The organism is Serratia sp. TMDUHS_CL (assembly GCF_037137105.1).
GTDB lineage: Bacteria > Pseudomonadota > Gammaproteobacteria > Enterobacterales > Enterobacteriaceae > Serratia > Serratia nevei.
Map to the genome: position 1 here is coordinate 114,094 of NZ_JBBBDV010000001.1, position 115,343 is coordinate 229,436.

Below are 115,343 nucleotides of genomic sequence, written 5' to 3' on the forward strand. Positions count from 1 at the left end.
AAAAGCGGCGTTTGCCCGGTTATATAGCAATAAAAGATAAAACCGTTGCCGCACGTAATTTCGCTGAATTAAAGCACCTGCGCCCACAGCGTTTTCGGCACCTTGCCCAGATCGAACAATTTACCGGCAACCAGCTCGGCGCGACGGTGGTCGGCGGCGCGGTACATGTTGCTCATTTCTGTATCATTTTCAATGGAATAGTTCAGTTTGTTGTACACCTTTTCCAGGCTGTCCAAAGAGGAGCATTTACGGAATGTCAGCAAATATTCGAGCGTATCGGTCATGATTAAAATATAGCCTGTTAATAGTTAAAGCCGGGTGAATAACACATCAGCGGCTCACGGCGACGCCGCCGAGGCAGTGATGTACGACCTGACAAAAATCATTTCAAGTAGATAAATTGCACTGGGTAATAATGAGGCGTCGCCTGCGGCGGCGCTTCGATAAATCATAATATGCAAGTGCGTCATCAGCAATCTCATCCTGCTGATAAATGAAGAAATAGGGAAAGTCTCAGGGCGAGGCTGCGCGGATGACGGCAGAAGCGCCGCTGTTCCTGCTGCGCGCCAGTTCGCGCTGTCGCTTTTGCGGCGTTTTTTTCACCCGCCCTAAGAGGCGCAACGGCATTACGCGGTGTTTGTCATTGCCGCTTGCGTTGAGGTTTCACCTCCCTGACGCTGAAGATTGGGGGGAGTAAAACAAAACTGCGTTTTATTTTATCGCAATGAAAGGATGGAAACGGGGGCGGGTTAATAATCTATTCACCTGCGGAATAATTATAACGGCGACAGAAAAGAAATAAAAAAGCATTAAAGTTTTAGGGTGTGCTGCCGATATGCCGTTTTAGGGGTGATTTAACGTAAAAAGACCATTCTTTCGCCGTGCTGATACGGAAACATATCGTTACGTCTGTTTGCTTGTTCACTACGCCAGCGAATCATTGATAAGCCTTAATCACCTGATGTTGAAAATTAGAACAGCCTCAAGCGGGGGCTTAAGTCAAATCTGATAGCTAATAACCTTATAGTTTACAGCGGTTATTTTTCAGCTTGGATATTTTTTAGCGGCTTAACTGGTTATTTATGCTGAGTTTGTCAGCTACATGCAGATTTTTGTTCTGTTATTTTGGTTTGGTGATGCTTTTGTTCGAATTGATCTAAAAAAGATAATTTTTTGGCTGATAAACATTGTTTTTAAGACGTTTTTTTACCTGTGTCTGTTTTGTGAGCAAAATGGTGGTCAATAAATGTGCGTATTTGGGGGTATTTGGCTTAAATATTTTTTATTTTTGTGATCTATGTCACATTGTATTTAAAATTGCCTCTCACTTACATTGTGTGTGCTAATGGTTCGGGGGTAGAGTTGCGCTGCTTTAGGAATAATCTTATTAAATTTGTAAAAATAGTTTCATGGTGACTAAACACTATCGAAGCAGAATGCTGTACATCCATACACGTTGGTTTACGCTCGTAGCAAATACTGAACAGTGGTCGAATTTAGCGATTGGCGAAAATTATAGCAGTCGTTTTTGAGAGATTAATTTGCCAACTTTGGGAAACAACCCAGGTCACGGGCGATAAAATTTATCACCCAGCGTATGTTTTTAAACATAGTCTGTCGGGATGGGGAATATGGGTACGTCTGAATTACTTAAGCATATTTATGACATCAATTTGTCATATTTACTTTTAGCACAGCGTTTGATCAACGATGAAAAAGCGTCCGCGATGTTCCGCCTTGGTATCGATGAAACCATGGCCGACGCGTTGGCGCAGCTGACTTTACCGCAAATGGTCAAACTGGCCGAGACCAACCAGCTGGTTTGCCACTTCCGCTTTAACGATCACCAGACCATCGAACGCCTGACCAAAGAGTCGCGCGTCGACGATCTGCAACAAATCCATACCGGCATTTTGCTATCAAGCCATTTACTGCAAGAGCTATCGAGTAAAGACGCTAGCCCGACGAAGAAAAGAGCCTGATGATGGTTGAGAAAAGTATTGTTCAAGAAGCCAAGGACATTCAGCTCGCCATGGAGCTGATTTCACTGGGAGCCCGTTTGCAGATGCTGGAGAGCGAAACCCAGCTCAGCCGCGGGCGCTTGATTAAACTTTATAAGGAGTTGCGCGGTAGCCCGCCGCCAAAAGGGATGTTGCCGTTCTCAACCGACTGGTTTATGACCTGGGAACAGAATATTCACTCGTCGATGTTTTACAACGCTTACCTGTTTCTGATGAAAAGCGGGCAGTGCAGCGGGGTCGAAGCGGTGATTAAAGCCTATCGCCTCTATCTGGAGCAGTGCCCCCAGCAGGCCGGCGATGCGCCGCTGCTGGCGCTGACCCGTGCCTGGACGCTGGTGCGTTTCGTCGACAGCGGCATGCTGCAGCTTTCCGCCTGCAGCTGCTGTGGCGGCGCATTTATCACCCACGCGCACCAGCCGCTGAACGGTTTCATCTGCAGTTTATGCCAACCCCCATCCCGCGCCGTAAAAAGACGTAAACTTTCGCCGCAACTGGCCGATATTATTCCTCAACTGCTGGACGAGCAGGTCAAACGCGCCATTTGAGCCGCCACATTGCCGGCTCTCGGCAATGAATACCGACGTGTGATACGCAGGGGCGGCATGCCGCCCCCAGACACGCAGCCTGGTCTGTCGCGCCAGGGCGCGTTTGCCCCACCTTCCATCCACATTGTTAATTTAAGGAATGCGTGTGCTAGTTATTTTGGGTTATCTCGTGGTATTGGGTGCGGTGTTTGGCGGCTACCTGATCGTGGGCGGTCATCTCGGTGCGTTATATCAACCGGCGGAGTTTCTGATTATCGGCGGGGCGGGGGTCGGCGCTTTCATCGTCGGCAACAACGGCAAGGCGATCAAGGCTACGCTGCGCGCGCTGCCGCGGCTGATGCGCCGTTCCAAATACAACAAAGATCTGTACATGGATCTGATGGCGCTGTTGTTCCGCCTGCTGGCCAAATCGCGTCAGCAAGGCATGCTGTCGCTCGAGTTCGACATCGATAATCCACAAGAAAGTGAAATTTTCTCTAATTATCCGCGCATCCTTGCCGATAACACCCTGGTGGAGTTCATTACCGACTATTTACGGCTGATGGTGAGCGGCAATATGAATGCGTTCGAGATCGAAGCGCTGATGGACGAAGAGATCGAAACCTACGAGCAGGAAAGTGAAGTGCCCGCCGGCAGCCTGGCGATGGTGGGCGACTCCTTGCCGGCGTTTGGTATCGTCGCGGCGGTGATGGGGGTGGTGCACGCCCTGGCTTCGGCCGATCGGCCGGCAGCGGAACTGGGCGCGCTGATCGCTAACGCCATGGTCGGTACTTTCCTCGGCATTTTGCTGGCCTACGGCTTTATCTCGCCGCTGGCCACGTTGCTGCGCCAGAAGAGCGCCGAAAACGTCAAGATGATGCAGTGCATCAAGGTCACGCTGCTGTCGAGCCTGAACGGTTACGCGCCGCAGATCGCCGTCGAGTTTGGCCGTAAAACGCTGTACACCACCGAACGTCCTTCTTTCGTTGAGCTGGAAGAACACGTGCGCCGCGTGAAAGCGCCGGCGCAGCAGGCGACGGAAGAAGAAGAAGCATGAAACAGAATCATCCGGTCGTTCTGGTCAGAAAGCGCAAGTCGCATCATGCCGCCCATCACGGCGGCTCCTGGAAGATCGCTTATGCCGACTTTATGACGGCGATGATGGCGTTTTTCCTGGTGATGTGGCTGCTGGCGATCGCCAGCCCGCAGGAGCTGACGCAGATCGCCGAATATTTCCGCACGCCGCTCAAGGTCGCCCTGACCAGCGGCGACAAGAGCAGTTCCGAAAGCAGCCCGATCCCGGGCGGCGGCGACGATCCTACCCAGCAGCACGGCCTGGTGAGAAAGCAGGTCGACTCGCCGGACTCGCGCGCCGAAGAGCTGCGCCTGAACAAGCTGCGCGAAAAGTTGGACGAATTGATTGAGTCCGACCCGCGCCTGAAGGCGCTGCGTCCGCATCTGTTGATCAACATGATGGACGAAGGGCTGCGCATCCAGATTATCGATAGTCAGAACCGGCCGATGTTCAAAACCGGCAGCGCGCAGGTCGAGAGCTACATGCGCGATATTCTGCGGGCGATAGCGCCGATCCTTAACGACCTGCCGAACAAGATCAGCCTGTCCGGCCACACTGATGATATCCCTTACGCCACCGGCGAGCGCGGCTACAGCAACTGGGAACTGTCGGCCGATCGCGCCAACGCCTCCCGGCGCGAGCTGATCGCCGGCGGCCTGGCGGAAGGCAAAGTGCTGCGGGTGGTGGGCATGGCGGCCACCATGAGCTTGAAACAGCACGGTGCCGATGACGCGATTAACCGTCGCATCACCGTGCTGGTGCTGAATAAGCAAACGCAAGAAGGCATCGAACACGAAAATGCCGAAAGCAACGCGATGGATATCGCCCAGCCGGCTAGCCTGAAGCAGCTGGCGCCGTCGGCGACTGCGCCGGCCAGCCAAACGCCGGAACCCCAGGCGGTAACGCCGACCGATCAAGCGACGCCGCCGCCGGCGGCAGACCCTGTCGCTCAATCGCAGACATCCCCGGCGATAGCCCCGGCCGGCCAAGCGCCGGAACAACCGGCGGCCGCACCCGCACCGACTAACCGCGACTCACAGCCAGAGGTGACCCCGTGAGCATGGACATTAGCGATTTTTATCAGACCTTCTTTGATGAGGCGGACGAGTTGCTGGCCGACATGGAGCAACACCTGCTGGAGCTGGATCCGCTGGCCCCCGATATCGAGCCGTTGAACGCCATCTTCCGCGCGGCGCACTCGATCAAGGGCGGTGCGGCGACCTTTGGCTTTTCGGTGCTGCAGGAAACGACCCACCTGCTGGAGAACCTGCTGGACGGTGCAAGACGCCAGGAAATGAGCCTGAGCACCGAGATTATCAACCTGTTTCTGGAAACCAAAGACATTATGCAGGAGCAACTGGACGCCTATAAAACCTCGCAACAGCCTGATGCCGAAAGCTTTGAATACATTTGCCAGGCGCTGCGCCAGCTGGCGTTGGAGGCGCAACAGCAGCAGGAGGCGCCTGCGGCTCAACCGGCCGTTCAGCAGCCTGTCGTGAAGCCGGTGGCTGCGCCGGCGGCGATCGAAGGCGGCATGCGCATCAGCCTGAACGGGCTGAAAGCCAGTGAAATCCCCTTGATGTTGGAAGAGCTGGGCAACCTCGGCGAGGTTAAAGACCCTCATCAGACGGAACACAGTCTGGACGTGACGTTGCTCACCTCCGCCAGCGAAGACGACATCAGCGCCGTGCTGTGCTTCGTGCTGGAGCCGGAACAAATCAGCTTCTCGACGCCGACGCAGAGCGAACCGGCCCTTGCAGAAGCGAGCTTACCGGCAGCGGTCGCCGCGCCGGAAGCTGCACCTGCGCCGGTCGCGAACGCCGCGCCGCCTGCCGCCAAACCGGCCGCCGCTCCGGCGGAAGCGCCGAAAGCGCGCGCCAAGGCGAGCGAGTCCACCAGCATTCGCGTGGCGGTGGAAAAGGTGGATCAGCTGATCAACCTGGTGGGCGAGCTGGTGATCACCCAGTCGATGCTGGCGCAGCGCTCCGGCACGCTCGATCCGGTGAACCACGGCGATTTGCTGAACAGCATGAGCCAACTGGAGCGTAACGCGCGCGATCTGCAGGAGTCGGTGATGTCGATCCGCATGATGCCGATGGAATATGTCTTCAGCCGCTATCCGCGCCTGGTGCGCGATCTGGCCGGCAAGCTGAACAAGCAGGTGGAGCTGACGCTGCAGGGCAGTTCCACCGAACTGGACAAGAGCCTGATCGAACGCATTATCGATCCGTTGACGCACCTGGTGCGCAACAGCCTCGATCACGGTATCGAAGAGCCGGGCACCCGCATCGCCGCCGGCAAGTCGGCGGTGGGCAATCTGGTGTTGTCGGCCGAACACCAGGGCGGCAACATCTGCATTGAGGTTATCGACGACGGCGCGGGCCTGAACCGCGAAAAAATTCTCGCCAAGGCCGCGTCGCAAGGGCTGGCGGTGAGCGACAGCATGAGCGATGAAGAGGTCGGCATGCTGATCTTCGCACCGGGCTTCTCCACCGCCGAGCAGGTGACCGACGTTTCCGGCCGCGGCGTCGGCATGGACGTGGTGAAACGGAATATTCAGGAGATGGGCGGCCACGTCGAGATCCGTTCGCAGGCCGGTAAAGGCACCACCATCCGCATCCTGCTGCCGCTGACGCTGGCGATCCTCGACGGCATGTCGGTCAAGGTGAACGACGAAGTCTTTATCCTGCCGCTGAATGCGGTAATGGAATCGCTGCAGCCGCAGGCAGAAGATCTGCATCCGCTGGCCGGCGGCGAACGCGTGCTGCAGGTGCGCGGCGAATATCTGCCGCTGGTGGAGCTGTATCGGGTATTTGAAGTGGAAGGCGCCAAAACCGACGCCACGCAGGGCATCGTCGTTATCCTGCAAAGCGCCGGCCGCCGCTATGCGTTGCTGGTGGATCAGCTGATTGGCCAACATCAGGTGGTGGTGAAGAATCTGGAAAGCAACTACCGCAAAGTGCCGGGCATCTCCGCCGCGACCATTTTGGGCGACGGCAGCGTGGCCTTGATCGTCGATGTCTCGGCGTTGCAAACCTTGAACCGTGAAAAGCGTCTGACGGACGCCGCCGCATAATAATGAGTTTATTGATTTAAAAGGTGAATGATATGGCAGGATTGGCAGCCGTCAGCAAATTGGCTGGCGAAACGGTAGGGCAAGAGTTTCTGATTTTTACCCTGGGCAACGAGGAGTACGGCATCGATATCCTCAAGGTGCAGGAAATTCGCGGCTACGATCAGGTGACCCGTATCGCCAACACGCCGGCGTTCATCAAGGGCGTCACTAACCTGCGCGGCGTGATCGTCCCGATCATCGATCTGCGGGTGAAATTCTCGCAACAAAGCGTGTCTTACGATGAAAACACCGTGGTGATCGTGCTGAACTTTGGCCAGCGCGTGGTGGGCATCGTGGTCGACGGCGTTTCCGACGTGCTGTCGCTGACCGCCGAGCAGATCCGCCCGGCGCCGGAGTTCGCGGTGACGCTGGCGACCGAATACCTCACCGGTCTCGGTTCGCTGGGCGAGCGCATGCTGATCCTGGTGGATATCGAAAAGCTGCTGAGCAGCGAAGAGATGTCGCTGGTCGACAGCGTGGCGAAAAGCGTCTGATTCATGACCCGAGGGGGCAGGGCGCTGCCCCCTTCATCCATCACTCTTCCTGACCTGTCGCGACGCCGCCGACCGAGCCCGGAACCCCCACTAAAAATAGTTACTTTCCCGCATAAAGTTTTGCCGCACGGCGCCGATAACTCTCACATTCAACGTCATCAGAGCCTGTCTGCGCGGGCTTCAACAAGGGAAATCATGTTAAATCGTATGAAGGTGGTCACCAGCCTGTTGCTGGTGTTGGTGCTGTTTGGCGCCTTGCAGTTGATTTCGGGCGGACTCTTTTTCTCCTCGCTGAAAAGCGATAAGGAAAACTTTACCGTCCTGCAAACTATCCGCCAGCAGCAGCTGCAGCTGAGTGAAAGCCGCGTTGACCTGCTGCAGGCGCGCAACTCCCTGAACCGTGCCGGTATTCGCTACATGATGGATACCAATAAGATCGGCAGCGGCGCCACCATTGATGAGCTGCTGGGCAAAGCGAAAGAAGAGCTGGCCGAGGCGGAAAGACACTATGCCGCTTACGAAAAAATCCCTCAGGATCCGCGTCAGGATCCCCAGTCGGCAGAGCGCGTTAAGCAACAGTACGACATTCTGTACGGCGCGCTCTCCGAACTGATCCAACTGCTGGGCGAAGGCAAGATTAACGCCTTCTTCGATCAGCCTACGCAGAGCTACCAGGACAACTTTGAGCAGAGCTACAACGTTTATCTGGAGCAAAACGGCAAGCTGTATCAAATCGCGGTCGACGGCAGCAACAGCTCCTACAACTCGGCCATTTGGACGCTGATCGTGATTCTGGTGGTGGTGCTGGCGGTGATCGTACTGGCCTGGACCGGCATTCATCACATCCTGGTGCGCCCGCTGAACCGCATGATTGACCACATCAAACAGATCGCCGCCGGCGACCTGACTCAGCAGATCGTCGTCACCAGCCGCAACGAAATGGGCGTGCTGGCGGCCAGCCTGAAACACATGCAAAGCGAGCTGATCGAAACCGTCAGCGGCGTACGTCAGGGCGCGGACGCCATCTACAGCGGCGCGTCGGAAATCGCCGCGGGCAACAACGATCTCTCCTCCCGCACCGAGCAGCAGGCCGCTTCGCTGGAAGAGACCGCCGCCAGCATGGAACAGCTGACCGCGACGGTGAAACAGAACGCCGAAAACGCCCGTCAGGCTTCACAGCTGGCGCTGAGCGCCTCCGAAACCGCGCAGAAAGGCGGCAAGGTCGTGGCCAACGTGGTGCAGACCATGCACGACATCGCCGGCAGCTCGCAGAAAATCGCCGATATCACCGGCGTGATCGACGGCATCGCCTTCCAGACCAACATCCTGGCGTTGAACGCCGCGGTGGAAGCGGCGCGCGCCGGCGAGCAGGGCCGCGGCTTCGCGGTGGTGGCCGGTGAAGTGCGCAACCTGGCGCAGCGCAGCGCGCAGGCGGCGAAAGAGATCAAAGGCCTGATCGAAGACTCGGTCAGCCGCGTCGATATGGGCTCCGTGCTGGTGGAAAGCGCCGGCGAAACCATGGGCGATATCGTCAACGCCGTTACCCGCGTGACCGACATCATGGGCGAAATCGCGTCGGCTTCTGACGAGCAGAGCCGCGGTATCGATCAGGTTGGCCAGGCGGTAGCGGAAATGGACCGCGTGACCCAGCAGAACGCCTCGTTGGTGGAAGAATCCGCCTCGGCGGCGGCAGCGCTGGAAGAACAGGCCAGCATGCTGACCCAGTCGGTGGCGGTATTCCGCCTGAGGTCGGAAGGCCAGGAAGAGTTTAAAGCGCCTGCCACCAGCAAGGCGACGGTAACACCGGTAATCAATCATAAGAAAATGAACGCCAGCGATCTGCAGGATAACTGGGAAACGTTCTGACCGGTATCGGGCCTCTCTCGCAGAGGCCCTTTTCCCTACGTAGGCCGGTCGCCGGCCGGCTGCAAGGAGGTTCACAGTGTTTAACCGAATCCGTATCTCTACCAGCTTGTTCCTGTTGTTGATGACCTTCTGCGTTCTGCAGTTGGCCAGCAGCGGCCTGTCGTATTCCGCGTTTCGCTCCGATAACCACAACCTCGACATCATCACCCTCGGCAGCCAGCAGCGCGATTCGCTCAGCCTGAGCTGGGTGTCGCTGTTGCAGGCGCGCAATACGCTGAACCGCGCCGGCACCCGCGCGGCGCTGAAACTGCCGCAGGAGCAGGTGAACGAATTGATGAGCAGCGCCCGCAGTTCGCTGCAGAAGGCCGATCTCTATTTCAATCAGTTCATGGCGGTTGAGCGCAGCAGTGAGCAACAGAGTCAGCAGACGGCAACGACCAAGGCCAGCTACGAGCGGCTGCGCGGCGCGCTGCGCGAGCTGATCGGCTTCCTGGAGAAGGGGGAGCTGCAGGCATTTATGGATCAGCCGACGCAGAAAACCCAAGACCTGTTCGAGGCCGACTTCGTGCAGTACCTGCAGCTGGTCAACGGCGACATCAGCGAAGCCAGAGACGCCAACCAGTTCTCCTTCACGCTGGCGGGCCTGATGCTGGCGGGGGCGGTCTTGATGCTGATCGTGGTGACCGGCAGCGCCATGTGGTGGTTGCGTACCATGCTGGTGCAGCCGCTGAACCAAATCCGCAGCCACTTTGAACGCATCGCCGCCGGCGATTTGGCGACGCCGATTCAGGTGTATGGCCGCAATGAAATCAGCATGCTGTTCGCCAGCCTGCAACGCACGCAGCAGTCGCTGATCGGCACCGTCGGCGCCGTGCGCGACGGGGCGGAGTCGATTCTGATCGGCCTGCAGGAGATATCCGAAGGCAATAACGATCTCTCTTCCCGCACCGAGCAGCAGGCCGCTTCGCTGGAAGAGACCGCCGCCAGCATGGAACAGCTGACCGCCACGGTGAAACAAAACGCCGACAATGCGCGGCAGGCCTCTCAGCTGGCGCGCGACGCCTCGGCCACCGCGGCCAAGGGCGGTGAACTGGCTGGGGACGTGGTGACCACCATGCACGATATCGCCAACAGTTCGCAGAAAATCGGCGCCATTACCAGCGTGATTGACGGCATCGCCTTCCAGACCAACATTCTGGCGCTCAATGCGGCGGTGGAAGCGGCGCGCGCCGGTGAACAGGGGCGCGGTTTCGCCGTGGTCGCCGGCGAAGTGCGCAACCTGGCGAGCCGCAGCGCGCAGGCGGCGAAAGAGATCAAGGTGCTGATCGACGAATCGGTCAGCCGCGTCAAACACGGCTCGGTGCTGGTGGAAAACTCCGGCGCCACCATGCAGGACATCGTGCGTTCGGTGACCCGCGTGACCGACATCATGGGCGAGATCGCGTCGGCTTCGGATGAACAGAGCCGCGGCATCGAGCAGGTGACGCAGGCGGTGACCCAGATGGATCAGGTCACCCAGCAGAACGCCGCGCTGGTGGAAGAATCCGCTTCGGCCGCCACCGCGCTGGAAGAGCAGGCCATTACCCTGGCCGACGCGGTCGCGGTATTCCGTCTGGCGGACGATAACTTCGTCGCGCCAGGTAACAGCAACAACGCAGTTTCACCCGTGGTAAAGGAAGCCCAAGATTGTTAAACCGCATAAGCAGCACGTTTTTCCCCGGTGAGGTGGCATGAAACAGGCGCCGTCAACTTCTAACCGGGATACTGCGTCGATGTTGACGCAAATGGTGCAGCGCCTGCCGCTGTCGGACGTGCATTTTCGCCGTATCAGCCAGTTGATTTATCAACGCGCCGGCATTGTGCTGGCGGAGCATAAGCGCGAGATGGTTTACAACCGCCTGGTGCGCCGTTTGCGGCTGTTGGGATTGCACGATTTCGGCGACTACCTGGCGCTGCTGGAAAGCGACCCGAACAGCGCGGAGTGGCAGGCGTTTATCAACGCGCTGACCACCAACCTGACGGCCTTTTTCCGCGAGGCGCATCACTTCCCGATCCTGGCGGAACACGCGCGCTCGCGGCCGAACGGCTACAGCGTCTGGAGCACCGCGGCCTCGACCGGCGAAGAACCGTATTCGATCGCCATCACGCTGAGCGATGCATTGGGCCAACGGGCCGGCAGTTGCCAGGTTTGGGCCAGCGATATCGATACGCAGGTGCTGGAAAAAGCGGAGGCGGGCGTTTACCGCCAGGAAGATCTGCGCACCCTGACGCCGACCCAAATGCAGCGCTATTTTCTGCGCGGCACCGGGCCGCATCAGGGGCTGGTGCGCGTGCGGCCGGAGCTGGCGGCGCGGGTGAACTTTCAGCCGCTGAACCTGCTGGCGCCGGAGTGGGCGCTGCCGGGGCAATTCGACGCCATTTTTTGCCGCAACGTCATGATCTATTTCGATAAGGCGACGCAGGAGCGCATCCTGCGCCGCTTCGTTCCCTTGCTTAAGCCGGGGGGGCTGATGTTTGCCGGCCACTCCGAGAATTTCAGCCAGATCAGCCGGGATTTCTACTTGCGTGGGCAGACCGTGTATGGGCTGACCAAGGAGAGGTAATGAGTAAAATCAGAGTGTTATGCGTAGACGATTCGGCACTGATGCGCCAGCTGATGACGGAAATCGTGAACGGCCACGCCGACATGGAGATGGTGGCGACCGCGCCGGATCCGTTGGTGGCGCGCGATCTGATCAAAAAATTTAATCCTCAGGTGCTGACGCTGGACGTCGAGATGCCGCGCATGGACGGGCTGGATTTCCTCGAGAAGCTGATGCGCCTGCGGCCGATGCCGGTGGTGATGGTCTCTTCGCTGACCGGCAAAGGCTCGGAAATCACGCTGCGCGCGCTGGAACTGGGCGCGGTGGACTTCGTGACCAAACCGCAGCTCGGCATTCGCGAGGGCATGTTGGCCTACAGCGAGCTGATTGCCGAGAAGATCCGCACCGCCGCCAGAGCACGCCTGCCGCAGCGTTCCAGCAGCCCGGCGCCGGCGATCCTCAGCCATGCGCCGCTGCTGAGCAGTGAAAAACTGATCGCCATCGGCGCTTCCACCGGCGGCACCGAAGCGATCCGCCAGGTGCTGCAGCCGTTGCCGGCAACCAGCCCGGCGCTGCTGATCACCCAGCACATGCCGCCGGGTTTCACCCGTTCGTTCGCCGAGCGGCTGAACAAGCTGTGCCAGATCACGGTGAAAGAAGCGGAGGACGGCGAGCGCGTACTGCCGGGCCACGCCTACATCGCTCCGGGGGATCGTCACCTGGAGCTGACGCGCAGCGGCGCCAACTATCAGGTGAAGCTGCATGACGGCCCGGCGGTCAACCGCCATCGCCCCTCGGTCGACGTGCTGTTCCGCTCGGTGGCGCAATATGCCGGCCGCAATGCGGTGGGCGTGATCCTCACCGGGATGGGCAACGACGGAGCGGCGGGGATGCTGGAGATGCACCGCGCCGGGGCCTATACCCTGGCGCAGAACGAGGCGAGCTGCGTGGTGTTCGGCATGCCGCGCGAGGCGATCGCCAGCGGCGGCGTCAGCGAAGTGGTCGAGCTGGACAGGATGAGCCAGCGCATGCTGGCGCAGATCGCCGGCGGCCAGGCATTGCGCATTTGATTTTAGTCCGCAGGGTCTTCCCGGCGGCGATATGACCCAGGTTCGCCGCGCGGCAGCCTGCGGTTTTGCATCATTAAACGGTTAACTATTTCAGGAGTAACAATGGCAGACAAGAACCTCAGATTTCTGGTTGTGGACGATTTCTCCACCATGCGCCGCATCGTCAGAAATTTGCTCAAAGAGCTGGGCTTCAACAACGTCGAAGAAGCTGAAGACGGCGCGGATGCGCTGAACAAGCTGCGCGCCGGCGGTTTCGACTTTGTGGTGTCCGACTGGAACATGCCGAACATGGACGGGCTGGAGCTGCTGCAAACCATCCGCGCCGATAGCGTGCTGGCCGCGATGCCGGTACTGATGGTGACGGCGGAAGCCAAGAAAGAAAATATCATCGCGGCGGCGCAGGCCGGCGCCAGCGGTTATGTAGTGAAACCTTTTACGGCGGCGACGCTGGAAGAAAAGCTCAACAAGATTTTTGAAAAATTGGGCATGTAAGGAGAGGGCGATGAGAGACATTCCAATGCCTGCCAGCGATGCAGCGACCGCGGGAGAGATCATCTCCCGCATCGGCCAACTGACCCGAATGCTGCGCGACAGCATGCGCGAACTGGGGCTCGATCAGGCGATCGCCCAGGCGGCAGAGGCGATCCCGGATGCGCGCGACCGTCTTGACTATGTCGTAACCATGACGGCGCAGGCGGCGGAACGGGCGTTGAACTGCGTGGAGGCGGCGCAACCGCGCCAGGCGGAGCTGGAATCCGGCGCAAACGCGTTGAAAGGGCGCTGGGACGAGTGGTTCGCCAACCCCATCGAACTGGACGACGCGCGTTCTTTGGTTAACGACACGCGCCAGTATCTGGATCAGGTGCCGGGCCATACGGCCTTCACCAATGCCCAACTGCTGGAAATCATGATGGCGCAGGACTTCCAGGATCTGACCGGCCAGGTGATCAAGCGCATGATGGACGTGGTGCAGGAGATCGAAAAGCAGCTGCTGATGGTGCTGATGGAAAACATGCCGGAGCAGCCGGTGAAGGAAAAACGGCCAAACGACAGCCTGCTGAACGGCCCGCAGCTCGACCAGAACGGCGTCGGCGTGATTGCCAACCAGGCGCAGGTCGACGATCTGCTCGACAGCCTCGGTTTCTGAGGTTTTTCGGGGCGCGCGACGGCGCGCCCCGAAAGTTGCGCGGTGTCCCGCAAAGATTAATGTATATAGCATTGCTATATACATCATGGCGGTTATAATTTGTACTCCAGTTAAAGGAGGTCGCCATGACGTTAGGTTCTGTCTTTACCAATAATCGGACACAGGCTGTACGCTTGCCTGCAGAGGTGCGTTTCCCTGATACCGTTTCTAAAGTGACCGTCCGCGTAGTGGGCAAAGAGCGCATTCTTGCCCCCCTGGAGAATACCTGGGATAGCTTCTTCTGTGCGGAAAATGAGGTGAGCGATGATTTCCTCAATGAACGTGCCGGGCAGCACCAGCGCGAGCGGGAAGATTTTTGATGTTCAGTCATATGCTGGACACCAACATTGTTATCTATGTCATTAAGCGCCGCCCGCTGGAAGTGCTGGAGGCATTCAATCGCTATGCAGGTAAAATGGTCATTTCGTCGATCACCTATGGCGAATTGGTTCACGGGGTGGAGAAAAGCGCTCGCCCAGCGGTGAACGCCAGAGTCGTTGAGGATTTTGTCTCCCGATTGGACATTCTCGATTACAGCGCCAAAGCAGCATCGCACTACGGCAACATCCGCGCTGCGCTGGAACGCCAGGGAACGCCTATTGGCGTAAACGATCTACATATCGCCGGCCATGCGCGCAGCGAAGGATTGATCCTGGTGACCAATAATCGACGCGAATTTGAGCGCGTTGAGGGTTTGCGGCTGGAAAATTGGTTGTAACCTCTCCCTGATGGTCTCATCCCCTAAATAACCCGCCTTTTCCCCCGTTGTTCCGTCAATGACATCGCCAATTTTTTGGCATGCTGACCGCCATTCTTTACCCTCTCGACACAGGAACGGCGTTTCGTGGCTGAAGACAGCGATCTGGAAAAAAGCGAGGCCCCCACGCCCCACAGGCTGGAGAAGGCGCGTGAAGACGGCCAGATCCCGCGTTCCCGCGAACTGACCTCGGTACTGATGCTGCTCTCGGGCCTCGCGATCATCCTGATGTCCGGCAGCAACATGGCGCAACAGCTGGCGGCGATGCTCACGCAGGGGTTGAACTTCGACCATGGCATGGTCAGCAACGATAAACAGATGCTGCGCCAGCTGGGCATGTTGCTGCGCCAGGCCGTACTGGCGCTGTTGCCAATCATGGCGGGGCTGGTGCTGGTGGCGCTCGCCGCGCCGATGCTGTTGGGGGGCATTCTGTTCAGCGGCAAGTCGATCAAATTCGATTTGAAACGGCTGAACCCGTTGTCCGGGTTGAAGCGCATCTTTTCCAGCCAGGTGCTGGCCGAGCTACTGAAAGGGATCCTGAAAGCGACGCTGGTCGGCTGGGTGACAGGCCTCTATCTCTGGCATAACTGGGCGGCAATGCTGCATCTGATGACCCAGCAGCCGCTCGACGCGTTGGGCAATGCGCTGCAGATGATTCTGTTCTGCGGTTTTCTGGTGGTGCTGGGATTGACGCCGATGGTGGCGTTCGACGTGTTCTACCAGCTGTGGAGCCACTTCAAAAAGTTGAAGATGACCAAGCAGGATATTCGCGACGAATTCAAAGACCAGGAAGGGGACCCGCACGTTAAGGGACGTATTCGCCAGCAGCAGCGGGCGATCGCCCGGCGCCGCATGATGGCCGATGTGCCCAAGGCGGACGTGATCGTCACCAACCCGACGCACTACGCCGTCGCGTTGCAGTACAACGACAAAAAAATGAGTGCGCCGAAAGTGCTGGCCAAGGGGGCGGGCGAAATCGCCTTGCGCATTCGCGAACTCGGTGCGGAGCACCGCATCCCGATGCTGGAAGCGCCGCCGCTGGCGCGTGCGCTGTATCGACACAGCGAGATTGGACAACATATTCCGGCCACCCTGTATGCCGCGGTCGCCGAAGTGCTGGCCTGGGTGTACCAACTGCGCCGCTGGCGGCGCGAGGGCGGCCTGATCCCGAAAAAACCTGAACGTTTACCGGTGCCGGAAGCACTGGATTTTGCAAGAGAGAGTGACTCTGATGGCTAATTTGGCCTCCCTGCTTCGTTTGCCGGGCAATTTTAAAGATACGCAGTGGCAGGTGTTGGCCGGCCCGGTGTTGATCCTGTTGATCCTGTCGATGATGGTGCTGCCGTTGCCGGCGTTTATCCTCGACCTGCTGTTTACCTTCAACATCGCGCTGTCGATCATGGTGCTGCTGGTGGCGATGTTCACCCAGCGCACGCTCGAATTCGCCGCCTTCCCGACCATTCTGCTGTTCTCCACGCTGCTGCGTTTGTCGCTCAACGTCGCGTCCACGCGCATTATCTTGCTGGAGGGGCACACCGGTTCCGCCGCCGCCGGCCGCGTGGTGGAGGCCTTCGGCCACTTCCTGGTGGGCGGCAACTTCGCCATCGGTATCGTGGTGTTCATCATACTGGTGTTGATCAACTTCATGGTCATCACCAAGGGGGCCGGGCGTATCGCCGAAGTGGGCGCGCGTTTCGTCCTGGACGGCATGCCGGGTAAACAGATGGCGATCGACGCCGATCTGAACGCCGGGTTGATCGGCGAGGACGAAGCGAAGAAACGCCGCGCCGAAGTCACCCAGGAGGCCGATTTCTACGGCTCGATGGACGGTGCCAGTAAATTCGTGCGCGGCGACGCCATCGCCGGCCTGATGATCATGGTGCTGAACGTGGTCGGCGGCCTGTTGGTCGGCGTGGTGCAACACGGCATGGAGCTGGGGGCTGCAGCGGAAAGCTATACGCTGCTGACCATCGGCGACGGCCTGGTGGCGCAGATCCCGGCGTTGGTGATCTCTACCGCCGCCGGCGTTATCGTCACTCGCGTCGCGACCGATCAGGACGTCGGCGAGCAGATGGTGGGCCAGCTGTTCAACAATCCGCGCGTGATGCTGCTGAGCGCCGGGGTACTGGGGCTGTTGGGCCTGGTGCCGGGCATGCCGAACCTGGTGTTCCTGCTGTTTACCGCCGCTTTGCTGGGCCTGGCCTGGTGGCTGCGCGGCCGTGAACAACAGGCACCGAAAGCGGTGGAGGCGCCGGTGATGCCGGACAACCCTCAGGCCGCCGAAGCCAGCTGGGCCGACGTGCAGTTGGAGGATCCGCTGGGGATGGAGGTGGGTTACCGGCTGATTCCGATGGTCGATTTTCAACAAAACGGTGAGCTGCTGGGGCGTATCCGCGGTATTCGCAAGAAATTCGCGCAGGACATGGGCTATCTGCCGCCGGTGGTACACATTCGCGACAACCTGGAACTGCCGCCTGCCAGCTACCGCATCCTGATGAAAGGCGTCGAGATCGGCAGCGGTGAAGCGCAGCCGGGCCGCTGGCTGGCGATCAACCCCGGCAATGCCGTGGGTGAGCTGGCGGGAGACAAAACCGTCGATCCGGCCTTTGGGCTCGAGGCGGTGTGGATCGACAGCGCCTTGCGCGAGCAGGCGCAGATCCAGGGCTTTACCGTGGTGGAAGCCAGCACCGTAGTGGCGACGCACCTCAATCACCTGATCGGCCAGTTCGCCAGCGAGCTGTTTGGCCGCCAGGAAACCCAACAGTTGCTGGATCGCGTGTCGCAGGAGATGCCGAAACTGACCGAAGACTTCGTGCCGGGTGTGGTATCACTGACCACGCTGCACAAGGTGCTGCAAAACCTGCTGGCCGAGCGTGTTTCTATCCGCGATATGCGCACCATCGTCGAAACGCTGGCGGAGCATGCCCCGGCGCAAAGCGATCCTTATGAGCTGACCACCGTGGTGCGGGTAGCGCTGGGCAGGGCGATCACGCAGCAGTGGTTCCCGGGCAACGGCGAGATTCAGGTCATCGGTTTGGATACCCAACTGGAGCGCCTGTTGTTGCAGGCGTTGCAGGGCGGTGGCGGCCTGGAGCCGGGGCTGGCCGATCGCCTGCTGGATCAGGCGCGCCAGGCGCTGCAGCGGCAAGAGATGCTCAGCGCGCCGCCGGTGCTGCTGGTCAACCATGCGCTGCGGGCCTTGCTGGCGCGCTTCCTGCGCCGCAGCCTGCCGCAGATCGTGGTGTTGTCCAACCTCGAAATCAACGACGATCGCCAGATTCGCATGACGTCGACCATTGGAGCCGCCTGATGAAACGTTGTCTGTTCGTGTTGTGTTTGCTGGCGCCGTTAACCGCCGGTGCGGTGTCCGGTTCCTGGGTGGCCGAAGGGGGGGGCGTGACGTTGGAACAGGGCGGCATGCGCGATGAGTCCGCCGGTTTGCGGCCGCCGAACGCGTTGCCGGATGCCAATGCGCGCATCACCAGCGTCAGCTGGCGCTACCGTTTACTGGGGCCGGAGCCGGCCGGGCTGCAGGCCCAGCTGTGTACGGTGAACCGCTGCATTCCGCTCGGCGGCGGCAGCGGCAGCAGCAACGGTTTGCAGGGCGAACCGGCCAATGCGGAATTGCGCTTTGTCTATTACGTGCAGTCGCAAGGCGGGTTGAACCCGCCGCTGCGCGTGATTGGCAATCAGGTCATCGTCAATTATCAGTAGGATCAGGCCAGAATTTGCAGGCCGTTGCGTTCCACCAGTGACAGCAGCTTCATTGCGGCGGAGTTCGGTTGCGCTTCGCCGCGCTCCCATTTTTGTACCGCCTTTTTACTGACGTTGAGATACAGCGCAAACACCGGCTGACTGACGTTTTCCCGTTCGCGCAGCGCGCGGATCTCGGCCGGCCCGAACTGTTTCACCGGCCGCAGACACAGCATGTCGAAGGTGCGCATGGTCACGTCGTCGACGAAACCGGCGCGGTGCAGGCCCTGAACTTCCTGGTGGATCTCGGCAAGAATTTTACTCATCGCTTAGCCTCCGTAATTCCTTGTTGTTGACCAGCTGGTAAAGTCTGAATGGCGAATAATCCAGATACAGCGCAGCCAGATGTTTCAATCCTTGTAACTCGTCCGTACTGATGTTTTCTCTCTCGCTTTTGGCAAAGCCGCGCATAAAAAACAGGCGTTCTTCATCGCGAAAAACGATCAGTACCCGATAACCGCCCCGTTTGCCCGCACCAGCCCGAGCGATTCGCTTCTTGTACACGCAACCGCCAAGACTGGCGTCGTACAGCTGACGTTGCATTTCTCGCGCCGCTTTCACTATCGTGGCGTCGCTGATGCGCTCGCGCGCGGCAAAACCCTGAAAGGTTTTGGTGAGATAAATGTCGGCCATTCGCTCTCCCTGCGAATCTATACCCGTTAAGGGTATATTTCAAGTGGTTTAAAAATAACCACAGGGTGACAAGCGGCCAAAGGGAAAGAAATAGCCAAATTCACCGCATGCGCAGCCTGGCGCATAACGTTAAGGGAATTCAGAAAGCGATAAGAAGAAAATGCGAGAGGGCGCGCATAGCCGGGCAAACCCGCGCCCGGTGGTGCGCACACCGGGCGAAATCAGGGCTTAGACGCCGATTTTTCTGCCGAGCAGGCTGCCGGCGTGCGACTGGCCGTCCGGGCCATACAGCGATTTGTTGTTCTTGCTGAGGATCGCCAGCGCCTGCGCGTTATGGTCGATCTGCTGATTGAGCAACAGGCCATTGTGCTGATTCTTCTCGCGCAGCGTTTGGCTCAGCAGTTGAACGCGTTGCCAGCGATCGGCCAAGGGCGCATGGCTGGCGTAGGGCGCGCGTTGCCCGCAGGCTTTTTCCTGCCCCAGGCGCTGTTGCTCGAGGTAGGCGACCGTCGCCAGCAGTTGGCTTTTGGCATCGGTTACGCGCTGCAGCGCCACGCCGGGCAACTGGCCGGAACACAGCAAGTCGTGCTCTTCCTCCAGCACGCCATTGAGCGCCTGCAGCGTTTCCAACAGTTTATCCAGCAGTTGTGCCAGGTTTTCCATAGTGATGACTTATCCTTTACCGCTACTTGCCGCCGTGCCGTCAGTCGCGCCCGGCGATCCATTGAATGTCGCTCTGCGCGTCTTGCAGCAGCGCGTCGGCGATTTTGCCGGCGTCCATCTTCAGTTCGCCGTTGCGGATCGCATGCTTGATGGCCTCGACCCGGCCCATATCGATATCCTGGGTGCCCGGCTGCATCAGGCGCGCCTGCGCCTCGCTCAGTTTGACCTGCGTGCCGCTGACGGCCGTTTCGGCCACGGCGGCCTTACGCGGTTGGAGCGGGTTGTCGGCCGGGGTTTCACGCGGTTGCACAGTGGAAACCGGCTGTAACCGCTGGGTGCGATCGATACTCATGGTCCATCTCCGTTTACGCCGTGACCGCTCGGGGGCGACGACGCTGCAATGAAAGTTTTGCGGCCCTGGTGGCCAATAAAATGCTGCTTGATTTGTCTTATCGGCAAGGTTTGCGGAACCTTTACTTTTTTATAACGTAATGCGAATCGCGCCGTCGTCCCCGACTACGCCGCTGACGATCTGCCCGGACGCCATGCGCACGCGCACGCTGTCTTCGGCGGCGGCGTTGTTCATCGCCTTGCCCGCACCGCTGATGTTGAACCCTTCGCCCTGCGCGGTGACCTGTACCGGTTGCCCGGCTTTGATAATCCAGGCGCGGCGCAGCATGGCGAGGGTCAGCGGTTGGCCGGGGCTGATATTGCGCAGGCTGACGGCGCCTAACGCTTTGCCCGCTTCGGTCAGCGCGCGCGGCGGCAGGGTATCGAGCCGGCCTTCCTTCAACGCCAGATCCGCCGCGGTCAACCGGCTGCCGGCGCTGATGCCGCGCGCCGAAACCAGATAGCGGCCGAACACCTGCACCTGCGTCTGGATAAAACGCCGCTCCTGGCCACAGCGCGCCGAAATGCTGACGTTGCCGCCGATCCGCGCGTTGGGCGGCAGCGACAGCTGGGGCAGTTCGCAGGCGGGCCATTGGGCCGGCGGCGTGCGCACCCGCACTTTCACCTGTACCGGCTCGCCGGTGAACTTGCCTTTGATGAAGCTTTCGATTTGCGTCGCCAGATCGTCGGCGCGCGCGTTCAGACTGCACAGCAGGCCGATAAGCAGCAGCATTTTACCTTTCATCGTCATCTTCTCAAGCTTCATCGGGATACGCGTAAGTGTACCCGCAGCGCGCGCAGGCTAAGCAGATAAATAGCGCCCCATTTTGCGTCTATTCCCGCGATAGGGTGGCGCTGGGGACGTTTATCCTGTCGACTCCAAATTCTAACCTCGCGGAGGGAGCATGCTCGACAAACTGGACGCGGCTCTGCGCTTTGGCCAAGAGGCGCTGAACTTGCGCGCCCAGCGGCAGGAAATTCTGGCCGCCAACATCGCCAACGCAGACACACCGGGTTATCAGGCGCGGGATATCGATTTCGCCAGCCAATTGAACAAAGTGCTGGAACAAGGGCGCGTCAACGGCAACGGCATGTCGCTGAACCTGACGGCGGCGCGCCACATCCCGGCGCAAACCCTGCAGCCGCCGCAGCTCGATCTGTTGTACCGGGTACCGGACCAGCCGTCGATGGACGGCAACACGGTGGACATGGATCGCGAACGCACCAACTTTGCCGATAACAGCCTGAAATATCAGACCGACCTGACGCTGCTCAACGGGCAGATCAAAGGGATGATGTCCGTGCTGCAACAAGGATAAGGCGCATGTCTTTACTGAACATTTTTGATATCTCCGGCTCGGCGTTATCGGCGCAATCCCAGCGCATGAACGTCAGCGCCAGCAACATGGCCAACGCCGACAGCGTGACCGGCCCGGACGGCGAGCCTTACCGCGCCAAGCAGGTGGTGTTCCAGGTCGCGGCGGCGCCCGGGCAGCCGACCGGCGGCGTGCGCGTCGCCCAGGTGGTGGACGATCCGGCGCCCGAGCGTCTGGTGTACCAGCCGGGCAACCCGCTGGCGGACGCCAAGGGCTACGTGCGCATGCCGAACGTCGACGTAGTGGGGGAAATGGTCAACACCATCTCCGCTTCCCGCAGCTACCAGGCCAACGTCGAGGTGCTCAACACCACCAAGTCGATGATGATGAAAACCCTGACGCTGGGTCAGTAACCGGAGGTTCCCATGGCTATTGCCGCAACCACGAACGAGTCGTTGGACAACACCGTCATCGGTAACAACAGCAAAAATACCAACAGCCAGGATCTGCACAACAGCTTCCTGACGCTGCTGGTGGCGCAATTGAAAAACCAGGATCCGACCAATCCGATGCAGAACAACGAGCTGACCTCGCAGCTGGCGCAGATCAACACCGTTCAGGGCATCGAAAAACTCAACACCACGCTGGGCTCGATCTCCGGCCAGATCAACAGCAACCAGTCGCTGCAGGCGACGGCGCTGATCGGTCACGGCGTGATGGTGCCGGGCAACAACATTCTGGTCGGCAGCAAGGATGGCAAGGTCAGCACCACGCCGTTCGGCGTGGAACTGGAGCGCGCCGCCGATCAGGTGACCGCCACCATCACCAACGCCAGCGGGCAGGTGGTGCGCACCATCGAAATCGGCGGCCTGACCGCCGGCGTACACGCCTTCACCTGGGACGGTTCGCTGGATGACGGCTCCACCGCGCCAGACGGCGCCTACAAAGTGGCGATTAACGCCAAAGGCAACGGTGAACAGTTGGTGGCGCGTAGCCTGCACTTCGGGCTGGTGAACGGCGTGATCCGCGACGGCAACGGTGCCAAGCTGGATCTCGGCCTGGCGGGCAACGCCACCCTGGAAGACGTGCGACAGATCTTATAACCCTAAGCATCAGGCTCAATCGGACGATAGCCTGACCACTATTCGGAGAATAACATGGCCTTTTCTCAGGCAGTCAGCGGCTTGAACGCGGCAGCAACCAACCTGGACGTGATCGGTAACAACATCGCCAACTCCGCGACCGCGGGCTTCAAATCCGGCAGCGTGTCCTTCGCCGACATGTTCGCCGGTTCGCAGGTTGGGCTGGGCGTTAAAGTGTCCGGCATCACCCAGAACTTCAAGGGCGGCACCACCACCGGCACCAGCCGTGCGCTGGATGTGGCCATCAACGGCAACGGCTTCTTCCGCATGCAGGATAAAGACGGCGGTATCTTCTATACCCGCAACGGCCAGTTCAAGCTGGACGAGAACCGCAATCTGACCAACATGCAGGGCCTGCAGCTGACCGGTTACCCGGCGGCCGGTTCCCCGCCGACCATCCAGCAGGGTGCCAACCCGGTGCCGCTGAGCATTCCTGAAGGCATGATGAACGCCAAGGCGTCTACCTCCGGTGAGATGGTAACCAACCTGAAGTCCACCCATAAAGTGCCGGAGAACAAGACGTTCGATCCGACCAAACAGGACAGCTACAACTACGTCAACACCATCACCGCCTACGACTCGCTGGGTAACGCGCACAACATCAACGCCTACTTCGTGAAGACGGAAGACAACAAGTGGCAGGTCTATACCCAGGACGGCAGCGCAGCGCCAGTGAACGCCGGCACCATGGAGTTCAGCACCAGCGGCAACCTGGTGAAAACCACCAGCACCAACGGCGCGCCGGGCGAGTTCAGCATGGTGATCCCGATGACCGCCAAAGACGGCGCACCGGCGCAAAACTTCACCCTGAGCTTCGCCGGCAGCATGCAGCAGAACGTGGGCAGCGACTCGGTGAGCAAAGTGGCGCAGGACGGCTATGCCGCCGGTGAATACACCAACTTCCAAATCAACAACGACGGCACCGTCGTGGGCATCTACTCCAACCAGCAGACCCAGGTGCTGGGCCAGATCGTCATGGCCAACTTCTCCAACCCGGAAGGGCTGGCGTCGCAGGGCGATAACGTGTGGCAGGAAACCGGTGCATCCGGCCAGCCGCGCGTCGGTCTGTCGGGCGGCGGCGGCTTCGGTAAGTTGACCAGCGGCGCGCTGGAGTCTTCCAACGTCGATCTGAGCCAGGAGCTGGTGAACATGATCGTCGCACAGCGTAACTACCAGTCCAACGCCCAGACCATCAAGACGCAGGACTCCATCCTGCAGACGCTGGTTAGCCTGCGCTAATAGGGCCGAGTCATGGATCACGCGATTTATACCGCGATGGGCGCGGCGCGCCAAACGCTGGAACAGCAGTCCATCACCGCCAACAACCTGGCCAATGCGTCGACGCCGGGCTTTCGCGCCCAGCTCGCCGCGTTGCGCGCGGTACCGGTCGACGGGCCGAGTATGGCGACGCGCACCTTGGTGACCGCGTCGACGCCGGGCGCCGACATGAGCCAGGGAGCGCTGAACTACACGTCGCGTCCGCTGGACGTGGCGCTGCAGCAGGACGGTTTCCTGGCGGTGAGCCTGCCGGGTGGCGGTGAAGCCTATACCCGCAACGGCAACATTCAGATCTCCTCCACCGGGCAGTTGACGGTGCAGGGGCTGCCGGTGATGGGCGACGGCGGCCCGATCGAGGTGCCGCCGTCGGCGGAGATCACCATCGCGGCCGACGGCACCATTTCGGCGCTGAACGCCGGCGATCCGCCGAACACCATCGCGCAGATCGGCCGCCTGAAGCTGGTGAAAGCCGATGCGCGCGAAGTGATGCGCGGTGACGACGGGCTGTTCCGCCTGACGCCGGAAACCCAACAGCAGCGCGGCAATCAGTTGCAAAACGATCCGCTGGTGCGGGTGATGCCGGGCGTGCTGGAAGGCAGCAACGTCAAGCCGGTGGAAACCATGGTCGACATGATCGCCAACGCCCGCCGCTTTGAAATGCAAATGAAGGTCATCCACAGCGTGGATGAAAACGAACAGCGTGCCAACTCACTGCTCTCAATGAGTTAAGCAGCAAGGAAATAACCGATGATTCCATCCTTATGGATTGCCAAAACCGGTCTGGACGCGCAGCAGACCAACATGGACGTGATCGCCAACAACCTGGCGAACGTCAGCACCAACGGCTTCAAACGCCAGCGTGCGGTATTTGAAGATCTGCTGTACCAGACCATGCGTCAGCCGGGGGCGCAGTCCTCCGAGCAGACCACGCTGCCTTCCGGCCTGCAGATCGGCACCGGCGTGCGTCCGGTGGCGACCGAGCGTCTGCACAGCCAGGGTAACCTGTCGCAGACCAACAACAGCAAAGACGTCGCCATCAAGGGGCAGGGATTCTTCCAGGTGATGCTGCCGGACGGCACTCAGGCCTATACCCGTGACGGGTCGTTCCAGATCGATCAGAACGGCCAGCTGGTGACCTCCAGCGGTTTCCAGGTGCAGCCGGCGATCACCATTCCGGCTAACGCGTTGTCCATCACCGTCGGCCGCGACGGTATCGTCAGCGTCACCCAGCAGGGGCAAACCGCCGCCCAGCAGGTAGGCCAACTGACGCTGACCACGTTTGTCAACGACAGCGGTCTGGAGAGCGTGGGCGAGAACCTGTATCAGGAAACCGAAAGCTCGGGCGCGCCGAACGAGAGCACCCCGGGGCTGAACGGCGCCGGTTTGCTGTATCAGGGCTACGTGGAAACCTCCAACGTCAACGTGGCGGAAGAGCTGGTCAACATGATCCAGACTCAGCGCGCGTACGAGATCAACAGCAAAGCGGTATCGACTTCCGATCAGATGCTGCAAAAGCTGACGCAACTGTAATCTGTCATTGACGGGCCCGGCTTGCCGCGCCCGTCATTCTCTTTCGTGAAACAAAGGCGATACCCGTGGTAACCACATATTCGATGGCAATCCTGCCGCGGCAGGGACAACGCTGGCTGGCGGGAATGGTGATGCTGACGCTGAGCGGCTGCGCCTATATCCCGCACAAACCGCTGGTGGACGGCGCGACCACGGCGCAGCCCGCGCCGGCCAGCGCGCCGATGCCGAACGGCTCGATCTTCCAGACGGTGCAGCCGATGAACTACGGCTACCAGCCGCTGTTCGAAGACCGCCGTCCGCGCAACGTCGGCGACACCCTGACCATCGTGCTGCAGGAAAACGTCAGCGCCAGCAAGAGCTCCTCTGCCAACGCCAGCCGCAACGGCGCCAGCAAGTTCGGCGTCGCCACCTCGCCGCGTTACCTCGACGGCCTGTTGGGCAATGCGCGCGCCGATATGGACATTTCCGGCGACAGCACCTTCGGCGGCAAGGGCGGCGCCAACGCCAACAACACCTTCAACGGCACCATTACGGTGACGGTCAACCAGGTGCTGGCCAACGGCAACCTGCACGTGGTAGGGGAAAAGCAGATCGCCATCAACCAGGGCACGGAATTCATCCGTTTCTCCGGCGTCGTCAATCCGCGCACCATCAGCGGCAACAACTCGGTGACCTCGACGCAGGTGGCGGACGCACGTATCGAATACGTCGGCAATGGCTATATTAACGAAGCGCAGACCATGGGCTGGCTGCAGCGCTTCTTCTTAAATGTTTCACCGTTCTAAGGATTGACTGATGCTGAAAAAATGGTTTATCGCGCTGTGCGTCGGGCTGGTGTGCTTGCCGGCGGCGGCGGAGCGCATCCGCGATCTGGTGACGGTGCAGGGCGTGCGAGACAACGCCCTGATCGGCTACGGCCTGGTGGTGGGGCTGGACGGCTCCGGCGACCAGACCATGCAGACGCCGTTTACCACCCAAAGCCTGAGCAACATGCTGTCGCAGCTGGGCATCACCGTGCCGCCGGGCACCAACATGCAGCTGAAAAACGTGGCGGCGGTGATGGTAACGGCCAAACTGCCGCCGTTCTCGCGCGCCGGGCAGAACATCGACGTGGTGGTTTCTTCGATGGGCAACGCCAAGAGCCTGCGTGGCGGCACCCTGCTGATGACGCCGCTCAAAGGCGTGGATAACCAGGTTTATGCGCTGGCGCAGGGCAACGTGCTGGTCGGCGGCGCGGGCGCGGCGGCCGGCGGCAGCAGCGTGCAGGTCAACCAGCTGGCGGGCGGGCGCATCAGCAACGGCGCCACCATCGAGCGCGAGCTGCCGACCACCTTCGGCAGCGGCGGCGTTCTCAACCTGCAGCTGAACGACGAAGATTTCACGCTGGCGCAGCAGATCAGCGACGCCATCAACCGCCAACGCGGCGGCGGCACCGCGACGCCGCTCGACGCCCGCACGATCCAGGTATTGGTGCCGCAGGGCAACAGCTCTCAGGTGCGCTTCCTGGCGGAGATTCAAAACATCACCGTCAACGTCGGGGCGATGGATGCCAAAGTGATCATCAACTCGCGCACCGGTTCGGTGGTGATGAACCGCGATGTGATCCTCGACTCTTGCGCCGTCGCCCAGGGCAACCTGTCGGTGGTGGTCGATCGGCAGAACACCGTCAGCCAACCGACGACGCCGTTCGGCGGCGGCCAGACGGTGGTGACGCCAAACACCCAGATCTCGGTGCAACAGCAGGGCGGATCGCTGCAGAAGGTGAACGCCAGCGCCAACCTGAACAACGTGATCCGCGCGCTGAACGCGCTGGGCGCCACGCCGATCGATCTGATGTCGATCCTGCAGGCGATGCAGAGCGCCGGCTGCCTGCGCGCCAAGCTGGAAATCATCTGATGGCCGGCGATCTGATGGCGATGTCGGGCGCGGCCTATGACGCCCAGGCGCTGAATGGCCTCAAGCGCGATGCGGCGGCGGACCCGCAGGGCAACCTCAAGCAGGTGGCCCAGCAGGTGGAAGGCATGTTCGTGCAGATGATGCTGAAAAGCATGCGCTCTGCCTTGCCGCAGGACGGGGTATTGAGCAGCGATCAAACGCGGCTCTATACCTCGATGTACGACCAGCAAATCGCCCAGCAGATGTCGCAAAAAGGGCTGGGGCTGGCCGACATGATGGTCAAGCAGATGAGCAACGCCAACACGGTGCCGAGTGAAACGGCGGGCCTGTCGCCGATGGCGCTGGACAACGAGGTGCTGCAAACGCTGCCGAACCAGGCGCTGGAGCAGATGGTGCGTCGCGCGATGCCGAAAGCCCCGCCGGCCGCCGCGCCGCTGTCGCTCAACAACGGCAACTTCGTCGCTCGCCTGTCGATACCGGCGAAGGTCGCCAGCCAGCAGAGCGGCATTCCGCATCAGCTGATCGTCGCGCAGGCGGCGCTGGAGTCCGGTTGGGGGCAGCGCGAGATCCCGACCTCGGACGGCACGCCGAGCTACAACCTGTTCGGCATTAAGGCCGGCGGCAGCTGGAACGGGCCGGTGACGGAGATCACCACCACCGAGTTCGAACAGGGCGCGGCGAAGAAGGTGAAGGCGAAGTTCCGCGTCTACGGCTCGTACGTCGAGGCGATCGCCGATTACGTCAAGCTGCTGACCAACAACCCGCGCTATGCCGACGTGGCCGCTGCGCGCAGCCCGGAGCAGGCGGCGCATGCGTTGCAACGCGCCGGCTACGCCACCGACCCGCAGTACGCCAGCAAACTGGTCAGCGTGATTCAGCAGATGAAGAACGCAGGGGAACAGGCGGTCAAAGCTTATACCCACGATTTGAAAGATTTGTTCTAAATCCCCGTCAGGCTTGACGCCGCAGCGGCGTTGACTGCACAAGTTCGCCCCGGTCACTTGGCTTAACCAGGCTCCCGGGGACGCCCTTGCTTGTCGCCTTGCTGCGACGCCAATTATTGAGGGGATAGGCGGTAATGAAGGCTGGCTGGATGCTGACCGCATTGCCGCTTTTTTTCCTCAAGTTCTTCTCATTTTTGCCGATAACCGAGACAGGCTGAGCGAACAGGCTCAGCAGCTCAATTAGAACCCTGTGGGCCACCGGCGCCGCAGCATAAGGAATTCCGATGTCCAATAGCTTAATCAATACCGCGATGAGCGGGCTGAATGCGGCTCAGGTGGCGCTCAGTACCGTCAGCAACAACATCTCCAACTACAACGTGGCGGGCTATAACCGCCAGACCGCGATCCTGGCGCAGAACGGCGGCATGGCCACCATGAGCGGCTTTATCGGCAACGGTGTGACCGTCACCAGCGTCAACCGCGAGTACAACCAGTTCATCACCAACCAGTTGCGCGGTGCGCAAAGCGCCTTCGGGGCGCAAAACGCCTATTACGAGAAGATTTCGCAGATAGACAACCTGCTGGCGAGCAAAACCAACCCGCTGTCGACCAACATGCAGGATTTCTTCACCAACCTGCAGAACCTGGTGAGCAACGCCGGTGACGACGCCGCGCGCCAGACGGTGTTGGGCAAGGCCAACGGCCTGGTGAACCAGTTCAACAACACCGACAAATTCCTGCGCGACATGGACAACGGCGTCAATCAGCAGATCAGCGATACGGCGCAGCAGATCAACAGCTACGGCCAACAGATCGCCAAGCTGAACGACGAGATCACCCGTTTGCGCGGCAGCGCCGGCGGCGAGCCGAATGCGTTGCTGGATCAGCGCGATCAGCTGGTTACCGAGTTGAATCAGCTGGTGGGCGTGCAGGTCACGCAGCAGGATGGCGACGCTTATACCGTCTCCTTCGCCAACGGTTTGACCCTGGTGCAGGGCAGCAACACTTATCAGGTGGAGGCGATGCCTTCCAGCAGCGATCCTTCCCGCCTGACCATCGGTTATAACCGCGGCAATGGCGCCAGTGAAGTGCCGGAAGGCCAGATCACCAGCGGCAGCCTGAGCGGCGTGCTGAAATTCCGCAGCGAGACGCTGGACGGCGTGCGCAATCAGCTGGGCCAGTTGGCGTTGGCGATGGCGGACAGCTTTAACCAGCAGCATCGCGCCGGTTTCGACCTGAACGGCGACGCAGGCGGCGACTTCTTCAGCTTCAGCGGCGGCCGGGTGGTGGATAACACCCGCAACACCGGCGACGCGTCGCTGTCCGTCGCTTACACCGACACCGGCAAGGTGAAGGCCAACGATTATCGCGTCGAGTTCGACGGCAGCAACTGGCAGGTCAGCCGCCTGCCGGACAACGTGAAAGTCAACGCCACGCCGGGCACCAGCGCCGATGGCAAACCGACGCTGAACTTCGATGGGCTGGAAGTGAGCATCGACGGCAATGCGCAGGCTAAAGACAGCTTCACCGTGAAGCCGGTCAGCGACGTGGCGGGCAATCTGAAAGTGGCCATCACCGATTCGTCCAAGATCGCCGCCGCCGGTAAAGACGACAGCGGCCGAGGCGATAACGAAAACGCCAAGAAGCTGCTGGATCTGCAGACCAAAAACCTGGTGGACGGCAAGGCGACCTTGAGCGGCGCTTACGCCGGCATCGTCAGCGGCGTCGGTAACCAGACCGCTGCCGCCAAGGCCATCGCCACTTCGCAGGCCAAGATCGTGACGCAGCTGGGCGCGCAACAGCAGTCGATGTCCGGCGTTAACCTTGACGAAGAGTACGGCGAGCTGCTGCGTTTCCAGCAGTACTACATGGCCAACGCGCAGGTGATCCAGACCGCCAGCTCGCTGTTCGACGCGCTGCTGAATATTCGTTGATTTCATTGTTAACCGGCGCTGATAACGGCGCCGGTCGCTCAGAGTAAGGAACCCACAGCATGCGCATGAGCACCAGCATGATGTACCAACAGAACATGAACGGCATCACGGGCAACCAGTCGCTGTTCATGAAGGCCGCCGAGCAGCTTTCCTCGGGCAAGCGGGTGATCAACCCGTCCGACGATCCGCTGGCGGCGTCGCGCGCGGTGATGTTGTCGCAGTCGCAGGCGGAAAACAGCCAATACACGCTGGCGCGGACTTTCGCTCGCCAAAGCGTGTCGATGGAAGAAACGGTCTTGGCCGGCGCGACGTCCACCATCGCGGACATGAAGGCGCTGATCGTCAGCGCCGGCGGCACAGAAAGCGATAACGACCGCCAGTCGCTGGCCACCCAGCTGCAGGGGCTGAAAGATCAGCTGCTGAACCAGGCCAACAGCACCGACGGCAACGGCCGCTATATGTTCGGCGGATACGTGAACGACAAGGCGCCGTTCGTCGACAACGGTGGCACCGTCAGCTATCAGGGCGGTGACAAGACGGTTCAGCAGAAAGTGGACGCCAACCGCACCATGACCATCGGCCATACCGGCAACGCGGTGTTCATGTCGTTGACCAGCAACCCGAAGCCTGAGCCGGACGGCAGCGCGCCGGTCAGCAACGTATTCGAGAGTATCGATATCGCGCTGAACGCGCTGAAAACCCCGCTGCAGGGCGCCGATGAGGCTACCAAGCAGCAGGTGAACGATGCGCTGGCGAAAGCCAACCGCGGCCTGGACAACTCATACAACAACGTGCTGAGCGTGCGCGCCGAGCTGGGCAGCCAGCTGCAGGAGATGGATCAGTTGGACAGCATCGGCAAAGAGCGCGACATGACCAACCAGGTCCAGATGAGCGCGTTGACGGATGCCGATCTGGCCGAGTCTATTTCGTCTTACTTTATGCAGCAGGCGGCGCTGCAGGCGTCGTATAAAACCTTCAGCGATATGCAGGGCATGTCGCTGTTCCAGATGAATCGTTAAGAGCAAGACCCCGTTGCCTGACCGCGACGGGTTTCCCTTTAGTGCGCTTAGAAAACGTCCTCTCCGCCCCGCGGGGAGGAAGGCTTCTTGAAACCGGGCGCACTCGTTTGGCGCGTCACTCGTTCTCCCACTACTGACTGAGTGACGCGCCTTTTTTTCATCAGGGAAGAAATAATACGATTGTCACCTCTGTTTAATGCGCAACGGCATTATTGAAATCAGTGGTGGAAAAATCGTGATGGATATTATTTTCCTGACGATAAATAGTGGTGCTATTTCTTTTTCTTCTCAACTTTCCATTTTCCGCCGTCGGCCGTCTCGGTAAAAGAAACTCTAAACTTGTTGCTTTTCCAGTGGGTCAAACCGAATAACCGGCGTGCTTTGCGGTTGCTTTTCGCTTTAATCATGATCTCGCTCCTGTGGTTAGCAAAGGTCGATGCTGCGCCCTGCAGCCGGCAGGCTGCCGGACGCATTTATTCTGGGTGTAAGTTATCTGCCGCGCATTTAACAATGCGTGACTGCGTTATTCTTATTTTTTACTCGAGATAAACGTACTTTATCGCTGCGAAAAATAAGGAGGTGCAAGGCGATATTTTTTTGTTAACGGGTCTATTCTAGGTCGGGGTTTTATTTATTCAAGCCACCGGAGACATTTGAACCTTAATCCGGATAAAAGGCGTTTCTCAGGCTTTTGTCCCAAGAAAGCGTTTTTATTGCCATTTTGTCTCAGGCGAAAACGGGGGGAAGGAAGGGGCTGCGCAGGGGCTTAGAAGGTCATGCCGCCGATCACCGCCGCCAGCCGATCGAAGATTTCACCGAACAGATGCTCGCAGAACGGGGCTAACATCGGCATCATCATGCCCAGCGTCATGATGCCGAAGGTCATGGTGACCGGGAAGCCGATCACGAAGACCGACAGCTGCGGCGTCATGCGGTTGAGCAAGCCGAGCGCCATGTTCAGCGTCAACAGCAGGCAGATCAGCGGCAGCGCCAGCATCATGCCGTTGATGAAGATCAGCGAGCCGACCTGGGTCAGCACCAGGAAGCCGTTGCCGTTCAGCGGCTGCGTCTGGATAGGCAGGGTGTGGAAGCTGTCCGCCAGCAGCGAAATCAGCCACAGATGGCCGTCGAAGCTGAGGAACAGCAGCATCGCCAGCAGGTTGAACAGGCGCGCCAGTACCGGCATGTTCGGGCCGCCGCTGGGATCGAAGAAGGTGGCGAACGACAGGCCCATCTGCATGCCGATCACTTCGCCCGCCAGGCGCACCGCCGCGAAGGCGAACTGCATGGTCAATCCCAGCGCCACGCCGATCAGAATCTGTTGAATCGCCAGCCACAGGCCGGCGGCGGAGAAGATCGGGATATTGCTGGCGGGCAGCGTCGGCGCGATCAGGATGACGATCAGCCCGCCAAGGCCAATTTTGACCTTTTTGCTGATTTGCTTTTCGCTGAATATCGGCGCGGTGCTTATCAGCGCCAGAATGCGCAGCAGCGGCCAAAAATAGTGGCTGAGCCAGACGGTGAGCTGGGCGCTGTCGAAGGTGAGCACGGTTAGCCGATCAGGGTGGGCAGGTTGCTGAACAGGGTGCGCATGTAGTCCAGCAGCAGGTTCAACATCCAGGGGCCGGCGATGATGATGGTGGCCACCACCGCCAGAATTTTGGGGATGAACGACAGCGTCATTTCGTTGATCTGGGTGGCGGCCTGCAGCAGGCTGACCACCAGGCCGCTGATCAGCGCCGCCAGCAGCAGCGGCGCGGCCAGCGCCAGCGCCACTTTCATCGCCTCGGTGCCGAGCGCCATAACCGATTCAGGTGTCATCTCGCGTTCTCCGATCGGGGGTTACGAATAGAAGCTCTGCGCCAGCGAGCCGAGCAGCAGCTGCCAGCCATCGACCAGCACGAACAGCATCAGCTTGAACGGCAGCGAGATGGTGGCCGGCGGCACCATCATCATCCCCAGCGCCATCAGCACGCTGGCGACCACCAGGTCGATAATCAGGAACGGAATGAACACCGTAAAGCCGATCTGGAAGGCAGTTTTCAGTTCGCTGGTGACGTAGGCGGGCAGCAGGATGCGCATCGGCACCGCTTCCGGGCCGGCCAGCGGCGGCTGATTGGCCAGCCTGGCGTACAGCGCGAGATCGGTTTCGCGCGTTTGGCGCAGCATGAATTCGCGCAGCGGCTGCGCGCCTTTATCCAGCGCGACCTCCAGCCCGATCTTGTCCTGGCTGAACGGCTGGTAGGCGTCCTGATAGACCTTGTCGAACACCGGCGACATGATGAAGAAGGTCAGGAACAATGCCAGCCCCAGCATCACCTGATTCGGCGGCGCCGACGGGGTGCCCAGCGCGTTGCGCAGCAGCCCGAGCACGATGATGATGCGGGTAAAGCTGGTCATCATCAGCAGCATGGCGGGCAGGAAGGTCAGCGAGGTCAACAGCACCAGCGTCTGCACCGGCAGCGACCAGCTTTGGCCGCCGTTGGCCAGCGGCTGACTGATCAGCCCCGGCAGTTGCGCCACAGCCGCCGGGCTGATGAACAGCAGGGCGGCAGGGAGCCAAACCGCCGGACGGCGGACGAGGGTATGAAGAGTCGAAGTCATGCCGATTTTTCCGGGCGTTTCAGAACTTTTTGCATCAGTTGGCGGAAGTCCGCCGGCGACGCCGCATCGGCCGCACCCTCGTCTTTCGGCGGGGCGGGCAGGGTGTGCAGCGGGGTGATCTGCTGGGCGGTGACGCCCAGTACCAGCAAGGTATCGTCGACTTCCACCACCACCACGCGCTCGCGCTGCCCGACCTGGCAACTGGCGCGCAGGTTGAGCAGCTTGTTGTTGCGCGCCTGCGGGGCGAAGCCCAGCCGGCGGAACAGCCAACCGGCCAGCAGGATCAGCAGCAGAATGCCGCCGAGCGCGCTGCTGACCTGCATCAACACCGAACCGGCCGGCAAGGCCGGCGCGGCGGGTTGTTGGGTACTTTGGACGGTAACGGGCGCCGCAACGGTCATCAGCGGCTCAGTCGACGCATGCGTTCGGACGGGGTGATGATGTCGGTGATGCGCACGCCGAACTTGTCGGCCACCACCACCACTTCACCTTGTGCGATCAGGTAACCGTTGATCAGGATGTCCAGCGGCTCGCCGGCCAGGCCGTCCAGCGCCACCACCGAGCCTTGCGACAGGCGCAGCAGCTCTTTGATGGTCATCTTGGTGCGCCCCAGTTCCACGGTCAGCTTGACCGGAATATCCAGGATCAGGTCGATATCCTGCAGGCTGCCGAGCGCATCCTGAGCTTCCAGCGACTTAAACACCCCTTCGGTGCTCGCGCCGGATTTCTCTGTCGACTGCTGCTCGTTAAACGCATCAGCCCACAGATCGTCTACGGATTCCTTTCCTTCGCCAGACGGTTGCTTAGGATCACTCATTGGGCTGTTCCTCACTCAGAGCATTCAAAATAGGGTTAATCAAATGTTCAACACGCAGGGCATATTGCCCGTTCAACGTGCCGTATTGGCTGGTCAGAACCGGTACGCCGTCCACATGGGCGATCAGGCGTTCCGGCTTGTCTATCGGTAATACATCGCCCGGCTGCAGCTTCAGGACTTTCGACAGCCGCATTGGGATATCGACGAAGTTGGCGATAAGCTCCAGTTCGGAGTGCTGCACCTGCTTCACCAACGTTTCGCGCCAGTGGCTGTCTTCCTGCCGCGAATTTTCCAGCGGCGGGTTGGTCAACAGCTCGCGCAGCGGTTCGATCATCGCGAACGGAATGCAGATGTTGAACTCGCCGGTCAGCGCGCCGATCTCCACCTGGAACGGCGTGGTGACCACGATGTCATTCGGCGAGGTGGTGATGTTGGTGAACTTCACCTGCATTTCGGCGCGCACGTACTCTACGTCGATCTTGTAGATGGCGCTCCAGGCGTCGCCGTAGGCGTCCAGCGCCAGGCGCAGCATGCGCTTGATCACCCGCTGTTCGGTCGGGGTGAACTCGCGGCCTTCGACCTTGGTCGGGAAGCGGCCGTCGCCGCCGAACAGGTTATCGACGGCGATGAACACCAGGCTCGGCGCGAACACGAACAGGGCGGTGCCGCGCAGCGGGTTCAGATGCACCAGGTTCAGGTTGGTCGGCACCGGCAGGTTGCGGGCGAACTCGTGATACGGCTGGATTTTGATCGGGCCGACGGTAATGTCCGGGCTGCGGCGCAGCAGGTTGAACAACCCCATGCGGAACTGCCGGGCAAAACGTTCGTTGATGATTTCCAGCGCGTGCAGACGCTCGCGCACCACGCGGCGCTGGGTGTTCGGATCGTAAGGCTTGACCTCGCTCTCTTTGCCGACTATCGCTTCGGGTTCATCACCCGCGCTGTCGCCGTTGAGCAAGGCGTCGATCTCTGCCTGTGAAAGAATGCTATCGCCCATAGTGATTACCGCAGTATGAAGGCGGTGAACAGCACGTCGCTGACCACCTGCTTCGGTTGTCCCTTAACCAGCGGCGGGCTGAGCACGTCCTTAATCTGCGCCACCAACTGTTGCTTCCCTTGTTCATTGGCCAGCTGGCTCGCTTCCTGACGGGAGAGCAGCATCAGCAGACGGCTGCGCACTTCCGGCAGAAAATCGTTCAGCTGGCGGCGGGTACTTTCGTCCGGCAGACGCAGCGTGAGGCCGATGTACAGCACGCGATCCGGGTTGTTGTCCGGCGTCACCAGGTTGACGGTAAAGGTGTCGAGCGGCATGAACACCGGCGCGGCCGGCGGTTGCTGTTTGGCAGCGGCCGGTTCGGCACCGTTTTTATGCTGTTGCAGCAGCCACCAGCTGTAGCCCGCGGCGCCACAGGCGACGACGCTGATCAAGACCAGCAGGATGACCAGAAGGGGGCGTTTCGGTGCTGCCGGAAGGGAGTTCTGAGACATAGCGAAATCTAATTCCTGTTGTTCCACCCGCGGCCGGCGAGGCGGCGGGCATAGCGCGCGGCAAGGCCGCACGCATGACATGTAAAGGTATTATCGCGTCTATTGCGGCGTGCAATAGCCTGAATAGACGCGCAAATGGGTGCCAGCTTGGGCGTTTGCGGCGGCTTAGGCGAAAATATCGACGCCGTTGACCGCGCTGGCCATACGCTGCAGCGCCGCCGGTGCGCTGACGCCCTCGGCGGCTGCGCCGTCACCGCCATGATGTTCAGCATAGCTGGAACGCCCCTGGCCGTTGGAAGCCTGCTGTTGCGCCTGCTGCTGCCATTGCGGAGTGGACTCGCCGCCCACGCTGCTCTGCCCCAGGTTGATACCGCTCTCCGCCAGCGCGTGCCGCAGCTGCGGCATCGCCGCTTCCACCGCCGCACGCACCTGACCGTGAGCGGAGGCGATGTGCAGCTGCGCCTGCTGATCGTCCAGTTTCAGCGTGATCTGCAAGGCGCCCAGTTCCTGCGGGTGCAGGCGCAGCTCGGCGCTTTGCTGGCCGTTGCGGTGGAACATCAGCACCTGCTGGTTCAACGCCTGCTGCCACTCCGGGCTGCCCAGCTGCGCGTTGAGCTGCGGCGCAGGCGGTGCGGTCACCAGTGCGCTGGCAGGAGCGGCCGTTTGCGTTGGGCTGGCGGCGGCCAGGGCGACGGCGTGGTTGAGCGTCGGTGGCTGCTGCGCATCGCTCGCCGGCAGCGGCTGTGCGGTGCTTGCCCGTTCGCCGTTGGTCGGTTGCGGGAGCGCCGCCTTGGCATTATCGCCGTCGGTAGCCGACGTTTTCGCTTCCGTCAGCGAGGGAGCGGGGGATGCCGATGAACGCGCGGCGGTTTTATCACCGGCCGCCGCGATGTTCAGCAGGCCATTGCCGGGCTGCAGCGCAGTCGCCTCGTCAGCGCTATCCACCGGCAGCGAGCGTTGGCCTTCGGCCGGTTGCGCCTGGGCGACGATCGCGGCCGGCAGCATGGCGTACAGCGCCTGCAGCGTTGCGGCATCCAGCTCTTTGGCGGCGGCGATCGGCGGCTGCGCCGGTTTGTCGCCGGCGGCGGGCGCTTCGTCCTCGGCGCCCTCAGGTGAAAGCGCGTCGGCTGAGGCCGTCTGGCCCGGCAGCAGGCCGCCGCGCTCGCCGAAAGTGGCCAGCAGTTGATTGAGCTGGTTGCGGCTCAGGGCCGGGGCGCGTTCTTCGTCCGCGCTCAGCGCGACCGGCGGCTGTTTGCCGTCGGCGGCGGGCGCGAAACGGGCGCCGAGCAGCTGGGCGAAAGCGGACGACAGCTGGCTCTCATCCAGCGCCGACGTCAGTTCGGCCAGGCCGCCGGCGTCGCCGGGTAAGGCCAGGCCGGGCAGGGCGTTCAGATTCATGGGTTGATATTCCTTTGTGCACTGCGTTGAGCGAACTCATCCATCAGTTTTTGATCCCGTTTGTTCTCCTGCTGCTGCTCCGCCGTCAGAGCGCGGGTATGCAGGGTCTCGAAAGCGTTCAGCCGCTGTTGTTTGTCTTGCCATTGCTTCACCGCATGATCCACTTTCTGCCCCCACTGCAGCAGCTGCTGGCGGTGTTGGTCGATGGCCTGTTCCAGCGTGCCGATAAACTGCTGGTAGTTTTGCCAGCGTGAGCTGTCCATGCCGTCGCAGAGCGTATGATTCAGCTTCTGGCGGTATTCGTCCTGATAGTTGAGCAGCATCGACAGCTGCTGCTCTGCCGCCTGCTGCGCCTGCCGTACCTGGCCCAGCTGTTGCGCGGCCTGTTCCACCGCATCCTGCGCCAGATCTTGCAGGGTAATCAGGGGGGATTGTGATTTCATCGCTGTGCGCCTCTGGTGACGTTAAACAATCAACTGCTGCAGCTGTTGACAGGCTTCATCATAGCCGCTGCGTTCAAAGATGCCCTGTTGCAGGTAAGTTTCCATCTGCGGATACAGCGTCATCGCTTTGTCCAGCAACGGATCGCTGCCCGCCGCGTAGGCACCGACGCTGATCAGATCGCGGTTGCGCTGATAGCTGGCCAGCATCTGTTTGAAGGTGCGCACCCGGCGGTAATGCTCTTCGTCGATCAGCGACGTCATGGCGCGGCTGATTGACGCTTCGATGTCGATCGCCGGGTAGTGGCCGGCTTCCGCCAGGCGCCGGGACAGCACCACGTGGCCATCGAGAATTGCGCGCGCCGAGTCGGCGATCGGGTCTTGCTGATCGTCCCCTTCGGTCAACACGGTGTAGAAGGCGGTGATGGAACCGCCGCCGCTGATGCCGTTGCCCGCGCGTTCCACCAGCGCAGGCAGCTTGGCGAAGACCGAAGGCGGATAGCCTTTGGTCGCCGGCGGCTCGCCGATGGCCAGGGCGATCTCACGCTGCGCCATGGCGTAGCGGGTGAGGGAATCCATGATCAACAACACATGCTGCCCGCGATCGCGGAAATCTTCGGCGATGCGGGTGGCGTAGGCCGCCCCCTGCATGCGCAGCAGCGGCGACACGTCCGCCGGCGCGGCGATCACCACCGAGCGCGCCCGGCCTTCGGCGCCGAGAATGTTCTCGATAAAGTCTTTGACCTCGCGGCCACGCTCGCCGATCAGGCCAACGACGATCACATCCGCCTGGGTATAACGGGCCATCATGCCGAGCAGCACGCTCTTGCCGACGCCGGAGCCGGCGAACAGGCCCATACGCTGGCCGCGGCCGACGGTCAGCAGGCCGTTGATGGTGCGCACCCCCACGTCCAGCACCTGCTCGATCGGCGTGCGCTGCAAGGGGTTGAACGGCGCGGTGATCAGCGGCGCGCGGTAACCGGTTTCCGGTGAAGGCAGGCCGTCGAGCGGTTTGGCGCTGCCGTCCAGTACCCGTCCCAACAGGGCCGGGCCGAGCGGCAGCTGTTTGCCGGCGCTTTGGCCTTCCGGCGCGATGCGGGCGTAAACCCGCGCGCCCGGCACGATGCCTTCCACTTCTTCCAACGGCATCAGGAACAGCCGCTGGCCGTTGAAGCCGACCACTTCGCTTTCCACTTCCTGCACCTCACCGGCGTCGTGCCGTTCGATGAGGCAGGTCGCGCCGAGCGGCAGCTGCAGGCCGGTAGCCTCCAGCACCAGCCCGGTCGCACGGGTCAGGCGACCATAGCGGCGCACCGTCGGCGCGCGCGCGATGCGTTTTTCCAGCGTATCCAGAGAGCTCAGCCAGCGGCCGAGACGCGCGGTCATCAGACTTCTCCCGGTGCCGCCAGGCGGCACAGTTCATGCCAGCGCGTCGCCAGGCTGGCGTCGAGATCGCCTTCCTCGGCGCTGACCTTGCAGCCGCCCGGGTGCAGCTCGCCGTCCGCCAGCAGGCGCCAGCCGTGCAGGCTGAGGGTGACCCCCAGCTGCTGCTCGACGCGCGGGTAGTCGTCCGGGTGCACCCGCAGCTGCGGCTTGCCGTTGAACATCGGTTCCTGTTGGATCAGCTGTTGGATCTGCGCCAGCAGGGCGGTGCCGTCGCATACCGGAGGCTGGCCCAGCACCTGCTTGGCGGCGGTCAGTGCCAGCTGCATCAGCCGCGAAGCGATCACGCTGTCGAGCGCGTCCAGCGTGTGCTGAAATTCGGTGACCAGCTGCTGCCAGTGGGCAGTCAGCGGCTGCTGCTGCTGTTGCGCTTCCAGCAGCCCTTGCTGGCGGCCTTCCTCCAGTCCGGACTGAAAACCGGCCTCATATCCTTTTTGCTGGCCGTCGGCATAGCCCAACTGCTGGCCCTGTTGCTCCGCCTGCAGGCGCAGCGTCGCCAACTGCTGCTGCAATTCGGCCTGTGCGTCCGGCGACGGATCGTCAAGTTCGAGATCCGGCAACTGCGGCAGCTCGACAGCCGGTTTCTGTTCGCCCAGGTCGTTGAGCGACCAGGGCTGCCAGGGCAGGGTGTTAATGCGATCAGACATAGGTGTCCTCGCCGCCGCCGATGATCATTTCGCCGCTTTCCGCCAGGCGTCTTACCACCAGCAGAATGGCTTTCTGCTCGTTCTCCACCTGCGACATGCGCACCGGCCCACGGTTGGCCAGATCGTCGCGCAGGATGTCGGCGGCGCGTTGCGACATGTTCTTGAGGAACTTCTCGCGCAGCGGCTGCTCGGCGCCTTTCAACGCAATCAGCAGCGACTCGCCTTCCACTTCCTGCAGCAGGCGTTGGATACTGCGATCGTCGACCTCCACCAGGTTTTCGAACAGGAACATCTCGTCGATGATCTTCTGCGCCAGCTCGCCGTCGTATTCGCGCATCGCGTCGATGACCGCTTCTTCCTGCTGGGTTTTCATCAGGTTGATGATCTCGGCGGCGGTGCGCACCCCGCCCATTTTGCTGCGCTTGAGGTTCTGGCCGTCGAGCAGATTGTTCAGCACTTCGGTCAACTCCGCCAACGCCGCCGGCTGTACGCCGCCGAAGGTGGCGATACGCAGCATCACGTCGTTGCGCAGGCGTTCGTCGAACAGGGCCAGGATATCTGCCGCCTGGCCGCGTTTGAGGTGCACCAGAATGGTGGCGATGATCTGCGGGTGTTCGTCGCGGATCAGATCGGCAGCGCTCTGCGGCTCCATAAAGTTGAGCGTTTCCATGCCGGTGGTGGTCTCGCGCGATTCGAGAATGTCTTCCAGCAGGCTGGCGGCGCGCTCTTCGCCCAGCGCTTTGACCAGCACCGAACGCAGGTAGTCGCTGGCGTTGACGCTCAGCGCCGCGTATTGCTCGGCGTCGTCTTCAAACTCGGTCAGTACTTCGCCGAGCTGTTTGTGCGAAACCTGGCTCATGCCGGCCATGGTGCCGCTCAGCAGCTGTACTTCGCGCGAGGAGAGGTGTTTGAACACCTCCGCCGCGCGATCTTCACCCAGCGTCATCAGCAGGATGGCGCTTTTGTCGGTTCCGGTCAGGCTCATATCTCGTTACTCATCCATTGGCGGATTACCAGAGCGACCACGCGTGGGTCTTTGTCAGCCAGATCGCGGATCCGCTGGCTCTGGACTTCTGCGCTGACGCGCTGCTGCGATTTACGACGCTGCGCCAGCTCCTCGTTGCTCGGTTTGCTGCTGTCGACCGGTTTGGCGGCAGGGGCGTTGGCGGCGGCGACGGCGGCCTGTTGCGCCGCCTGGCGCTGTTGCAGCTGCGGCCGCACCAGTTTGCGCCACAGCAGCCAGGCCACCAGCAGCACCAGCAGATAGCGGCCCGCGTCGATCAGACGATCGATAAACGACTGGCTTTGCCAGAACGGCAGTTCGCCACCGGTCACCTGACTGTCGGTAAACGGCGTGTTGACCACGTTCAGGGTATCGCCACGGCTGCTGGAGTAGCCCATCGCTTCACGCACCAGCGCTTCGATCTGCGCCAGCTGCTCTTTGCTCATCGGCTGCGGTTTGCCGTCTTTATCGGTGCCCAGATAGTTGACGACCACGGCGACCGACAAACGCTGCACGGTGCCGGCTTTTTGCTGGGTATGGCGAATGGTGCGGTCGAGCTCGTAGTTGGTGGTCGCGTCGCGACGGGTATTTTGCGGTACGCCGCTGGCCGCCGCGCTGCGGGTGGTCGCGGCGTTTTGCGCGGTGGCGTTGGCGTTGGCATTGTTGCCTGCGGTGGTGGCCGGCTTGGCGGTCTCAATCGGCGCCGTGGCCGGCGCGCTTGGCTGATTGGACAGTGCGCCCGGCACGCCGCCTACCTGTGGCCCGCCGATCTGCTCGCTCAGGCTGGTTTGCTGAGAGCGGATAGCGGCTTTGTCAGGCTGTTGGTTAGGTTGGTACTGTTCATCGGTTTGTTCGCGAGTGGCGAAGTCGATCTGCGCCGTGACCTGCGCGCGCACGTTAGCGCTGCCGACCACCGGGGCGAGGATCGCTTCGATGCGGCGCTGGAAGCCGTTTTCCACTTCGTTGGCGTATTTCAGCTGCGAGGCGTTGAGATCGCGCCCGGTGCCGTCGGACTGCGTCAGCAGACGGCCAGCCTGATCGACCACGGTCACATTGCCCGGCGGCAGGCCGGCGACGCTGCTCGACACCATATAAACGATGGCGTTGATCTGGCCATCGTCCAGCGCACGTCCGGGTTGCAGGGTCAGCGTTACCGACGCGGAAGGGGATTTTTGTTCGCGCACGAACAGCGAAGGTTTAGGCAGCGCCAGGTGAACGCGGGCGTTTTGTACCGGCCCCAGCGATTCGATAGTGCGCGACAGCTCGCCCTCGAGGGCACGCTGATAGTTGATCTGCTCGCTGAACTGGCTGATGCCGAATTTTTCCTGATCCAGCAGTTCGAAGCCGACGGCGCCGCCTTTCGGCAGCCCTTGCTGCGCCAGGCGCAGGCGGGTTTCATGCACCTTTTCCGCCGGGATCAGCAGCGCTGCGCCATTCTCGGCAAAGCGGTAAGGGATATTCATCTGCGTCAGCTGGGTGACGATGGCGCCACCGTCGCGGTCGTTCAGATTGCTGTACAGCACGCGGTAGTCGGGACTTTTCACCCACAACAGCAGCGCGACGACGATCGCGATCGCGGCGGAAGCGGCGACCAGCAACGGAATTTTCGGGTTGGCGCGCAGACGATTCCAGATGGCCTGCAGGCCGTTGTCGCGGCTTTCGCCGGCGGTTATCGAAGCACTCATTTTAGGTCTCGTCCTTCAATGGCGCTCACGATCCCGTACGGGCCGCTGAGCAGCTCCCTGCCAGGCTGATGAACGGTATGGTTAGCGTTGTGTGACAAAACAGACTCCCTGATACACATATCTTCTAAATAGCGGCGCTCCCATTTCTGGGCAGGCCATTATTCGCCTTATCAGACGATTCTGATTGCCCGATAAGCCGGGTTTTTTGCAGTTAATTAGCCGCTTTAGCTCTGAAAACGCTGTGCTAGGGTGTGCATCATTGGAGAAGTGCAGGGTGAAACGTCACCCGGCGAGACGAGATGATTGAGGATCAGATGGCGATTCAGGGCATTGAAGGGGTACTGCAGCAGATGCAGACCATGGCGGTTCAGGCCGGCAAAATGGAGCAGAATGCGGCGCCGCAGGGCGTCAGCTTCGCCAGCGAACTGACCGCCGCGCTCGGCAAGATCAGCGAGACCCAGCAAACGGCGCGCAAGCAGGCGCAGGATTTCGAACTGGGCGTGCCGGGCATTAGCCTGAACGATGTGATGGTCGATCTGCAGAAATCGTCGGTCTCTTTGCAACTGGGCGTGCAGGTGCGCAACAAGCTGGTGGCGGCCTACCAGGACATCATGAATATGCCGGTGTGATGAGCTGATGGGGTCGGGCTGTTTTTGCGCCATTTTCGCGTATTCCATGCCATAGTACCCCCATCAGAACAGCATTGCTGCGGCGAATAGCGAATATATATGCCCCTCAGGCTGCCTCTTGGTGGCCTTTTTTGTTTTAAAAATTAGTGCGTTAGAGGTTTTTTAAATAATGCAGCATGCTGTTTGGTTAAATTGCGTATAGTTTTAGGTAATACTGACAATGTGTTGACAGTTTTCAGAGTAGGGAACGCTCGCAATACTAAAGTTCAAAGGCTGGTCTGTAGCCAAAATGTGTGATGTTTTTTGCCATGCCATTATGCATTGCCAAATAAAGAGATGGCTTAAAATTGCCGAGCCGATACTGAGATAGGGTTTAAACTACATCATGACAATAGTATGGACGCATCACCCCATCAATTATAGTATATGATTGTTTTATTATCTGTTTATAATAAAAGGCCAACTCCATAGTGATAAATAACATACAAATAATTAGAGCGGTGGCTGTTTTAATGGTGGTGGCGTATCACTCTGTAGGGTTGTTACATAGATATGGATTTGACTTTAATGATTATTCTGGCATTGGCACTTGGGGGGCTTTTGGTGTAGATCTGTTTTTTGTTATATCTGGATATGTTATAGCAATGATTGATAGCGTTAAGAAAAAAACACCTGTGGCTTTTTTTAAGGATAGAGTTATTAGGATAGTGCCAATTTATTGGTTCTTTACTCTATTAATGATATTTGCCCAAACTTGCTATCCTGATGCATTTAGGATGGGCATTTTCTCAAGTGAGCAGAATATATCATCCCTGTTATTTTCAAGCCATTTTATGGGGTATGTCTATCCAACGCTTTATGTTGGGTGGAGCCTGGAGTTGGAAATGGCGTTCTACGCTATTTTTGCCATTTGTCTCTTTTCCCATAACCGAATGATACGAAGTGGTTGCCTGGCTCTGCTTGTTGGTTTAATGATGCTTCTGGGTTTGATGAAGCCGATCGCTATTGAGTTTCTTTTTGGCGTCGCATTGTATTACTTTATTCATTTCTTCAGTTTAAACAACAAGTTTAACTCTGTCTTATTTGTTCCTGCGGTTGTCTTCTTGATTGTTGTTATGGCGCTCATCGATGCGCCAACAGAATTGTCTTCCTGGCACAGGGCGTTGGTTGTCGGTATTATATCGTTTATAGTGGTTGCCGTTTCTATAATCTGTGTCGACTCCCGGAGGAGTATTGCAACGTACATTGGTGATATGTCTTATTCTCTTTATTTAGTTCAGGTTTTTTCTTTACCTTTAATAATGAAACTATCATCACGGGTTGTCGAGGGTTCTTATGGTTTTTACGTTTTTTGTATTTCAATATTATTTACTGTTTTAATTGGTTCTGTTTTTTATGAGATTGTTGAAAAGAAAGTGGTGAATATTATGAAGGGTAAACGTGCAAAAGTTTACTGATGTAATCCTAATCCCTTTTTTATCGCTGCGCGATTGGGTTTCTGTTCGTTTATTGATTGGCAACCTAATGCAGAAGCTATACTTAGCAATAAATTAACATTAGCAATGTGTCGGGGGGAATGATGATTCTATCTTGTCATGATGACTGGTTTTTATTATCCCATGCAATGGGGAAGCCGACTTCCTGAATATGGATGTCAATCTTGTTGGCATGGAGTTTTGCTCTGCGGTTTTCATCTGTTCAGCGGCATTGATGACGCAATGCCGCTGAAGATTAAGCGTGGGTGTGGATGATCCCGTTACCAGTTAATAGTTACGGTCAATGGATATTTACCCTTTTGACAATGCTGTCACCTCAGTCAGCCAACGCCGTTATTCGTTTGCGGGCGTTCGCCAACCCCTGCGCGAGGCCGTGCGGTTTCATATCCAGCCCTTCGGCATAGATAAATTGCACGTCGCCGATCCCCATCAGCCCCAGCACCGACCGCAGGTAGGGCGTCACGGCGTCGGTCGGCTGGCCGGCGTGTACGCCGCCGCGTGAGCTGAATACCAGTGCATTGACGCCCTCGACCAACCCGACCGGGTAGGTGGCGGTATAGTTGAACGTTACCCGGGCGCGGGCCACCAGATCGAACCAGTTTTTCAGCTGGGTCGGTACGTTGAGGTTGTACATTGGCGCCCCGATCAGCAGCAGATCGCTCCCTTTCAGTTCGGCAATCAGCCGATCGGACAGCGCCACCGCCGCTTGCGCGCGTGGGCTGGTGTTTTCCGCGCCGCGCAGTGCACTGAACAGCTCGCCGTCCAATACCGGCAGATCCAACGCCGTCAGATCGTGCTCGACGACCTTATCTTCGTGCCCTTTGGCCCGACGCTCCGCCAGATAGCGGTCAATCAGGTTATTGGTCTGCGAGTCGTTTCCCATAATGCTGGATTTGAGCACCAGTATTTTTTTCATGTGGTTGTCCTCTGACGGTCATCTGTGGTTTTCACCGGGAATTCCGGAATGACTGCAGGTTATCATTGCTTGATGTTCACCAGTGGTGATAGGTTTTCACTTAATTGATTCCAATTTGGAAACGGTAAAATGAAAAGCGATCTCAGCGCGCTGCCGGCTTTTGTCGCCGTGGCGGAAGGCGGCAGTTTTGCCGCCGCCGCAGAAAAACTGCATCTGACGCGCTCCGCGGTCAGCAAAATCGTGTCGCGGCTGGAGGCGCGGCTCGGCGTGATGTTGTTTATGCGCACGACGCGCAGCCTGAGCCTGACGGATGAAGGGGCGCTGTACTACGAGCACTGTCGGCAGGCGTTGGCGAACATACAGGCGGCGGAAAATCAGCTGGACAGCGGCAAGATGCAGGTCAGCGGCCGGCTCAGGGTCTCGGTGCCGGTGTTGTTCGGCCACCTGTGCATCGCCCCCTTGCTGACGGCGCTGGCGAATGAGCATCCGTTGCTGGCGCTTGAAATTTCGTTCAGCGATCGCAGGATCGATCTGGTCGACGAGGGGTTCGATCTGGCGGTACGCATCGGCGAGCTGGCGGACAGCGGCAGTCTGGTTGCCCGGCGTCTGGGTGAACACGGCATGCTCCTGTGCGCTTCGCCCGACTACCTGCGGCGCAGCGGAGAACCGAGCACGCTGGACGCGTTAAGCCGACATCAGGCGGTGGGGTATCTGCACGCGGGCGCGGTGTTGCCCTGGCAACTTCGCGGCGAAAACGGCGAGCTGCAATCGTTCAGGCCACCGGCCAAGATGATGATGGATGACATGCAGGGGATCGTCGATGCTGTTTCCGCCGGTGCCGGTATTGCCTGGCTGCCGGAGTGGCTGGTACGCGATCGGCTGGCGGCGGGGACGTTGGTGGAGATCATGCGCGGTGAGTCCAGCCTCAGTTTTCCGGTGAATGTGGTATGGCCCTATATGCCTTACCAGCCGCTCAAGGTGCGGCTGGCGGTGGACAAACTGGTGGCGGAGCTGCCGGGGAAATTGGCGCTTGTGGCGCCGTCGGTATCACAACGCTAAGGGCCGGAGCCGCAACTGACAGGGAATGGGCGCTAATGTAACGAATAGAGGGACGAAAACGGCGCTGTCAGGCTTATTGAATGCCCAAGTGACCGTTTATTATGGCCTGATTAGTAGGGTTATTATTCGAGGCGGGTCAATGAGCACGAAAAGCGAATCCAGATGGCGTCTGATCAGTATTTTAATGCTGACGGTACTCGCCGTATTAATTGGCATTCTGGTTAAACTGGACTGAAGTCTGACCAGGCGATAAAAGCCTGGCCATTTTATTGTGCGGCAAGTAAGCGCATCATGTCTTCTTCATACAGCAATGCTAAAAGCCACAGCCCCAACAACATTATTGCCAGAGAAAATAATCGCTTTTCATTACGCATCGTTTAATTTGCTCTTCGGCGGTTCGACGTTGCGTAGCCTATCTCAGCGTTGTGACAACTGTTAGGAACCTGTGCCAAATAAAGCCATTTTGTTGCGCGTCTATTTATGTTTCTCCGGAGGCTATCGCTTCGGCCCCCAGGGGGCCTGGTTCCATAATCCTTTGGTGGCCGCGAATGGCGGTAGGGGCAAAGCCGAAGCGCTTGCGAAAACGTTCGGCGAAACGCGACGCGCTTTCATAGCCGACATGTTGTGCGATGGCGGATATCGGCCAGTCGGTGGATTGCAGCAGGGCCAGCGCACTGCTCATGCGCACGTCGATCATCAGGTTGCGCAACGCGGTATTTTCCATCGACAGTTTGCGGCGCAGCATCACTTCACTCATCGACAGGCTCTCCGCGACTTTGGCCGCGGTCCAAATGCTGTGCGGATCGGTTGCCAGGCAGCGGCGCACGCGTTGCGTCAGGTCTTTGGCTTCGTTGTGGATGAAGCGAATGCCGAACTGGGCCAGCCACAGCAGAATTTCCAGCATTTTGTGCCGCACGATGATGGTGGGAAAACGCTGCCGGAGCGCCAGCGCCAGGCTGGTGGTCTCAAAGCTGTGCTTCAGGGCGCAGGGCAGATTGCGCAGCGCCAGGACGGCATCGAACGGCATCGGCGCCGGCGTTTCCTCGGCCGGAGGCTGAAGAGTGAGCAACAGAGGGTCGCAGGTCAACAACTGACAGCTGAACACACCCTCTTCGGAGGGGCCGTTAATAATATCCACCGTTTGTCCCCCGTCGATAATCAACAGCTCACCGGGATGAGCCACCACTTCGTGTTGTTGCCAGCGTACGCGCTTATGGCCTTGTTGTATCAGATACAGATGTGGTTGCTCAAAATAGACTGAAGGGAATAATAATTCAGTATGCTGAACGATGTGCGCTGAGGCACCAATTCCTGGACAGAGATTAATTGTACGTTCCATCGATATTCATTTCGCAGCCATTATCTGGGAATATCTTTACGCTTTGATCCGCGTTGGAGCAACATTTTTCCATGGGCTGTGAAACACAGCGGCGTGTTTTATCTATCAAAAATCAATTTCCTGCTGAACAGAAAACGTCCGTGTCGGGATGATGCTTATCCATTAAAGTGAGAGCCAGGCTCGAAGCGCGCATTTTACCAATTACCCATAAACTGAATAATTCAAATGCCATAGATTAATATCCTAACGTAACCCGAGAGTAATAGCGCATGGTGCTATTTAATCCATTTTCGTCAGTATTGTCGATCTTATCGGACCTGTGGTTCCCCCAGCAACAGCGCGCGGTCATGAAACTGGCCGTAGGTATTGTTGACCACGTTCTGGCGCGTGGACTGCTCGATCAGCGTTTTCAGCTCATCCATGCGCTGCTGTAGCAGGCGCTTGAGCTCGGTTTCGTTGTCGAGGATCTGTTGCAGCTTATTGCGCAGCATCTCCTGCAGTGCCATAGATGGGCCGGCTTGCCCGGTAAAGGCGGCGGTTTTTTCCACCGCCGTCACGTAGGCGAATTCGAGTTCGACGAGCTCTTCCCAGCGCCCGGTTTGCGCCAGTGCGATCATCTGGCTGCTCAGGCTGTAAATTTGTTGATAAGCGGCTAACAGCTGCTGTTGACGTTCCATTACACGGCGTCCTGCGAAGGTTGGTAGTTGGGGCCGATCTGGCGCCAGGCGTCGGCGATGTTCTCCAGCAGCTTGACCACTTCGGCGATCGCCGCCTCGTCGTTATGCAGGTTGGCCTGCATTAACCGACGTTTCATATAGTCGTACAACGCCGCCAGGTTTTCGGCGATCTCGCCGCCCTGTTGGGGATCGAGGCCGCCTTTCAGGCCGTTGTCAATGATGTTGATGGCTTTGGACAGCGCCAGGCCTTTGCCGGCGATATCGCCCTGGTTCATCAGGATGCGTGCGCGAAGCAGGGCGCTGAGCGCCCCGTCGAACAACATCACGATTAACTGGTGCGGGCTGGCGCTCATGGCGCCGCTTTCCAGACTGACCTGTGCATAGGCCTGAGTGCCGCTTCTGTTATACATGTTGTTTCTTTACCTGTTACCTGGTTAAGGGATCACTTTGCAGAGAATTGCTGTTGTAAATAGTTACCCGTGCTGCTCAATTTGGACATCATGGTATCCAACTGAACGAACTGCTGCTTGTAACGGTCGATGGTGTTCTGAATGCTGGCCGTGACCGTGGTGATCTGGATGTTCAGGCGATCGAGGTTGGTATTGATGCTCTTGGTCGAGTTCTCGATGATGCCGCCGGCCTTGATGTAACTTTGGATATCGTTGTGGATCTGGGTGGCCATACCGGTGTCTTTGCCGTTACCTGCGAAGAAGTTGGCGACCTGCTCCGGTTTTTCGTCGATGGCTTTGTTCAGCTTGGTGCTGTCGATTTCCAGCTTGCCGGTTTTGACGTTGGTGGTGATGCCGAGGTTGCCCAGGCCTTTCAACTCCGGGTTGTCCTGCGCCGAGCTGAGGGCGCTTTTGATCGAGGACTGGATACCGCGCAGGGTGTTGTCACCCAGCAGCGCACCGTTCTTGGCATTCTGCGCTTCGCCGCTTTTGACCGGGGTGTATTTGGTCAGCGAATTGAAGGTGTCCAGCAGCGAGTTGTAGTTATCCACCCACTCTTTAATCTTGTCGGCGCTGCCGCTCTTGTCGATGCCGATCACCAGGTTTTGCGGTTCGCCGGACTTGGTGGTGGTTTTCAGGTCGAGCGTTACGCCCTGCAAGGCATCGGCGATCGAGTTGGTGCTGCGTTTGATTTTCGTGCCGTTGACGATAATTTCCGCATCCTGACCGGGCACGGTTTGCTTCATCGCGGTGCTGCCATCTTTCGGCGGTTTTTTAGGATCGTAGTTGAGGATGGCGCCGAGCTTGTCGTCGTTATTGACCTGCACCGCAATGGTGTTTTTTTCGCCGGGCGTGGTGGAGCTCAATGCCAGTTGATAGTCATTGTCGCCGACGCGCATGATGCTGGCGGTAACGCCGGATTTCGATTTGTTGATGGCGTCGCGCATTTCGACCAGCGAGGTCTGATCGTCACCGAGCGGGATCTTGGTCTCTTTCGGCGGGTTGCCTGCCGTAATAGATATGGAACGATCGCTGCTGCCCGGCGTGCCCAGCTTGGCCTGCTGGTCGGCGATCGGCGTCTGAGTGGTCAGCGTTTGCGGCTGTGCCAGTTTCAAGACCTCAATCGAATAGTTGCCCGGTACCGACTTGTCGGTGGTGGTCACGGTAAACTGATCGTGCTTGGTGGCGGTGGTGTTGTTGAAGAACTCTGGCTTGGCCAGGTCTTTGCTCAGATTGTCAAACTTCTCCAGTGCGCCTTTCAGCGTGCCGTAAGCGGTTAGCTGGGCGTTGTAGCTGGTCTGCTGGGTGGTGTACGGCGTCAGGCGCTGTTGTTCCGCTTTGGTCAGCTTGTCGAGCAAACCGTTAAGGTCGAGTCCTGAGCCGATGCCTAATGAACTGATCGATGCCATTCGTGTTTCTCCTTGGTAATGACTTTATTCGCTTTACGCGTTATCGGCCCAGTGATGAAAAAGTTTACCGAAAAAAACAAAAAAACGATGGCGCAATAGAGGAGGGAAAAACCGCGTTATTTCTGCCATTGCCCCTGGCGCAAAAAATTTTAAAAAATTGCTAAAGGTTGTTAGGGGAGGGCCGATACCTGAGGGGACGGTGGTTGACGCCGTGGGCAAACAAGCCCGAACCTTTTAACTGTGTTGCGAAGAACGCAACTGACTCGTAAGGAAAGCAAACAATGGCACAAGTAATTAACACTAACAGCCTGTCGCTGATGGCGCAGAACAACCTGAACAAATCTCAGTCTTCTCTGGGTACTGCGATTGAGCGTCTGTCTTCCGGTCTGCGTATCAACAGCGCGAAAGACGATGCTGCGGGTCAGGCTATCTCCAACCGTTTCACCGCGAACATCAAGGGTCTGACTCAGGCTTCTCGCAACGCCAACGACGGTATCTCCCTGGCGCAGACCACTGAAGGCGCACTGAACGAAGTTAACGACAACCTGCAGAACATCCGTCGTCTGACCGTACAGTCTCAGAACGGTTCCAACTCTTCCAGCGACCTGCAGTCCATCCAGGACGAGATCTCTCAGCGTCTGTCTGAAATCAACCGCATCTCCGAGCAGACTGATTTCAACGGCGTGAAAGTACTGAGCGCAGATCAGAAACTGACCATCCAGGTTGGCGCGAACGACGGCGAAACCATCGATATCGAACTGAAAGACATCAATGCTAAAACTCTGGGTCTGGAAAAGTTCAGCGTGGCCGATGGCATTGATAAAACCAAAGTAGCTGCCGCTGCACCTGCTACCGTGAAAACCGGCACCAGCGTGGCAATCAACACCGGTACCGTTCAAGCCGGTGGTAAAGATATTGCCAGCTATGAGAAAGTTGGTGACGATGTATTCGCTATCAACGCCGATGGCGACTACTACAAAGCAACTTTCGATAAAGCGACCGGCGACCTGAAATCCGTTGGCACCAAAGAAGCCACTAAACCAACCGGCGGCACTGCGGTAACCAGCATTGAGAAAGAAGTGGCTCCTACCGGTCCTGATGCGGCTAACCTGCGCTCTTACGACAACGGCAAATCTTACGTGATCCAGGAAGGTACCGGTGCCGATGCCAAATACTTCAAGGCGACCGTAGACGCAGCCGGTAAAGTGACCAAGGGCGCTGAGCAGTCCACCGAGCCAAAAACTGCCGACCCGCTGGCAACCCTGGACAAAGCGCTGTCTCAGGTTGACTCCCTGCGTTCTTCCCTGGGTGCGGTACAGAACCGTTTCGATTCTGTTATCAACAACCTGAACAGCACCGTTAACAACCTGTCCGCTTCTCAGTCCCGTATCCAGGATGCTGACTACGCGACTGAAGTGTCCAACATGAGCCGTGCCAACATCCTGCAACAGGCTGGCACCTCTGTTCTGGCACAGGCTAACCAGTCTACTCAGAACGTGCTGTCCCTGCTGCGTTAATCGTCTCTCCCGATTAACTGTCGCAAAGAAACCCCGCTTCGGCGGGGTTTTTTTATGCTCGCGCACCGCGCGGTTATTACATGGCGCAAATAAAGCCCGTTTTGTGCGACTGTTCAGCCGATTGGCATTCCGCCCCCTACGCATAATAGCGCTGACTCTCTTATCCGCAGGTTTAAGACATAGTGAGCGATCTGTATACCGCCGAAGGCGTGATGGACAAAAATTCTCTCTGGCTGCGCTACGTCCCGTTAGTGCGCCACGAGGCGTTGCGCCTGCAGGTCAGGCTGCCCGCCAGCGTGGAGCTTGACGACTTGCTGCAGGCCGGGGGAATCGGGCTATTGAACGCCGTTGAGCGTTATGACGCCCTACAAGGAACCGCCTTTACCACCTATGCGGTGCAACGCATTCGCGGCGCGATGCTCGACGAGCTGCGCAGCCGCGATTGGGTGCCGCGCAGCGTGCGGCGCCATGCGCGCGAAGTCGCGCAGGTGATGCGGCAACTGGAACAGCGTTACGGCCGTCCGGCGAGTGAGACGGAAGTGGCGCAGACGCTGAATATCTCGCTGGATGAGTATCGTCAAATTCTGTTGGACACCAATAACAGCCAGCTTTTCTCCTACGACGAATGGCGCGAGGAGCATGGCGAGAACGCGGAACCGATGCTGGAAGGGCATGAAGAGGCCAACCCGCTGCATCACCTGTTGGAAGGCAGCCTGCGCCAGCGGGTGATCGACGCCATCGAGGCGTTGCCGGAGCGCGAAAAAATGGTGCTGACGTTGTATTACCAGGAAGAGTTGAATCTCAAAGAGATCGGCGCCGTGCTGGACGTCGGGGAATCCCGCGTCAGCCAACTGCACAGTCAGGCGATCAAACGGCTGCGCGCGCGGCTGGCGAACGATACCTGACGGCGGCCCACCGCCCCTCAACTCGATGACTCATGCGACAATCGGACTGCCCTTTATGCCAGGAATACTGTTGAAGAAACGGCCGCTTAGCCGTTACCTGAAAGACTACAAGCACAGCCAAACCCATTGCTCCCAGTGCGGCAAACTGTTGGACCGCATGGCGCTGGTGTTTCGCGGCAAGATTATCAATAAAGAAGCCATCGCGCGCATGGATCAGCCGATCGACGATGCGGTCTGGCAAAACGTGCAGCACGAGCTGACCGCGCTGTGCCGCTTCTGCAGCGAGATTTCCTGCAACAGCCACCCCAGCTATTTCGACATCATGGCGTTCAAACAGTATCTGTTCGAGCAGACCGAGATGAGCCACAGCACCATCCGCGAGTATGTGGTGCGGCTGCGCCGGCTGGACGAAATGCTGGTGGCGCGTAACTACCCGGCGGATAAATTCGCCAGCAGCGCCAGCCATCAGCGCATCATCGACGATCTGCCTACCGCGGCGCACAACAACTACCGCATTGCGCTGCGCAAATACGATCAGTATCTCGCCTGGCAGCGCAGCTACTGAGACTTTTCCCCGGCCGCTGGGCCGGGGCCTGCTGTTTCCCCCGTGATAAAGGATGATTATTCAGTTCACATCTGCTAAATCTATCGGTTATCAGATGTTGATATTCGATTCCCTGGGGGGAAGTAGTGAACCTGCAACAACAACTGGCGCAATTCCCGCGTCTGGATCTGGTTGGCACCGCCACACCGCTCGAAAAGCTGTCCCGTCTCTCCGACTACCTCGGCCGCGAAATCTACCTTAAACGTGACGATGTCACTCCTATGGCCATGGGCGGCAACAAGCTGAGAAAGCTTGAGTTTTTGGCCGCCGACGCGCTGCGTCAAGGTGCCGATACGCTGGTCACCGCCGGCGCCATTCAATCCAACCACGTGCGCCAGACGGCGGCGGTGGCGGCGAAACTGGGCCTGCACTGCGTCGCGCTGCTGGAAAACCCTATCGATACCCGTGCGGAAAACTACCTCACCAACGGCAACCGCCTGTTGCTCGGCCTGTTCAACGCCGAGGTGGTGATGTGCGAAGCGCTGCACGATCCGCAGCAGCAGCTGGCGGAGCTGGCGACGCGCCTTGAGGCGCAGGGGTTCCGGCCTTACGTGGTGCCGGTGGGCGGCTCCAATGCCCTGGGCGCGCTGGGATACGTGCAGTGCGCATTGGAAATCGCCGAACAGAGCCAACGCAGCAACGTGGCGTTCAGTTCGGTGGTGGTGGCGTCCGGCAGCGCAGGCACCCACGCCGGGCTGGCGGTAGGATTGCAGCAGCTGTTGCCGGAAACCGATCTGATCGGCGTAACGGTTTCGCGCACCGTGATCGATCAGCTGCCGAAGGTGGAGCAGATCCAGAAAGCTCTGGCCTGTTCGCTGAATATCGACGAACTGGCGCCGATCGCGCTGTGGGACGATTATTTCGCGCCGCAGTACGGCATGCCGAACGAAGAGGGCATGGCGGCGGTGCAGCTGCTGGCGCAGCAAGAAGGCGTATTGCTGGATCCGGTGTACACCGGCAAAGCGATGGCCGGTTTGATCGACGGCATCGCCCAGCGGCGCTTCCGCGATGAAGGCCCTATTCTGTTCGTTCACACCGGCGGCGCGCCGGCGCTGTTCGCCTACCATCCACAGGTGTAAACACCGCTTGTTATTCCATTTTGAACTATATTTATAAATTTATATTCCTTTATGCGGGCGGTCGCACTGTTAAAGTGCTGATATCAAAAAAGATAAATAACACACAGGGGTGTTTATGATGTTTGCAAAAGTTCGTCGTCAATGGCTGTTGGGCGTGGTGGGCGTCGCGTTGGCCGCCGGTTTGGCGACCCAAACCTACGCTGCCGACAATCTGCTGCAGCAGGTGAAGCAGCGCGGCACGCTGATCGTCGGCCTGGAAGGCACCTATCCGCCGTTCAGCTTCCAGGGGGAAGACGGCAAGCTGACCGGTTTCGAAGTGGATTTCGCCAACGCGCTGGCGGAACACCTGGGCGTGAAGGCCAAGCTGAACCCGACCAAGTGGGACGGTATGCTGGCTTCGCTGGATTCGAAGCGCATCGACGTGGTCATCAACCAGGTGACGCTCTCCGATGAGCGCAAGAAGAAATATGACTTCTCCACCCCTTACACCGTTTCCGGTATTCAGGCGCTGGTGAAAAAAGGCAACGAAGGCACCATCACCAAGCCGGAAGACCTGAAGGGCAAGAAGGTCGGCGTTGGCCTGGGCACCAACTATGAGCAATGGCTGCGTGAGAATGTGCAGGGCGTGGACGTGCGTACCTACGACGACGACCCGACCAAGTATCAGGATCTGCGCGTTGGCCGCATCAACGCCATTCTGGTGGATCGCCTGGCGGCGCTGGATCTGGTGAAGAAAACCGGCGATACGCTGGCGGTAGCCGGCCCGGCATTCTCTCGTCAGGAGTCCGGCGTGGCGCTGCGCAAGAACAACCCAGAGCTGCTGGCCGCGATTGACCAGGCGATCGCCGAGATGCAAAAAGACGGCACGATGGCGAAGATCTCCGAGAAATGGTTTGGCGCGGACGTAACTAAATAATGCACGAAAGTATTCAACTGGCGCTGGATTCAGCGCCATTTTTATTGAAGGGCGCAATACTGACGCTTCAGCTCAGCCTGGGCGGCATGGCGTTGGGGTTGCTGCTCGGTTTTCTGCTGGCGCTGATGCGCCTTTCGCCGCTGTGGCCGCTGTCGTGGCTGTCGCGTATCTACGTGTCGCTGTTCCGCGGCACGCCGTTGATCGCCCAGCTGTTTATGATCTATTACGGTCTGCCGCAGTTCGGCATCGAGTTCGATCCTTTCCCGGCGGCGCTGATTGGCCTGTCGCTCAATACCGCCGCCTACACCTCGGAAACGCTGCGCGCGGCGATTTCGTCGATCGACAAAGGGCAGTGGGAAGCCGCCGCCAGCATCGGCATGACCCGTTGGCAAACCCTGCGCCGAGTGATCCTGCCGCAGGCGGCGCGCACCGCCTTGCCGCCGCTGGGCAACAGCTTCATCGGCCTGGTGAAAGACACCTCGCTGGCCGCCACCATTCAGGTGCCGGAACTGTTCCGTCAGGCGCAGCTGATCACCTCGCGCACGCTGGAAGTGTTCACCATGTACCTGGCGGCATCGCTGATTTACTGGGTGATGGCGACCCTGCTTTCCGCGCTGCAAAACCGTCTGGAAGCCCACGTTAATCGCCAGGATCAGGAGTAGCGCATGAGTGCCATCGAAGTTAAGCAATTGACCAAGCAGTTTAAGGGTCAGACGGTGCTGCATGGGATCGATCTGGCGGTGGACGCCGGCGAAGTGGTGGCGATCATCGGGCCGAGCGGCTCGGGGAAAACCACCTTATTGCGCTGCATCAACCTGCTGGAGGAGCCGGATTCCGGCACCATTCGCGTCGGTGATATCCTGATCGACGGCAGCAAGCCGCTGAGCAAACAGAAAAATCAGGTGCGGGCGCTGCGTCAGCAGGTCGGTTTCGTGTTCCAGAACTTCAACCTGTTCCCGCACCGTTCTGTGTTGGAAAACATCATCGAAGGGCCGGTTATCGTCAAGGGCGAGGCGAAAGCCAGCGCGGAACAGCGCGCCCGCGCGTTGCTGGCCAAGGTGGGGTTGAGCGGCAAGGAGCAGGCGTATCCGCGGCGGCTGTCCGGTGGCCAACAGCAGCGGGTGGCTATTGCGCGCGCGCTGGCGATGCAGCCGGAGGTGATTCTGTTCGATGAGCCGACGTCGGCGCTCGATCCCGAGCTGGTGGGGGAAGTGCTCAATACCATGCGTTCACTGGCGGAAGAGAAACGCACCATGGTGATCGTCACCCATGAGATGAGCTTTGCCCGCGACGTGGCCGACCGGGTTATCTTTATGGACCACGGCCGCATCGTTGAACAGGGCCCGGCCAAAGCGCTGTTCGCCAACCCGCAGCACCAGCGTACCCAGCAATTCCTCGACAAATTCCTGAATCAATAAGGCGGCGGGGGAGCTTCCCCCGTCCGCATTCACTCCGTTTTCAATAATGCGTTTCGCGCGGCGGCGGCGAGAAACCCGCTGCGGCTACCGTATCCCGGATGTTACCGAACCCGAGCGTCAAAGCGACGAGTCGCGTGCTGCCGCGGTTTGCAAGCAGACCAATCCGTTCTGAGCTCACCCTGTTGTTATCGTCCATTAGGCGCCACATCCTCATGCCAGGATAACAAGACGCTAACGGCTGACCGGGCTGCGGGCAATAAAAAACCCTGCACAAGTGCAGGGTTTGCGTAGCGGTGAGCAACTCAGGCGGCAATCCATGGCCGCGTTGATGATGCGTTAACCGATGGTCATCAGGCTGGCGTTGCCGCCGGCGGCGGCGGTGTTGACGCTCAGCGAACGTTCGATAAGCAGGCGTTCCAACAGGATGTTGGTTTCACCATGGGCGAAGCCCTGTACCGAAACGATGGCGCCGCCGCGCTGCGCGATCTGTTCGCACAGGGTGCGCAGCTGATCGGCATCGCCGTGGTAGATGGCGGCGTCGAACTCGACCTTGTCCTGCTGCCAGTCTTTGCTGAAGGCGATGCGCGCCTGCACATCGTTCGGCAAGCGGCGGAACAGATTGCGCTGCAGTTCCGCTTCCGGCCACAGCACGCAGCTGCCAACCGCCAGCACGGCGGCCAGTTGGATCAGCGCGTCGGCTTCGTTATCCGCCAGGCACAGCACGCGTTCACGTGGCAGCAGGGCATAGGTATTGCGCTCGCCGGTCGGGCCCGGCAGCGGACGTACGGTGCCGCCCTGGCCCAGTTCCGCATAGCGCTGCGCCAAAGCCGCCAGTTCGCCTTGTTGGCTGGTGACCGCCCATTTCTCCAGCGATTGCAGTGCGCCCAGCAGTTGCGGCCGTGCGGTAGCTTCCATCGGGCGCTCTTCGTCCTGACGGTGCAGCGTACGCTGCAGCGCGTCGTCCGGACGGTTAGCCAGCAGACGGTACAGGTACAGCGGGCCGCCGGCTTTCGGGCCGGTGCCCGACAGGCCTTCGCCGCCGAACGGCTGCACGCCGACCACCGCGCCAACCATGTTACGGTTGACGTACAGGTTGCCGACCTTGGCGCGTTCGGTCACCCGGGCGATGGTTTCATCGATACGGGTGTGAATGCCCAGCGTCAGGCCATAACCGGCGGCGTTGATCTGATCGACCAGCGCGTCCAGATTGTTGCGCTGGAAGCGCACCACGTGCAGCACCGGGCCAAAGATCTCTTTTTGCAGCTCGTCGAAGCTGTCGAGTTCGATCAGCGTCGGTTTGATGAAGGTGCCGCGCGCCCACTCTTTCTCATCCTGCGCGCTGCCTTTGGCGGCCTGGTACACCTTGCGGCCTTTGGCGCGCATCGCCTGGATATGGCGTTCGATGCCGGTTTTGGCTTCGGCGTCGATCACCGGGCCCACGTCGGTAGACAGGCGCTCCGGGTTACCCATGCGGCATTCGGCCATCGCGCCGCGCAGCATTTGCAGCGTGTGCTCGGCCACGTCTTCCTGAATGCACAGGATACGCAGCGCGGAGCAGCGCTGGCCGGCGCTGTCGAAGGCGGAGGCCACCACGTCGGTGACGACTTGTTCGGTCAGGGCCGAAGAGTCGACGATCATGGCGTTCAGGCCGCCGGTTTCGGCGATCAGCGGCGTCGGACGGCCTTGCGGATCCAGGCGACCGGCGATGCTGCGCTGCAGAATGCCGGCGACGTCGGTGGAGCCGGTGAACATCACGCCGCGGACGCGGGCATCGTTGACCAGCGTTGAGCCGACGGTTTCACCCTGGCCCGGCAGCAGCTGCAGCACGCCTTGCGGAATGCCGGCTTCCAGCAGGATACGCACCGCCTGCGCGGCGACCAATGGCGTTTGCTCGGCCGGTTTGGCCAGCACGCTGTTGCCCGCCGCCAGCGCCGCGGCGATTTGGCCGGTGAAGATCGCCAGCGGGAAGTTCCACGGGCTGATGCAGACCACTGGGCCCAGCGGACGGTGGCTGTCGTTGGCGAAATCGTCGCGCACCTGGCCGGCGTAGTAGTGCAGGAAGTCCACCGCTTCGCGCACTTCGGCGATGGCGTTGTTGAAGGTTTTACCCGCTTCACGCACCAGAATGCCCAGCAGGCTTTGCAGCTGACTCTCCATCAGCTCGGCGGCGCGTTCGAGGATCGCGGCGCGCTCCGTCGGCGGCGTAGCGAACCAGATTGGGCCGGCGGCCGCGGCGGCGTCGAGCGCACGGCTGACTTCGCCTTCGGTGGCTTCACGCACGTAGCCGACCACATCGCCCGGCTCGGCCGGGTTAATCACCGGTTGCTCCACGCCCTGATCCAATTCGGCGTCGATGATAGGTTCCGCGCGCCACGGATGGCTGGCGCTGGTGAGCAGGGCGCTGGAGAGCGAGGCCAGACGCTGTTCGTTGGACAGATCGAGACCGCTGGAGTTAGTGCGTTTCTCGCCGTACAGCTCGCGCGGCAGCGGAATGCGCGGATGCGGCAGGCCAATCTGGCCTTCGCTGGCTGCCAGCGCTTCCACGGCGCTGACCGGATCGGCCACCAGCTCGTCGAGCGGCAGGGTGGCATCGGCGATGCGGTTGACGAACGAGGTATTGGCGCCGTTTTCCAGCAGGCGGCGCACCAGGTATGCCAGCAGCGTTTCATGGGTGCCGACCGGCGCATAGATGCGGCAAGGGCGGTTCAGTTTGCCGTCGGCCACTTTACCCACCACCTGCTCGTACAGCGGCTCACCCATGCCGTGCAGGCACTGGAACTCATACTGGCCAGGGTAGTAGTTGTTGCCGGCCAGATGATAGATGGCGCTCAGGGTGTGGGCGTTGTGGGTCGCGAACTGCGGATAAATCAGGTTCGGCACCGACAGCAGCTTGCGGGCGCAGGCCAGGTAGGAAACGTCGGTATAGACCTTGCGGGTGTAGACCGGGTAGCCTTCCAGGCCGTCCATCTGGGCGCGTTTGATTTCGCTGTCCCAGTAGGCGCCCTTCACCAGACGGATCATCAGGCGACGGCGGCTGCGTTGCGCCATGTCGATCACCGCGTCGATGGCGAACGGACAACGTTTTTGGTAGGCCTGGATCACGAAGCCGATGCCGTTCCAGCCGGCCAGCTGCGGTTCGAAGCACAGCTTCTCCAGCAGATCGAGCGAGATCTCCAGGCGGTCGGCCTCTTCGGCGTCGATGTTGATGCCGATATCGTACTGGCGTGCCTGCAGGGTCAGCGACAGCAGGCGCGGGTAGAGCTCTTCCATGACGCGTTCGTACTGCGCGCGGCTGTAGCGCGGGTGCAGGGCGGACAGCTTGATGGAGATGCCGGGGCCTTCATAAATGCCACGACCGTTGGAGGCTTTGCCGATGGCGTGGATCGCCTGCTGGTAGGAAACCAGGTAGGCCTGCGCGTCGGCTTCGGTCAGGGCAGCTTCGCCCAGCATGTCGTAGGAGTAGCGGAAGCCTTTTTCTTCGAGCTTGCGCGCGTTGGCCAGCGCTTCGGCGATGGTTTCGCCGGTCACGAACTGTTCGCCCATCAGGCGCATCGCCATGTCCACGCCTTTGCGGATCAGCGGTTCGCCGCTCTTGCCGATAATGCGGTTCAGCGAACGGGACAGATTGGCTTCGTTATGCGTGGACACCAGCTTGCCGGTGAACAGCAGGCCCCAGGTCGCGGCGTTGACGAACAGCGACGGGCTGCGCCCGAGGTGCGAGTGCCAGTTGCCGTTGCTGATCTTGTCGCGGATCAGGGCATCGCGGGTCGGTTTGTCCGGAATGCGCAGCAGCGCTTCCGCCAGGCACATCAGCGCCACGCCTTCCTGCGAAGAGAGGGAGAACTCTTGCAGCAGGCCTTGCACCATGCCGGCGCGGCCGTTTGCACTTTTTTGGTTACGCAACTTCTCGGCGATACCATAGGCCATTTTGTGAGTGGCCTGTGCAAGATCGGCGGGTAATCGCGCCTGTTCGAGCAACATCGGCACCGCTTCGGTCTCCGGGCGACGATAGGCGGCGGTGATGGCGGCGCGGGTAACCGACTGCGGCAGAATTTGTTCGGCAAAATCGAGGAATGGCTGGTGTGACTCTTCCTGCGCTTGCGGCATAATGTCGTCCGCTTCAGGCTGGCCCGCAGCGGCCAGCGCTGGAATTTCAGGAATATCGGAACCGCTCTCGAGACGCTCGAGGTAATTAAAGATGGCCTGCTTGATGAGCCAGTGCGGCGTGCGATCGATGCGCTGTGCGGCGCTCTTGATCCGGTCGCGTGTTGCCTCGTCGAGTTTCACGCCCATTGTGGTAGTGCCCATGCCAATCCAACTCCTGTGTTTAGAACCTATCCCATCAGGCTAGACAAACAGCAGGCCGGAAAGCCTGTTGGGATAGGTTCGTGAGATGTGTGGTGTCAAGAATGCAGACAATATCCTGCATGTTGCAACTTTGTGCAACCTTGTTAAATCAGGCTGATGAGCGAAGTGTGAGTTTCATCGATTTTTTAACATGGGCAGTTGGCACGAATGTTGCGTTATTGAGCGAATGCGGCGGGGTTTATGCTGCCGCAGACGCTTTACCTTGCGCTATATAAGGGCAATAACCAGGTGCAACTCATTTTACTTGTCGTGAGTGCAACCTTTGGGCCCGGTAAATGTGACGCAGGGTAAACTTTGTGTAACTTTGTTGTTAAATATCTTGTTGGTTGATGAAAGGCTCATCTAGGATAACCGACGGTCAACAATTACGGGCAGAAACTATTTTACCTGCACTTGCTCGCAGGCTGCGCCACGTTCCGGCGCGGCGGCCAGTGAAATGCATTGCGCGTGGGTTTACCGGCGCCGGCTTGGCCGGAGCGAAACGCGAATAATAATGAAAGTGGAGAATTAAATGACAATGAGCACACCTATGCTGGTGACCTTCCTGGTGTACATTTTCGGGATGGTGCTGATCGGCCTGCTTGCCTACCGGGCAACCAACAACTTTGATGACTATATTCTCGGCGGCCGCAGTTTGGGCAGCGTGGTGACCGCGCTGTCCGCCGGTGCTTCCGACATGAGCGGCTGGTTGCTGATGGGCCTGCCGGGCGCCATCTTCCTCTCCGGCATCTCCGAAAGCTGGATCGCTATCGGCCTGACCATCGGCGCCTACCTGAACTGGAAGCTGGTGGCAGGAAGGCTGCGCGTACATACCGAAGCCAACAACAACGCCCTGACGCTGCCGGATTATTTCACCAGCCGCTTTGAAGACAACAGCAAGCTGCTGCGCGTGATCTCGGCCATCGTCATCCTGGTGTTCTTCACCATTTACTGCGCCTCCGGCATCGTAGCCGGCGCGCGCCTGTTCGAAAGCACCTTCGGCATGAGCTACGAAACCGCCCTGTGGGCCGGCGCCGCGGCGACCATCCTCTACACCTTTATCGGCGGTTTCCTGGCGGTAAGCTGGACCGACACCGTGCAGGCCAGCCTGATGATTTTCGCGCTGATCCTGACGCCGGTGATCGTGATCTTCGCCGTCGGCGGCATCGATACCTCGATGCTGGTGATCCAGGCGCAGAACCCGGCCAACCTCGACATGCTGAAAGGGCTGAACTTCGTCGCCATCCTGTCGCTGCTGGGGTGGGGCCTGGGCTACTTCGGTCAGCCGCACATCCTGGCGCGTTTCATGGCGGCGGATTCTCACCGCACCATCCGCAGCGCGCGTCGCATCAGCATGACCTGGATGATCCTGTGCCTGGCCGGCACCATCGCCGTCGGTTTCTTCGGTATTGCTTACTTCGCCAACAACCCGGATCAAGCCGGTAACGTGTCGCAGAACGGGGAACGCGTGTTCATCGAACTGGCGATGCTGCTGTTCAACCCATGGGTAGCGGGCGTGCTGCTGTCGGCGATTCTGGCGGCGGTCATGAGTACCCTGAGCTGCCAGCTGCTGGTGTGCTCCAGCGCGATCACCGAAGACCTGTACAAGGCGTTCCTGCGTAAAGGCGCCAGCCAGCGCGAGCTGGTGTGGGTCGGCCGCGTGATGGTGCTGGTGGTGGCGTTGATCGCCATCGCGCTGGCGGCCAACCCGGAGAACCGCGTGCTGGGCCTGGTGAGCTACGCCTGGGCCGGTTTCGGCGCCGCCTTCGGCCCGGTGGTGCTGATTTCGGTGATGTGGTCGCGCATGACCCGCAACGGCGCGCTGGCCGGTATGTTGGTCGGTGCGGTGACGGTGATCGTCTGGAAACAGTACGAATGGCTGGGTCTGTATGAAATCATCCCGGGCTTCATCCTGGGTTGCCTCGCCATCGTGGTGGTGAGCCTGATGGGCCGCCAGCCTTCCGCCACCATGACCGAGCGTTTCGATCAGGCGGAAGCCGAGTACAAAACGGTGTAACGCCATTCGATGTCAGTCGGTAAAGGGGCGCGCAGAGCGCCCCTTTTTTTGCCTGCCGATCGCCGTCATCCGGCTGTAACACCTGGCGACATTTGATTAGAAAAAATCACCGTCATGCCTCTTGTATTTATTCTTGGCAGAATGATAATCACTCTCGTTGGTTTTTACGTTTCTTTACATAGTCGCCGCGGCTCATTTCGCAAGCACCGTCTCTGCCGCCGCGGTCTTTTCAGGGGTGATTATTTATGTTCGTTCCCTTTCTTATCATGTTCCGTGAGGGGTTGGAGGCCGCGCTGATCGTCAGCCTGATCGCCAGCTATCTGAAGCGCACGCAGCGCAGCCAATGGCTGGGCGCGGTGTGGATCGGCGTGATTGTCGCTGCGGCGCTGTGTCTGGCGCTCGGTATCTTCATCAATGAAACCACCGGCGAGTTCCCACAGAAACAGCAGGAGCTGTTCGAGGGCATCGTGGCGGTGGTGGCGGTGGTGATCCTCACCTATATGGTGTTCTGGATGCGTAAGGTGTCCAAGTCGGTCAAGGTGCATCTGGAAGGGGCGATCGATCAGGCGCTCAGCGCCGGTAAAGGGCAGGGTTGGGCGCTGGTGGCGATGGTGTTCTTCGCCGTGGCGCGCGAAGGGCTGGAGTCGGTGTTCTTCCTGCTGGCGGCGTTCCAGCAAGACGTGGGCGCCGCGGCGCCGCTCGGCGCGGTGCTCGGCCTGGTGGCCGCCATCGTGCTGGGCATGATGATTTATTGGGGCGGGGTGAAGCTGCACCTGGCCAAGTTTTTCAAATGGACCAGCCTGTTCATTCTGTTCGTTGCCGCCGGCCTGGCCGCCGGGGCGATTCGCGCCTTCCACGAAGCCGGCCTGTGGAACCACTTCCAGGACATCGCCTTCGATTTCAGCAGCACCCTGTCGACCCATTCGCTGTTCGGCACCCTGCTGGAAGGCATTCTCGGTTATCAGGAAGCGCCAACGGTCAGCGAAGTGGCCGTCTATTTCCTGTATCTGATCCCGGCGCTGATTTTCTTTTTCCTGCCGCAGCGCGCGGAGCCGGCAGCGGCCCCGGCGCAACGTAAAATCAATCATTAATGTTTAATAGGGAATCTCGTATGTCTACTCCGTTATTTCGCCGCAAGGCGTTGCACGCAGCATTACTGGCTATCCCGGCGTTTGCGCTGAGCATCGACGCGTTGGCGGCGGACGTGCCGCAGGTCAAAGTCACGGTCAACGACAAGCAGTGCGAACCGATGCAGCTGACGGTGCCGGCCGGCAAGACGCAGTTTGTGGTGCATAACACCAGCCAGAAAAACGTCGAATGGGAAATCCTGAAAGGGGTGATGGTGGTGGAAGAGCGCGAAAACATCGCGCCGGGCTTCACCCAGAAAATGACCGCCACGCTGGAAACGGGCGAATACGACATGACCTGCGGGCTGCTGAGCAACCCGAAAGGCAAACTGACCGTCACCGCGGCAACCAACGGTGCCACCGACGGCAAACCGAACGCGCTGGATCTGGTTGGCCCGATCGCCGAATACAAAGTCTACGTTATCAAAGAAGTCGACGGGCTGGTGAAACAAACCAAGCTGTTCACCGACGCGGTGAAGGCCGGCAACGTGGAACAAGCGCGCAAGCTGTACGCGCCGACCCGCCAGCACTATGAGCGCATCGAGCCGATCGCCGAGCTGTTCTCCGATCTGGACGGCAGCATCGACGCCCGTGAAGACGACTACGAGAAGAAATCGGCGGATCCGAACTTTACCGGCTTCCACCGTCTGGAGAAGGCGCTGTTTGCCGACAACTCGACCAAAGACATGGGCAAATATGCCGATCGTCTGTATCACGACACCGTTGAACTGCAAAAACGCGTGGGTGAACTGACCTTCCCGCCGAGCAAGGTGGTGGGCGGCGCAGCCGGGCTGATCGAAGAAGTGGCGGCCAGCAAGATCAGCGGTGAAGAAGACCGTTACAGCCGCACCGACCTGTGGGATTTCCAGGCCAACGTCGACGGCGCGCAGAAGATCGTCAACCTGCTGCGCCCGCTGTTGGTCAAAGCCAACAAGCCGCTGCTGGACAAAATCGACGCCAACTTCAAAACCGTCGACACCATTTTGGCGAAGTACCAAACCAAAGAGGGGTATGAGTCCTATGAGAAGCTGACCGATGCCGACCGCAATGCGTTGAAAGGGCCGATCACCACGCTGGCGGAAGACCTTTCCCAACTGCGCGGCGTATTGGGTCTGGACTGAGGCATACGGTTATGAGCAACAAGGCAGGCCCGAATAACGGGCCTCACCCGCACTCTCAGGAGGCGGCATCCCCTTCACGCCGCCGTTTGCTGCAGGGGCTGGGGCTGAGCGCGCTGGCGCTGGGCGGCAGCCGCCTGGTGCAGGCGGCGGACAAAGCGGCGGAGCCGTTGGCGGCGCCGCAGGATGAGCGCTGGCAGAAACAGCCGTTTTATGGCCGTCATCAGGCCGGGGTGCTGACCCCGCAACAGGCGGCGATGATGCTGGTGGCGTTCGACGTGCTGGCGACCAGCAAAGCGGATCTGGAGCGCCTGTTCCGGCTGCTGACTGACCGCATCGCGTTCCTGACCCACGGCGGCAAGGCGCCGGAGGTGGACGCCAAATTGCCGCCGCTCGATTCGGGGATCATGGGGCCGGAGATTTATCCGGACAACCTGACCATCACCGTCTCGGTCGGCGCATCGCTGTTCGACGAACGCTTTGGCCTGCAGGCGCAAAAGCCGCTGCGGTTGCAGAAAATGACCCGCTTCCCTAACGATGCGCTGGACGCCGGGCTTTGCCACGGCGATCTGCTGCTGCAGATCTGCGCCAACACCAATGAAACGGTGATCCACGCACTGCGCGACATCATCAAGCATTCGCCGGATCTGCTCAGCGTGCGCTGGAAGCGCGAAGGGTTTATCTCCGCGCATGCGGCGCGCAGCAAAGGCAAAGAGACGCCGATCAACCTGCTGGGCTTCAAAGACGGCACCGCAAACCCGAAAACCGACGACAAACCGCTGATGGATAAGGTGGTGTGGGTCGGCGACAACGTCGGCGAGCCGGCGTGGACGGCGGGCGGCAGCTACCAGGCAGCGCGTATTATTCGCTTCCGCGTGGAGTTTTGGGATCGCACGCCGCTGCAGGAGCAGGAAACCATTTTCGGCCGCGAAAAGCACAGCGGCGCGCCGCTCGGCATGAAGCATGAACATGACGAGCCGAACTACGCGAACGATCCCGACGGCAAGGTGATCCCGATGGACGCGCACATCCGGTTGGCTAACCCCCGCACGCCGGAAAGCCAAAGCAATTTGATGTTGCGGCGTGGCTACAGCTATTCCCTTGGCGTTTCCAATGCCGGGCAGCTGGAAATGGGGCTGTTGTTCGTCTGCTATCAGGCCGATCTGGAAAAAGGATTCCTGACGGTGCAAAAAAGGCTCAACGGCGAAGCGCTGGAAGAATACATCAAGCCGATCGGCGGCGGATACTTCTTCGTATTGCCGGGGGTGAAAGAGGGCGGCGACTATTTGGCCAGCGGCCTGCTCAAGGCCTGAGCACGCAATGACGAGGCGGGATCTTCCGCCTCGTTTTACGTTGGCTTGCCTATTGTGCTGGACATTAAGCGACGGAGTTCAATTCAATCCGTCGCCTGCGGATTAAAAAATCTGAAGGGCCCGCCGACTTTGGGGTGTGCAAATTTTAATCGAGAAACTAAAGTGTCATTCGCGGCTTTTAATTGTAATTAATTGATATTAATAGGATAAAAATTTTTCTGGAATGACGCGCCGAGCGTGATATAGTGTTTTTGCGCTAACTGAAAACAAAAGATATAAAATTTTTTTACATTTTAGTAACGCGGCAGGATTGAATGTCATTATACTGTAATCATCTGGCGGTAGTTTTCACACGGTGCACAGCTTGAAGCTGTAAATATCACTGCGGGGATCGCTAATGGTAAAGTCCTTGGTTGGGCTGGAAAGAAAAAATAACACATCTCCCCTGATTTCTCGTTGTAACGAGGGTTCTCTCTCCGACTCTCTTTTACCGGCAACCCCGCACTCTTATCGCTATCGAATCTCATCACTTTTTACTCCACGTTTTTTAATGCAGTCCGCGTTGTTCCGTGAAGACACGGCGCTTAAGCGTTGCCGTCGATTCACCTTGTCCCTTGGCTCTTATTGGCTCGGAGGAGGCCAAAACCTAATACGTGTGTGAAACATAATCGCGCGGCCTGGCCGTTGCGGTAGGTGAAACAAACTGTAAGGTGCCACTATGGGTAGACAGAAAGCAGTGATCAAAGCACGTCGTGAAGCGAAACGCGTTATTCGTCGTGACGCTCGTAGTCATCGCCAGCTGGAAGAAGAGTCTGTGACCTCGCTGGTGCAAATGGGGGGAGTCGAGTCTATCGGCATGGCGCGAGACAAGCGCGATAGCTCACCCATCGAGGCTAGAACCGAAGCTCAGGGTCATTACTTATCAGCCATAGAGAATAAGCAGCTGATCTTCGCCACCGGCGAAGCCGGCTGTGGCAAAACATTCATCAGCGCCGCCAAGGCGGCGGAGGCGCTGATCCATAAAGAGGTGGATCGGATTATCGTTACCCGTCCTGTTTTGCAGGCGGATGAAGACCTCGGTTTCTTGCCGGGGGATATCTCCGAGAAATTCGCGCCTTATTTCCGCCCGGTGTATGACATCCTGGTGCGCCGTTTAGGCTCTTCCTTCATGCAGTACTGCCTGCGCCCGGAAATCGGCAAGGTAGAGATTGCGCCGTTCGCTTATATGCGCGGACGTACCTTCGAAAATGCGGTCGTTATCCTGGATGAAGCCCAGAACGTGACCGCCAGCCAGATGAAAATGTTCCTGACCCGCCTGGGCGAAAACGTGACGGTTATCGTTAACGGCGACGTGACCCAGTGCGACTTGCCGCGCGGCGTGAAATCCGGCCTCAGCGACGCGCTGGAGCGCTTCGAAGAGGACGAGATGATTGGCGTTATCCGCTTTGAGAAACAGGACTGTGTGCGCTCTGCTTTGTGCCAGCGCACGCTCAACGCTTACAGTTAACCTATCCGCTAATGGAAAGGCCGCCTCGGCGGCCTTTTTTATCTCCGCAATTTCCCCTCTCGTTTAACCTTTGTGTAAATTATTGTGGTTTTTTGTATAGATTTTCGTTGAGTTAGCGTTAATGATTAATGGGTTCCAGATTGGCGCGCAACTTGCGTGCGCCGCCAAAAGGACACTATCTGGGGTGTGCGCCGCGCGGCGCATTGAGCGTGAGTTCCTTGATGCGATTCAAACATGAAATATATCATTCTGATTTTGCTTATTTTATGCGTCGTCTATGTGCATTACCGCGGGCGGGTTCGCTACAACGTGTGGCGACAGCTGTCTGACCATTCCACCTTTACCGCACCGCTGAACGTCTTTATGTACCTGTTTTCCCGCGTGCCGACCACGCCGTACCTGAAGCCGGAGCAGTTCCCTGAGCTGGCGGTACTGCGGGAGAATTGGGAAACCATCCGCGACGAAGGACAGAAGCTGATGGAGATCCAGCAGATCAAAGCGTCCGATCAATTCAACGACGCCGGGTTCAACTCGTTCTTCAAGACCGGCTGGAAACGCTTTTATCTGAAATGGTATGAGGACAGCCATCCTTCCGCCATGACCCTGTGCCCGCAGACCACGGAACTGCTGCGCAGCCTGCCTTCGGTCAAGGCGGCGATGTTCGCCGAACTGCCGGACGGCAGCCGTTTGCCGCGCCACCGCGATCCTTACGCCGGTTCGCTGCGTTATCACCTGGGGCTGATTACCCCCAACGATGACCGCTGCTTCATCGAGGTGGACGGCGAGCGCTACAGCTGGCGCGACGGTGAAGGCGTGATGTTCGATGAAACTTACCTGCACTACGCGGAAAATCAGAGCGGGCAGAATCGTCTGATCCTGTTCTGCGACATCGAACGGCCGATGCGCTACCGCTGGGCGCAGGCGGTGAACCACTGGCTGGGGCGCAATCTGATGAGCGCCGCCACCGCGCCGAACGAAGAGGGCGATCGCACCGGCGGCGTCAACAAGATGTTCAAATACATCTATGCGATACGCCGGGTGGGGAAACGCCTGAAGGCCTGGAACCGCACCGGTTATTACATCATCAAGTGGATTTTGTTCGGGGGGATCGCCGCGGCGATATTCTTCTCGGTATAACGAAGACAGGGGCGCACGGTGTGCGCCCCTTTTTGATCAGGCGAAGATAGTCATCATGTAGGCGGCGAACAGCGCCAGGTGGGCGGTACCGTTCAGCACGTTGGTGCGGCCGGTCGAGAACGACAGCTGGCACAGCAGCAACACCGTCAACATCACCACGATATGCGGCGTTTGCAGCCCGAAGATCAGCGTCTGCCCGGTCAGGGTAGCGATGATGGTGACCGCCGGTACCGTCAGGGAGATGGTCGCCAACACCGAACCGAAGAACAGGTTCATGGCGCGTTGCACCTGATTGTTCAACACGGCGCGCAGCGCGCCCAACCCTTCAGGCGACAGGATCAGCAGCGCCACCAGGAAACCGGTGAACTGCGCCGGCGCATTCATCTTGGTCAGCAGGCCTTCCAGCGGATTGGCGTTGAACTTGGTGACGGCGATAACCGCGATCAGGTGCACGACGAGCCAGGCGGCATGCCAGGCGCTGCTGTGCGAAGAGGGCTTGCCGTGATGCGGGTCGCCATCGTCGTCTTCATGCTCATACACGAACAGGCTCTGGTGGGTTTTGGTCTGGATCACCAGGAACACGCCATACATGGCGGCAGAGATCAGCGCCACCAACAGCGCCTGCCCGGTGCTGAAGTTACCGCCCGGCAGCGCGCTCGGGAACACCAGCACGATCACCGCCAGCGGGAAAATTGCCATCAGATACTGTTTGATGCCGCCCAGGTTGACGTACTGGGTGGCGAACTTGCGCCCGCCGAGCAGCAGCGCGAAACCGACCAGGCCGGCGGAAACGATCATGATGATGGAATACAGCGTGTCGCGCATCAGCGCCGGCGCGGCGTCGCCGGTGGCCATCAGCGCTGAGATCAGGCTGACCTCGAGGATCACCACCGACAGGCTGAGGATCAGCGAGCCGTAGGGTTCCCCCAAACGGTGGGCGAGCACGTCGGCATGGCGCACCACGCTGAAGGCGCTGCTGAGGATCCCCACCAGCGCGAGAATATTGATGCCGACGATCAGCGGAAAGTAAGTGGTGCTGCTCCACAGATTCAACACCACCAGCGCGGCGATGGGGAAGATCAGCGAGTATTCGGTGTGGCGAGATTTGGTGGATCGGCCAGGATCGTGTTGCGACTTCATGAGGGTGGCACTCCTTCTCAAACAGCGTAGCCCGTCAGCGCCGGTCGCCGTGATGCGGCAACTCTGCGTTTCCAGTAGGTATTTTATATTAGGATACACCCACGGCGCCGGTGTGATGTTGTTTTTATCTGAGAAAGCAATTGCTTGCTTTATGTGATCAGGGTAACAAAAAAACCGCACGGGGTGCGGTTTTATTTACTTACTTTTACGCAATAACGCCAATTTTTAACGTTAGATATGAGAAAAGTCGTGTTTACTTATTTAGCATGCGGTTAATAAAGGGAAATGCAGCCGTTAGTCGTCAATATTATCCATGATTTCATGCCGTTTATTGTGGTAACCCTCTTCATTTAGCCCCTCACGCCAGTAAGGTACGGCATAAAGACGATTACGATCGCATTGACGTTCACGGCGCAGGTAACGGCGCAGCTCTACCACCAGGCGATCTTCACCGGCGAGCCAGAAGTGCGTTTCGCCCTGCGGCAGGGATTGTGCGCGGAAACGGGCGATCAGGTCGTTGGTGTTCTCCGTGCCGCCAACGATCCAATTCACCTCAACGCCGGCCGGTTTTCTCAGATCAATCACGTCGGCGGTGCTGTCGACGCGGACGAAAGCGCGCCCGGCGCTGTGCGGCGGCAGATTCTCCAGCAGCGCGGCCAGCGCAGGCAGTGAGGAAGGATCGCCCGCCAGGCAGTAGAAATCGGCCGCCGGCAACATCGGTTTGGGGCCGCCCGGGTTGCTGATGCCGATTTTATCGCCGGCTTTCGCCTGGCGCGCAAAGTCGACCGCCGGGCCCTGGTGATCGTGGATCGCGAACTCGATGTCCACCTCCGCCTGTTCCGGGCGCACGGCGCGAATGGAATAGGTACGCACGATCGGGCGCACGGCGTCCGCCGCCCAGCGGGGGCCGTTTTCGGTCAGCGTCGGCAGATCCGGCTGGGTTTGGCCGGCGAGCGGCAAAAAGACCTTGATGTGCGCAGCGGCGGCGTTGGCCGGGTAGTAGCGCAGATCGGGTGCGGTAAAGGTGATGCGGCGCAGGTGCGGCGTAATGTCCTGTACGGCGCTGACGGCGATCAGGTAGGGGGCGCGTGAGCGAGGGGCTTCGGTAGTCACGGGGATCTCCTTATAGTTCGTTTGGCGGTGAGTATATCATGCCGTTTGATAATGAGAATTGTTTGCTCATTGAGGCGCAACTGCGTGTGAGCTAGGCTTAAGCTTCACGGAATACGCACGGGAGGACGTGATGCCCTATCAAGACACGAACGACTTGCCGGACAATGTGAAGCATGTGCTGCCGGCCCATGCTCAGGCGATCTATAAAGAAGCGTTCAACAGCGCCTGGCAACAATACCGGGATCCTGAAGACCGACGCGGTGACGACAGCCGGGAGGAGACGGCGCACAAGGTGGCCTGGGCGGCGGTCAAGCAAAGCTATCGCAAGGGCGACGATGAGCGTTGGCACAAAAAGTAACGCTTTATGGCCTGATAAAATCGCGCAGACGTTATGCTGACCCGGCAATTAATATTATTGCTGCTCAGTACAAATACTTTTCCACGTTAACACTGCTTTGCAACTTGATTGCGCGGCGGGAAAAGAATATGTTCATTATTAATCGGCGCGGTTATTGAATTAATAAAATTCCGCACCTAAAAATAAAATTGCAAAGGTTCAGTAGTGGCGAGGGAGGACGAGAAATCGTATTCCCGGGAGGTTGTAACAGTGTTAACGCGAGATTTTCTGCAAAAAGCGGATTGCAAAACCGCATTCGGCGCTATTGAGGAGTCGCTGTTGCTGACGCCTGAACAGCGCGCAGCCTCGTTGGATTGCACGTTATCGCGCCGGCCGGATCACAGCCCGGTTTGGGTATTCGGTTACGGTTCGCTGATGTGGAACCCGGTTTTTGAATCGGAAGAAGTGCGGCCTGCCATGCTGCAGGGCTGGCACCGGGCGTTCTGCATGCGCTTGACCGCCGGGCGCGGCACGCTGCATCAGCCGGGGCGCATGCTGGCGCTGAAAGAGGGCGGCCAGACCACCGGATTGGCCTTCCGTCTGCCGGAAAGCAAGCTGCGCGAAGAGCTGGAGCTGCTGTGGAAGCGCGAAATGATCACCGATTGCTACGTGCCGACCTGGTGTGAGCTGCAGCTTGAGGGCGGTGAGGTTGTCACTGCGCTGGTGTTCGTGATGAACGCGCAGCACCCGCTGTTTGAAGCAGACACCAGCCACCAGGTGATCGCGCCATTGATCGCCAGCGCCAGCGGCCCGCTGGGCACCAACGCGCAATACCTGTTTGCGCTGGATAACGAGCTGAAGCACCACGGCATGCAGGATGATTGCATCGGCGATCTGGTGCGCTATGTACAGCAATGGTTGCAGCAGAACCGGCCCGGCGCTTTCGGGGCGGAGGCCACGGCCTGAGGCGTTGGCAGGGTGGCAAACAGTGAAGGGCTCAGCACGCTGAGCCCTTTTTCATATATCTAATACCTCTATTTAATAACTTTATTCTGCATGATTATCTAAGGCGCTTTCTTTGTGTGGTTATTTATCTCGTTATTTTTAAAGCCATTCATCATTTTCCCCCGTCGTCATCCCCCAAGAGTAACGATAAATAATTCACTTAGTATTAAATTGCATAACTAAAGGCTATTTTTTATTTGTTCAGCCCCGCAGGACTCCGTATCAATATGGAAAACGCTACCGCAAGAAACAGGGAGACGGGGATGAACTTTCAACAATTAAAAATTATTCGCGAATCGGCGCGCTGCAACTACAACCTGACCGAGGTCGCCAATACCTTATTTACTTCGCAGTCCGGCGTCAGCCGGCATATTCGCGAGCTGGAAGAAGAGCTGGGCATTGAAATATTCATTCGTCGCGGCAAGCGGCTGCTGGGTATGACCGAACCCGGCAAAGAGCTGCTGGTGGTAGCGGAACGCATTCTCAACGACGCCAATAACATCCGTCGCCTGGCGGACGTCTTCAGCAGCAACGATTCGGGGCAGCTGCATATCGCGACGACGCATACCCAGGCGCGCTACAGCCTGCCGGGGGTCATCAAAGAGTTTCGCGCGCTTTACCCGCGGGTACGGGTGGTGCTCAATCAGGGCAGCCCGGAGGAGATCGTTTCGATGCTGGCCGCCGGCGAAGCCGATATCGGCATCGCCAGCGAACGGCTGATGAGCGACGAATCGCTGGCGGCGTTCCCTTACTATCGCTGGCATCACACCATTCTGGTGCCGGAAGGGCACGAGTTGACGCGTCAGCCGCAGGTGACGCTGGAGATGCTCAGTACCTTGCCGCTGATCACTTACCGTCAGGGGATTACCGGGCGCGCGAAGCTGGATGCGGCGTTCAAAGCGGCGGGTCTGACGCCGGACATCGCGCTCAGTGCGCAGGATTCCGACGTGATTAAAACTTACGTCGAGCTGGGGTTGGGCGTGGGTGTGCTGGCGGACATGTCATATGAAAAAGAGCGCGATCGCGGGTTGGTGAGCCTCAACGCCGAGCACCTGTTTGAACCCAATACGGTATGGCTGGGCCTGAAACGCAGCCAGCTGCAGCGCAACTATGCCTGGCGTTTTATCCAGCTGTGCAACCCGACGCTGTCGCTGACCGAAATCAAGGACAAGGTCTTCTCGTCACAGCTGGATGCGGTGATTGACTACCAGATTTAGTCGGACAGCTGGGCCCCGCCGGATAGCCACAGGGAAAGGGGATTAGTCGTCGGTACGTTCGATCAGGTGACGTTTACTTTTTCTGAACGGGCCGATGGCTTCCCATTCCGGGAGTTCTTCAGGCGGACGCGGGTTGGCCATCTCCCAGCGATGGTGTTGGCGCAAAATCTCGATGGCGATGCGTTTTTGCTCTTGAATGGAGAGCGTAGGGTCGGTCAGATCCTTATTTTCCATTTTGGCTTCCTTTCTGCTCGTTATTTATACGCACCTTATCACATTTGGCCCCGTACTTTTCCAGTGATTGTATGTGCTTTTTCAGTGCGTTGAAGCTGGTTTTACATGTCATGGTACCGGGTATTACTTCAAAGGCGGCCTGACGAGTATACAGCGCCAACACGCGGTGATTGATTGCGTGGCTGATAAGTATGTCCGGCGGAGGCACCGGCGTCAGCCTCTGCTCTTGCAGGTTCAGGCCATACAGATACAGGACCTGCAAGCAGTTGCGCAGCATATTGCCTTTCAGGGGATGTTGCGCTTCACGCAGGGAGAAATTCTCCAACGCGACAAGTTCGATAACGTTCTCTGCCTGGAGATAACGGCACAGGCAAAAGCCGGCGCGGCTCAGCGGGCTGGCCATTTGCCGATAGACGAAAGCGAAACTCATCGGCGTTTGGGCATGATATTTAAAAAGAGAGCGCCAATTTAACGTATGCCCGTTTTTTCTGCCTTTTTGCCAGCGCCGGTCTTGTACCGTCAGACGAGTCATAAACAGATCCGACTCAAGCAGGACGCTGTTCATGTCTGTCAGTGTTTGCTCTATCGCTCTCTCATGCCGGTGTGAGACGCCATTTTCTGGTGGATGGTTTTCCATTTTCCCGTCCCTTGGGTGACCGAGCTCACGTTAATCACCCAATGAAACAGACTCAAACCCCGCGTTTCACCGCTGCGAACTGCGCCGCAAAGACAGTTATCCATTGCGGCCAGGTGCCGTGAGAGTGCGATCTGGCGTGCAATACTCTCTCTAATAATCAAAACCCCATCTATATACATAAAAAGAATATCTATAGTGATTTAAGTACCTTCAGCTGCCGATCGTGCTCGCATACACTCGCGAAATTATTATAAATTCCATCTGCTTGGAGAGTTTCAGATGAAAGCGCTCGTTCCTTCTTTGCTGTTTTTGGCCGTGGCGGCCAGCGTTAACGCGCAGGCGGCGACGCCGGCCAACACGCTGGTGATCGCGCAGTCTATCGATGACGTGGTCAGCTTTGACCCGGCCCAGGGATTTGAGTTGACCACGGTGCAGTCGTTCAACAGCCTGTATCAGCGTCTGATCCAGTCCGATCCGCACAACCCTATCGATCTGAAACCGACATTGGCCAGCAGCTGGCAGGCCGGCGCCGACAATCGCAGCCTGACTTTCAGCCTGCGCCCGGACGCCAGGTTCGCCAGTGGCAATCCGCTGCGGCCGGAAGACGTGATCTTTTCGCTTTCGCGGGTGGTGAAACTGAATCTGGAGCCGTCGTTTATCCTGACGCAGCTGGGCTGGAACGCGAAGAACGTGGAGCAACACCTGAGCAAGGTGGATGACCACCAGGTAAAAATCAGCTGGAGTGAAAACGTCAGCCCGGCCTTCGTGCTCAGCCTGCTGTCGGCGCCGGTATCGTCGATCGTCGACGCCAAAGAGGCGCTGGCGCACCAGCAGGGCGACGATCTGGGGCACCAATGGTTGAACAGCCACTCCGCCGGCAGCGGCCCTTATAAAATCCGCACCTATGTGCCGCACGAAGTGGTGGTGCTGGACGCCAACCCAGGCTCGCCGGAAGGGGCGCCGACGCTGAAAACCATCCTGATCAAAAACGTGCCCGATCCGGCCGCGCGCCGCTTGCTGATCGAGCAGGGCGATGCCGATATCGCGCGCAACCTGGGGGCAGACCAGATGGCGGCCTTAAAGGGCAAGCCGGGCGTCAAACCCCTGGCGATTCCTTACGCTTCGCTTTATTTCCTGCAGTTCAACGCCAAGGCGTCACCGGCGCTCGGCAATCCGGCGTTCTGGGAGGCGGCGCGCTGGCTGTTCGATTACAAAGGCATCGCCGACGATCTGCTGAAAGGGCAGTTCCAGAGCCATCAGGCATTCCTGCCGGACGGTTATCTGGGGGCGCTCAAGGATCAGCCGTACAGCTTCAATCCGCAAAAAGCCAAAGAGATACTGGCCAAAGCGGGGCTCAGCAACGTCAGTTTCCGTCTGGACGTCAACAACCAGCCGCCGTACCTGGATATCGCCCAGGCGCTGCAGGCCAGCTTTGCCCAGGGCGGCGTGAAGGTGGAACTGGTGCCGGGCATCAGTTCGCAGGTCTCTACCAAGGTGAAAGCGCTTAACTACGATGCGACGCTGACCTCCTGGGGGCCGGATTATTTCGACCCTAACACCAATGCCGCAGCCTTCGCCTACAACCCGGAAGACGGCAGCAAGACGCTGGCCTGGCGCGCCAACTGGCAGATCCCGGCGCTGAGCAAGCTGACGCTGGCCGCCACCGCGGAAAACGACACCGCCAAACGGGTGGCCGACTACCAGCAACTGCAAAAACAGGTGCAGCAAAGCTCGCCGTTCGTCATCGGCCTGCAGGCGCGCAGCCTGATCGCGGTGCGTGACAACCTCAAGGGTTATGTGCAGGGCATCAACCCTGACATGGTGTTCTACAGCAAGGTCAGCAAGTAATGGCCGCTGAACTGTCCGCCAGCGCCGGGGCGGCCCGGCGGTATTGGCGCTGGGGCGGGCGGCTGCTCGGCGGCGCGCTGTCGCTGGCGCTGACGTTGCTTGGCCTGCTGCTGTTCACCTTCATGCTGTCGCACCTGGCGCCGATCGATCCGGCGCTGCAGGTGGCGGGCGATCACGCCAGTGAAGCCACCTATGCGCAGGTGCGGCACGAGCTGGGATTGGATCAGCCGTTACCGATGCAGTTTTGGCGTTATCTGGTGCACCTGGCGCACGGCGATTTGGGCATTTCGCGCATCACCGCCCAGCCGGTGTTGAGCGATTTGCTGCGTACCTTCCCGGCGACGGTGGAGCTGGCCACCTGCGCCATTATCCTCGGCGCCCTCGGCGGCATTACGCTGGCGTTTCTGGCGGTGCTCAGGCCGGGCAGCTGGCTGGATAACGCGGCGCGTCTGCTGTCGCTGATCGGTTATTCGGTGCCGATTTTCTGGCTGAGCCTGCTCGGGCTGCTGCTGTTCTATGCCACGCTGCACTGGTCGGCGGGGCCGGGGCGGCTCGACGACATCTACTTGTACAGCATGGAGCCGCGCAGCGGTTTCGTGTTGATCGACAGCTGGCTGTCCGGCGATCGCGAAATGTTCTACAACGCCATCGGCCACCTGTGGCTGCCGGTCGTGGCGTTGGCGCTGCTGTCGATGGCGGGCATTACCCGATTGCTGCGCGCGGCGATGCTGGAAGAGTGCAACAAGGAATACGTGACGCTGGCGCGTTCCAAGGGGGCCGGGCGCCTACGCATTCTGCTGCGCCATGTGTTTCCCAACGTACTGGGCACGCTGATCACCGTACTGTCTCTCTCCTATGCCAGCCTGCTGGAAGGGGCGGTATTGACCGAAACGGTGTTCGCCTGGCCCGGCGTCGGGCGTTATCTGACCTCGGCGCTGTTTGCTGCTGACACGCCGGCGATCCTCGGCGCCACGTTGCTGATCGGCACCTGTTTCGTGCTGTTGAATGCGCTGGCCGACGCCTTGACCTATTTAGTGGATCCGCGAACCCGATGAGCCAATATCTCTCTGAACACGAACCGCAAAGCGAGCCGGTCGTCGGTTACCGCCGCGGTCGGCGCCTGACCACGCTGACGCTGGGCGCGGCACTGGTGGCGATTTTGATCGTCACCGCGCTGCTGGCCCCGTGGCTGGCGCTTTTCGATCCCAATCTGCAGCATATCGAGCTGCGGCTATTGCCGCCTTCCGCCGCACATTGGCTGGGCACCGACGGCTTCGGCCGCGATTTGCTCTCCCGCGTGATTTACGGCGCGCGGCCGACGCTGATTCTGGTGTCGCTGATTCTGGTGTTGACCATACCCATCGGCCTGCTGGTCGGCATTGGCGCCGGTTATCTTGGCGGCTGGGTAGAGCGCATTTTGATGCGCCTGACCGACATTTTCTTGTCGCTGCCGAGCCTGGTGATCGCGCTGGCGTTTGTGGCGGTCATGGGGCCGGGGCTGATGAACGGCGCGCTGGCGCTGGCATTGACCAGCTGGCCGGCCTTTGCCCGCCAGGCGCGGGCCGAAACACTGGCGCTGCGCCGCAGCGACTATCTGGCGGCGGCGCGCATGCAGGGCATCAACGGGCTGCGGCTGATGGTCGGCCATATTTTACCGCTGTGCCTGCCGAGTGCGGTGGTGCGCGCGGCGCTGAGTCTGGGGGGCATCATCCTGTCCGCTGCCGGTCTGGGGTTCCTCGGCATGGGCGTCGCGCCGCCGACCGCCGAATGGGGCTCGATGGTGGCCGAAGGCAGTAAAGTGATTTTCGACCAATGGTGGGTCGCCGCCGCGCCGGGCGGGGCGATCCTGTTCGCCAGCCTGGCGTTTAACCTGCTGGGCGATGGCCTGCGCGACAAAATGGATCCTCGTCATGGGCACTGATAACACCTTATTGAACGTCGAACGCCTGGCGATCGGCGTGCCGGGGCTACAGCCGGTGGCGCTGGTGAAGAATATTTCGTTCAGCATGGGGCGGGAGCGGCTGGCGCTGGTCGGTGAGTCCGGCTCCGGCAAGTCGTTGACCGCGCGTGCGCTGATGGGGCTATTGCCGCCGCCGTTACAGCTGCAGGCGCAGCGCCTGACGTTGGGCGGTGAAGACTTAACGCGCCTGAGCGAGCGCCAGTGGAGCCGGCTGCGCGGCGACCGGGTGGCGATGGTGATGCAAGATCCCAAGCATGCGCTGAATCCCAATCAGCCGATCGGCCGTCAGGTGGAGGAGCCGCTGGTGCTGCATGCAAAGCTGAGTCGCGCCGAGCGGCGTGAAAAAGTGCTGGAGATGCTGGCGGCGGTGGGCTTGCCCGATCCGGCGGCGCTGTGCCGCCGCTATCCGCATCAGCTCTCCGGCGGCATGGGGCAGCGGGTGATGCTGGCCATTGCGCTGATCAACGATCCGCAGCTGTTGATTGCCGACGAACCGACTTCGGCGCTGGATCACCAGATGCGTGATCAGGTGCTGCAGCTGATAGACAATCTGGTGGCGCAACGCAATATGGGGCTGATCCTGATCAGCCACGATTTGCAGCAGGTGGCGCACCACTGCGAGCGGGTACTGGTGATGTACAAAGGTGAGCTGTTGGATCAGCTGCCGGCGGCAGAGCTGGCGCAGGCCACGCACCCTTATACCCGCACGCTGTGGGCGTGTCGGCCGAGCCGCGAGACGCGCGGCAAACCGCTGCCGGTGCTGGATCGCGCGCTGTTGGAGACGTTGAAATGAGCGTGATTGCACTGGAGAACCTGAGCGTCAGTCACCGCCAGGGCTACGAACTGCGCACCGTGGTGCATGAGGTTAACCTGCGCATCGAACCGGGCGAGTGTTTCGGGCTGGTGGGGCCTTCCGGCTGCGGCAAGTCCTCTTTGCTGTGGGTGCTGGCTGGGCTGAACGGCAGCTGGCAGGGCAACTTTGAGTTGCTGGGGCGGCGGCTGCAGCCGGGGCAGGCGTTTACCGGCGAACTGCGGCGCGAGGTGCAAATGGTGTTTCAAGATCCCTATGCTTCGCTACACCCCAAACACCGGCTTTTGCGTACGCTGTCGGAGCCGCTCAAGCTGCTGAAGGAAAGCGACATCGAACGTAAAATCAGCGCGGGCTTTCGCCAGGTGGGGTTGGATCCGCGCCTGCTGGATCGCTACCCGCATCAGCTGTCGGGCGGCCAGCGGCAGCGCGTGGCGATCGTACGCGCATTGTTGCTGCGGCCGAAGCTGCTGTTGCTGGACGAACCGACTTCGGCGTTGGACATGTCGGTGCAGGCGGAGATCCTCAACCTGCTCAACGAGCTGAAACAGGCGGGCGATCTGACTATGGTGCTGGTCAGCCACGATGCGGACGTGATTGACCATATGTGCGATCGTTCGGTGGCGATGGCGCACGGCCGCATCATCGTTTGAACCTATGCCCGCCAACGCGGCGGGCATATCCATCTTGGTAATAAATAAAGCAATTTATCGTCGTTCTTCCGTTAATTCTTACCCCCTACACTCGACAAACAGCGCAACCGCGTGATTGTGGAGAGTGTATCGATGAAACGGTTAATCCCAACTTTATTGTATGGCGCGCTGGCGGCCGCTTTCGGTGCGCAGGCCGCCACCCCGCAGGATACCTTGGTGGTGGTCAGTTCGCTGGAGGGCATTATCAGCCTCGATCCGGCGGAGAGTTTTGAAACCGTCAGCTCGGCCAATCTGGTCAACCTTTATCAGCGCCTGGTGGCGCCGGATCGCGCCGCGCCGCAAAAGCTGGCGCCGGACGCCGCAGGCAGTTGGCAAGCGGGCGCCGATGGCCGTAGCCTGACCTTTACCCTGAAACCGCAGCAACGCTTCGCTTCCGGCAATCCGCTGCGGCCTGAAGACGTCATTTTCTCGCTGGTCCGCGCGGTGAAGCTGAACAAGGCGCCGTCGTTTATTCTCGGCGAGTTTGGCTGGACGCCGGATAACGTTGAGCAGCAGCTGAAAAAGGTGGGAGATAACCAGGTGCAGCTTCGTTGGCCCGCCAACATCGGCAGCGAGCTGGCGTTGCGGCTGCTGACGGCGAACGTGGCCTCGATCGTAGATGAGAAGCTGCTGAACGAGCACGCGCAGCAGGGTGACTACGGCAATGCCTGGCTGCGCAGCCATTCCGCCGGCGGCGGTCCGTATCGGGTAAACAACTATGTGCCGCACGAGGCGCTGCTGTTCGGCCGCAACGACTATGCGCCGTCGCCGGCCAGACTGAAAACGGTGTTGTTCAAGAACGTTAGCGACGCCGGCACCCGCCGTTTGTTGCTGCTGAAAGGGGATGCCGACGTGGCCTACGATCTGGGGGCCGATCAGTTCGACTCGCTGCGCAATGTGCCGGGCGTACGCATCGAGCAGGCCGATGCGCCCCGGGTCTATTACCTCGGTTTCAACACCGGCAGCAAAGACAACCCGGCACTGGGCAATCCGGCACTGTGGCAGGCGGCGCGCTGGCTGGTGGATTATCAGAGCATCGCCGAGCAGCTGTTGAAAGGGCAATATCGGGTGCATCAGGCCTTCTTGCCGCAGGGATTGGACGGGGCGCTCGACGATCGGCCGTTTAGGCTCGACGTGGACAAAGCCAGACAGATCCTGCGCGAGGCCGGCATCGCCGAAGGGACGCGCATCAGTCTGATCGTTATCAACCAGCCGCCGTATACCGACATCGCGCAGGCGTTGCAGGCCAGCTTTGCGCAGGCCGGGCTGCGGCTGGATATCCAGCCGGTGGTGGAGAGCGATCTGTGGGGCAAGATGCGCGGCCGCGATTTTCAGGCAATCTTCACCTACTGGGGCGCCGACTACCTGGATCCGAACACCAACGCCAGCGCCTTTGCCTACAACGTGCCCGGTGGGCCGAAAACCCTGGCCTGGCGCACCCAGTGGGGCATTCCCGCCATCAGCGCGGAAACGCGTGCCGCGGCCGCGGAGGGCAACAGCGCCGCGCGCAGCGCACGTTACGTCACGTTGCAACGTGAACTGCAGGTCAGTTCACCTTATGTGGTGGCTCTGCAGGGGCAAACTCTGGTGGCATTGCGGGACAACGTTGAAGATGCCCGGGTGGATATCGCCAACAGCATGCTGTATCTGGACCGGGTGAGTAAGTAGCGACCGCGCCGCGCGCCTGGCCGGGCTTCTGGCGCGCCAAAGGCCGACAGCGTGTGAAATCGCCTGCTGTTGCAACCGCGGAGCGCGAGAGGTTGTATCAAGGTGAAATAAAATGAAATTTCATAACGTGCTCATGTGGCGGTGATAGATTGGCGCTGAAAGGCGGCGTTGTTTACGCCTTCAGCGCGGTCGTTCGCAATGATGCGAACACATCACGTCAGGAGATATTATGGACAATAACGGAAACGCTTCAGTGGAGCGCGCAGCAACCTTGCTCGCCACCGGCGAGGTTGTGACGCCGGAACAGTTTTATCAGGACAGCGACGGAAGCAACTGGGGGCCGGCGATCAACAAAGCGGCGGCGGCGGCGCTGCAAGCCGGCGGTACGTTATCCCTGGGCAAACGGGTGTATACGGTCGCCGGGCACGTACTCATTCAGACGACAACGGACATCTACGGCGGCATCGGTTTGCGGGTGGTCGGATTGGGGCGGGCGACCAAAATCGTCAAGACCGCAGACAGCAGCTATACCAATGAACAAGGCGAAACCAAGAAAGCGGTGATCGTGGTGAAAGGCTTCGCCAATCTGACGCTGCACGGCTTGACGTTGCGGGATGATACCGGCGCAGACGATACCCACGGCGTATGGTTCAGCGATCTCAATATGACGAAGTTTGATATCCGTGACATCTACACCAAGGTTGGCGGTTATTCGCTGTTTGTGTCGGGTGACATGTTCATTAACTGGCTGGTGAACGTGCAGATGGAAGCTAACGCCAATCGCCCGGGGGATGGGGTGCTGTGGATGAACAAATCCGGCACCACCAATTTTATCGACGGGCTCTACGCCGCTCGCGCCAAAGGCACCGCGTTCAGAATTTCAGGGTTTTACTCTACGGTCGGCTCGTTGGCCGCGGATGACTGCATCGGCGATATCTACAATTTCAAAGATTTTAACGGCACGATCAATTCATTGGGCTGCGAGAACCGCAATACGCAGCGCGCCGCCAGTGTCAGCGTGCTGTCCACCAACTTTGCCCAGGGCACGATAGGCAATATCAATATCCAGGACGCGCAGAACGTGGAGAGCGGGGGCGTGCTGTGCCGGTTCATCAACGAATCCCGTTGGGATATCGGTCAGTTGAATCTTTACAGCGGTTCGAAAACGCCTTTCCCGGTGGCGATCGCCGCCTGCAACAACAATACCGAGGTAACCTTCAGTAACGTCTATAACGGCGGTGTCCCGGTGGCCGGCAAAAGCACCGTCGACGTTACGTCGTTTTTAAGCGGGGTCGAAGCGATGTACAGTCTGGGTGAGCGGGCTATTGCCCCTTCCTCCACCAGCAATCATTTGCCGCGCAATATCTCGAAACAGCCATCGTGGACTTTGTTAGGCACCTTGACCGCGCCGGATCGGCAACCCACAACGCACATTACGCTTCAGCAGGGCGTCAACACCAAGGTGCTGGCGTGCGATTTATATATCACGTTCGACCTGTCTTCGCAGGCGACCGCCTTTGTCGTCAATAGAGGCAGCTATAGCGCGAAAAGCGCCTTTATGTTGCGGCGCACCGGGCCGTTGAGCTGCGAAATATATTATCGCGTCGAGAAGGATTTCGGCTTTGGCAGTTATCAGGTGCAGACTACGCGCGGCAGTTACTGGCGGCCGGACGGCGCTTCGTTGAGCGCGCCCCCCTCCGATGCGTTGGAAATCCGTAGCGACGAGATGTTATCCACGACCAGACTCACGGCGGTCCAGCCACTGGCCAATCCGACAACGGCCAGCACGGCAGAAGTGGCCGGATTACTCAATCGGCTGATCGAGGCGCTGAAGACCTAACCGAACAACGTCAGCGCGCTTTGGTCGGCGCCCATCAAGAGCTGCAGCCAACCGGCCGCCGCCAGGGCGATACCGAAAGGTTGCGGCGTTCGCCAGCCGCGGCGCGGGTGCCGGCCGTGCGCTACCGCCAGGCCTAACCCGAACGCCGCCGCCATGCAGACCAACAGCGGCAACGTCGTCCAACCGAGCCAGGCGCCCAGCGCCGCCAACAGTTTGAAATCGCCTTGGCCGATGCCGTTACGCCGCCGCACCTGCCGATAAAGCGCGTTGAGCAGCCACAGCGCCCCGTAGCCGGCTGCCGCGCCGATAACCGCATCATCCAGCGGTGCCCAGCGAGCGTCAAGGTTGCACAGCAGCCCGCCCCACAGCAGCGGCTGGGTTAGCCGGTCCGGCAGCCATCGGTGGCGCCCGTCGAGCCAGGCCAGGGCGATCAGCAGCACCGCAGCCGGTGGCAACCACAGCCGGTGCGCTGCCGACAGGTCGAAAGGCAGCGTCGCCAACGCCAACCCCAGGGCCGTCAACAGCAGGCTGCGGCGGCGCAATCTCGGTAGGTTGGCGCGTACGGCTACCGTTCGCTCCAGCCGGGTGATAAGTGAGAAGGCGAGCAGGCCGGCCGACAACAGGGCTGTGAAAAACAGCACGTGCCACAGTGAGGAAAGAAACATCAGGGTTCCGCCAGTCGTGAAAAAGATGTTTAAAATAACGGCAAAATGCGTATTTCACCGGGATGAAATGCGGCGGCCTGCGGGATATGCGCGGTTGCGCGCAGCACGGCCTTACGTATTGCATGGCAAAACAAGCCGCTACGTGTCGGCTCGCAGCGTTACTGCACGTTTTATCGGCAAAATCGGCGCTAAAAGAGTGTGAATTCACCTGCGTTCGGAAGGGGGGCGAGTCAATGGTGTGATGTGACGGCGTCACTCTGGCCGATTGGGGTTTATCCTATTGTTTCTGTTCGCCAAGCCGTTAGGCTTTAAGGGAGAGGCGTCCCCGCCAGGCCGGGACGTAAGGTTTTTCAGATCTGTCGCGGGAAAGGCGATAGCCAAGCAGTGGGTTGGCGCGATCCAGGAGGGAGAGAAGCCAACGGTGTCATGACAGACGTGATTCAGGCAGGATTTATCAAGACCCAAAAACGATTTTGGCGCCGTCGCCAGGCGGCCTGGCTGGCTGGGCCGCTGATGTGGCTGGCCGGCATGGTGCCCGTGTGCGCCGAATCCCCGCCGGCGCCGGACGCCGTTATTTCTTCCGAACAGCAAGCTGCGGATCCGGCCGAGAACTTGCCGGATCTGGGCGGTGCGCCCGACGACGCCGCGCGTGAAAAACAGTGGGCCGAGATGGCCAAACAGCTCGGCGAGAAAGATCTGAACAACGTTTCACGTCAGCAGATGCGCAGCCGCGCCGAGGATTATTTGCTGGGCCAGGCGGCCGACACGCTGCAGCAACAGGCGCAGGAACTGTTGTCGCCGCTGGGCACTGCCCGGCTATCGCTGAAGATGACCGGCGAGGGCGATTTTACCGGCAGCAACGGGCAGTTATTCAGCCCGCTGTACGACGTTGACGGATTGTTGACCTATAGCCAGATCGGCTGGCTGCAGCAAAGCGCCGGGGCGCTGGGTAACTTTGCGCTGGGGCAGCGCTGGATCGTCGGCGACTGGCTGCTGGGCTACAATACGGCGCTAGACAGCGATTTCGCCCGGCAGCGCAATCGTGGCAGCGTCGGTGCGGAAGCCTGGGGAGACTACCTGCGTTTCTCCACCAACTATTACTACCCGCTGTCGGCGCTGTCGCAGCAGCCCGGCGATGGGGTGTTTTTCAGCCGCCCGGCACGCGGTTACGACATCACGACGCAAGGCTACCTGCCGTTTTACCGCCAGATCGGCGGTTCGCTCAGCTATGAGCAGTACCTGGGCGACAATGTCGATCTGTTCGGCAGCGGCAAAAAGCAAAGCGATCCGCGCGCCATGCAGCTGGGGCTCAATTACACCCCGGTACCGCTGGTGACGATGAAGGCGTTGCACAAGATTGGCGCGGGCGGGCAGAGCCAGGAGCAGGTTGAATTGGCGTTGAGCTATCGGCTCGGGGTGCCGCTGGTGAAGCAGATTTCGCCGGAGTATGTGGCGCAGGCCAAGTCGCTGCGCGGCAGCCGTTACGATCCTATCGAACGCAAGAACGTGCCGGTGCTGGAGTTCCGCCAGCGCAAGACGCTGCAGGTGTTCCTGGCCACGCCGCCGTGGAGCCTGCAGGCGGGAGAAACCGTGCCGCTGGTGCTGGAAATCAAGGCGTTGAACGGGATTTCTCATGTCAGTTGGCAGGGGGATACGCAGGCACTGAGCCTGACGCCGCCGCACAACGCCAACGATCCGCAGGGCTGGACGGCGATCGTGCCGCCGTGGGACGACGCGCCGGGCGCCGCCAACAGCTATCGGCTGTCGGTCACGCTGGAGGACGATAAACAGCAGCGCGTGACCTCGAACTGGATAGCGCTGAAAGTGGCGCCGCCGCTGACCGCGACCTCCGGGGAAGACGCGGGCCTGCCGCCGATCAAAACCCTGACGCCGCCGCCCATTCCGGCGCAAACCGGGCCGCTGTACGGCGGCGATTAACCGTTTTTACCCTGCAGCACCCACACGGCCGCCTCGACGCGGGATTTTAGCTTCATCTTCTTCAGCAGGTGTTTGACGTGTACCTTGACGGTGCTTTCGGTGATGGTCAGGCGGCGGGCGATCAGCTTGTTCGGCAGCCCCTGAGCGATCAGCTTCAGGATATCCCGCTCGCGCGGCGTCAATTGCTGAATATCGCGATCGGCGCTGGGGCGGTTTTCCCGCAGGCTGGCGGCGAGGATCGGCGTCAGCGTCTCGCTGAGCACCATCTGCCCGGCCGCGGCCTGATGCAACGCCTTCAGCAGATCCTCCGGCTCCATGTCTTTCAACAAGTAACCGTCGGCGCCGCGCTTGAGCGCGCTGACGACGTCGTCTTCATGGTTGGACACGCTGAACACCACGACGCGCCCTGACAGGTCGGTCTGGCGCAGGCGATCCAGCGTTTCCAGCCCGTTGATGCCGGGCATGTTCAGATCGAGCAGGATCAGATCCGGATCGTGCTGTTCCGCCAGCGTGACCCCTTGTTCACCGTTGCTGGCTTCGGCGATGACCTGCAGGCGAGCGTCCATGCCAATCAGCTGTTTTACGCCGTTGCGCAGCATCGGGTGGTCGTCGATCAGTAAGATTGTGGCGGCGGTTTCTGTCGTCATGATGTCTCCGTTAGTCGATGGCGTGGTTATCCGGCGTGAAGCTGACTCGCACCTCGGTGCCGCCGCCGCTGCGCGGTAAAATGTCGCAGCGGCCGTGCAGGCTCTTGGCGCGATCGCGCATGATGATCAAGCCGTAATGGTCGGGGCGAGACGTCTCGGCCGGCAGGCCGCGTCCGTTGTCGCATACGCTCAGGGTCACTTCGCCCCGTTTATTGATGACCTGAATGCTCACCTGGCTGGCGGCGGCATGCTTAAGGATATTGCTGAGCGCCTCGCGGGCGATCTGCAGCAGGTGAATGGCCTGGTAGGCGGGCACCGTGCGCGGCCCCAGTTGGTAATCGAGATGGATGGTCAGGCCCAGTTTGGGATTGAACTCCGCGACCGTCGATTGCAACGCCGCCAGCAGGCCCGGCTCGGTCAGCTGCAGGCGGAAGGTGGTCAGCAGCTCGCGCAGCTGGCGATAGACGCCGTTCAGCTCTTCGCGCATCTGCTGCACCAGCGCCTGACTGGCGGACGAGAGCGTTTCGCCCTGCATCTGCAGGCAGGCGATCTGCATTTTCAGGCAGGAGAGCGATTGGGCGATAGAGTCGTGCAGCTCGCGGGCGATCGCCGCCCGTTCTTCCATCAGCATCAGCTGCTGCTGGTGGTCGACCTGACGCTCGATGGCCAGCACGCTGGTCAACTGCTCCACCAGGGTGTTGATCAACTGGCGGTGCTCATCGTTCAGCGGCTGTTGCGGCGCATGTTGCGCCACGATCACGCCGTAGTCGCCGAGCTTGTCGCTCAGGCTCCAGCTCAGCGACGGGTTGTCGGGATGCTGGCGGTTGCTGTCGTTCAGGCAGGCGCTGCACACCGGATTATGGCAATGCTCCGGCCGCAGCGGCTGGTTGCCGCTCAGCTGCAGCAGCGGCTCCCGGCTGTCGTTTTCATACAGCCGTACCTGAATGGCGCGCAGCGGCGTCAGGGTTTGCAGTTGATTGAGCAGCGGCGTCAGGCGACTGCACAGCGGTTCGCTGGCGTGCAGCAGGCGGCTGGCGCGATAGAGGAAGCTCAGCACCTGATTTTTCTGCTGCAGGTCGGCGGTCTTCTCGGCCACGCGCTGCTCCAGCCCGCTGTAGGTGGCCGACAGCTCGTCGGACATGGTGTTCAACGCGCCGCCGAGCGACGCCATTTCATCCTGGTGGCCGCGCTGCGCGAAGCGGCGGCTAAAGTCGCCGCGGCCCACCGCCAACGCCATCTCCACCAGCTGTCGCCACGGATGCAGCAACCGGCGGCGCAGGTAGCAGGTGGTGCCGATCAGCAGCAGCAGGGTCAGTGCGATGAAGCCGGCCTGCACCAGCGTCACCATCAGCAGGCGGCGCTCGGTTTGCCTGTCGATATCCGAGACCAGCTTATCCAGCAGCTGCACGAAGTGCGCCACCTGCGGCGCGGCATCGGCCGGGCGCTGCGCGCTGCGCAGGCGAGGTTGCAGGGTCTGCTGCCAATAGTCGCGCAGGGCGTCGAAAGGTTGCGTCAGCCCTTCCTGTTCCACCGAACGCTGCAGGTCGGGGCTGTTTTCGTCGCGCTCCAGTTCGCGGATCAACGTTTCATGCCGCTCATCCAGCGGCACCTGCGCCAGCAGCCGGTAGCTTTGCATACGCAGCGATCCGGCCTTGTTGATGGCGTGCGCATTGCCCTGAATGCTCTGCGACATCCAGGCGGAAATCCCCATGCCGGCCACGCCCAGAATGCCCGACAGCAACATCAGCAGGGCGACCTGATTCACGATCGAAAGCGGGGCCAACAGGCGTTTCATAAGCGCGGATTCCTGGCGTTTGGCGCCGCTGAGGCTCAGGGGCGAAGGCGGCGACGGGGGTAAACAAGTAACGATTCAGCCGTATTTTTGATTATCCCTGAGCATAACCCCATACCTCGAATGAAGTACCCATTAGTTTCCGGCGGGGGAGCAGGACGATGAAAGTGATGCAGGTTTTATTTTCAATGCATTGATTTTAATTGATTTAATTTTTAATTGTGGCGTACCCCTAAGGGGATGAGGGCGCTATTTGCGGCGCCAACTACTTGCATTCGGGTTGATATACATCAACTTTGCCGCCGGGGCTGCCCCCTAGGGTGTGCGGAATGATCCCCCGTGTCTGAGGTTTTTATGTCGCAACTTGCAACGCCTTCATCAAAGAAAACCGGTGCGCTGATTCAGGACTGGCGTCCTGAAGACAGCGCCTTTTGGCAGCAGCGTGGCCATCGTATCGCCACCCGCAACCTGTGGATTTCCATTCCCTGTCTGCTGCTGGCCTTCTGCGTCTGGATGCTGTTCAGCGCCGTCGCGGTCAACCTGAACAAGGTGGGCTTCAATTTCACCACCGACCAGCTGTTCCTCCTGACGGCGCTGCCGTCGGTTTCGGGCGCCATTTTACGCGTGCCGTATTCATTCGTGATCCCGCTGTTTGGCGGCCGCCGCTGGACCGCCATCAGCACCTGTTTCCTGCTGGTGCCGTGCCTGTGGTTGGGATTCGCGGTACAGGACAGCAGCACGCCGTACAGCGTGTTCGTCATCATTTCCCTGCTGTGTGGCTTCGCCGGCGCCAACTTTGCCTCCAGCATGGCCAACATCAGCTTCTTCTTCCCGAAAGCGCGTCAGGGCGGTGCGTTGGGGCTTAATGGCGGGTTGGGAAATCTGGGCGTCAGCGTTATGCAGCTGGTCGCGCCGCTGGCGATCTCTTTCAGCCTGTTCGGCCTGTTTGGCGGCACGGCGCAAAATCAGGCCGAGGGAGGCCAGCTGTGGCTGGAAAACGCCGCCTGGATCTGGGTGCCGTTCCTGCTGGTGGCCACGCTGGCGGCCTGGTTCGGCATGAACGATCTGGCGGCGGCCAAGGCATCGTTACGTCAGCAACTGCCGGTGCTCAAGCGCGGGCATTTGTGGATGCTGAGTTTGCTGTACCTCGCGACCTTCGGATCTTTCATCGGTTTCTCCGCCGGCTTCGCCATGCTGTCGAAGACGCAGTTCCCGGACGTGGTGATCCTGCATTACGCGTTCTTCGGGCCGTTCCTTGGGGCGCTGGCGCGACCGGTTGGCGGTGCGCTGTCTGACCGCTTCGGCGGCGTGCGGGTGACGTTGATCAACTTTGTGGTTATGGCCGTTTTCGCCGCGCTGTTGTTCCTGACCTTGCCGAGTGCGGGGGAGGGCGGTTCGTTCATCGCCTTCTACGGCATCTTTATGGTGCTGTTCCTCACCGCGGGGCTGGGCAGCGGCTCGACTTTCCAAATGATTGCCGTCATTTTCCGTAAAATCACTGTCGATCGCGTCAAAGCGGCCGGCGGCAGCGATGAAAGCGCGCAGCGTGAAGCGGTGACGGATTCTGCCGCCGCATTGGGCTTTATCTCGGCGATTGGCGCGGCCGGCGGTTTCTTCATTCCCCAGGCGTTCGGCACTTCGCTGGCGATGACCGGTTCGCCGGCGGGGGCGATGAAAGTGTTCCTGGTGTTTTATATCCTGTGCGTGGTGATCACCTGGGCGGTGTATGGCCGCAAGAAAAAGGCCTGAGTATCAAACGGCTTTCTCTATCCCTTCCCGACAGGGGAGGGATATTTCGTTCATTCCGAGTCATCTCTTCTCTCCTCCTCAGTGAAATTTTCTGTCTTTAGGTAAAATTCTCATCCCCGATTACCGTTTTTTTCTTTTTTTATAGCACTATCTCTCAATGTCAGAATGCTTTCGCGTAAACGGATTATATTATTTGCACGGTTTTTTCTTTTTATTGAGAGTATTCCTGCATTAAATCATTAATGCCTTTCCCGCAGGTTAAATGAAATTTCCGGGAGGGTGAGGCATAATTAGTGCGATTGTTATAAGATCATCTATAGGGTTTTGTCTTAGATGCTGCGCCCATCCACTGGAATGAACACTGGGGTTAAATCAGACAACTCTCATTCTGTTTTTTCCGGCTTTTTGTAGTCTATCTGGCAATCAGATTAGGTGGAAAAACAGGATGAATTCACGTGGCGGAATGAAATTTCACAATTTTATTCGATTAACAATCAAACAACACTGCTGGCTTTTTCTTTTAAAATCAATGGGGTGCTAGTTTGAATTTTACGGTAATCATGAAAGAAATCCATGTTGCCAACAGGGAAAAAGAGTCGTTTGGATAAACATAACATCCTTAATAAGGCCTAATGTAAAAAATGAAATCAGAAAATTTTTATAAAAGCCAATCTCCAATGGATGCAACCTGTTGAGTTTACATTTAATTTCTTGAACATTTTTTGATATTTCTATACAAAGTGTGCAGGACAGGCACGCTAAGGAAATTAAAAGTGAATCTTGATAAAAGAATAAAGATTAGGAATCTCGATGTTCTGACTCCTGCCGGGGAGAAATTCCGTCTGCGTTGGAAGGAGTATCAAATTCTTTCGCTGCTTGTCGCCAGATCACCAGAACTGGTTACCCGAACGGAAATTATAGAAAATATCTGGAAAGGAACTTATTGTTCAGATTCAACGATAAATCAAACAATTAAATCTATTCGTCAGAAAATTAGCGATGCGGAACATACGCTTATCAGAACCATTCCTCGTTTGGGTTACAAGGTGGAAAATCAAGCCGTTTTTCACTTTATATCCGAAGATGAGGACTACGCTGACGACGATATATTAAATGACGGCAATGATATTGGCGCTGATATTCAAGCGGAACTTTCCGAAAATGAAAGTGAATCGCCTGAAATCAACGAAGAGAAAATAGATAAGCCGCGTAAATCGCCCCTTGTTGCTGCGCCTGTCGCAACGATGGAATCAGCTAAAGCACCGGTGCAGGAAAAGAAGCCGGTGGCAGTGCGTCGCTTTTTCAGCATGCCTGCCAGCCGCGTAGTGAAATACCTGACGGTATTCGCTTCGTTGCTGGTTATTTCACATTTTTCATATGTGCTCGGTAACCAAACTCGCCCGCCGGTGATCAATGATATTCAGAACAACACGCGCGTCGTGTTGACGCTGACGCTGAATAATCCCCATACCAACAGCCCGCAAACCCTGTTCTGCCTGTACCAGGGCGAGAGCATGGATCAGGCGACCATCGAATGTGTCGACCCTAAGCAAGGGCAGCTTAAATTGCCGGTAAAATATGAGACTTCTTCTACGCCGGGTAAAGGTCGGATTAATCTTATATTGCCGAATAAAACCTTGCAATATCAAGTTGCTTACGATGTTAAAAATTAACGCTGAATGAGGTTTTATCTTTAGCGATAATTTTACATTTGATGAAATCTTTTATTTCATTATTTGTTATTTGAAAGCCAGGTTCGATTTGTCCAGTCTGGAACTCATTACCTAACGCATATTAGCGCCCTGTTTCCATTGCGGTGACAGGAATAATGAGAAACCTGCTGAGTGACAAATTATGGATAAGCGTAAAGTAGCTATTATCGGGGGTTCCGGTTTTATCGGAACACGCCTGGCGAAACGTCTCAGTGAGCGCGACGACCTGACGTTGGTCATCGTTGACAAGCAACCCAGCGCACATTTTCCGGCGCTCTATCAGTATGGCGATGTGACGCAGCCCCAGACCTTGCAAGAACCGCTGGCGGGCTGTGATGCCATCATTAATCTGGCGGCGGAACATCAGGACAATGTCGATCCTATTTCGCTCTATTATCAGGTCAATGTCGAAGGCGCACGCCATGTCTGCATGACCGCCTCCGCATTGAATATTCGCCAAATCATTTTCACCTCCTCGGTTGCCGTTTACGGGTTCGTTGAACAGGAAACCGATGAAGGGGGGCGTTTCGAGCCCTTCAACCATTACGGCAAATCCAAGCTCGAAGCGGAATATGTTTATGAAGCCTGGCGCAAGGCGGATAGCGCAAACAAATTGACCATCATCCGCCCGACGGTGGTTTTCGGGGAAGGCAACCGCGGCAACGTGTATAACCTGTTCCGCCAGATCGCCAGCGGCCGATTCGTGATGATTGGCAGCGGTAATAATATGAAGTCGATGGCCTACGTTGAAAATATTGCCGCGCGGCTGGAACATGCGCTGGATCAACAGTCAACGTATCAGGTCAGCAACTACGTCGATAAACCGGACTTTACGATGAATCAGTTGGTCGACGTTATTTCCTCTTCGCTGGGCAGAGAAAATAAGACGATTCGCATTCCCTATGCCGTAGGCATATGCGGCGCAACCGCCTTGGATGTTGTCAGTAAAATAAGTCGCAAAAAATTCCCAATCAGCCGCGTAAGAGTGCAGAAATTCTGCGCCAGAACGCAATTTAAAAGTAGTGTGCGGAATAATTTCGTGGCGCCAGTAGAACTTGATTCGGCAATCGAAAGAACCATTAAGCATGAGTTTTCTGAGAGATAACTTAACCGCACGCTGGCGTTATTTACCTATTTCCGCCGACAAGCGGATAAATCTGCATTTTTCAGGATTAATTCATGCTGACTTATATCCTGGCAGGATCAATTTTGTTTTTGTTAATAGCGCATTGGGAGCTGTAACTCAAGGGCGGTAGCGTGCTTATTCGCTGGAGGAACGATGTTATATCAACTGAGCGTGATATTTGTGCTGGCGGTCGCCTGGGTGCTTATTGCCCGCCGGGCCGCTTTGGTGGTGGGGTTGGTGGATAAGCCCAATGCGCGCAAGCAACATCTGGGGCATATTCCGCTGGTCGGCGGCATCGCCGTGTACCTGACGCTGACGCTGATGACGCTGTGGCAACCCGCCTGGCTGCCCGACAGCGCCGTCTATCTGTTGTGTGTCACGGCGCTGGTGGTGTTGGGCGTACTGGATGACCGCTTTGATCTGCCCGTGGCGCCGCGCGTCATGGTGCAGGGAGGGATCGCGCTGGCGATGATGCTGGCGGCAGGGATGCAGCTTTCCTCGCTGGGCTATGTCTGGGGCCATCAGGAAGTGATGCTCGGTTATGGCGCGCTGCTGCTTACGCCGCTGGCGGTCTGGGGGGCGATCAACGCCTACAACATGGTCGATGGCATCGATGGGCAGCTGGGCGCCTTGTCCTGCGTCACCTTCGTGGCGTTGGCCATCCTGTTCGGATTGGGCGGCCGGGAAGACCTGGCGCTGTGGTGTCTGGGTCTGATCGTCGCGCTGGCGGCTTATCTGCTGTTTAACCTGAGCCTGTTCGGTGCGCGCAACAAGATCTTTATGGGAGACGCCGGCAGCATGGTGATCGGCTTCAGCGTGCTGTGGCTGGTGTTGCTGGCGACGCAGGGGCCGCAGTCGGTGATGCGCCCGGTCACCGCGCTGTGGTTGATCGCCATTCCCCTGATGGACATGGTGACCGTGATGGTGCGCCGCCTGTTGCGCCGCCAAAGCCCCTTCAAAGCGGGCCGCGATCACTTACACCATATTTTGATGCGCCGCGGGCTCAATGCACGCCAGGCGCTGGCAATGAGCACCATGCTGGCGGTGACGCTGGCCTGCGTCGGCATTTGCAGCGAAGTGTTGAAGCTGCAGGAAAGCCTGATGCTGGTGGCGTTTCTGCTCTGTTTCTGCGGTTATTTCGCCATGCTGCGTGAACCGCGCCAGGCAACGGTACTCCGCGACAACCCCAGCGTTGGCCGATAATCCTCTCACGGGCTGCGGCAGCAGCCCGTCTATCACGGTACCTCCATGAATCTTCATTTGGCCCTTTTGATGCCGTTGGTCTGCACCTCCGCGCTGTTGAGCGGTTGTACGGTGGTCCCCGGCTCGCATTTACCGACCAGTGGAAAAGCCATCGTCGTGCAGCAGGACGACGATTTCGATTTGAATAACCAGGTACAGGTCTATCGCATGTCGCCGATGCTGCTGCAGAAAATGCGGCGCGTAGAACCGGTCGCCCGGCCGAACCCGGCGCTGGATCAGCGGTTGCAGAGTTATCAATACCGCATCGGCGTCGGCGACGTGTTGAACGTCACGGTTTGGGATCACCCCGAGTTGACCACGCCGGCCGGGCAGTACCGCAGCGCCAGTGACACCGGCAACTGGGTGCATGCGGATGGCACGATCTTTTATCCCTATATCGGGCGCGTGGCGGTGGTGGGCAAGACCGTCACCGAAGTGCGCAGCCTGATTGCCGGCCGTCTGGCGCAGTATGTGGAAAGCCCGCAGGTGGACGTCAGCATCGCCGCTTTCCGCTCGCAGAAGGCTTACGTGACCGGCGAAGTGAAAACCTCCGGCCAACAGGCGATCACCAACGTGCCGTTGACCATCCTGGACGCGATCAACGCCGCCGGCGGCCTGACGGACAACGCCGACTGGCGCAACGTGGTGCTGACCCATCAGGGCAAGGAGCGGGCTATCTCGCTGCAGGCGCTGATGCAGCGCGGCGACATCAGCCAGAACGCGCTGCTGCAGCCGGGCGACATCCTCTACATCCCGCGCAATGACGAACTGAAAGTGTTCGTGATGGGCGAGGTGGGTAAGCAAGCGACGCTGAAGATGGATCGCAGCGGCATGACCCTGACTGAAGCCCTCGGATCTTCCGAAGGGATCAGCCAGACGGTGGCGGATGCGACCGGGGTATTCGTGATCCGGCCGAGCGGCGGTAAAACGCCGCAGCGGCTGGCGACGCTGTATCAGTTCGATCTCTCCGACGCCAGCGCGCTGGCGATGGGCGCTGAATTTCAGCTGGAACCTTACGACGTCGTGTACGTCACTGCGGCGCCGGTCGCGCGCTGGAACCGTTTGATCAGCCAGCTGGTGCCGACCATCAGCAGCTTTAACGATCTCAGCGAGGCTACCTTGCGCGTGCGCAACTGGTAACTCCGCAGGGTGAATAAGGAACAGAAGATGAAAAACAATGCGCTGTCCGTGATGGTGGCCGAACAAGATGAAAAGCTGGAGTGGGAGCGCCTGATCGGGCCGCTGTGGGATAACCGTTGGCGGATCGCCGCCGTGACCGGTTTGGCCGGCGTGCTGGGTGTTGCCTACGCCCTGCTGGCCACCCCGGTATACCAGGCCACGGCGGTGGTGCAGGTGGAGAAGCAGCTGTCCGGCGATTCGCTGCTGCGTGAAACGCTGGACAGCTCGATGGGGCAAAGTTCGGCGACGGAGGATGAGGTGACGCTGGTCAAGTCACGCTACGTGCTGGGCAAAACGGTGGACGCCCTCGGCCTGACGGTGCGCGTCAGCCCGGACTATTTCCCGGTGTTCGGCAAAGGCTTTGCCCGGCTGAGCGGCGAAAAGCCGCCGGTCCTGGACATTGCCACGCTGACGACGCCGGAGGACATGCTGGACGAAACGCTGACGCTGACGGTGCGCGACGGACAGCATTACGAATTGAGCCATGACGGCGACAAACTGTTCAGCGGCGTGGTCGGGCAGCCGGTGACGCAGGGCGGTTGGAACATGACCGTCTCGGCGCTGGACGCGGCGCCGGGCGCCAGCTTTACCGTGGTCAAAGTCGCGCGTCAAAAAGCGGTGGACGATCTGCGTAAATACCTGGACGTGGTGCCGGGTGGCAAGGACAGCGGCATCATGACCTTTACGCTGCCGAGCGAAGATCCGCAGAATGCCGAGGCGATGCTGAAGAACATCACCGACAACTATCTGCAGCAGAACGTGGATCGCAAAACGGAAGAGACGCAGCGTATGCTGGCGTTCCTGCAAGAGCAGCTGCCGCAAACGCAAACCTCATTGAACAACGCCGAAACCCAGCTCAATCAATTCCGCCAGCAAAACGACTCGGTGGATCTGTCGCTGGAAGCCAAATCGGTGCTGGATACTCAGGTGCAGCTCGAGGCCCAGCTCAACGAACTGACCTTCAAGGAAGCGGAGATCTCCAAGCTCTACACCCGTGTGCACCCGGCTTACCGGGCGCTGCTGGAAAAGCGCGCCACGCTGGAGGCGGAAAAGGCGCGGCTGGGTAAACAGGTGCAAACGCTGCCGAAAATGCAGCAGGAGATCCTGCGCCTCACCCGCGACGTGCAGGTGGATCAACAGGTTTACATGCAGCTGATGAACAAGCAGCAGGAGCTGAGCATCAGCAAGGCCGGCACGGTGGGCAACGTTCGCATCATCGACGAGGCGGAAACCGCTATCCGGCCGATCAAGCCGCAAAAGGCGTTGATCGTGCTGTTGGCGCTGCTGCTGGGCGCGGCGGGCGCCGCCTCGGTCGTGCTGTTGCGCGCGGCTTTCCATCGCGGCATCAATGACATCGATACCCTGGAGAGACGGGGCATCAACGTCTACGCCACCGTGCCGCTGTCGCCGTGGCAGGTGAAGCGCAACCGCGAACAGCGTCATTTGCTGCCTAAATCCGGCGGCCGGCGTTTGCCGATCCTGGCGGTGGCCGAACCGACGGATCTGTCGGTGGAAGCGATCCGCAGCCTGCGCACCAGCCTGCATTTCGCCATGATGGAGGCCAAGAACAACATTCTGATGGTCTCCGGTGCCAGCCCGGAAAGCGGCAAGAGCTTTACCAGCACCAACCTGGCGGTGGTGGTGGCGCAGGCCGGGCAGCGGGTGCTGTTGATCGACGCCGATATGCGCAAAGGCTTCTTGCACCGCTGGCTGGCGGATGACGGGCATCAGGGCCTGTCCGACCTGCTGGTGGGCAACGTGATGGCGGAACAGGCGGTGCGGAAAACCGCCATCGCCAATCTGGACTTCGTGCCGCGCGGCCAGGTGCCGCCGAACCCGTCCGAACTGTTGATGCATCGCCGTTTCGCCGATTTTCTGCGCTGGGCCGGGCAAAACTACGATCTGGTGCTGATCGATACGCCGCCGATTCTGGCGGTGACGGATGCGGCGATCGTCGGCAATCACGCCGGCACCTCGCTGCTGGTGGTGCGTTTTGAGGTCAACACCGTCAAGCAGATCGAAACCAGCATGCGCCGTTTCGAACAGAATGGGGTGGGGATCAAGGGCGTGATCCTCAACGGCATGGTGAAGAAGGCGGCAACCGACATGAGCTACTACAACTTCGCCTACCCAAGCCATCGGGAAGATAGCCCGCAGGCAGGGGAATAAGCGGGTGAAGGCCATTATCACCAATGCCCTGTGGCTGATGCTCGAACGCGTTTCGCTCAGCCTGTCCGGCATCTTCGTCTCCATTTACGTTGCGCGCTATCTGGGGCCCGCGCAGTTTGGCGCGCTCAACTATCTGTTGGCGACGATTGCCATCGTGGTGCCACTGGTACAGTTGGGCGCCGACAGCATCATTTTCAACCGCGTCGCCCGCCGACAACCAAGCGGCATTCGCCTGATGCTGGCGTCAATACGCCTGCGCCGTTGGCTGTTCCTGGCGGTGACGCTGCCGATACTGACATGGAGCTATTTCAGCCAATCGCCCGCCAGCCAACTGATGACGCTGTTGCTGCTTGTCAGCGCCTATTTCTCGATTCAGGACGTGTACAAGATTTATTACGATGCCCGCCTGCAGTCGAAACGCAATACGCTGATCAACAACCTGGCGCTGCTGCTGTCGATCGGGCTGCGGCTGGCGCTGGTGAGCGCCGCGCTGCCGCTGGTGTGGTTCGCGGTGCCCTACATCCTCAGCAGCGCCGTCCCTTACCTGGCGCGCCTCTGGTTATTCCGTGGCGAAGCTGCGGCCTCGCCGCGGGTTACGCCGCGCCAGGCCGGGCGCTATGGCCGTTATTTGCTCAAGGTGGGCCTGCCGCTGGCCATCTCCAGCCTGTCGATAGTGATCTATACCCGCATCGATCAAATCATGCTGGGCAATCTGGTCGGCGAGCAGGCGGTAGGCTGGTTCAGTGCCGCCACCACCCTCAGCCAAGGCTGGGTGTTCGTGCCGATGGCGCTGATCACCTCGTTGATGCCGGGCATTGCCAGCTGTCGCGATCCGTTGGAGCAGGAATACCGTATCCGGGTGCTTTATCTGGTGGTCTTGGGCCTGTCGTTGCCGGTGTTGCTGGGCCTGTGGTGGTTCGCCCACCCGGCCATTGCGCTGCTGTACGGTGCCGCTTTCCAACCGGCCGCCAGCATCCTGGCCATTTGTACGCTGACCTCGCTGTTCTCGGTCATGGGGACGGTTTCGTACCGCAGCATCGTGCTGTTCGCCGGCTATCGCTTTATCGCCATCAAGATGCCGTTGGTGGCCGTGGCGAACGTGGTGATGAATCTGCTGCTGATCCCGCGCTACGGCCTGATCGGTGCGGCGGTGTCTACGCTGCTGGCGGAATTCATTTCGTTCTTCGTGCTGAACAGTTTATTCCGTGGCGGAAAAATTACCCGACTGCAGCTGACCTGTTTTTACTGCTTGCCGCGTCTTGTCAGCAAATTAAGGAGAGAACATGTTAAACATCCTGGTTAAAAACATTTCCAAACGCCTGCCCGATGCCTGGCACCATCAGGTTAAATACGCGCTCTATTTCAAGAAGCTGCCGCACCTGTCAAAACCGACCGGCTTCAGCGAAAAGATCATGCGTCGCAAAATTTATCCGCGCAGCATCTACACCACCTTGTCGGACAAGTTCAAGGTACGTGAATTTATCGCCGGTCTGTGGGGCGAGGAGTATCTGGTGGAGCTGTATGCGCATGGCACTGAGCTCAGCTACGACATGTTCAGGCAATTGCCCAACGCCTTCGTGCTGAAGGCCAACCACGGCAGCGGTTATAACCGGTTGGTGTTCGACAAGCAGCAGGTGAGCTACGCGGAGTTGTACGATCTCAGCAACGCGTGGATGCGCAGCAACTTTTACGAGCAGAGTCGCGAAAAGCATTATCTGGATATCGAACCCTGCATCATGGTGGAGCGCCTGTTGCTGGATGGCGAGCAGGTGCCGAACGATATCAAGTTTCATTGTTTTAACGACAATCATGAAATTCGCATGTTCATCCAGGTGGACTATCAGCGTTTCGGCACTCATCGGCGCGATATTTTCGATATCGACTGGAACCGCACCGAAATTCGTATCAGCTTGCCGAATGCCGACGAACCGATGCCGCGCCCTACGCGGCTGGACGAAATGACGCGTTTGGCTCGCCAGACAGCGCAGCAGTTCTCTTATGTCCGCGTGGATTTCTACCAGGTCGGCGAGAAGGTGTATTTCGGTGAGTTGACGTTTACGCCTGGCGCGGGGTTAAGCAAGCTGATGCCGAAAAACATTGAGCAGGAATGGGGCAGTTATTTTACTGAGTAAACACTTATGCAAAGAGTCGCCTCCAATTTTCAAATGCATGCCAACGCCGGTTATAATCAGTCGCGGGATTTAGTCAATCAATCCATCGTATTGACCTTTCTGCTGATGTTTTTCGTGAAAACCTTCCTGACCTCGGGATCGTTCAACAGCGAGCTGATTAATAAAACCGTGATGGGGCTTAATGGCCTGATGTTGCTCTATGTCGGTTATGCATTTTTTATCGCTACGCTGGCGGAAAAAGCGGTTGCGGGTTTTTTGGCTCTGTTGTTTCTGGTTAATATTGCCACCGGGCATGGGGATTATCTGTTTGGCGCGGTATTCAGCACGGCGGTGATCATTTTATTTCGCCGCATAGACATGGGACGTGGCGCTGAAATGTTTGCCATCGCCTTTGTGGTGGCAGGGTTGCTGATGGTCATTCCCTATAGCTTTTACACCAATGGGTTTGTTTATCTTGATGAACGTTACGGCAACAGATTAACGCTGGGTTTCGATAACCCGAATACCCTGGCGTATTATTCTTTTGCCTTGTTCGCCACGCTGCTGTGCCTGATCGACCATGCGAAACTAACGCGTGGAATGAAAAATATCGCGTCGTTGGCGGTGTCGGCGTTAATTCTCCCGGTGCTGATGTATTCCTATTCTCGCACCTGTTTTATGCTGGCGTTGTTGATGTTATTGCTGTTTTGGCTGGCGCCGCTGCTGCGTGTCGCCCCCAATAGAAAAGTCTGCATCGTGCTGACGTTGGTTATTGTCGGCTTTCAATTCGCCAGCGTTATGCTCTGGGGCAGCAATCCGGCATTGGATGTCCTCTTGAACCAGGCGTTGACCGGGCGAGTCTGGTTCTCCTGGCAGATGTTTCAGTCGGTGGGGCTACCCAACCCGCTGTTCGGCATGAATATAGAACCTTATAAACCCGTCGATTTCTTCTTCATTGCCATGTTTTATTCGGCCGGTGGCCTCGCCTCTGTCGTCATGCTTTTCTGTTATTTTCACCTGTTGGGTAACATGCGCAAGCTGAGTCGGTTCATGCGCTGGGTGGTGGTGGTTTTCCTGTTAACAACGTTGACGGAAACCTATTTTTTGGTCCCGGTATTTAACGTGTCGTTATTGTTGCTTTGCCGTGGAAAAGAAATGATAAATTCTAAATTAGAGGGTTAAGAAATGGATTTCTCGATCGTGATCCCTATTTACAATAGTGCACGCTATCTGCCTAAAACTCTGAAGCGGGTTTTCAACGCTTGCCAGGGGTTCGACTATCAGGTGATTTTGGTTGATGATTGCTCTGACGAGGATGATATTAAATATATTCGCCAGATAGCAGCAACCAATAGCAATGTGATGCTGCACGAGAAAAAAAAGAAGAGCAATGCGGCGGTATCGCGTAACTTAGGCATCAAGTTGGCGCAATCGGAGATCGTGTTTTTTCTCGATTCCGATGATTACTTCACAACCAACTATATTATCCGCCGCATGAATAAACATGAAGATCGCCATATTGATATTATCTTCGGTAACTATGCGGAGGTGAGCGGCGATTCGGTACGTGACTTCAACTTCCACTACAAATCCGGTTCTTCCGGCGAAGATTTTCTTTTTCTGGAAATGGGCGATATTCGTTCATCCACCATCAGCATACGTAAAAAAAGCGATCGCCGCTTTTTATTTCCCGAGTTCCTCAATAAGCATCAGGATTGGGGCTTTTTGGTCAATGCCACCAATTTGGGCGCGCATGTGGCGCACGACGCCGGCGGAGGGGTGTTTCTCGACGTAGGGCGCTACGGGCGCATGACGGCGAAGCTTAATCTGGAGGCCAGCGATCGCTTTATCAATACCTTCCTCAGCCCCAGCGATCGCCATATCAGCGGATTCGCCTGCAAGCACCTGCTGGCCTCGCTGTATTCGGAGAACGCCCAGGCGTTCAATTATTACTCGTCGCGCATCGTGCGGCGCAGCCTGAGCGGCAAGTTCAAGATGATCAAATGGTATGGCGATTGTCTGGCGCGGTTGGGGTTGTTCTCGGTGGGCGGCCGGCTGCTGCGCAATGTGCGCCAGGGATTCAGGAGATGATATGCAACCACGCAAGGTAATCATCGTTATCGAAAATATAGCGGGCAAGGGCGGAACTGAACGGGTCGCCAGCGGTTTGGCCAATGCGCTGGCGCGTCTGCCGGGTTACGAGGTGGCGCTGTTTTCGCTGTTTGGCGAGCGGAGCTTCTTTCCGCTGGCGAACGACGTCCGGCTGCGCTGCGGCGGCGGCGATTCGCTGTTCTGGCCATGGCGGCTGGCGATGGCCCTGCGGCGTGAACGCGCGGACGTGATCATTACCGTTTCCATGGGGAAACTGTCGGTGGTAATGACGCCTTTTCTGCGTTTGTTCTGTGCCCGCAGCCGGCTGCTGCTGAGTGAACACGTCAGCTTTCACCAGTATCCGCGCGTATTTAAGTGGTTGAAGTTGCTGGTTTACCGGCTGTGTGACCGCGTAATTTTTCTGACGCGGCAAGATAGCGACGCCATCGCCCGCTGGGTGGGGGCTGGGAAATGTCGGGTGATCGAGAACGTTTCACCGTTCGGCACGCAGGCGCCGACGCCGACGCTGCAGAAAAAGGTGGCGCTGGCGGTGGGGCGATTGAGCAATCAGAAAGGCTTCGATCGTCTGATCGCGTTGTGGCGAGGAGTGGCGGCGCAGGCGCCGGATTGGCGGCTGCTGATTATTGGCGACGGTCCGGAGCGCGACGTATTGCGGCGGCAGATTGAAGACGCCGGGTTGGAGCGGCAGGTGAACCTGCTGCCGGCCACCGCCGACGTGGCGGCCTATTATCGCCAAGCCAGCCTGTATCTGATGACTTCTCGCTATGAAGGGTTGCCGATGGTGCTGATCGAAGCCATGAGTTTCGGCCTGCCGCTGGTGGCCTACGACTGCAAGACCGGCCCGGCCGAGTTGATAGACGATGGCGTCAACGGCTATCTGGTGCCCGATGACGACGCCGCCGCCTTCAGCGAAGGGGTGATCAAACTGATGCTCGATCCGGGTTTGCGCGAGCACTTTTCTCTCGCCGCGTTAGAGAAGTCCCGTCGTTTTTCTCCCGAACGTATTTATCCCGAGTGGCAACAGCTCACCGAGTGAGGACAGAATGGAAAAGATATCCGTGATAATGCCGGCCTACAATGCGGCGCACTCTATTAAAGAGTCGATTCTAGGCGTGCTGAATCAGCGATTTACCGATTATCACCTGTATGTGATCGATGATGCGTCCACCGACGATACTGCCGAGGTGGTGCGGCCGTTTATCCACGATCGCCTCACCTACATACGCAATGAGCATAACCAGGGCGTGGCGGAAACGCGCAACATCGGCATTGAGGCGGCGAAGGGCGACTATATCGCCTTCTGCGACAGCGATGACGTATGGCTCCCCAACAAGCTGTCGCGCCAGGCGAGCATTTTGCAAACCCGCCGCTACGACGTGGTGTGTTCCCATTATTACACCTTCGAAGACGACCTGAAGTTGATCAAAAACACCCGGGGTGCGGATGAGCTTATTGGCTATCAGGACATGTTGAAAAGCAACTGGATCGGCAATCTCACCGGCATCTACAACCAGAAGCGCATCGGTAAGGTGTATCAGCAAAAAGTGGGTCATGAGGACTATTTGATGTGGCTGGCGGTGCTGCAGAAGGCGCGTAACGGCCTGGCCTACTGCATTCCCGAACCGCTGGCCTGTTACCGATTGTCTACCCATTCGCTGTCGGGCAACAAAATCCGCGCCGCGGACTGGCAATGGCGGATTTACCGTCAGCATTTGGGGCTGTCTTACCAGAAATCCTGCTATCTGTTCGCCACTTATCTGTTCAACGCCGTGGTGAAAAGGAAATGACCATGAAGGGGATGTATCAGATGGCGGCTCTGGGCTGTTGCGCCTGGTGGAGCGCTTCGGCTCTGGCGCAGAGCTGCCAACCCAATCTGTTGGCCAACCCCGGCTTTGAGCAGGGGCTTAGCGGCTGGCGTGCGCAGGGCGCACAGGCCGACGGCGATGCGCACAGCGGCCGTGGCAGTCTGCGTTATGACAATGCAGATGCCGCGCAGTACCGCACCTTCAGTCAGATGCTGCGGGTTGCGCCCGGGCAGACGATCGATTTCGGCGTCTGGCTCAAGACCCATGACGTACGCGGGCAAAGCCGCGACGGCGGCGCCGGGGTTTATCTGCAGAGCTTCGATGCGCAGGGGCGCTTTCTGGAAGGCAGCTATCCGGCAGGGGTGACCGGCGACAGCGGCTGGCGGCAGGTGAGCGCCAGCTATACCGTGCCGCCGCAGGCGGCGCGAGTCACTTTTGGCGTCTATCTGCGCAAGGGGAGCACCGGTACCGCCTGGTTTGACGACGCCTATGCGTGTGCTCGAGCGTCTACGCCGGCGTTGTATCAGCTCGGCGCGTCGGCGCAGGGGAAGGTCGACACGCTGTTGGTCACTCCGCAGCCGCAGCGTTTGCAAGTCGACAGCGAATTGCTCAATGCCGAGGGGCAGGTTGTTCACAGTAGCCGCGACCGTTATCAGGTTGAAGGGCAGCGCCGGATCGAATACCCACTGCCGACCGGCCTGGCCCAGGGGGAATATCGCCTGCGTCAGCAGGTCACCGGGCAGCAATCCCAACCGGCACAGGGCAGCGAGCTGTCTTTTCGCGTCGGGCAGCCTGCGGCCAAAGTGGCGATCGACAGCGAAGGCTTTACCGTGCGCGATGGTCAACGGCTTTTCCCGTTGGGTATTTACGCCAACGTGGCTACCGATGAGCATTTGGCGCGCATCGCATCGGCGGGATTCAACACGGTGCTGAATTATGATTATGGGGAGAAGAAAGATCCTTACGCCTTTTTCCGCAACGCACGCCAGCGCGGGCTGCTGGTGATTTACTCCGTCAAAGATCAGTACCGCGGCAGCCGCTTCGCGCCGCCCGCGCGCGGTGGCGATTACGCGGCGCTGACGGCCTGGTACGTGCAGCGCTTGCGCTCTCAGCCCAACCTACTCGCCTGGTACATCAACGATGAGCTGGGGCCGGAATATCTCGATAAGATCGAGGAAAAAAACCTGCAAATAAAGCAGCTTGACGGCGATCATCCCACCTTCCAGGTGTTGAACAAAACCGGGGAGTTGGACGCTCACTTCAACAGCAGCGACATTTTGGCGACCGACCCTTACCCGGTGGGGAACGATAGCGATCTGACGCGCACCACGCGTTATACCGAACTCACGGTGCAGGCCGCCCGCCAGGCGCGCGGGGCCTGGGTGGTGATGCAAATCATGGATCACGCCGCTTATGACGCCCGCCGTAAGCCACATCCGCCGTCAGAGGCGGAAATCCGCAACCAGGCCTGGCAGGCGTTGATCGGCGGCGCCAAGGGGCTGTTGTTTTATTCCTATACCGATCTGTTTTACAAGCGCAAAACCGGCCGCTTCGACCAACGGGAGTTTGACGCCACCTGGCGCGGTGTGGCTGCCGTGTCGCAGCAAATCGCCGCTTTCACCCCTTATCTGCTGACGGGAAAATCGACGCCGCTGGCGGGAAGCGATCCGCAAATGCCGGCGCGGATGTTTATTCTGGGCGATCGCGCCTTGCTGCTGGTAGCCAATCCTTACTATCGAGAGGGAAGCACCCGGTTGCGCCTTCCGGCGGGCTGGCGGCAGCAGGAAGGGGGGGCGGAGATCGCGCTGGCGTTGCCCGCCGTGGGTACCGCGACGCTGTGGCTCCAGCGCTGAATGCGTCGAGTTAACGTCACGCGGGAGGTCTCTCCCGCGTCCTACCCCCAAATACCCCGCCTTGCCTCCCTTCCGCCAGTCTTTGTCATGACAGCCTCTTTTATTCATTTAAATTCAACCGATTAACATCACCTCCCGCACCTATACTTTGGTGGTATTTCTCACCCGATACGCGCGTCGCCTCCCGCTTTCTCTTGATCGCAATCAATTTGCTGCCGGTTGGCCGTCAGTAGGCTGGCGGCAGATTGAGCATGTCTTCTTATAACGACAAGAGCCTTCAGGAGCATTCCGGATGAGCAAATTTTTAGACCGTTTCCGCTATTTCAAGCAGTTGGCGGAGCCTTTTTCTGGCGAGCACGGCCAGACCTTGAACACCAACCGCGACTGGGAAGACGGCTATCGCAGCCGTTGGCAGCACGACAAAGTGGTGCGTTCCACCCACGGCGTGAACTGTACCGGTTCCTGCAGTTGGAAGATCTACGTGAAGAATGGCCTGGTGACCTGGGAAACCCAGCAAACCGACTACCCGCGCACCCGGCCCGATCTGCCCAATCATGAACCGCGCGGCTGCCCGCGCGGCGCCAGCTACTCCTGGTACCTGTACAGCGCCAACCGGCTGAAATACCCGCTGATGCGCAAGCGTCTGCTCAAGCTGTGGCGCGAGGCGAAAGCGCAGCACAGCGATCCGGTCGCGGCCTGGGGCTCTATCGTCGGCGATGCGGAAAAAGCCAAAAGCTACAAGGTGGCGCGCGGCCGCGGCGGCTTCGTCCGCTCCAGCTGGCAGGAGGTCAATGAACTGATCGCCGCCGCCAACGTCTATACCGCCAAAACCTTCGGCCCGGACCGTATCATCGGCTTCTCGCCGATCCCGGCGATGTCGATGGTATCCTACGCCGCCGGCGCCCGCTACCTGTCGCTGATCGGCGGCGCCTGCCTGAGCTTCTACGACTGGTATTGCGATCTGCCGCCGGCCTCGCCGATGACCTGGGGCGAGCAGACCGACGTGCCGGAATCCGCCGACTGGTACAACTCCTCCTACATTATCGCCTGGGGCTCCAACGTGCCGCAGACGCGCACCCCGGACGCCCACTTCTTTACCGAAGTGCGTTACAAGGGCACCAAAACCGTGGCGGTGACGCCGGACTACGCCGAAGTCGCCAAGCTGTGCGACCACTGGCTGAATCCGAAGCAGGGCACCGACAGCGCGATGGCGCTGGCGATGGGCCACGTGATGCTGAAAGAGTTCCATCTCGATCGCGAAGTCGGCTACTTCCGCGACTACGTGCGCCGCTATACCGACATGCCGATGCTGGTGCTGCTGGAAGCGCGTGAAGGCGGCCATTACGCCGCCGGCCGCCTGCTGCGCGCTGCCGATCTGGTGGACGGGCTGGGCCAGGAAAACAACCCCGAGTGGAAAACCGTCGCTATCGACAGCCGCAGCGGCGATCTGGTGGCGCCGCAGGGCTCCATTGGCTTCCGCTGGGGCGAGAAGGGCAAGTGGAACCTGGAACAGCGCGAGGGCAAGTCGCAACAGGAAGTCGAGCTGCAGCTCAGCCTGTTGGGCATGCATGACGACGTGGCCGAGGTGGGCTTCCCGTACTTCGGCGGCGCCGACAGCGAGCATTTCAACAGCGTGGCGCTGGACGAGATCCTGCTGCACAAGCTGCCGGTGAAACGCCTGCAGCTGGCGGACGGCAGCGAAGCGCTGGTGACCAGCGTGTATGACCTGCAGCTTGCCAATTACGGTCTGGAACGCGGGCTGGGCGACGCCAACTGCGCCGCCGACTATGACGAGGTCAAGGCCTACAGCCCGGCCTGGGCCGAGCAGATCACCGGCGTGTCGCGTCACAACATCATTCGCATTGCCCGCGAGTTCGCGGAAAACGCCGAGAAGACCCACGGCCGTTCGATGATCATCGTCGGCGCCGGCGTCAACCACTGGTACCACATGGACATGACCTACCGCGGCCTGATCAATATGCTGATCTTCTGCGGTTGCGTCGGCCAGAGCGGCGGCGGCTGGGCGCACTACGTCGGCCAGGAAAAACTGCGGCCGCAAACCGGCTGGCTGCCGCTGGCGTTCGGCCTCGACTGGCAGCGCCCGCCGCGCCACATGAACAGCACCTCGTTCTTCTACAACCATTCCAGCCAATGGCGCTATGAAACCGTCGGCACCGACGAGCTGCTGTCGCCGCTGGCGGACAAGTCGCGCTTCGGCGGCAGCCTGATCGACTTCAACGTGCGCGCCGAGCGCATGGGCTGGCTGCCGTCGGCGCCGCAGCTGGGCACCAACCCGCTGCGCCTGGCGGAGCAGGCCCGTGCGGCCGGTCAGTCGCCGGTCGAGTTCACCGTCGATAGCCTGAAAAACGGCACGCTGGGCTTCGCCGCCGAGCAGCCGGACAATCCGCAGAATTTCCCGCGCAACCTGTTTGTCTGGCGCTCCAACCTGCTGGGCTCCTCCGGCAAGGGCCATGAGTACATGCTCAAATACCTGTTGGGCACCGAAAACGGCATTCAGGGGAAAGATCTCGGCCAGCAGGGCGGCGTGAAGCCGCAGGAAGTGGAATGGCGCGAGCAGGGCGGCGAAGGCAAGCTGGATCTGGTGGTGACGCTCGATTTCCGCATGTCGAGCACCTGCCTGTACTCCGACGTGGTGCTGCCGACCGCCACCTGGTACGAAAAAGACGACATGAACACCTCCGACATGCACCCGTTCATCCATCCGCTGTCGGCGGCGGTCGATCCGGCCTGGGATTCGAAGAGCGACTGGGAGATCTACAAGGGCATCGCCAAGGCCTTCTCCGAGGTGTGCGTCGGCCATCTGGGCCAGGAAACCGACGTGGTGACCCTGCCTATCCAGCACGATTCCGCCGCCGAACTGGCGCAGCCTTACGGCGTGCAGGACTGGAAGAAAGGCGAGTGCGATCTGATCCCGGGCAAAACCGCGCCGCACATCATCGCGGTGGAACGCGATTACCCGGCCACCTACGAGCGCTTCACCTCGCTGGGGCCGCTGCTGGACAAACTGGGCAACGGCGGCAAGGGCATCAGCTGGAACACCCAAACCGAGGTCGACTTCCTCAAGCAGCTTAACTACGTCAAGGCCGACGGCCCGGCGGCGGGGCGGCCGAAGATTGAGAGTGCAATAGACGCGGCGGAAGTGATCCTGTCGCTGGCGCCGGAAACCAACGGCCAGGTGGCGGTAAAAGCCTGGGAGGCCCTGAGCAACGTCACCGGCCGCGATCACCGGCATCTGGCGCTGAACAAGGAAGACGAGAAAATTCGCTTCCGCGACATTCAGGCGCAGCCGCGCAAAATCATCTCCAGCCCGACCTGGTCCGGTCTGGAAGACGAACACGTTTCCTACAACGCCTGTTACACCAACGTGCATGAGCTGATCCCGTGGCGCACTATCAGCGGCCGTCAACAGCTGTATCAGGACCACGAGTGGATGCGCGCCTTCGGAGAAAGCCTGCTGGTATACCGGCCGCCGATCGACACCCGCGCCGCCCAGCCGCTGCTCAACAGCAAGCCGAACGGCAACAAGGAGAAGGCGCTGAACTTCCTGACGCCGCACCAGAAGTGGGGCATTCACTCCACCTACAGCGACAACCTGTTGATGCTGACGCTGTCGCGCGGCGGCCCGATCGTCTGGCTGAGCGAAGACGACGCCAAAGATCTGGGCATCGCGGACAACGACTGGATCGAGGCCTTCAACGCCAACGGCGCGCTGACGGCGCGCGCGGTGGTCAGCCAGCGTATCCCGGCCGGTATGACCATGATGTACCACGCGCAGGAGCGCATCGTGAATCTGCCGGGTTCGGAGATCACCAGCCAGCGTGGCGGCATCCACAACTCGGTGACCCGAGCCTGTCCGAAGCCGACCCACATGATCGGCGGCTATGCGCAGCTGGCCTACGGCTTCAACTACTACGGCACCGTCGGCTCCAACCGCGACGAGTTCGTGGTGGTGCGCAAGATGAACCGCATTGATTGGTTGGACGACGAAGGCAACGACTACGCGCAGGGCAGTCAGCAGGAGAACAGCAAATGAAAATTCGTTCGCAAGTCGGCATGGTGCTGAATCTGGACAAGTGCATCGGTTGCCACACCTGTTCGGTCACCTGCAAAAACGTCTGGACCAGCCGTGAAGGTATGGAATACGCCTGGTTCAATAACGTGGAAAGCAAGCCCGGCGTCGGGTATCCGCACGCCTGGGAAGATCAGGAAAAATGGAAGGGCGGCTGGATACGTAAAATCAACGGCAAGCTGGAACCGCGCATGGGCAACCGCGTCGGCGTGCTGGCGAAAATCTTCGCCAACCCGGACGTGCCGGCGCTGGACGACTACTACGAGCCGTTCGATTACGACTACCAGCATCTGCATACCGCCAAACAGGGCAAGTACCAGCCGGTGGCTCGCCCGCGCTCGCTGATCACCGGCCAGCGCATGAACAAGATCGAAAGCGGCCCTAACTGGGAGGAGATCCTCGGCGGGGAGTTCGAAAAACGCTCGCAGGACAAGAATTTCGACAACCTGCAGAAGGCGATGTACGGCCAGTTCGAAAACACCTTCATGATGTACCTGCCGCGCCTGTGCGAACACTGCCTCAACCCGGCCTGCGTCGCCACCTGCCCGAGCGGGGCGATCTACAAGCGCGGCGAAGACGGCATTGTGCTGATCGACCAGGACAAGTGCCGCGGCTGGCGCATGTGCCTGACCGGCTGTCCGTACAAGAAAATCTACTTCAACTGGAAGAGCGGCAAGTCCGAGAAGTGCATCTTCTGCTACCCGCGCATCGAAGCCGGGCAGCCGACGGTGTGTTCGGAGACCTGCGTCGGCCGCATTCGCTACCTCGGCGTGCTGCTGTACGATGCCGACCGCATCGAGCAGGCGGCGGCGGTGGAGAACGACAAGGATCTGTACCAGAGCCAGCTCGATATCTTCCTCGATCCGCATGATCCAAAGGTGATTGCTCAGGCGCTGGCGGACGGCGTGCCGCAGGGCGTCATTGAAGCCGCCCAGCAGTCGCCGGTGTACAAAATGGCGATGGACTGGAAGCTGGCGCTGCCGCTGCACCCGGAATACCGCACGCTGCCGATGGTGTGGTACGTGCCGCCGTTGTCGCCGATTCAGTCCGCCGCCGACGCCGGCGAGCTGGCGCACAGCGGCGTGTTGCCGGACGTCGAGAGCCTGCGCATTCCGGTGCAGTATCTGGCGAACCTGCTGACCGCCGGCGATACCGAACCGGTGCTGCTGGCGCTGAAGCGCATGCTGGCGATGCGCCACTACAAGCGGGCGGAAACCGTCGACGGCGTGGTGGACACCAGTGCGCTGGAGCAGGTTGGGTTGAGCGAAACGCAGGCGCAGGAGATGTACCGCTACCTGGCGATCGCCAACTATGAAGATCGCTTCGTGGTGCCGTCGAGCCATCGCGAGCTGGCGCGCGAAGCCTTCCCGGAAAGCAAAGGCTGCGGTTTCAGTTTCGGCGACGGCTGCCACGGCAGCGACGGCAAGTTCAACCTGTTCAACAGCCGCCGTATCGACGCCATCGACGTGACCGCGAAAACCGCGCGGCCGGAGGATGCCTCATGATCAGCCTGAAAGTGATCGCCCGCCTGCTGGATTACCCGGAGCAGGTCCTGTTTGACCATCAGCAGGCGCTCATCGAAGCGCTGGAGCCGGCCAGCGAGCTGGATCTGCACCACAGCGCGCAGCTGATTCTGTTTATCCGCCGCCTGTGCGCCCGCCCGCTGCTGGACGTGCAGGCCGACTATTGCGAGCTGTTCGATCGCGGCCGCGCCACCTCGCTGCTGCTGTTTGAGCACGTGCACGGCGAGTCGCGCGATCGCGGCCAGGCGATGGTTGACCTGATGGCGCAGTACCGCGCCGCCGGGCTGGAGATCGACAGCCGCGAGCTGCCGGATTTCCTGCCGCTGTATCTGGAGTATCTGGCCAGCCGCAGTGCGGCGCAGGCGCGTGAAGGGCTGCAGGACATCGCGCCGATCCTGGCGCTGCTGGGCGCGCGCCTGCAACAGCGTGAAAGCCCGTATGCGGTGCTGTTCGATCTGCTGCTGGCGCTGTCCGGCAGCGAGGTGCAGGCCCAGACGCTGGAGCCCCAGGTGGCGCAAGAGGCACGTGACGATACGCCGCAGGCGCTGGATGCGGTGTGGGAAGAGGAGCAGGTCAAGTTTCTCGGCGAACAGGGCTGCGCCTCCGCCCAGCAGACGGCGCACCAGCGGCGCTTCGCCGGCGCGGTGGCACCACAGTATCTGGACCTGACGGATGCGTTAACCGGAACCAAAGGACGCTAATCATGCAATTTTTGAATCAGTTCTTCTTCGATATCTACCCTTATCTGGCCGGCGCGGTATTCCTGATCGGCAGCTGGTTGCGTTACGACTACGGGCAGTACAGCTGGCGCGCCGGCTCCAGCCAGATGCTGGATAAAAAGGGCATGCGGCTGGCGTCCAACCTGTTTCACATCGGCATTATCGGCATCTTCGCGGGCCACTTCCTCGGCATGCTGACGCCGCACTGGATGTATGAGGCCTTCCTGCCGATCGACGTGAAGCAGAAGCTGGCGATGATCGCCGGCGGCGCCTGCGGCCTGATGACGCTGATCGGCGGCGCGCTGTTGCTGAAGCGCCGGTTGACCAACCCGCGGGTGCGCGCCACCAGCAGCTTCGCCGACATCATGATCCTGACGTTGCTGGTGGTGCAGGTGTGCCTCGGTCTGCTGACCATTCCGTTCTCCGCCCAGCATATGGACGGCAGCGAAATGATGAAGCTGGTGGCCTGGGCGCAGGCGGTGGTGACCTTCCACGCCGGCGCCTCTGCGCACCTGGAAGGCGTGGCGATTATCTTCAAGCTGCACATGGTGCTGGGCATGACGCTGTTCGTGCTGTTCCCGTTCTGCCGCCTGGTGCATATCTGGAGTGCGCCGGTAGAGTATCTGACCCGCCGCTACCAGCTGGTGCGCAACCGCCGCTGAGCCTGACCCCGCCGCCGCCGATCGCCAGCGGCGGCGCTATTCCGATAATTCCCCTGCCGTCTGCCCATTCTCGCCGCCTTGCCGTAAACTGAATATCTCAGTAATGTTACGCTTATGCTTCCGCCGACGGACGTCGGCCCGCGCCAGCTGATAACAAGAGATACCGCCTTGATGAAAGGCCTTTTGGGACATAAAAACCGGGGATGATCCGCATAGCCTTTGCGCCGTGCGGGAGAATCGCTTTATGGATAGTCAGGTTGATCAATAACAATAATGACCACACAATGTCGCTCACCCGAGCTGTTGCCTCTGAAAATCATTGCCACCGGGGCCGCGTTGCCGCCCAACCGCGTGGCCTCCTCTACGCTCGATGCCCGCCTGGGGAAACCGGCCGGCTACGTTGAAAAACGCTCGGGCATCGTTTACCGCTATCACGCCGCCGACGATGCCAGCCAGGCCGATCTCGCCGCCGCCGCGCTGCAAGACGCGCTGGCCCGCAGCGCCATTCCGGCAGCCTCCATTGACCTTTTGATCTCCGCCTCGGCGATAGCGGTGCAGGCGCTGCCGTGCACCGCCGCGCATATTCTCAAGGTTGCCGGGCTGGCACCGGGTACGCCGGGCTTCGACATCAACAGCAGCTGCGTCAGCTTTATCTCTGCGCTGCAGGTGGCGGCGGGGCTGTTGAACGCCGGGACGTATCGACGTATCGCCATCGTCTCGGCGGATCTCGCTTCGCGCGGCATCGACTGGCAGCACGAAGAGTCGTCGCTGATCTTTGGCGACGGCGCCGCCTGCGCCATCGTGGAGCGCGGTGACGGCACAGGCGGCATCCTCGCCAGCCTGGTGGAAACCTATCCCGCCGGCAGCGAACTGTGCGAGATCCGCGCCGGCGGCACGCGCCGCAACCCGCGCGCCGGCATGTGCGAGCAAGACTTCCTGTTTCATATGCAGGGCAAGCCGCTGTTCCGTCAGGCGTCGGCGCTGATTGAGGACTACCTCGACCGGCTGCTGAGCGCCAGCGGCTTGACCCTGGGGCAGATCGCCACCGTGGTGCCGCACCAGGCCAGCCATTTGTCGCTCGAACATATGCGCAAACGGCTGCACGTCTCCAGCGAGGCGCTGGTGGACATCTACCGCCATCACGGCAACCAGGTGGCGGCGTCTATCCCGACCGCGCTGCATGCCGCCGTGACCACCGGGCGCTTCAACCCCGGCCAGCCGGTGATGCTGATCGGCACCGCCGCCGGGCTGGCGCTGGCCGGCATGGTGTTGCTGCCATGAGGGTGCTGGTGACCGGGGCGACCAGCGGGCTGGGGCGCAACGCGGCGGAGTGGTTGCTGGAGGCCGGGCATCAGGTGCGCGCCACCGGCCGCGATGAGCGGGCCGGCGAAGCGTTGCGCCAGCTGGGCGCCGAATTTTACTCGCTCGATCTGGCGCAGGCCACGCCGCAGCAGTGCCGGGAGCTGGTGACCGACTGCGAGTGGGTGTGGCACTGTGCGGCCAAGTCATCGCCCTGGGGCAGCAAAGCGGAATTTCACCGCATCAACGCCGCAGCGACGGACAAGCTGGCGGAGGCGGCCGGGCGCTGCGGCGTGCGGCGCTTCGTGCATATCTCCACGCCGGCAATCTACTTCGATTTTCAGCCGCATTACGATCTTGATGAGGGTTATCGCGCCCGGCGCTTCGCCAACCACTATGCCGCCAGCAAGCACGCCGCCGAGCAGCGGCTGTTGGCGCAGGCGAAGATCTACCCGCAAACCACCTATATTATTCTGCGGCCGCGCGGCCTGTTTGGCCCGCACGATCGGGTGATCGTGCCGCGGCTGTTGCAACAGCTCGAACGCGATCGCGGCGTGCTGCGGCTGCCCGGCGGCGGGCAGGCGTTGCTGGATCTGACCTTTGCTCCCAACGTGGTGCACGCCATGGAGCTGGCCAGCCGGCAACGCGGATTGCCGTCCGGCGCCGTGTACAACATCACCAACCACCAACCGCAGCGGCTGGCGGAGATGCTGGATGCGCTGCTGCGCCAGGAGCTGGGGCTGCGTTACCGGCTGCAGG

At 59.5% G+C, this 115,343-nt stretch carries 108 protein-coding genes (1 of these 108 running past the window's edge); 74 read left to right on the forward strand and 34 right to left on the reverse strand.

Features of this window, described 5'->3' with window-relative positions; all coding sequences use genetic code 11:
- Nucleotides 1-68: 68 nt before the first annotated feature.
- Nucleotides 69-284, reverse strand: a complete 216-nt coding sequence (gene ydgT, locus WCL58_RS00560) for a transcription modulator YdgT (protein ID WP_336850301.1) — start codon at nt 282-284, stop codon at nt 69-71.
- A 1,347-nt stretch (nt 285-1,631) separates the two neighbouring features.
- Between ydgT and flhD the strand changes: the two genes are divergently transcribed.
- From flhD to WCL58_RS00645, 17 genes are all read left to right on the forward strand, one after another.
- Nucleotides 1,632-1,982 (forward strand): flagellar transcriptional regulator FlhD, encoded by a 351-nt coding sequence (flhD, locus tag WCL58_RS00565; protein WP_033643537.1) that lies wholly within the window; start codon nt 1,632-1,634, stop codon nt 1,980-1,982.
- Nucleotides 1,982-2,566 carry a flagellar transcriptional regulator FlhC gene (gene flhC / locus WCL58_RS00570; protein ID WP_019452971.1) on the forward strand — a complete coding sequence of 195 codons (585 nt, stop codon included), beginning with the start codon at nt 1,982-1,984 and terminating at the stop codon, nt 2,564-2,566. The genes flhD and flhC overlap by 1 nt, the downstream gene beginning before the upstream one ends.
- 145 nt (nt 2,567-2,711) lie before the next feature.
- Complete coding sequence (gene motA, locus WCL58_RS00575; RefSeq protein WP_015378266.1) at nt 2,712-3,602, forward strand: flagellar motor stator protein MotA; 891 nt, start codon at nt 2,712-2,714, stop codon at nt 3,600-3,602.
- A complete protein-coding gene (gene motB, locus WCL58_RS00580) occupies nt 3,599-4,678 on the forward strand; it encodes a flagellar motor protein MotB (RefSeq protein ID WP_060439711.1) in 1,080 nt (359 codons plus the stop codon). The genes motA and motB overlap by 4 nt, the downstream gene beginning before the upstream one ends.
- The gene (gene cheA / locus WCL58_RS00585) at nt 4,675-6,696 is read left to right on the forward strand and encodes a chemotaxis protein CheA (protein ID WP_308379005.1); all 2,022 of its coding nucleotides are present in this window, start codon (nt 4,675-4,677) and stop codon (nt 6,694-6,696) included. The genes motB and cheA overlap by 4 nt, the downstream gene beginning before the upstream one ends.
- Nucleotides 6,697-6,728: 32 nt before the next feature.
- A complete protein-coding gene (cheW, locus tag WCL58_RS00590; protein WP_025303271.1) occupies nt 6,729-7,229 on the forward strand; it encodes a chemotaxis protein CheW in 501 nt (166 codons plus the stop codon).
- Between the two features lie 195 nt (nt 7,230-7,424).
- Nucleotides 7,425-9,095 carry a methyl-accepting chemotaxis protein gene (locus tag WCL58_RS00595; RefSeq protein WP_060420782.1) on the forward strand — a complete coding sequence of 557 codons (1,671 nt, stop codon included), beginning with the start codon at nt 7,425-7,427 and terminating at the stop codon, nt 9,093-9,095.
- Nucleotides 9,096-9,171: 76 nt separating this feature from the next.
- On the forward strand, nt 9,172-10,788 hold the full coding sequence (locus WCL58_RS00600; protein ID WP_047730456.1) for a methyl-accepting chemotaxis protein: 1,617 nt from the start codon (nt 9,172-9,174) through the stop codon (nt 10,786-10,788).
- Between the two features lie 37 nt (nt 10,789-10,825).
- Nucleotides 10,826-11,698: a protein-glutamate O-methyltransferase CheR gene (gene cheR / locus WCL58_RS00605; RefSeq protein WP_025159837.1), complete on the forward strand. Its 873-nt coding sequence runs from the start codon at nt 10,826-10,828 to the stop codon at nt 11,696-11,698.
- Nucleotides 11,698-12,747: a protein-glutamate methylesterase/protein-glutamine glutaminase gene (locus tag WCL58_RS00610; protein ID WP_015378262.1), complete on the forward strand. Its 1,050-nt coding sequence runs from the start codon at nt 11,698-11,700 to the stop codon at nt 12,745-12,747. The genes cheR and WCL58_RS00610 overlap by 1 nt, the downstream gene beginning before the upstream one ends.
- Before the next feature lie 102 nt (nt 12,748-12,849).
- Complete coding sequence (gene cheY, locus WCL58_RS00615) at nt 12,850-13,239, forward strand: chemotaxis response regulator CheY (protein WP_060420785.1); 390 nt, start codon at nt 12,850-12,852, stop codon at nt 13,237-13,239.
- A 10-nt stretch (nt 13,240-13,249) separates the two neighbouring features.
- Nucleotides 13,250-13,894: a protein phosphatase CheZ gene (gene cheZ, locus WCL58_RS00620; protein WP_004934858.1), complete on the forward strand. Its 645-nt coding sequence runs from the start codon at nt 13,250-13,252 to the stop codon at nt 13,892-13,894.
- A gap of 125 nt (nt 13,895-14,019) precedes the next feature.
- Entirely contained in the window at nt 14,020-14,253 is a 234-nt protein-coding gene (gene vapB / locus WCL58_RS00625) for a type II toxin-antitoxin system VapB family antitoxin (protein ID WP_041035628.1), read from the forward strand.
- Nucleotides 14,253-14,651, forward strand: a complete 399-nt coding sequence (gene vapC, locus WCL58_RS00630) for a type II toxin-antitoxin system tRNA(fMet)-specific endonuclease VapC (RefSeq protein ID WP_033640020.1) — start codon at nt 14,253-14,255, stop codon at nt 14,649-14,651. The genes vapB and vapC overlap by 1 nt, the downstream gene beginning before the upstream one ends.
- Nucleotides 14,652-14,777: 126 nt before the next feature.
- On the forward strand, nt 14,778-15,929 hold the full coding sequence (gene flhB / locus WCL58_RS00635) for a flagellar biosynthesis protein FlhB (protein ID WP_047730459.1): 1,152 nt from the start codon (nt 14,778-14,780) through the stop codon (nt 15,927-15,929).
- Nucleotides 15,922-18,000, forward strand: a complete 2,079-nt coding sequence (gene flhA, locus WCL58_RS00640) for a flagellar biosynthesis protein FlhA (protein ID WP_038876828.1) — start codon at nt 15,922-15,924, stop codon at nt 17,998-18,000. The genes flhB and flhA overlap by 8 nt, the downstream gene beginning before the upstream one ends.
- A complete protein-coding gene (locus tag WCL58_RS00645; protein ID WP_197657882.1) occupies nt 18,000-18,404 on the forward strand; it encodes a flagellar protein FlhE in 405 nt (134 codons plus the stop codon). The genes flhA and WCL58_RS00645 overlap by 1 nt, the downstream gene beginning before the upstream one ends.
- A gap of 2 nt (nt 18,405-18,406) precedes the next feature.
- On the opposite strand, the gene WCL58_RS00650 is transcribed toward WCL58_RS00645, so the two are convergent.
- The 5 genes from WCL58_RS00650 to flgA all read right to left on the reverse strand — a co-directional run bounded on the left by WCL58_RS00650 (nt 18,407) and on the right by flgA (nt 20,874).
- Nucleotides 18,407-18,709 (reverse strand): helix-turn-helix domain-containing protein, encoded by a 303-nt coding sequence (locus tag WCL58_RS00650; RefSeq protein WP_084827646.1) that lies wholly within the window; start codon nt 18,707-18,709, stop codon nt 18,407-18,409.
- Nucleotides 18,702-19,076, reverse strand: a complete 375-nt coding sequence (locus tag WCL58_RS00655; protein WP_084827647.1) for a type II toxin-antitoxin system RelE/ParE family toxin — start codon at nt 19,074-19,076, stop codon at nt 18,702-18,704. Before WCL58_RS00655 ends, WCL58_RS00650 begins: the two co-directional genes overlap by 8 nt.
- Before the next feature lie 228 nt (nt 19,077-19,304).
- On the reverse strand, nt 19,305-19,739 hold the full coding sequence (locus tag WCL58_RS00660) for a flagella synthesis protein FlgN (RefSeq protein WP_033634998.1): 435 nt from the start codon (nt 19,737-19,739) through the stop codon (nt 19,305-19,307).
- Nucleotides 19,740-19,779: 40 nt separating this feature from the next.
- On the reverse strand, nt 19,780-20,091 hold the full coding sequence (flgM, locus tag WCL58_RS00665) for a flagellar biosynthesis anti-sigma factor FlgM (protein WP_336850303.1): 312 nt from the start codon (nt 20,089-20,091) through the stop codon (nt 19,780-19,782).
- Between the two features lie 129 nt (nt 20,092-20,220).
- Nucleotides 20,221-20,874: a flagellar basal body P-ring formation chaperone FlgA gene (flgA, locus tag WCL58_RS00670; protein WP_060420907.1), complete on the reverse strand. Its 654-nt coding sequence runs from the start codon at nt 20,872-20,874 to the stop codon at nt 20,221-20,223.
- 160 nt (nt 20,875-21,034) lie between these two features.
- Here flgA and flgB point away from each other — a divergent pair, with 160 nt between their 5' ends.
- The 9 genes from flgB (at nt 21,035) to flgJ (ending at nt 28,235) form a co-directional block, all read left to right on the forward strand.
- Nucleotides 21,035-21,448 (forward strand): flagellar basal body rod protein FlgB, encoded by a 414-nt coding sequence (gene flgB / locus WCL58_RS00675; protein ID WP_033634995.1) that lies wholly within the window; start codon nt 21,035-21,037, stop codon nt 21,446-21,448.
- Between the two features lie 5 nt (nt 21,449-21,453).
- Entirely contained in the window at nt 21,454-21,858 is a 405-nt protein-coding gene (gene flgC / locus WCL58_RS00680; protein WP_004934826.1) for a flagellar basal body rod protein FlgC, read from the forward strand.
- A gap of 12 nt (nt 21,859-21,870) precedes the next feature.
- The gene (gene flgD / locus WCL58_RS00685) at nt 21,871-22,548 is read left to right on the forward strand and encodes a flagellar hook assembly protein FlgD (protein ID WP_016927297.1); all 678 of its coding nucleotides are present in this window, start codon (nt 21,871-21,873) and stop codon (nt 22,546-22,548) included.
- 54 nt (nt 22,549-22,602) lie between these two features.
- On the forward strand, nt 22,603-23,826 hold the full coding sequence (gene flgE / locus WCL58_RS00690) for a flagellar hook protein FlgE (protein WP_004934822.1): 1,224 nt from the start codon (nt 22,603-22,605) through the stop codon (nt 23,824-23,826).
- A gap of 12 nt (nt 23,827-23,838) precedes the next feature.
- Nucleotides 23,839-24,594 (forward strand): flagellar basal body rod protein FlgF, encoded by a 756-nt coding sequence (locus WCL58_RS00695; RefSeq protein ID WP_060420794.1) that lies wholly within the window; start codon nt 23,839-23,841, stop codon nt 24,592-24,594.
- Nucleotides 24,595-24,612: 18 nt separating this feature from the next.
- The gene (gene flgG / locus WCL58_RS00700) at nt 24,613-25,395 is read left to right on the forward strand and encodes a flagellar basal-body rod protein FlgG (RefSeq protein WP_004934819.1); all 783 of its coding nucleotides are present in this window, start codon (nt 24,613-24,615) and stop codon (nt 25,393-25,395) included.
- Between the two features lie 83 nt (nt 25,396-25,478).
- A complete protein-coding gene (gene flgH, locus WCL58_RS00705) occupies nt 25,479-26,180 on the forward strand; it encodes a flagellar basal body L-ring protein FlgH (RefSeq protein WP_004934817.1) in 702 nt (233 codons plus the stop codon).
- A 10-nt stretch (nt 26,181-26,190) separates the two neighbouring features.
- A complete protein-coding gene (locus tag WCL58_RS00710; protein ID WP_004934816.1) occupies nt 26,191-27,291 on the forward strand; it encodes a flagellar basal body P-ring protein FlgI in 1,101 nt (366 codons plus the stop codon).
- Nucleotides 27,291-28,235, forward strand: a complete 945-nt coding sequence (gene flgJ / locus WCL58_RS00715; protein ID WP_049200258.1) for a flagellar assembly peptidoglycan hydrolase FlgJ — start codon at nt 27,291-27,293, stop codon at nt 28,233-28,235. The genes WCL58_RS00710 and flgJ overlap by 1 nt, the downstream gene beginning before the upstream one ends.
- A gap of 7 nt (nt 28,236-28,242) precedes the next feature.
- On the opposite strand, the gene WCL58_RS00720 is transcribed toward flgJ, so the two are convergent.
- Nucleotides 28,243-28,527: a hypothetical protein gene (locus tag WCL58_RS00720; protein WP_038876852.1), complete on the reverse strand. Its 285-nt coding sequence runs from the start codon at nt 28,525-28,527 to the stop codon at nt 28,243-28,245.
- Between WCL58_RS00720 and flgK the strand changes: the two genes are divergently transcribed.
- Both flgK and flgL read left to right on the forward strand, forming a co-directional pair.
- Entirely contained in the window at nt 28,520-30,169 is a 1,650-nt protein-coding gene (gene flgK / locus WCL58_RS00725; RefSeq protein ID WP_060425883.1) for a flagellar hook-associated protein FlgK, read from the forward strand. The two genes, WCL58_RS00720 and flgK, sit on opposite strands and share 8 nt — an antisense overlap.
- 59 nt (nt 30,170-30,228) lie before the next feature.
- The gene (flgL, locus tag WCL58_RS00730) at nt 30,229-31,188 is read left to right on the forward strand and encodes a flagellar hook-associated protein FlgL (protein ID WP_060420803.1); all 960 of its coding nucleotides are present in this window, start codon (nt 30,229-30,231) and stop codon (nt 31,186-31,188) included.
- A gap of 272 nt (nt 31,189-31,460) precedes the next feature.
- On the opposite strand, the gene sra is transcribed toward flgL, so the two are convergent.
- From sra to fliF, 14 genes are all read right to left on the reverse strand, one after another.
- The gene (sra, locus tag WCL58_RS00735) at nt 31,461-31,595 is read right to left on the reverse strand and encodes a stationary-phase-induced ribosome-associated protein (RefSeq protein ID WP_087763075.1); all 135 of its coding nucleotides are present in this window, start codon (nt 31,593-31,595) and stop codon (nt 31,461-31,463) included.
- 359 nt (nt 31,596-31,954) lie between these two features.
- Nucleotides 31,955-32,737, reverse strand: a complete 783-nt coding sequence (gene fliR / locus WCL58_RS00740; RefSeq protein ID WP_336850306.1) for a flagellar biosynthetic protein FliR — start codon at nt 32,735-32,737, stop codon at nt 31,955-31,957.
- Nucleotides 32,738-32,739: 2 nt separating this feature from the next.
- Nucleotides 32,740-33,009: a flagellar biosynthesis protein FliQ gene (fliQ, locus tag WCL58_RS00745; RefSeq protein ID WP_004934803.1), complete on the reverse strand. Its 270-nt coding sequence runs from the start codon at nt 33,007-33,009 to the stop codon at nt 32,740-32,742.
- 21 nt (nt 33,010-33,030) lie between these two features.
- Nucleotides 33,031-33,792, reverse strand: coding sequence for a flagellar type III secretion system pore protein FliP (fliP, locus tag WCL58_RS00750; protein ID WP_336850308.1), 762 nt, complete (start codon nt 33,790-33,792; stop codon nt 33,031-33,033).
- Nucleotides 33,789-34,193: a flagellar biosynthetic protein FliO gene (gene fliO / locus WCL58_RS00755; protein WP_060420808.1), complete on the reverse strand. Its 405-nt coding sequence runs from the start codon at nt 34,191-34,193 to the stop codon at nt 33,789-33,791. Before fliO ends, fliP begins: the two co-directional genes overlap by 4 nt.
- Nucleotides 34,193-34,609 carry a flagellar motor switch protein FliN gene (gene fliN, locus WCL58_RS00760; RefSeq protein WP_038876868.1) on the reverse strand — a complete coding sequence of 139 codons (417 nt, stop codon included), beginning with the start codon at nt 34,607-34,609 and terminating at the stop codon, nt 34,193-34,195. Before fliN ends, fliO begins: the two co-directional genes overlap by 1 nt.
- Nucleotides 34,602-35,606: a flagellar motor switch protein FliM gene (gene fliM / locus WCL58_RS00765; RefSeq protein ID WP_025303254.1), complete on the reverse strand. Its 1,005-nt coding sequence runs from the start codon at nt 35,604-35,606 to the stop codon at nt 34,602-34,604. The genes fliN and fliM overlap by 8 nt, the downstream gene beginning before the upstream one ends.
- Nucleotides 35,607-35,611: 5 nt before the next feature.
- On the reverse strand, nt 35,612-36,097 hold the full coding sequence (gene fliL, locus WCL58_RS00770; RefSeq protein WP_004934797.1) for a flagellar basal body-associated protein FliL: 486 nt from the start codon (nt 36,095-36,097) through the stop codon (nt 35,612-35,614).
- A 165-nt stretch (nt 36,098-36,262) separates the two neighbouring features.
- The gene (locus WCL58_RS00775) at nt 36,263-37,495 is read right to left on the reverse strand and encodes a flagellar hook-length control protein FliK (RefSeq protein ID WP_060420811.1); all 1,233 of its coding nucleotides are present in this window, start codon (nt 37,493-37,495) and stop codon (nt 36,263-36,265) included.
- On the reverse strand, nt 37,492-37,938 hold the full coding sequence (gene fliJ / locus WCL58_RS00780; protein WP_336850309.1) for a flagellar export protein FliJ: 447 nt from the start codon (nt 37,936-37,938) through the stop codon (nt 37,492-37,494). Before fliJ ends, WCL58_RS00775 begins: the two co-directional genes overlap by 4 nt.
- A gap of 21 nt (nt 37,939-37,959) precedes the next feature.
- A complete protein-coding gene (gene fliI, locus WCL58_RS00785; RefSeq protein ID WP_336850310.1) occupies nt 37,960-39,321 on the reverse strand; it encodes a flagellar protein export ATPase FliI in 1,362 nt (453 codons plus the stop codon).
- Nucleotides 39,321-40,025, reverse strand: a complete 705-nt coding sequence (fliH, locus tag WCL58_RS00790; protein ID WP_038876881.1) for a flagellar assembly protein FliH — start codon at nt 40,023-40,025, stop codon at nt 39,321-39,323. The genes fliI and fliH overlap by 1 nt, the downstream gene beginning before the upstream one ends.
- Nucleotides 40,018-41,010, reverse strand: coding sequence for a flagellar motor switch protein FliG (gene fliG, locus WCL58_RS00795; protein WP_060420814.1), 993 nt, complete (start codon nt 41,008-41,010; stop codon nt 40,018-40,020). Before fliG ends, fliH begins: the two co-directional genes overlap by 8 nt.
- Entirely contained in the window at nt 41,007-42,713 is a 1,707-nt protein-coding gene (gene fliF, locus WCL58_RS00800; protein WP_070914639.1) for a flagellar basal-body MS-ring/collar protein FliF, read from the reverse strand. The genes fliG and fliF overlap by 4 nt, the downstream gene beginning before the upstream one ends.
- A 314-nt stretch (nt 42,714-43,027) precedes the next feature.
- Between fliF and fliE the strand changes: the two genes are divergently transcribed.
- Nucleotides 43,028-43,342, forward strand: coding sequence for a flagellar hook-basal body complex protein FliE (gene fliE / locus WCL58_RS00805; RefSeq protein WP_141960683.1), 315 nt, complete (start codon nt 43,028-43,030; stop codon nt 43,340-43,342).
- A gap of 470 nt (nt 43,343-43,812) precedes the next feature.
- Nucleotides 43,813-44,799 (forward strand): acyltransferase family protein, encoded by a 987-nt coding sequence (locus tag WCL58_RS00810; protein WP_141959519.1) that lies wholly within the window; start codon nt 43,813-43,815, stop codon nt 44,797-44,799.
- Between the two features lie 355 nt (nt 44,800-45,154).
- Here the strand turns inward: WCL58_RS00810 and WCL58_RS00815 are convergent, their stop codons facing one another.
- Nucleotides 45,155-45,754: an FMN-dependent NADH-azoreductase gene (locus tag WCL58_RS00815; protein WP_336850312.1), complete on the reverse strand. Its 600-nt coding sequence runs from the start codon at nt 45,752-45,754 to the stop codon at nt 45,155-45,157.
- 129 nt (nt 45,755-45,883) lie between these two features.
- On the opposite strand from WCL58_RS00815, the gene WCL58_RS00820 reads away from it, so the two are divergent.
- Nucleotides 45,884-46,813 carry a LysR family transcriptional regulator gene (locus WCL58_RS00820; RefSeq protein ID WP_336850313.1) on the forward strand — a complete coding sequence of 310 codons (930 nt, stop codon included), beginning with the start codon at nt 45,884-45,886 and terminating at the stop codon, nt 46,811-46,813.
- 478 nt (nt 46,814-47,291) lie between these two features.
- On the opposite strand, the gene WCL58_RS00825 is transcribed toward WCL58_RS00820, so the two are convergent.
- The 4 genes from WCL58_RS00825 to fliD all read right to left on the reverse strand — a co-directional run bounded on the left by WCL58_RS00825 (nt 47,292) and on the right by fliD (nt 50,687).
- Nucleotides 47,292-48,152 (reverse strand): helix-turn-helix transcriptional regulator, encoded by an 861-nt coding sequence (locus WCL58_RS00825; protein WP_060439725.1) that lies wholly within the window; start codon nt 48,150-48,152, stop codon nt 47,292-47,294.
- A 308-nt stretch (nt 48,153-48,460) separates the two neighbouring features.
- Nucleotides 48,461-48,829, reverse strand: coding sequence for a flagella biosynthesis regulatory protein FliT (gene fliT, locus WCL58_RS00830; protein WP_038876898.1), 369 nt, complete (start codon nt 48,827-48,829; stop codon nt 48,461-48,463).
- Nucleotides 48,829-49,239, reverse strand: coding sequence for a flagellar export chaperone FliS (gene fliS, locus WCL58_RS00835; protein WP_038876901.1), 411 nt, complete (start codon nt 49,237-49,239; stop codon nt 48,829-48,831). The genes fliT and fliS overlap by 1 nt, the downstream gene beginning before the upstream one ends.
- Nucleotides 49,240-49,271: 32 nt before the next feature.
- Nucleotides 49,272-50,687: a flagellar filament capping protein FliD gene (fliD, locus tag WCL58_RS00840; protein ID WP_060439726.1), complete on the reverse strand. Its 1,416-nt coding sequence runs from the start codon at nt 50,685-50,687 to the stop codon at nt 49,272-49,274.
- Between the two features lie 281 nt (nt 50,688-50,968).
- On the opposite strand from fliD, the gene WCL58_RS00845 reads away from it, so the two are divergent.
- The 7 genes from WCL58_RS00845 to tcyN all read left to right on the forward strand — a co-directional run bounded on the left by WCL58_RS00845 (nt 50,969) and on the right by tcyN (nt 57,126).
- Complete coding sequence (locus WCL58_RS00845; RefSeq protein ID WP_060420830.1) at nt 50,969-52,204, forward strand: flagellin FliC; 1,236 nt, start codon at nt 50,969-50,971, stop codon at nt 52,202-52,204.
- A gap of 182 nt (nt 52,205-52,386) precedes the next feature.
- A complete protein-coding gene (locus tag WCL58_RS00850) occupies nt 52,387-53,109 on the forward strand; it encodes an RNA polymerase sigma factor FliA (protein ID WP_004934752.1) in 723 nt (240 codons plus the stop codon).
- A gap of 55 nt (nt 53,110-53,164) precedes the next feature.
- Nucleotides 53,165-53,674, forward strand: a complete 510-nt coding sequence (gene fliZ, locus WCL58_RS00855; RefSeq protein WP_025303240.1) for a flagella biosynthesis regulatory protein FliZ — start codon at nt 53,165-53,167, stop codon at nt 53,672-53,674.
- A gap of 125 nt (nt 53,675-53,799) precedes the next feature.
- On the forward strand, nt 53,800-54,792 hold the full coding sequence (locus tag WCL58_RS00860) for a D-cysteine desulfhydrase (protein WP_141959513.1): 993 nt from the start codon (nt 53,800-53,802) through the stop codon (nt 54,790-54,792).
- A 115-nt stretch (nt 54,793-54,907) separates the two neighbouring features.
- On the forward strand, nt 54,908-55,708 hold the full coding sequence (gene tcyJ, locus WCL58_RS00865; RefSeq protein WP_089186099.1) for a cystine ABC transporter substrate-binding protein: 801 nt from the start codon (nt 54,908-54,910) through the stop codon (nt 55,706-55,708).
- Complete coding sequence (gene tcyL / locus WCL58_RS00870) at nt 55,708-56,370, forward strand: cystine ABC transporter permease (protein WP_025303237.1); 663 nt, start codon at nt 55,708-55,710, stop codon at nt 56,368-56,370. The genes tcyJ and tcyL overlap by 1 nt, the downstream gene beginning before the upstream one ends.
- 3 nt (nt 56,371-56,373) lie before the next feature.
- A complete protein-coding gene (gene tcyN / locus WCL58_RS00875; RefSeq protein ID WP_038876913.1) occupies nt 56,374-57,126 on the forward strand; it encodes an L-cystine ABC transporter ATP-binding protein TcyN in 753 nt (250 codons plus the stop codon).
- A 336-nt stretch (nt 57,127-57,462) separates the two neighbouring features.
- Here tcyN and putA read toward each other — a convergent pair whose 3' ends face one another.
- Nucleotides 57,463-61,434 (reverse strand): trifunctional transcriptional regulator/proline dehydrogenase/L-glutamate gamma-semialdehyde dehydrogenase, encoded by a 3,972-nt coding sequence (gene putA, locus WCL58_RS00885; RefSeq protein WP_308342499.1) that lies wholly within the window; start codon nt 61,432-61,434, stop codon nt 57,463-57,465.
- Between the two features lie 571 nt (nt 61,435-62,005).
- Here putA and putP point away from each other — a divergent pair.
- From putP to lpxO, 6 genes are all read left to right on the forward strand, one after another.
- Nucleotides 62,006-63,490, forward strand: a complete 1,485-nt coding sequence (gene putP, locus WCL58_RS00890) for a sodium/proline symporter PutP (RefSeq protein ID WP_033634960.1) — start codon at nt 62,006-62,008, stop codon at nt 63,488-63,490.
- 245 nt (nt 63,491-63,735) lie between these two features.
- Nucleotides 63,736-64,581 (forward strand): iron uptake transporter permease EfeU, encoded by an 846-nt coding sequence (gene efeU, locus WCL58_RS00895; RefSeq protein WP_164268013.1) that lies wholly within the window; start codon nt 63,736-63,738, stop codon nt 64,579-64,581.
- Nucleotides 64,582-64,601: 20 nt separating this feature from the next.
- Nucleotides 64,602-65,738, forward strand: coding sequence for an iron uptake system protein EfeO (gene efeO / locus WCL58_RS00900; RefSeq protein WP_193159209.1), 1,137 nt, complete (start codon nt 64,602-64,604; stop codon nt 65,736-65,738).
- An 11-nt stretch (nt 65,739-65,749) separates the two neighbouring features.
- Nucleotides 65,750-67,048 carry an iron uptake transporter deferrochelatase/peroxidase subunit gene (gene efeB / locus WCL58_RS00905; RefSeq protein WP_047730480.1) on the forward strand — a complete coding sequence of 433 codons (1,299 nt, stop codon included), beginning with the start codon at nt 65,750-65,752 and terminating at the stop codon, nt 67,046-67,048.
- A gap of 718 nt (nt 67,049-67,766) precedes the next feature.
- Nucleotides 67,767-68,555, forward strand: a complete 789-nt coding sequence (phoH, locus tag WCL58_RS00910; protein WP_015378226.1) for a phosphate starvation-inducible protein PhoH — start codon at nt 67,767-67,769, stop codon at nt 68,553-68,555.
- 234 nt (nt 68,556-68,789) lie between these two features.
- Nucleotides 68,790-69,692, forward strand: coding sequence for a lipid A hydroxylase LpxO (gene lpxO, locus WCL58_RS00915; protein ID WP_025303230.1), 903 nt, complete (start codon nt 68,790-68,792; stop codon nt 69,690-69,692).
- Nucleotides 69,693-69,728: 36 nt separating this feature from the next.
- Here lpxO and chaA read toward each other — a convergent pair whose 3' ends face one another.
- Together chaA and WCL58_RS00925 are read right to left on the reverse strand one after the other, a co-directional pair.
- Nucleotides 69,729-70,832 carry a sodium-potassium/proton antiporter ChaA gene (gene chaA, locus WCL58_RS00920; protein WP_060424093.1) on the reverse strand — a complete coding sequence of 368 codons (1,104 nt, stop codon included), beginning with the start codon at nt 70,830-70,832 and terminating at the stop codon, nt 69,729-69,731.
- A 294-nt stretch (nt 70,833-71,126) separates the two neighbouring features.
- On the reverse strand, nt 71,127-71,945 hold the full coding sequence (locus WCL58_RS00925; protein WP_060424091.1) for a siderophore-interacting protein: 819 nt from the start codon (nt 71,943-71,945) through the stop codon (nt 71,127-71,129).
- A 130-nt stretch (nt 71,946-72,075) separates the two neighbouring features.
- Here WCL58_RS00925 and chaB point away from each other — a divergent pair, with 130 nt between their 5' ends.
- The 3 genes from chaB (at nt 72,076) to cbl (ending at nt 74,504) form a co-directional block, all read left to right on the forward strand.
- On the forward strand, nt 72,076-72,303 hold the full coding sequence (chaB, locus tag WCL58_RS00930) for a putative cation transport regulator ChaB (protein WP_049202016.1): 228 nt from the start codon (nt 72,076-72,078) through the stop codon (nt 72,301-72,303).
- 249 nt (nt 72,304-72,552) lie between these two features.
- Nucleotides 72,553-73,248, forward strand: coding sequence for a gamma-glutamylcyclotransferase (locus tag WCL58_RS00935; protein ID WP_049202018.1), 696 nt, complete (start codon nt 72,553-72,555; stop codon nt 73,246-73,248).
- A gap of 302 nt (nt 73,249-73,550) precedes the next feature.
- Nucleotides 73,551-74,504, forward strand: coding sequence for an HTH-type transcriptional regulator Cbl (cbl, locus tag WCL58_RS00940; protein WP_033634950.1), 954 nt, complete (start codon nt 73,551-73,553; stop codon nt 74,502-74,504).
- A gap of 42 nt (nt 74,505-74,546) precedes the next feature.
- On the opposite strand, the gene WCL58_RS00945 is transcribed toward cbl, so the two are convergent.
- Both WCL58_RS00945 and WCL58_RS00950 read right to left on the reverse strand, forming a co-directional pair.
- On the reverse strand, nt 74,547-74,738 hold the full coding sequence (locus tag WCL58_RS00945; protein ID WP_033634949.1) for a hypothetical protein: 192 nt from the start codon (nt 74,736-74,738) through the stop codon (nt 74,547-74,549).
- Nucleotides 74,728-75,375 carry a hypothetical protein gene (locus tag WCL58_RS00950; protein ID WP_336850318.1) on the reverse strand — a complete coding sequence of 216 codons (648 nt, stop codon included), beginning with the start codon at nt 75,373-75,375 and terminating at the stop codon, nt 74,728-74,730. Before WCL58_RS00950 ends, WCL58_RS00945 begins: the two co-directional genes overlap by 11 nt.
- Before the next feature lie 279 nt (nt 75,376-75,654).
- Between WCL58_RS00950 and WCL58_RS00955 the strand changes: the two genes are divergently transcribed.
- From WCL58_RS00955 to WCL58_RS00985, 7 genes are all read left to right on the forward strand, one after another.
- Nucleotides 75,655-77,223 (forward strand): ABC transporter substrate-binding protein, encoded by a 1,569-nt coding sequence (locus tag WCL58_RS00955; RefSeq protein ID WP_049271726.1) that lies wholly within the window; start codon nt 75,655-75,657, stop codon nt 77,221-77,223.
- Entirely contained in the window at nt 77,223-78,278 is a 1,056-nt protein-coding gene (locus WCL58_RS00960) for an ABC transporter permease (protein WP_060439732.1), read from the forward strand. Before WCL58_RS00955 ends, WCL58_RS00960 begins: the two co-directional genes overlap by 1 nt.
- Nucleotides 78,275-79,144, forward strand: a complete 870-nt coding sequence (locus WCL58_RS00965) for an ABC transporter permease (protein ID WP_336850320.1) — start codon at nt 78,275-78,277, stop codon at nt 79,142-79,144. The genes WCL58_RS00960 and WCL58_RS00965 overlap by 4 nt, the downstream gene beginning before the upstream one ends.
- Entirely contained in the window at nt 79,134-79,976 is an 843-nt protein-coding gene (locus WCL58_RS00970; RefSeq protein ID WP_060439734.1) for an ABC transporter ATP-binding protein, read from the forward strand. The genes WCL58_RS00965 and WCL58_RS00970 overlap by 11 nt, the downstream gene beginning before the upstream one ends.
- Nucleotides 79,973-80,644, forward strand: coding sequence for an ABC transporter ATP-binding protein (locus tag WCL58_RS00975; RefSeq protein WP_084827663.1), 672 nt, complete (start codon nt 79,973-79,975; stop codon nt 80,642-80,644). The genes WCL58_RS00970 and WCL58_RS00975 overlap by 4 nt, the downstream gene beginning before the upstream one ends.
- Nucleotides 80,645-80,776: 132 nt before the next feature.
- Nucleotides 80,777-82,351, forward strand: coding sequence for an ABC transporter substrate-binding protein (locus WCL58_RS00980; protein ID WP_180547343.1), 1,575 nt, complete (start codon nt 80,777-80,779; stop codon nt 82,349-82,351).
- A 229-nt stretch (nt 82,352-82,580) separates the two neighbouring features.
- On the forward strand, nt 82,581-84,191 hold the full coding sequence (locus tag WCL58_RS00985) for a hypothetical protein (RefSeq protein ID WP_336850323.1): 1,611 nt from the start codon (nt 82,581-82,583) through the stop codon (nt 84,189-84,191).
- Here WCL58_RS00985 and WCL58_RS00990 read toward each other — a convergent pair.
- Entirely contained in the window at nt 84,188-84,856 is a 669-nt protein-coding gene (locus WCL58_RS00990) for a prepilin peptidase (protein ID WP_336850325.1), read from the reverse strand. The genes WCL58_RS00985 and WCL58_RS00990 overlap by 4 nt on opposite strands.
- 426 nt (nt 84,857-85,282) lie before the next feature.
- Here WCL58_RS00990 and WCL58_RS00995 point away from each other — a divergent pair, with 426 nt between their 5' ends.
- Nucleotides 85,283-86,794 (forward strand): YchO/YchP family invasin, encoded by a 1,512-nt coding sequence (locus WCL58_RS00995; RefSeq protein ID WP_330112847.1) that lies wholly within the window; start codon nt 85,283-85,285, stop codon nt 86,792-86,794.
- On the opposite strand, the gene narL is transcribed toward WCL58_RS00995, so the two are convergent.
- Nucleotides 86,791-87,441: a two-component system response regulator NarL gene (gene narL / locus WCL58_RS01000; protein ID WP_016927346.1), complete on the reverse strand. Its 651-nt coding sequence runs from the start codon at nt 87,439-87,441 to the stop codon at nt 86,791-86,793. The two genes, WCL58_RS00995 and narL, sit on opposite strands and share 4 nt — an antisense overlap.
- 10 nt (nt 87,442-87,451) lie before the next feature.
- Complete coding sequence (gene narX / locus WCL58_RS01005) at nt 87,452-89,236, reverse strand: nitrate/nitrite two-component system sensor histidine kinase NarX (protein WP_336850327.1); 1,785 nt, start codon at nt 89,234-89,236, stop codon at nt 87,452-87,454.
- Between the two features lie 351 nt (nt 89,237-89,587).
- Between narX and WCL58_RS01010 the strand changes: the two genes are divergently transcribed.
- The 19 genes from WCL58_RS01010 to WCL58_RS01100 all read left to right on the forward strand — a co-directional run.
- Nucleotides 89,588-90,982 carry a NarK family nitrate/nitrite MFS transporter gene (locus tag WCL58_RS01010; RefSeq protein WP_060424071.1) on the forward strand — a complete coding sequence of 465 codons (1,395 nt, stop codon included), beginning with the start codon at nt 89,588-89,590 and terminating at the stop codon, nt 90,980-90,982.
- A 773-nt stretch (nt 90,983-91,755) separates the two neighbouring features.
- Complete coding sequence (locus tag WCL58_RS01015; RefSeq protein WP_336850328.1) at nt 91,756-92,655, forward strand: transcriptional regulator; 900 nt, start codon at nt 91,756-91,758, stop codon at nt 92,653-92,655.
- A gap of 181 nt (nt 92,656-92,836) precedes the next feature.
- Entirely contained in the window at nt 92,837-93,799 is a 963-nt protein-coding gene (locus WCL58_RS01020; protein ID WP_060424066.1) for an NAD-dependent epimerase/dehydratase family protein, read from the forward strand.
- Between the two features lie 174 nt (nt 93,800-93,973).
- Nucleotides 93,974-95,023 (forward strand): UDP-N-acetylglucosamine--undecaprenyl-phosphate N-acetylglucosaminephosphotransferase, encoded by a 1,050-nt coding sequence (wecA, locus tag WCL58_RS01025; protein WP_060424063.1) that lies wholly within the window; start codon nt 93,974-93,976, stop codon nt 95,021-95,023.
- A 45-nt stretch (nt 95,024-95,068) separates the two neighbouring features.
- Nucleotides 95,069-96,202 (forward strand): polysaccharide export protein, encoded by a 1,134-nt coding sequence (locus WCL58_RS01030; RefSeq protein WP_060424060.1) that lies wholly within the window; start codon nt 95,069-95,071, stop codon nt 96,200-96,202.
- 27 nt (nt 96,203-96,229) lie between these two features.
- Nucleotides 96,230-98,410: a polysaccharide biosynthesis tyrosine autokinase gene (locus WCL58_RS01035; protein ID WP_336850330.1), complete on the forward strand. Its 2,181-nt coding sequence runs from the start codon at nt 96,230-96,232 to the stop codon at nt 98,408-98,410.
- Nucleotides 98,411-98,414: 4 nt separating this feature from the next.
- Nucleotides 98,415-99,713 carry a flippase gene (locus WCL58_RS01040; RefSeq protein ID WP_038876976.1) on the forward strand — a complete coding sequence of 433 codons (1,299 nt, stop codon included), beginning with the start codon at nt 98,415-98,417 and terminating at the stop codon, nt 99,711-99,713.
- Nucleotides 99,694-100,542, forward strand: a complete 849-nt coding sequence (locus WCL58_RS01045; protein ID WP_060440674.1) for an ATP-grasp fold amidoligase family protein — start codon at nt 99,694-99,696, stop codon at nt 100,540-100,542. Before WCL58_RS01040 ends, WCL58_RS01045 begins: the two co-directional genes overlap by 20 nt.
- A 6-nt stretch (nt 100,543-100,548) precedes the next feature.
- Entirely contained in the window at nt 100,549-101,703 is a 1,155-nt protein-coding gene (locus WCL58_RS01050) for a hypothetical protein (protein WP_102984511.1), read from the forward strand.
- Nucleotides 101,704-101,706: 3 nt separating this feature from the next.
- Nucleotides 101,707-102,612, forward strand: coding sequence for a glycosyltransferase family 2 protein (locus WCL58_RS01055; protein ID WP_038876980.1), 906 nt, complete (start codon nt 101,707-101,709; stop codon nt 102,610-102,612).
- A 1-nt stretch (nt 102,613) separates the two neighbouring features.
- The gene (locus WCL58_RS01060) at nt 102,614-103,669 is read left to right on the forward strand and encodes a glycosyltransferase family 4 protein (RefSeq protein WP_336850331.1); all 1,056 of its coding nucleotides are present in this window, start codon (nt 102,614-102,616) and stop codon (nt 103,667-103,669) included.
- Nucleotides 103,670-103,676: 7 nt separating this feature from the next.
- Nucleotides 103,677-104,420: a glycosyltransferase family 2 protein gene (locus WCL58_RS01065; RefSeq protein ID WP_060424048.1), complete on the forward strand. Its 744-nt coding sequence runs from the start codon at nt 103,677-103,679 to the stop codon at nt 104,418-104,420.
- A gap of 11 nt (nt 104,421-104,431) precedes the next feature.
- On the forward strand, nt 104,432-106,291 hold the full coding sequence (locus WCL58_RS01070; protein WP_443004959.1) for a carbohydrate binding domain-containing protein: 1,860 nt from the start codon (nt 104,432-104,434) through the stop codon (nt 106,289-106,291).
- Nucleotides 106,292-106,583: 292 nt separating this feature from the next.
- The gene (locus tag WCL58_RS01075; protein ID WP_149571126.1) at nt 106,584-110,345 is read left to right on the forward strand and encodes a nitrate reductase subunit alpha; all 3,762 of its coding nucleotides are present in this window, start codon (nt 106,584-106,586) and stop codon (nt 110,343-110,345) included.
- The gene (narH, locus tag WCL58_RS01080; protein ID WP_336850335.1) at nt 110,342-111,886 is read left to right on the forward strand and encodes a nitrate reductase subunit beta; all 1,545 of its coding nucleotides are present in this window, start codon (nt 110,342-110,344) and stop codon (nt 111,884-111,886) included. Before WCL58_RS01075 ends, narH begins: the two co-directional genes overlap by 4 nt.
- Entirely contained in the window at nt 111,883-112,605 is a 723-nt protein-coding gene (gene narJ, locus WCL58_RS01085) for a nitrate reductase molybdenum cofactor assembly chaperone (RefSeq protein ID WP_060439744.1), read from the forward strand. Before narH ends, narJ begins: the two co-directional genes overlap by 4 nt.
- A gap of 2 nt (nt 112,606-112,607) precedes the next feature.
- Complete coding sequence (gene narI, locus WCL58_RS01090) at nt 112,608-113,285, forward strand: respiratory nitrate reductase subunit gamma (RefSeq protein ID WP_025303199.1); 678 nt, start codon at nt 112,608-112,610, stop codon at nt 113,283-113,285.
- 273 nt (nt 113,286-113,558) lie between these two features.
- Nucleotides 113,559-114,566 (forward strand): 3-oxoacyl-[acyl-carrier-protein] synthase III C-terminal domain-containing protein, encoded by a 1,008-nt coding sequence (locus WCL58_RS01095; RefSeq protein WP_060424041.1) that lies wholly within the window; start codon nt 113,559-113,561, stop codon nt 114,564-114,566.
- Nucleotides 114,563-115,343, forward strand: the 5' portion of a protein-coding gene (locus tag WCL58_RS01100) for an NAD-dependent epimerase/dehydratase family protein (RefSeq protein WP_060439745.1). The gene runs 236 nt beyond the window's last position; the window shows 781 of its 1,017 coding nt (coding positions 1-781); it begins with the start codon at nt 114,563-114,565; its stop codon lies off the right edge, out of view. Before WCL58_RS01095 ends, WCL58_RS01100 begins: the two co-directional genes overlap by 4 nt.

Bases quoted from the DNA above. Each gene is read 5' to 3' on its own strand.
- fliZ (WP_025303240.1), top strand. From the start codon at position 53,165: ATGCCAGGAATACTGTTGAAGAAACGGCCGCTTAGCCGTTACCTGAAA.
- WCL58_RS00985 (WP_336850323.1), top strand. From the start codon at position 82,581: ATGGACAATAACGGAAACGCTTCAGTGGAGCGCGCAGCAACCTTGCTC.
- WCL58_RS00970 (WP_060439734.1), top strand. From the start codon at position 79,134: ATGGGCACTGATAACACCTTATTGAACGTCGAACGCCTGGCGATCGGC.
- flgD (WP_016927297.1), top strand. From the start codon at position 21,871: ATGGCTATTGCCGCAACCACGAACGAGTCGTTGGACAACACCGTCATC.
- flhC (WP_019452971.1), top strand. From the start codon at position 1,982: ATGATGGTTGAGAAAAGTATTGTTCAAGAAGCCAAGGACATTCAGCTC.
- narJ (WP_060439744.1), top strand. From the start codon at position 111,883: ATGATCAGCCTGAAAGTGATCGCCCGCCTGCTGGATTACCCGGAGCAG.
- WCL58_RS00610 (WP_015378262.1), top strand. From the start codon at position 11,698: ATGAGTAAAATCAGAGTGTTATGCGTAGACGATTCGGCACTGATGCGC.
- WCL58_RS00820 (WP_336850313.1), top strand. From the start codon at position 45,884: ATGAAAAGCGATCTCAGCGCGCTGCCGGCTTTTGTCGCCGTGGCGGAA.
- WCL58_RS00965 (WP_336850320.1), top strand. From the start codon at position 78,275: ATGAGCCAATATCTCTCTGAACACGAACCGCAAAGCGAGCCGGTCGTC.
- WCL58_RS00645 (WP_197657882.1), top strand. From the start codon at position 18,000: ATGAAACGTTGTCTGTTCGTGTTGTGTTTGCTGGCGCCGTTAACCGCC.
- WCL58_RS01045 (WP_060440674.1), top strand. From the start codon at position 99,694: ATGTTAAACATCCTGGTTAAAAACATTTCCAAACGCCTGCCCGATGCC.
- fliJ (WP_336850309.1), bottom strand. From the start codon at position 37,938: ATGAAATCACAATCCCCCCTGATTACCCTGCAAGATCTGGCGCAGGAT.
- flgH (WP_004934817.1), top strand. From the start codon at position 25,479: ATGGCAATCCTGCCGCGGCAGGGACAACGCTGGCTGGCGGGAATGGTG.
- WCL58_RS00695 (WP_060420794.1), top strand. From the start codon at position 23,839: ATGGATCACGCGATTTATACCGCGATGGGCGCGGCGCGCCAAACGCTG.
- WCL58_RS01070 (WP_443004959.1), top strand. From the start codon at position 104,432: ATGTATCAGATGGCGGCTCTGGGCTGTTGCGCCTGGTGGAGCGCTTCG.
- fliS (WP_038876901.1), bottom strand. From the start codon at position 49,239: ATGTATAACAGAAGCGGCACTCAGGCCTATGCACAGGTCAGTCTGGAA.
- vapC (WP_033640020.1), top strand. From the start codon at position 14,253: ATGTTCAGTCATATGCTGGACACCAACATTGTTATCTATGTCATTAAG.
- cbl (WP_033634950.1), top strand. From the start codon at position 73,551: ATGAACTTTCAACAATTAAAAATTATTCGCGAATCGGCGCGCTGCAAC.
- fliT (WP_038876898.1), bottom strand. From the start codon at position 48,829: ATGGAACGTCAACAGCAGCTGTTAGCCGCTTATCAACAAATTTACAGC.
- WCL58_RS00655 (WP_084827647.1), bottom strand. From the start codon at position 19,076: ATGGCCGACATTTATCTCACCAAAACCTTTCAGGGTTTTGCCGCGCGC.
- WCL58_RS01010 (WP_060424071.1), top strand. From the start codon at position 89,588: ATGTCGCAACTTGCAACGCCTTCATCAAAGAAAACCGGTGCGCTGATT.
- cheR (WP_025159837.1), top strand. From the start codon at position 10,826: ATGAAACAGGCGCCGTCAACTTCTAACCGGGATACTGCGTCGATGTTG.
- WCL58_RS00815 (WP_336850312.1), bottom strand. From the start codon at position 45,754: ATGAAAAAAATACTGGTGCTCAAATCCAGCATTATGGGAAACGACTCG.
- fliP (WP_336850308.1), bottom strand. From the start codon at position 33,792: ATGACTTCGACTCTTCATACCCTCGTCCGCCGTCCGGCGGTTTGGCTC.
- fliH (WP_038876881.1), bottom strand. From the start codon at position 40,025: ATGTCTGATCGCATTAACACCCTGCCCTGGCAGCCCTGGTCGCTCAAC.
- WCL58_RS00945 (WP_033634949.1), bottom strand. From the start codon at position 74,738: ATGGAAAATAAGGATCTGACCGACCCTACGCTCTCCATTCAAGAGCAA.
- flhA (WP_038876828.1), top strand. From the start codon at position 15,922: ATGGCTAATTTGGCCTCCCTGCTTCGTTTGCCGGGCAATTTTAAAGAT.
- putA (WP_308342499.1), bottom strand. From the start codon at position 61,434: ATGGGCACTACCACAATGGGCGTGAAACTCGACGAGGCAACACGCGAC.
- fliN (WP_038876868.1), bottom strand. From the start codon at position 34,609: ATGAGTGATCCTAAGCAACCGTCTGGCGAAGGAAAGGAATCCGTAGAC.
- fliQ (WP_004934803.1), bottom strand. From the start codon at position 33,009: ATGACACCTGAATCGGTTATGGCGCTCGGCACCGAGGCGATGAAAGTG.
- chaB (WP_049202016.1), top strand. From the start codon at position 72,076: ATGCCCTATCAAGACACGAACGACTTGCCGGACAATGTGAAGCATGTG.
- phoH (WP_015378226.1), top strand. From the start codon at position 67,767: ATGGGTAGACAGAAAGCAGTGATCAAAGCACGTCGTGAAGCGAAACGC.
- efeU (WP_164268013.1), top strand. From the start codon at position 63,736: ATGTTCGTTCCCTTTCTTATCATGTTCCGTGAGGGGTTGGAGGCCGCG.
- WCL58_RS00710 (WP_004934816.1), top strand. From the start codon at position 26,191: ATGCTGAAAAAATGGTTTATCGCGCTGTGCGTCGGGCTGGTGTGCTTG.
- WCL58_RS00595 (WP_060420782.1), top strand. From the start codon at position 7,425: ATGTTAAATCGTATGAAGGTGGTCACCAGCCTGTTGCTGGTGTTGGTG.
- WCL58_RS01065 (WP_060424048.1), top strand. From the start codon at position 103,677: ATGGAAAAGATATCCGTGATAATGCCGGCCTACAATGCGGCGCACTCT.
- flgG (WP_004934819.1), top strand. From the start codon at position 24,613: ATGATTCCATCCTTATGGATTGCCAAAACCGGTCTGGACGCGCAGCAG.
- cheW (WP_025303271.1), top strand. From the start codon at position 6,729: ATGGCAGGATTGGCAGCCGTCAGCAAATTGGCTGGCGAAACGGTAGGG.
- flgC (WP_004934826.1), top strand. From the start codon at position 21,454: ATGTCTTTACTGAACATTTTTGATATCTCCGGCTCGGCGTTATCGGCG.
- fliL (WP_004934797.1), bottom strand. From the start codon at position 36,097: ATGTCTCAGAACTCCCTTCCGGCAGCACCGAAACGCCCCCTTCTGGTC.
- flgB (WP_033634995.1), top strand. From the start codon at position 21,035: ATGCTCGACAAACTGGACGCGGCTCTGCGCTTTGGCCAAGAGGCGCTG.
- narH (WP_336850335.1), top strand. From the start codon at position 110,342: ATGAAAATTCGTTCGCAAGTCGGCATGGTGCTGAATCTGGACAAGTGC.
- WCL58_RS00775 (WP_060420811.1), bottom strand. From the start codon at position 37,495: ATGAATCTGAACGCCCTGCCCGGCCTGGCCTTACCCGGCGACGCCGGC.
- WCL58_RS00975 (WP_084827663.1), top strand. From the start codon at position 79,973: ATGAGCGTGATTGCACTGGAGAACCTGAGCGTCAGTCACCGCCAGGGC.
- WCL58_RS01020 (WP_060424066.1), top strand. From the start codon at position 92,837: ATGGATAAGCGTAAAGTAGCTATTATCGGGGGTTCCGGTTTTATCGGA.
- WCL58_RS00660 (WP_033634998.1), bottom strand. From the start codon at position 19,739: ATGGAAAACCTGGCACAACTGCTGGATAAACTGTTGGAAACGCTGCAG.
- narI (WP_025303199.1), top strand. From the start codon at position 112,608: ATGCAATTTTTGAATCAGTTCTTCTTCGATATCTACCCTTATCTGGCC.
- wecA (WP_060424063.1), top strand. From the start codon at position 93,974: ATGTTATATCAACTGAGCGTGATATTTGTGCTGGCGGTCGCCTGGGTG.
- WCL58_RS01035 (WP_336850330.1), top strand. From the start codon at position 96,230: ATGAAAAACAATGCGCTGTCCGTGATGGTGGCCGAACAAGATGAAAAG.
- flgJ (WP_049200258.1), top strand. From the start codon at position 27,291: ATGGCCGGCGATCTGATGGCGATGTCGGGCGCGGCCTATGACGCCCAG.
- WCL58_RS00825 (WP_060439725.1), bottom strand. From the start codon at position 48,152: ATGGAACGTACAATTAATCTCTGTCCAGGAATTGGTGCCTCAGCGCAC.
- WCL58_RS00960 (WP_060439732.1), top strand. From the start codon at position 77,223: ATGGCCGCTGAACTGTCCGCCAGCGCCGGGGCGGCCCGGCGGTATTGG.
- WCL58_RS01055 (WP_038876980.1), top strand. From the start codon at position 101,707: ATGGATTTCTCGATCGTGATCCCTATTTACAATAGTGCACGCTATCTG.
- flgA (WP_060420907.1), bottom strand. From the start codon at position 20,874: ATGAAAGGTAAAATGCTGCTGCTTATCGGCCTGCTGTGCAGTCTGAAC.
- WCL58_RS01075 (WP_149571126.1), top strand. From the start codon at position 106,584: ATGAGCAAATTTTTAGACCGTTTCCGCTATTTCAAGCAGTTGGCGGAG.
- chaA (WP_060424093.1), bottom strand. From the start codon at position 70,832: ATGAAGTCGCAACACGATCCTGGCCGATCCACCAAATCTCGCCACACC.
- efeB (WP_047730480.1), top strand. From the start codon at position 65,750: ATGAGCAACAAGGCAGGCCCGAATAACGGGCCTCACCCGCACTCTCAG.
- cheZ (WP_004934858.1), top strand. From the start codon at position 13,250: ATGAGAGACATTCCAATGCCTGCCAGCGATGCAGCGACCGCGGGAGAG.
- flhD (WP_033643537.1), top strand. From the start codon at position 1,632: ATGGGTACGTCTGAATTACTTAAGCATATTTATGACATCAATTTGTCA.
- efeO (WP_193159209.1), top strand. From the start codon at position 64,602: ATGTCTACTCCGTTATTTCGCCGCAAGGCGTTGCACGCAGCATTACTG.
- motB (WP_060439711.1), top strand. From the start codon at position 3,599: ATGAAACAGAATCATCCGGTCGTTCTGGTCAGAAAGCGCAAGTCGCAT.
- WCL58_RS00955 (WP_049271726.1), top strand. From the start codon at position 75,655: ATGAAAGCGCTCGTTCCTTCTTTGCTGTTTTTGGCCGTGGCGGCCAGC.
- WCL58_RS01050 (WP_102984511.1), top strand. From the start codon at position 100,549: ATGCAAAGAGTCGCCTCCAATTTTCAAATGCATGCCAACGCCGGTTAT.
- narL (WP_016927346.1), bottom strand. From the start codon at position 87,441: ATGACGACAGAAACCGCCGCCACAATCTTACTGATCGACGACCACCCG.
- putP (WP_033634960.1), top strand. From the start codon at position 62,006: ATGACAATGAGCACACCTATGCTGGTGACCTTCCTGGTGTACATTTTC.
- WCL58_RS01060 (WP_336850331.1), top strand. From the start codon at position 102,614: ATGCAACCACGCAAGGTAATCATCGTTATCGAAAATATAGCGGGCAAG.
- WCL58_RS00990 (WP_336850325.1), bottom strand. From the start codon at position 84,856: ATGTTTCTTTCCTCACTGTGGCACGTGCTGTTTTTCACAGCCCTGTTG.
- tcyN (WP_038876913.1), top strand. From the start codon at position 56,374: ATGAGTGCCATCGAAGTTAAGCAATTGACCAAGCAGTTTAAGGGTCAG.
- narX (WP_336850327.1), bottom strand. From the start codon at position 89,236: ATGAAACGCCTGTTGGCCCCGCTTTCGATCGTGAATCAGGTCGCCCTG.
- flgK (WP_060425883.1), top strand. From the start codon at position 28,520: ATGTCCAATAGCTTAATCAATACCGCGATGAGCGGGCTGAATGCGGCT.
- WCL58_RS00995 (WP_330112847.1), top strand. From the start codon at position 85,283: ATGACAGACGTGATTCAGGCAGGATTTATCAAGACCCAAAAACGATTT.
- tcyL (WP_025303237.1), top strand. From the start codon at position 55,708: ATGCACGAAAGTATTCAACTGGCGCTGGATTCAGCGCCATTTTTATTG.
- WCL58_RS01030 (WP_060424060.1), top strand. From the start codon at position 95,069: ATGAATCTTCATTTGGCCCTTTTGATGCCGTTGGTCTGCACCTCCGCG.
- tcyJ (WP_089186099.1), top strand. From the start codon at position 54,908: ATGATGTTTGCAAAAGTTCGTCGTCAATGGCTGTTGGGCGTGGTGGGC.
- WCL58_RS00980 (WP_180547343.1), top strand. From the start codon at position 80,777: ATGAAACGGTTAATCCCAACTTTATTGTATGGCGCGCTGGCGGCCGCT.
- lpxO (WP_025303230.1), top strand. From the start codon at position 68,790: ATGAAATATATCATTCTGATTTTGCTTATTTTATGCGTCGTCTATGTG.
- flgE (WP_004934822.1), top strand. From the start codon at position 22,603: ATGGCCTTTTCTCAGGCAGTCAGCGGCTTGAACGCGGCAGCAACCAAC.
- fliG (WP_060420814.1), bottom strand. From the start codon at position 41,010: ATGAGCCTGACCGGAACCGACAAAAGCGCCATCCTGCTGATGACGCTG.
- fliF (WP_070914639.1), bottom strand. From the start codon at position 42,713: ATGAGTGCTTCGATAACCGCCGGCGAAAGCCGCGACAACGGCCTGCAG.
- WCL58_RS00845 (WP_060420830.1), top strand. From the start codon at position 50,969: ATGGCACAAGTAATTAACACTAACAGCCTGTCGCTGATGGCGCAGAAC.
- WCL58_RS00950 (WP_336850318.1), bottom strand. From the start codon at position 75,375: ATGGAAAACCATCCACCAGAAAATGGCGTCTCACACCGGCATGAGAGA.
- ydgT (WP_336850301.1), bottom strand. From the start codon at position 284: ATGACCGATACGCTCGAATATTTGCTGACATTCCGTAAATGCTCCTCT.
- vapB (WP_041035628.1), top strand. From the start codon at position 14,020: ATGACGTTAGGTTCTGTCTTTACCAATAATCGGACACAGGCTGTACGC.
- fliO (WP_060420808.1), bottom strand. From the start codon at position 34,193: ATGACCGTTGCGGCGCCCGTTACCGTCCAAAGTACCCAACAACCCGCC.
- WCL58_RS01095 (WP_060424041.1), top strand. From the start codon at position 113,559: ATGACCACACAATGTCGCTCACCCGAGCTGTTGCCTCTGAAAATCATT.
- fliE (WP_141960683.1), top strand. From the start codon at position 43,028: ATGGCGATTCAGGGCATTGAAGGGGTACTGCAGCAGATGCAGACCATG.
- fliI (WP_336850310.1), bottom strand. From the start codon at position 39,321: ATGACCGCGCGTCTCGGCCGCTGGCTGAGCTCTCTGGATACGCTGGAA.
- fliD (WP_060439726.1), bottom strand. From the start codon at position 50,687: ATGGCATCGATCAGTTCATTAGGCATCGGCTCAGGACTCGACCTTAAC.
- flgM (WP_336850303.1), bottom strand. From the start codon at position 20,091: ATGAGTATCGATCGCACCCAGCGGTTACAGCCGGTTTCCACTGTGCAA.
- sra (WP_087763075.1), bottom strand. From the start codon at position 31,595: ATGATTAAAGCGAAAAGCAACCGCAAAGCACGCCGGTTATTCGGTTTG.
- flgL (WP_060420803.1), top strand. From the start codon at position 30,229: ATGCGCATGAGCACCAGCATGATGTACCAACAGAACATGAACGGCATC.
- fliM (WP_025303254.1), bottom strand. From the start codon at position 35,606: ATGGGCGATAGCATTCTTTCACAGGCAGAGATCGACGCCTTGCTCAAC.
- WCL58_RS00650 (WP_084827646.1), bottom strand. From the start codon at position 18,709: ATGAGTAAAATTCTTGCCGAGATCCACCAGGAAGTTCAGGGCCTGCAC.
- cheY (WP_060420785.1), top strand. From the start codon at position 12,850: ATGGCAGACAAGAACCTCAGATTTCTGGTTGTGGACGATTTCTCCACC.